The organism is Agaribacter marinus (genome assembly GCF_030160655.1).
Classification (GTDB): Bacteria; Pseudomonadota; Gammaproteobacteria; order Enterobacterales; family Alteromonadaceae; genus Glaciecola; species Glaciecola marina.
Map to the genome: position 1 here is coordinate 576,716 of NZ_BSOT01000005.1, position 115,343 is coordinate 692,058.

The window sequence follows — 115,343 nt, forward strand, 5'->3', positions numbered from 1 at the left end:
GACAGCAGTACCACCATAGCAAACTTGATAAGAAATAAGGTTTGCTCTAGGCGCAACGCCGCTCATACGCTCGAAGACAAAATCAGTTTGTACGCCACTACTTTCAACCGTATTGGCTTCAGGGATTGATTCATTGACATCTAATAGGGTGTTACCTACTGCAATAGCGGCGACATGGGAGCCGTGACCACCGTAATCTTCTCCATTTCTGGGTAAGTCCTCTGGAAATACATCTGTATCAGCATAATCATTGGTAATAATCGGGTAGCTGTAAACACCAATAAGTTTATTGTTGCAAAGTTCGGGGAAATTTACTGCACAGTCCCCTAAGAATACGCCATCTCCTAGTGGGTTTGCGTGTATGTATCCGTCACCACTTGTTTCTGCAAATGACGGGTGATCAGTGTTTACGCCTGAGTCAATAATGCCGACGATGACACCTTCACCCTGTGTCTGAGGTAAGGCGCCAATTTGCCCCTGCCAAACGGAAGGCGAACCGATCAATTCAGGCCCTCTGTCTGTATTAACAGAATATATTTTTTGTCGAGTAATGCGTTTAATGTTCGGCAATTTAGCTATCTTTGCAATGTCGACTTGAGTGGCTTCAATAGCCATGCCATTTAACGCGTACGTATATGAGTGCAGCATCTTTAAATCACTACTGATTGATTGAATCTGCTTAAGCGCAGTTTGCTGGGTGTGTTGAAGGCGTTTAACGTATTTATTTAATGTTTGTTGATAGGTTTTTTTATTTGCACTGGTGTTGCGCTTATTCAACACCGATAACATTTGATTGTCTTGCGCAACGGACGCTTCGTTGAACTCAATTATATATGTGTGTTTGCTATTGCCAAGTGCTGGTTCGTATGTAAATTTTACATTGGTATGGGGTTTTGTCGGGTTATCAAACGAAGTGACGACAGACATTCTACTGTGAGTACCATGTGGTTTATGTTTGTCATTCGCATGCGCATCTTTGGCATCGGCATAGGGGGCGGCCATTGTCGCTAATGCCATAGAAACCGCGACTGCAATATATTTCATAAATCTTCTCCGTCGATATAAATGTGTAGCATGTCTGCCTTCATGGGCCCTAATTAACAGGTGTCTATCTGCACATTTTTTGTTGTGTACTTTTATATACGACCAATAGTTAGCATTGTTGCATTCATATTAAAAGTGGGCATATCTATATTTGTTTAAATTGTATTGGCATTGATACACATTTGTGATAATTGATGTGTTGGCTGCATTGCAAAAATGAAACCAAAATATATCACGGTTACTGTCGAATCTTTAATTGAGAGAAACATAAGTTTAAGAAGCGCAAATATCGCAATATCAAATAATGAAACTCGGTAGTCATTGCGGCAATAAAACGCCGGAATGGACGGGGGATTATTTCACTTTTTGCCGACATTACGTTTACTGCATATAAAACTGTTTTGGAATATCGTACTCAGCACGAATAAATGTTGTTAAACTACCTACAATAAACTAAATAGTAGGTTTTACTCATTTGCTAAGTTACCAACACAAGTTTCATGCAGGCAATCATGCCGATGTATTTAAGCACCTTACACTCATTGCGTTAATGTCAAAATTCAATCAAAAGAGTAAACCATACTTTTATCTGGACACACATGCCGGAGAGGGCAAATATCCCTTATCCAGCGTACAAATACATCAAGATGAGTACGCGTTTAACGCGCTGTCCTTTTCTCAAGACCTTGCTGAATTAAAAGCCTATCGAAAAATTTTTAAAAAATATAAGCAAAATGACGAGTATCCTGGATCGCCAGCATTTGCTATCGAAATGGCAAGAGAGCAAGATAACTTGCATTTTAACGAATTGGCGAATGATGCGTTTGGTGATTTAAAGTACTTCATACACCGTACAGGCAGCGTGCATCACCGTAATGCATTTGAAGTGCTGAAGGGCCTAATGCCGCCTAAACCGAATAGAGGTATGGTATTGATCGATCCGCCATACGAAGATGCAGACGAATATAATCAAGTACATGAAGCCGTATGCAGTGCGTTACGAAAATGGCCAAACGGTACGTTTGCTATTTGGTATCCATTGCTCGCTAGCAGGCGAATAAACCGGAAAACGAAGCAGTTGGAAAACACACCAAAATCAGGCATGTCTGAGCAAATGGTATTATCACTCGCGGAAGCCGTTGAATGCCCAATGATGGATGTTACCTTCAACTTTACTGATAATGACGGCAGTGTTGGCATGTATGGATCCGGCATTTGTATTATTAATCCACCATTTAAGGTGGATGCATCGATTCGAGAAATATTATCTTTACTTGAGAGTGAGGTCGCCATGAATGGTGTGAATCAGTCTAGTTTGACATGGTTAAATCCGCAGCTGTAGAGGGGAATTATTGGTGAAAGAAGTCACTCTAACATCACTTTTTGATTTAGAAGTCATTGAGCAAGGCCTGTATAGAGGGCAAAGTTGGGATTTGGGGTTTAGAGCGCTATACGGAGGCCAGGTGCTAGGTCAGTCCGTTATGGCGGCATATAAAACAGTGGAAAGTAATCGCATCATACATTCATTCCATTCGTATTTTTTGTTGCCTGGTAATGCGTCTTTACCTGTGGTTTATGACGTTGAAAATGTGCGAGATGGTCGAAGCTTTTCCACCAGACGCATAAAAGCAATTCAAAATGGAAAGACGATTTTTTATATGACGGCTTCTTTTCAAATCATGGAACAAAGTAAGCTTAATCATCAGTTGGGTGAATTGCCCGATGTACCTGCGGCTGAAACACTCGACCAAGACATCGCGTTATTTCTCGCCAACAATAAAAATATTCCGGCACATTTGGAACAGGCATTGGCTTATCACAAACCTGTAGATATTCGCACTGTAGATGCCTCCAACTCTTTATCTAATAATAAACAAAATCCGTCACGTAAAATATGGCTTAAATCTAGGGAACGCTTGTCTCAAGAAGATATTGCTTTACATCAGGCGGCATTAGCTTATGCATCAGATTATCATTTTTTAAGTACGTCATTGCTGGCACATGGCATTTCACCCATGGATAAAAGACTAATAATTGCCACTATCGATCACGCTATGTGGTTCCATCGCCCGTTTTCGTTTGATGATTGGCTTTTATATTCAATCGAAAGTCCGTCAAGTGGTAATGGGCGGGCATTTGTCAGCGGAAAAATTTACGATAAGCACGGTGTACTGGTGGCATCAACGACGCAAGAGGGTTTAGTGCGCCTTAAAAACGAGGATTAGTCTTGATTTATTCACTTGGCGAAAAAACGGTAAATATAGATAAAACAGGTTATATAGCGCCTGGCGCGCATGTTATCGGTGATGTCTGCATAAAGGCACATGCGAGTATTTGGTTTAATGCGGTAGTAAGAGGCGATTGCGAGAATATTACTATTGGTGAATCGTCGAATGTCCAAGACTTATCTGTGTTGCATACTGATCCTAGTTTTCCGCTTGTCATTGGTAGTGGCGTGACGATAGGACACAAAGTCATGTTACACGGATGCGTGATTGGTGATTATTCGCTCATTGGTATAAATGCAGTTGTGTTGAATGGCGCTAAAATAGGGAAATATTGCGTGATTGGCGCAAATACATTAGTGACTGAAGGTATGGAAATTCCGGACTATTCAGTAGTGATGGGATCGCCGGGTAAAGTTGTTAAAACGGTACCTGATGATAAGCGAATTATGTTAGAGAAATCAGCGGAACACTATCAGGCAAATGCATTGCGGTTCATGCAACAGTTAAAAGAAACGAACAATTAAAAAAAGCTGAACATAAAAAGAAAAAGGCCCGGAACATAAGTTCCAGGCTTAGGGGATTGGCTCATTGCTGAGCCGTGCGCTAACTTAAATTCCTACTTCAGGTACATAAACCCGATACATCTTCCATTTACAACTGGGAGAAGTGTAAACACCGAATTGACATCGGATATTAATAATAGCTCATAAATAGGAAAATATTAAAGTGATTTTTAAATAAATTTTTCGAATTCAGTAGCTTATGCGATCGTATAAATATTATACAAGCTAAAAATTTCATATTATTCAAATGCTTAGCTGTACAATTTTTCCACAAATTATACCGCGACAAACACAGGTAATTAACAAGTTATCCACAAGCTAGTATGTGTAAATTTTTCGTCAATAAACATCCAATGTTTATTTCTATACTTCCCATCGCGTTGTATCTTGTGTGTTAAAACAACCAAAGCACTATCACTTTTATTCTCAATCACTTAGACTTTCCCGAAAGACGTAAAAATAATAAAAAACTGAGAGATAGATGTTACATAAAATTTGGCTGTCATTTATTTTAAGTGCATTTGTGGCAACTTGTTGGCGAGTTTTTGTTGATGGCGACTTAGGTAGTTTTGAAGTTGTTATGGGAGCCGTTTCTGATATGGCGCGCACCAGCGTTAATATAGCAATCGGTTTAATTGGATTGTTAGCATTTTGGTTGGGCATTTTTAAAGTGGCCGAAAATGCAGGTTTAATTGCAAAATTCTCTCGAGTGCTAGAGCCCTTTTTACGCCGTATTATGCCGGATATTCCGAAAGGGCATCCCGCCATTGGTAGTATTACAATGAATATGTCGGCAAATATCTTGGGATTAGATAATGCAGCTACACCCTTCGGTATTAAGGCAATGCAAGATATGCAAAGCCTCACCCCTAAAAAAGATACGTTAACAAATTCTCAGATTTTATTTTTAGTATTAAATACTTCGTCAGTTACTTTATTTCCTATTGGCGTTTTTGTATATCGAGCGGAGCAGGGCGCCGCAGCGCCTACCGATGTATTCATTCCTATCTTACTTGCCACCAGCGCGTCTACACTGGTTGGCCTATTTGTGACTTGTGCAATACAGCGAATAAATTTATTCAATCGTGTGGTAGTGACCTATCTAGTAGGCATATTTAGCTTATTGACTGCTATTATTCTCTATTTCTCTACGCTGGCAACGGCACAACTTTCAGAGCAGTCCAGTTTAATCGCTAATTTCGCACTGTTTCTCTTTATCATTGTTGTTTTGCTGGCAGGGTACCGCAAACAAAAAAACACTTACGAATTATTCGTTGAGGGCGCCAAGCAAGGTTTTGACGTCGCTATTTCTATCATTCCATATTTACTTGCGATGCTTGTAGCCATTGCCATGCTCAGAGCCAGTGGAGTAATGACTTATGTTACCGATGGCGTTGCCTATATGGTTGCTGCGGTTGGTTTTGATACCCGGTTTGTAGATGCAATTCCGAATGCTTTAATGAAACCTCTAAGTGGCTCTGGTGCGCGTGCGTTAATGATTGAAACCATGCAACATCATGGCGCAGACTCTTTTGCAGGTCGCTTAGCGTCTGTATTGCAAGGTTCTACAGAAACAACATTTTATGTCTTAGCCGTTTATTTAGGGGCTGTTGGCGTAAAATACAGCCGCTATGCCGTGGGTTGTTGCTTAGCGGCTGATGCCGGAGGGATATTCACGGCGATAGTCGTGTCTTACTGGTTTTTCGGTTGAATGCCAATAACAAAGAAAAATAAGGCACTACTGCCTTGTGTAAACAATATCACCTTGATTTAATGGTGAAACTTTGACTTTTTGATATTTTTTATCTTTCAACTCTAAAAAAGCAACGTCAGCATTAAATTCGTTAATGTAGAACTCTGAGTCGCTATGCGAATGGACATAGATCTTATTTGACTGCCCGTCATCGAAGTAAAGACCATTTGCATCACTCTGTAGTTCGACTTTGGGTACCATTTTGTTATCTGATATGTATATACCGGCCATGCGTTGCTTTTCTATTTCAGATATCGGTAGCTCATTTCTGCCAAACACATATCTAAGACCTCTAGCAAACCCCTGTGGGTTCACGCCTGAATGCCCAGCGCCCTCAACGATGTCATATCTAATCCCTATGTTTCCATTAAGATCACTCATAAGATCACGAAACATCTTATCATTTTCTCCCATGCCATAGAGCTCGTATTCGCCTCTTGCGGCATAAATTTTTACCGGTGGTAGGTCTGTTTTATCAAAATGCGCTTTTAGCAAATTGTCTATCTCCCTATTTTCCCACCACATAGACGGTGACAACGCGACGATATTGTTAAATAAGGCTGGTTCTTTTGTCATTACATACAAGGAAAATAAACCGCTTAAAGAACTGCCTGTAATGGTGCGACTATTGTTCGTTTTATAGTGTCCCTCGACAAAAGGAATTATTTCTTCTTTCAGCACTTTAATAAAGGCATCAGCGCCGCCTGACAATTTTTGGTTTTTAGACTGAGAGGGCGTAAAATTGAGTAAACGCAAAGCCTCAACGTTAAGATTCTCGCCCGCCCAGCTAATACCTACGGTGATGGCATTAGGTATAGTGCCATCCCACGCATAATTCCCGTGGGCGGCTGAGACTAATGGATAGTGGTATTGACCATCCAGTATATAAATAACTGGAAAGCCTTCCTCTGATTCATTATAACCTGGCGGAAAACGAACGACCAATTTGTAATCTTGTTGTTGAATGTCGGAGCGAAAGTCAATTTCGTAAGTCCATGGCAATACATAAGGTACCGAATCTGCGGTCTTTTTCGTATGCGTTGACGTTTGTTCTTCAGCATAAGCAATGCCAGAGAAATATGTGATACAAATAGCAATACCCAATACAAGTTTACGCATTTAATAGTCCCAAATAATCATCTTAAAGTAGAATCAAGCGTAATTGTGTTACTGGGTTGTGTAAATTGTGAAAATGTAAGGAAGTATGTTAAATTTATTCGGCTTAACCAAGACGTATATTACGTAGTAGGCCAGTACTACCGTCAATATTCGCAACGGTGTCTGTATAGAACAACATATGCAGATAATGCCTGCTTTACAATTGCAGTATTGCTAGTTTAGGTCATCTTTTTAATTTTTGCGCCGAGAATTTTTTCAACGTTTTTACGCCCAACATATGCGATGGGTGCATACGGACTGCGGCGTTTAAACAATTTATGTTGCCATTTTGAATACAGCTTTCCTATTTTCTTTATATGTTGTTGAAATATGTGTTTTTTTGTCATGTCTTTATACCGCTTTTTGTTTACCTAGTAATAATTTTATTGTCATTTCAAACCGAGATATCGCCATTATTTTTGCGATAATCTAAGGTGAAATGCACCTGTAATAAATTTGTAATATTTATATGTTAGCACACTTTACGGTAGTGAAACAATTGATACAGCTTTACAATGTGTTGAAAATACTGTTTCAGTCATTGCCTATAACAAGTAATGATCTGAAAGTTTGGTTTCGTTGTCTTTGATCAGGTGAAAGGCTGTCATATATTAGCTTGATTGGCGTTAGCTAAGTCGATTTATCCCTTTATTTTCCAACATATCATATTCGAAGATGTTCAAGAGACAACAAAACTGTAAGTAATTATCCGTTTAATGAAAATTGATTCCGGCATGCTTATTTAAATTATATGTATTTATTGGCAGGTATTGTGTTGATTATCCTTAAATATTTGATGGGAATGCCGATAGACCGTATATAAATCAAGATCTACGCTTGGTTTCATTATCAATATGAATTAGGGATCACCCTCTTAATATATTGAAAATCGTAATTATTTATAGGTATTAACTTTCGCCACAAGTCTCGAGGAAAGATACAAATGACTCAATTAATGCAAAAGTTCAAAATAGCTACGCGAGTCTGGGCTATTTTAGTGCTGTCAATAGTTGCAATGGGCGCTCTAGCTATCCTTAGCTTTTTTACTATTAGAGAATCATTAAAAGATGCTCGTACATTGTCCATCAGTTTTGTTTTGCAAAGTGCGCACTCGGTTATTACGTATTATCATGACCTTGAAAAACAGAATAAGCTCTCCCGAGAAGAAGCTCAATCGCAAGCAAGTATAGCGCTAGAGAAAATGCGATTTGACGGGGGGAACTATGTTTACATAATTACCAATGACGGCGATATGCTAGTTAATGCAACATTTCCTAGAGATAAGTTAGGTGCAAACTTTTGGGCCCTAGAAGACATTAACGGTGTGCGTATTATTCAGGAACTTGTTGAAGGCGTAGAAAGTAAGGAACAAGTTGAAGTCTTGTACAGCTGGCCAAGAGTGAAGGGTGACGAACCAACTGAAAAGCTTGGTATAGCTCGTAAATTTTCTGATTGGCAGTGGGTTATCGGTTCAGGTATCTATGTTGATGATTTAAACGCAGCGTCTTTCGATAAGTTAAAAGTATTGATACTTGAGTTCTTGATAATCGTTGCGATACTTATTGGTGTTGCCGTACTTGTAATTAACAGTATTAAACGGCCTCTCGAACGAACTACACTGGCAATGAAAGAGCTAGCGACGGGTGACGCTGATTTGACGAAAAAAATTGCTGTCTCTGGAAATGACGAATTGTCAGAGTTAGCGAATGCGTTCAATGCGTTTTCTGCTCAAATTGGCGAAATAATAAAGCAAACAAACTGCGTTGTTAAGCAGCTTATTGCGTCTTCGGAGAATTTAAAAGAAACCTCAAAACAGACATATTCAAGTATTGACACCCAATCATCTGAAACGCTCGGACTAGCAACAGCAATGAACGAAATGGTGTTTACGTCGCAAGAAGTTGCTAGGCACACAGAGGAGACGGCAGAGGCAACGAATGAAGCCGAGCTGCTTACCAAACAAAGCCATAGTGTAGTTGATGAGATTGTTCTCAATATTAGTGCACTTGCTCAAGAAGTCGACGAAATTAGCGAGACGATTGGTAAAGTCGTCACTTCAAGTAACGAAATTGATACGGTGCTAGAAGTCATTAAATCGATTGCAGAACAAACAAACTTATTGGCTTTAAACGCAGCTATAGAAGCTGCTAGAGCTGGGGAAGCAGGTCGTGGATTTGCCGTGGTCGCTGATGAAGTTAGACAGTTGGCGAAGAAAACACAAGACTCAACAGAAGAAATATATAACATCATTAAAAACCTTCAAACGGGGTCTAATGAAGCATCACAGGCGATGAGGCGAGGAGTCGATAAAGCTCGTAAAACAACTGACTCTTCCGGACGAGCAGATGAAGCGCTCAAAGCGATGAATAGTTCGATTATACGGATCCGTGGCATGAGTGTACAAATCGCCACAGCGGCAGAAGAGCAAAGCTCTACCGCTGAAGGTGTTAACAAAAGTACCATTACTATTAATGACGCTACCGTCATTTTTAAGGAAGCTATTGCTGGCATTGAAGAAACCGCTAATAGTATCAGTAGTTCTACTTGTGATTTAAACGAGCTTATATGTCGTTTTAAAGTTTGAGCACCTTATTCAGCGTGCATAAGCCCATCTAAGAGAATAGTGTTCCCGGTTGGAATGACCGATAGAGATGCCTTAAAATTTTCATGAAGATAACGGTTGTTAAGTAACCGTTTTTCTCTTTGTGCAAGACGTGAATGTGTAATCCTCCCCCCTTGAAAATCAAAATATCTACTAAAATACTGTTGTATAAGCGACATCTCTTCTTATGAAAAATGCCATCACTAAATGGGGGAGGAGTAAGTTTCGCTTGATATTACTCATTATATAACGCTTGTAGTATCAGATAACAGTGTCATTGCGTTTTACTTAAGTTGGAAAACAGATGTGTTCTTTTAGCTAGCCGTAAACGGACTAAACGTAAAACGGTTGAGCTATTAAGTGTTACATCTTTATTCGTTTTAGATAGTAGGCGAGGTGTTGATTGTATCTTGAGTCAAATTAAGGCGTGGAAATAAAAAGGCGAGACTCTTGGTATTTAGTGGTTTATATGAAAAATAAGCGGCAAATGCGCCGCTAAGATCAAATGGGGGTACGTAGAGTAGATCGTATTCTATTGCGTAGACTACAATTTGTAAGTGAGCGAAAATTGAGCATAGTTTGAATCTGCATCTTTGTCATCAACTCTAAACTGGCCGAGTTCAAATCCATAGGTGAGTTTATCCGTCAAGTTATCAAATATGTTTACACTCCATTGGCTTCTATCCAGATCGCTTAGGTCAGACACTGCTTTACCAAAAAGAATGGTTGAACGCAGTGAATCGTTCCAAAAGTGTCGATAGGCGACTAGCGTCGATGTGGTGCTTTCAACTTCGTTCCCAATTAAATCAGGGGCGAAAGCGACACCGACATAACGACCTAGTTCTCCTTTATGGAACTGAAATTTAATATCGTTTTTTTCACCTACGTTGATTCGTCCAGCGACCGAACCTGCTACTGAGGTCTCTTTTTCCTCTAAACTGGTATTCAATTGACGTACAAGCGTTGAGACCGAGATTCCGCCCCAATCACCTTTAAAGTCATATCGGCCAATTATGTCAGGTAATACGTCGCTGCTTGTATCGCCGCCCCAAGACTCTGGGTTCTCGATAGCAAATTTGAAGTTGCCATGAGAGTAGCGAATTTGCGCTTGACGAATGAATACCAAACCAACGGTAGCGCCAGCAAAATCAGCTGTTTCGGCAATTGCGCTTGTATTCATAAATGTTGACCATGTTTGCCCTGCCAGAATGTCTTTGTATTTTATAAACGCATGACGGAGGCGCGGTTGGTGAGAGTTGGAGACTATTTCATTGCCTCCACCGCCTAAAAAATCGATTTCGACAAATCCAGTTACTTCGCCATGCTTATACTTAGTATTTAAGCGTGTCTCTGCAACATTCATATTAAACTGAGACTTAGATTCGTCGAGTACCTGTCCGGTCCCGATCCAAAATGGTCGGTAAGCAACATCGCCATCTACATAGCGACTGTCTACTTTTATATACCCGCCAAAGGATATTTCTTGGTCTTCACTAAGCTTTACTTTGTATTCAGAGTGAACAAAGGGACTAAAAATGAAATAGAGTGAAACTAATAAGGTTGTTGTGATGAGTCGTCGCATAAATATGATCTCTGTCTTCGTCTAAGAATTCATGATTTATAACGGCTATGTTTAAAAAAACTTGAAGTTCAAGTATATGCGGTAAATGGTCGAAAACGCCTGTCATCTCAGCTTATAATTCTTGATCGTCACTGCAAATAGAGAAAATACGCCGTTAAATGAAGCATAGGGAGCGATATGAGAAAACGACTACTCAATGGGATTAATGCCTACATTTCTGAGCATTTGACATAGTTTTAGCAGTGGTAAACCAATCAGACTATTCTGATCACTTCCGTCTAGCTTATCAAACAGATGAATACCCAAACCTTCTACTTTAAAGCTGCCAGCGCAGTTCAATGGTTGTTCCATAGTAATGTAGCGTTGTATTTCATGTTCGCTTAGTTGTCTGAACTTGACTGAAAAGCGCTCTACACTGGTTTGCATGCGTTGTATGCTAGGCTGTTGAGTTTGTGGCAAATGATCATTGCTACCGTTTGGCACTAGCAAACATAAACCTGTATAAAAATGAACATATTTGTTATTGCATAAGCGCAATTGCTCACATGCAGTTTTTACATTCCCCGGTTTTGATAACAATACTTCTTTACTATTAAGTGCGAGACAGGGGACTTGGTCAGACGCAATAATGTAGTGTTCGGGGTATAATGCTTGGCAAGCCTGTGCTTTACTGATGCTTAGTCTAAGCGCAAGCGCTTTCGCTGATTCACCTTTGTATACAGATTCATCAATGTTTGGCGCATGAGTTTCAAACTCAACACCTAATTGCGCTAAAAGTGCCTTACGGTAAGGTGATGATGATGCTAGTAAAATTTGTTTGTTCAAGTACTAAATCCTTTGACTCGTCGCATGTAAACCTATATTATGCGCGCGCTATGTCAAATGTGAAACTACCTAAAACGCTCGATCCTGTAAAAAGTGCGCAAAAACGCGCTTCTTATAATGGCATTTACGAATCTTCGCTAATGCTGCGATTGAACGAAGCAGTAGATAGTATTTTAACCGACGTTGCTGTGGAAGTTGAGTTTGCAAAAGACGCGCAGAGTCTTACTTACATCCAGGGAACATCTCGAGTTGAAACCTCACTTATTTGCCAGCGTTGTAATGGAACTTACCCGTTGGAAATTTCGACGGAATTTTGTTTCAGTCCCGTGCAGGGGACCGAACAAGCAGATTCATTACCTGACGTCTATGAGCCGATAGAGGTCAATGACCATGGAGAAATAGATTTACTCCAGTTAGTGGAGGACGAATTGATTTTGTCTTTGCCTATTGTTGCACTTCATGCAGAAGAAGATTGCAAGACTAAAGCAGATGACATGCAATTTGGTGAAATCGAAACGGACGTAGAACGTGAAAACCCATTTGCGGTTTTAAAAGAGCTTAAGCGAGATTAGGAGTAACCTATGGCGGTACAACAAAATCGTAAGACTAGATCAAAGCGCGGTATGCGTAGATCTCACGACGCGTTAACAGCTGAAACATTGTCTGTTGACTCAACCTCTGGCGAAACTCATCGTCGTCACCATGTGACAGCTGATGGTTTTTACAAAGGCAAAAAAGTTATTGCCAAATAAGGCAAAGCGTTGACTAAAGTCATCATAGCTTTAGATATCATGGGGGGCGATCGCGGCCCCCATGTTTTTTCTTCTGCGGTTACAAAAATCTTATCTGAATTTCCATTCGTTCATATTGTCCTATGCGCCACAGAATCAAGTGCAAATGATCTAATCACTAAAGTGCCTAGCCATCTTCGAGCGCAACTTTCGGTAGAAGCGTGCGAACAAGTTGTCGATATGCAAATGAAACCAGCATTTGCTTTACGAAAAATGAAGAATTCATCCATGCGTAGAGCGCTTGATTTAGTTAATAATCAACTGGCACATGGTTGCGTTAGCTCAGGGAATACTGGCGCATTAATGGCGATGGCAAACTACGTCCTTAAGACGTTGAATGGTATTTCACGGCCTGCATTAGTGTCTTCATTACCTACGCGAAAAGATAAAAAAGTCTTATTGTTGGATTTAGGGGCGTCAATTAATTGCGATGCGGAAAATTTACTACAATATGCGGTCATGGGCTCGGTGTTACAGCAGTCATGTGGCGAAGTTGATTCTCCCAAAGTCGCGTTGTTAAATGTGGGGGAAGAGGATATAAAAGGCAATTCGGTCATTAAACATGCAGATGCGTTACTGAAGGAATGTGCAGGTCTTGATTATATTGGTTATGTAGAGGGAGACGATATATTTGCTGGCGAAGTGGATGTGGTTGTCACTGATGGATTTACGGGTAATATTGCGCTAAAAGCCAGCGAAGGTATAGCGAAGTTAGTCATTGAAGAAATAAAGTCGCTTACTAAAGAAACATTTGTTGCACGATGCTTGAGCAAGTTTATGTTGCCGTTATTGAAGAACTTATATCAACGAATGAACCCCGACCAGTATAATGGTGCTAGTCTGATAGGATTGCGCGGAATTGTAATTAAAAGTCATGGTAATGCGAGTGCCGAAGCCTGTTATTATGCTTTGAAGCAAGCTATTTCCGAAATAAACCTATCAGTACCCGATAGGATAAGAACAAAAATAGAAAAAGAATTATTGGAGCATTAATCCATGTTTTCACGCTTTATAGGGACGGGAAGTTATTACCCTTCTGAAGTACGCACAAATGCTGATTTAGAATTAATGGTCGATACCTCAGATGAATGGATTACCGATCGTACAGGCATTAAGGAAAGACGAATAATTGGTGCAGATGAAACGGCTGCAACCATGGGAGCAGAAGCTAGTCGAAAGGCAATAGAGGCTGCCGAAATAAAGCCATCAGATATAGACATGATAGTTTGCGCCACGACTAGCGGGCGTTACGCGTTACCAAGTACGGCGTGTGAAATCCAAGCTATGCTCGGGATTGATAATATTCCTGCATTTGATGTGGCAGCGGCATGCGCAGGGTATTGCTATGCACTAAGTGTTGCAGATCAATACATAAAAAGTGGCATGGTAAAGCGAGTTTTGGTAGTAGGTACGGATTGTTTAACACGCTTAGTCGATCCTGCAGACCGCAGTATGGTTATTCTATTTGGCGATGGCGCTGGGGCGACCATCATCGAAGCTAGTGAAGAACCAGGTATTTTGTCGACGCACATAAATGCGGCGGGATCATGCAAAGACTTATTGTATGTAGGTAATCCTACACGTGGTAATGAAGCCTCTGTTCATGAAAACTGGGGCGTGATGAAAGGGAATGAAGTCTTTAAGGTCGCCGTGACCAAACTAAGTGAGATTGTATCCGAAACCTTAGTCGCCAATAACCTAGATAAGTCTGACATTGATTGGTTAGTGCCGCATCAAGCGAATTTCAGAATCATCAAAGCAGTGGCAAAAAAGCTGAATATGTCGCTTGACCAAGTGGTTATAACTCTAGAGAAGTACGGGAATACTTCCGCCGCTACTGTGCCTACTGCGTTAGATGCAGCCATTAGAGATGGCCGTATTAAGCGAGGACAACATTTACTACTTGAGGCATTTGGTGGCGGTTTTGCTTGGGCTTCTGCGCTCGTACGATATTAGGGTAGAAATGCACTTTTAAGTATTAATAAATTAACATACATCAATCATTTGATATCGCATCAAAAATGTAAACAATAATAAAAATTAGATTTTATAAGGATTTCTACATGACTAAATTAGCATGTGTGTTTCCGGGACAAGGTTCGCAGTCTATTGGAATGTTAGCTGATTTGGCGTCAGAACATAAAAGTATTGCTACTTGTTTTGAAGAAGCATCTGATGCCTTGGGTTATGATTTGTGGGCTTTGACACAAAACGGTCCATTGGAAAAATTAAACCAAACAGATATTACTCAACCTGCGTTGTTAACTGCAGGTATTGCAGCTTATCAGGTGTATCGAGCGACGCATGAAAATGTCCCTAGTTATTTGGCAGGACACAGCCTTGGAGAATATACAGCCCTGGTAGCGGCGGACGTATTGTCATTAACCGAAGCAGTTAAGTTAGTTGAAGTGCGTGGAAAGTATATGCAACAAGCGGTGCCTGCAGGTGTAGGTGCTATGTATGCTATTATTGGTCTTGATGATGCAATAATCATAGATACTTGCGATAAGCTTGCAAAAGAGACTGGACAAGTTGTGTCTGCGGTAAATTTTAACTCGCCAGGTCAAGTAGTTATTGCGGGAAATAGCGACGCTGTAGAGCAAGCCGGGGCAGCACTTAAAGCCGCCGGCGCTAAGCGAGCATTGCCGTTAGCTGTGAGTGTGCCGTCGCATTGTGAGCTAATGTTGCCGGCTGCCGAACAACTTGCTATATATTTGAATAACTTATCATTCAATACGCCGAATATTGATGTAGTGAATAACGTTGATGTCGCCACATGTACCTCACCAGCAGAGATAAAAGATGCATTGGTGCGTCAATTGTCTAAACCTGTCCGCTGGACAGAAACTGTTGAATATTTGTCATCTCAAGGGGTTGAAGAAATCGTTGAAGTTGGTCCCGGCAAGGTACTTTCTGGTTTGAACAAGCGTATTAATAAAGCGCTTTCATTATCATCTTTCAATTAAGTCTGCGTGAAATATAAAATTTACCGGACGCAGTAAAATTTAAATAGGATTTTTATGTTTGATTTATCTGGAAAAGTAGCTTTAGTTACTGGCGCAAGTAGAGGTATAGGAAAAGCGGTTGCATTGCAATTGGTTGAGCTTGGAGCCACTGTTATAGGAACTGCTACTTCTGACAACGGCGCTGACGCAATTTCTGATTATCTTGGCGAGAGCGGTAAAGGATTTGTTTTGAATGTGACCAATGATGACTCAATCAAGGCACTGCTGAGCCAGATCTCCGAAACCTTTGGTAATCCAGATATATTGGTTAACAACGCTGGTATTACTCGAGACAACTTACTGATGCGTATGAAGGATGATGAGTGGAATGATATTTTACAAACGAATCTAACGTCGGTATTTAAATTATCGAAAGCAGTATTACGTGGCATGATGAAAAAGAAACATGGACGCATTATTAGTATTGGTTCTGTCGTTGGTTCAACCGGTAATGCTGGTCAAGCCAACTACGCCGCAGCTAAAGCCGCAGTGATAGGGTTTAGTAAGTCGATGGCACGTGAAATTGCGTCACGCGGTATTACCGTAAATGTTGTCTCTCCTGGTTTCATTGATACTGATATGACGAAAGCATTAACGGACGATCAAAAAACGGCTATTTTCAAAGATATTCCGGCGAACCGCTTAGGTGATCCAAAAGAAATTGCTGCGACTGTCGGATTTCTAAGTTCTGACGCGGCGGCATATATTACTGGTGAGACCATCCATGTAAATGGCGGCATGCACATGGCGTAAGATTTGTTTATTCGTTAATAAAATGTTTATATGATGAAAATTAAACATTTTGTTGCAATAATAAGCAAACAATTGAATTTTGTGGTTTGACCACAGTCTAAATTAACCGTTAGACTTGCAAGGTTGGCGTTTCGGCAATAAAATACGCCGGATAATTTAAAACAAGGTATGTAAGGAAACCTGTAATTATGAGTAACATCGAAGAACGCGTTAAAAAAATTATTGTTGAACAATTGGGCGTTAAAGAAGACGAAGTAAAATCTGAAGCCTCGTTCGTAGATGATTTAGGTGCTGATTCTTTGGACACAGTTGAGCTTGTAATGGCTTTGGAAGAAGAGTTTGATACTGAGATTCCAGACGAAGAAGCTGAAAAAATCACGACTGTTCAATCAGCGGTAGACTACATTAACGCTAATAAAGACGCGTAATCAGTTTTACTAAAAAACGGCTCTTTACGAGCCGTTTTTTTCGTTATGAATAACAATTTTGTAGGAGGCTTAGGTGGCTAAACGTCGCGTTGTGGTAACAGGTCTCGGAATGTTGTCTCCACTTGGTAATGATGTAGATACCACTTGGCAACGAATTCTGAATGGAGAAAGTGGCATCGGGCCAATCACGAAATTTGATACCGAAGGCTTTAATACTAAGTTTGCTGGTGAAGTTAAGGATTTCGATGTAGAGAAATATATCCCTAAAAAAGAAACAAAAAAAATGGATAGATTTATCCAGTTAGGGATAGCCGCAGGTATACAAGCCCTAGAAGATTCTGGTCTTGAAATAGACGATAGTAATGCAAAGAGAGTCGGTATTACGATTGGTTCAGGTATTGGCGGTTTAAGCTTAATTGAGGAAAACCATACTAAGCTTCAAAACAGTGGCCCTAAACGCGTTTCCCCTTTCTTTGTTCCGTCTACAATTACGAATATGATCTCAGGTTTCCTTTCTATTATGAAAGGCCTTAAAGGCCCAAACCTAAATGTTGTTACTGCCTGTACTACTGGCGTACATAATATAGGGATTGCAGCCCGTACTATTGCATACGGAGACGCAGACGCGATGTTAGCTGGCGGTTCTGAGTCTAGTATCACGCCACTCGCGATCGCCGGTTTTGGCTCAGCAAGAGCTTTGTCTACTAACAATGATGCACCTCAGCAGGCAAGCCGTCCTTGGGACAAAGACCGAGATGGCTTTGTTATGGGAGAGGGTGCCGGCGTTGTGATGCTTGAAGAATATGAAGCTGCAAAAGCGAGAGGCGCTAAAATTTACGCTGAACTTGTTGGTTTTGGTATGAGCGGTGACGCACATCACATGACATCTCCGCCAGAAAATGGCGAAGGTGCGGCTGACGCTATGGCAAACGCTATCAATGACGCTAGTATTGATAATGACCAAATTGTTTATATTAATGCGCATGGTACGTCTACACCGGCAGGGGATATTGCTGAAGTAAGTGCTGTTAAGTCCATTTTTGGTGCGCATGCTAACGCCCTTAAAGTTAGCTCGACTAAGTCTATGATTGGCCATTTACTGGGTGCAGCAGGTTCGGTCGAAGCGATTTTTACCATTTTGGCATTACGTGACCAAATGGCGCCACCAACGATTAATTTGGATAATCATGGTGACGGTTGCGATTTAGATTTTGTAGCGAATGGTGCTGCGTCTATCCAAGGTGATTACGCGTTATGTAATTCTTTTGGTTTTGGTGGTACTAATGGCTCACTTCTATTTAAGCGAGCTTAAATTATAAACACTTGGCTGCAATTAAATAATAATGAAGCTTAATGACGTTAATGTAATTTCAGCTGGCTGGCGCTAACGTAATATGGCCAATGCTTCGATTCATTTGAACATTACTAGTCTTGATAGCCATGACCGGTCTTTTTTTTACGGTGATGGCTGTTTTACTACAATGTATGCAGACAATCACAAAATATTCCTTCTTGAACAACATCTTGCACGTCTTAGTGGTGACAGTAGTAAACTGTATATTTCGATTGATAATTGGCCTGAATTGCAGGAACGACTTGAAACACTGTTGATAAATATCACCAGCCCTCACGTCGTTAAAGTGCTGGTAAGCCGCGGGGTTGGAGGCAGGGGATACTCTCCAAAAGCATGTGATTCGCCATCGATTTATATCTATACGTATCCAATTACACTTAACAATTGTGATTTGAACAAGTCGGCTCTCAGTGTTGGGATTGCAGACATCGAACTCGCTGATCAAGCGCAATTGGCCGGTCTTAAGCATAATAGTCGATTGGAGCAAGTACTCGCCAAGCAAGAGTTATTGTCTATGCATGAAGATGGCCTAACGTTTGATGACTTGCTCTTATTGGATACCTCACAACATGTTATAGAAGCATCGTCAGCAAATATTTTTTATCAACTGAATGATATTTGGTATACCCCACAATTGAATAAACAAGGCGTTGCTGGCGTAATGCGTGACTTCGTTATGGATACAATGAAAGCGGCGGGTATTGAATGTCAAGTTGCCTTACATCATATTGATGAGCTTAAGCGTGTAAATGCGGCATTTATATGTAATGCAGTGCAGTTAATTCAACCTCTCAAAAGTGTTTGTATCAATTCACAAGAACATGAGATATCTGAGACGGCATCTCGTGATATATTTAAATTAATTTTAGATGCTTTGTTTCGAGTGTAAATATTAATGTGGATTAAACGATTTTTAATCACACTATTTGTATTTTGCCTATTTGGGCTTGGCGCCATTTATTTTTTGGTAAAAAGCGCCGAACAGCAGATGTCTTTAAGCGCTCAAAATGACGCATTTATATTGCAAGTAAAAAAAGGCGAGAATGCCTTTAGTTTATATTCGACGCTAAGTACCAAATTAAATTTAGAGACAAATAAACACCTTTTTAAACTCTGGTCACGCTTAAACAGAGATAAGCTCCTTATTAAAAAAGGCGTCTATCAAATCGATGCAGACACTAATTTAGCAAGTGTTTTTCAAATGGTTTCTGAGGGTAAAACTAAACAGTTTAGTGTTACTTTAGTTGAGGGACACACGCTTAAGCAATGGTATAAACAACTGAGTCTTACTGATTCCTTATATCAAGATATGCCAGCAGTTGAGGTGTTATTTTCGTCGATGAGCGTACATACCTTTTGTAAAAACGAGCACTCATCTCTTGAAGGTTGCTTACTTCCAGATACGTATTACTATTCTTACGAAGATTCCGCATTGAGCATACTTATCAGGGCACACGATGCGATGAAATCATATATAGAGGACACTTGGCAGCAGCGTTTTCAAGATGTGTTGTTGAATACACCATATGAAGCGCTAATTTTGGCTTCTATTGTTGAAAAAGAGACAGGGCTTGCCAGTGAACGAGGGCTTATTGCTGGTGTTTTTGCTAATCGATTACAAAAGAACATGCGTTTGCAAACCGATCCAACAGTTATTTATGGGATAGGTGATGCTTTTGATGGCAATATTACGCGCAAGCACTTGCGCACAACAACCCCCTACAATACCTATAGAATAAAAGGCTTGCCCATTACGCCCATTGCGATGCCGTCGAGAGAATCTATAATGGCGGCGCTAAGGCCCGCATTAACGGAGTATATATACTTTGTCTCGAAGGGGGATGGTAGCCACCAATTTTCGGAAACACTTGACGAACATAACACTGCGGTAAGACGCTATCAATTAGGTAGAAAACAATGATTATAGACGCGTTAGCCGGGGAACAATTTTAGATGCAAGGCAAATTTATTGTAGTAGAAGGCTTAGAAGGTGCGGGTAAGAGCAGTGTTATTTCACTTATCGTAGATTTACTGAAATCTAAAGATATTGACGTTATTACCACGCGTGAACCCGGCGGCACACCAATGGCTGAATCGATTCGCGCCTGTGTAAAACATAATTGGGATGAGACAGTCACTGAACAAACCGAGTTATTGTTAATGTATGCTGCGAGAAGTCAGTTAGTAGCAAACGTAATTTTGCCTGCACTTGCTAAAGGCACATGGGTTATAGGGGATAGGCATGATTTATCTACTGTCGCTTATCAAGGCGGTGGGCGTGGCATTGCGTTGTCAACTTTACAACAGTTAAAGACAATCACGCTTGGTACCTTTGTTCCCGATTTTTGCTTGTACTTGGATGTTTCACCGGAAACCGGTTTATCGCGCGCAAGAGGTCGAGGAGAGCTTGATCGAATTGAGCTGGCGGGTATTGAGTTTTTCCGTCGCGTACGAACAATGTACATTTCTCAAATCGAAGACATGCCTAATGCTGCAACTATTGATGCTGAGCAAACGATGCAGCAGGTACATGCAGATACTATAACAGCCATTATGCAATGGGTAGAGGCGTAGTATGTATCCGTGGTTAACTGACATTCAAAGCCAGCTCATTCGCCTACTTAAAAATGGTCGTTTACATCATGCTACGCTATTACAAGGCGAGAAAGGTATTGGCGCCGATGTACTTGCTAACGAACTTGCTAAATCGATTCTTTGTTTGGGGGATAAAGCACCTTGTAATGAATGTAAGAGTTGTTTGTTAGTTGATGCGGATTCTCATCCTGACTTACACATTATTCAAACTGAGAAAACGCAAATTGGCGTAGATTTAATCAGAAGTGGCATTGAAAAGGTGAATAAAACTGCGCAGCTTAGCGGCAATAAAGTTGTGCTAATCAATCATATAGACCGCATGACTGAATCGGCGAGTAATGCGTTTTTAAAAACCTTAGAAGAGCCTACTCAAGACACATATATGGTCATGTCTAGTTCTGCAGCCAATAGAATTTTACCCACTATTTTAAGCCGGTGTGAAAAGCATCAACTTCGCATGCCGAGTGTTAAGCAGAGCATTGAATATATTGAAGCCAAAGGCCTTCCGATACCTGATGAGATAACATTGAAGGCGTATCAAAATTCGCCACTAAGTTATATTCAAGGCCTTGACGATGAAGGGTTTAATTTCACAGATTTTAATCAAGACTGGCGACACTTTATTCATTCAAAGACTGAAACAAGCTATGAGTTAAGCGAAAAATGGAAAGAGAAGGCTGAAGATGTCGTCAATTGGTTATTTACCATAATTTCAGCACAAATAACGGATATGTTGGCCACTAACAACCAAGGCATTATAAGCTTATTAGATTGGCAACAAACAGAATTAAACAATGCTAAACGCAAGGTTCAACAAGTCGGTGTAAATAAAAGTGTTGTACTTGGGCATTTGTTTTCAAGTTTTAGACAGCACCAAAACCAGTCATTGGAGTAATAAGTTGTTTGTAGATTCGCATTGTCACTTAGATAGAATCAGTGAGTCATCGGTAGAGATAGATGAAATAGTAAAAAGAGCTGCTGAGGCTAAAGTTGAGCATATGCTTTGTGTAGCTGTCTCTGTGAAAGAGTTTACCTCTATGCATAGCGCAGTTGCTAAGTATAGCAATGTATCAATGTCTTGTGGGGTTCACCCTCTGCATCAAGAAGATGCTTGCGATTACGACACTTTACTTGAATATGCAACGAGAGACGATGTGGTTGCAGTGGGTGAAACTGGCCTAGATTACCACTACAGTGAAGACACGAAGGCAACGCAGCGACAATCTTTTATTGACCATATAAAAGTTGCTAACGTCGTTAAAAAACCGTTGATCATTCATACTCGTGGTGCTCAACAAGATACCTTGGATATTCTGAATGAGTATTATGAGCATGATACAGGGGCAGTGTTGCATTGCTTTACGGAATCCCTTGAAATGGCTGAGGCGGCGATGGCGATGGGGATCTCCATATCCATATCCGGCATCGTTACCTTTAAATCTGCTAGTGAGCTACAAGCAACCGTAAAGCAAATACCACTGGATAAACTGTTAATTGAAACGGATTCGCCATGGCTAGCGCCGACGCCTTACAGAGGAAAAACTAACGAGCCGAAATACGTGGTGAGAGTGGCAGAGTTTATTGCGGATTTAAAAGGGATGAGTGTGGCTGAGTTAGCCGAGGCAAGTAAAAACAATTTTTATCAATTATTTCGCCACGTTAAACGTTAAATGCAAATTCCAGAATGGCGACAACGTTTAGTCAGGAGTTTAGGTTTATCAAGTGACAAACCCGAAGCGAATTACTTTCAACTGGCGACCGTTAATAGCGAAAATCAAGCAAGAAATAGGACCGTGGTCTTTAGAGGTTTTGTAGACAACACCAGCCATCTCACGGTGATTACCGACAAGCGGAGTGGCAAATTTAAAGAACTATGCAAAAACGACACGGCTGAAATTGCTTGGTACTTTGCAAAAACGAGAGAACAATATCGAATTTCTGCCCGTGTTCAGGCGTGTTGTTTGCAGCCTGCCTCTGAAGATAAAACCTTAAATACTCACAACTACTTAGTAGATTCTTTATGGAATAAGCTATCAGAAAAAACAAAGTCCTCATTTTTTAACGTGAGTCCTGCAACGCCGTTTAGTGATGAAATACATAATCAATTAAATATTGGGAGCGATGTTTCTGAAAACTTCTGTGTACTTGTGTTTATTCCCAATCAAGTCGATTACTTGGATTTAAACACTGAGCCACATACGCGCCTAATATCTCGTGTGTCACCTGAACATGCATCGAGAAATGCCTCTGAATTACCTGCGTTTTGGACTGTTGAGCGTGTTGTAGCGTAAACAGAGAATACTCTGTTTACGCCATTTCTTTACCAAATTGCGCAGCTAAACGCGCATGAATTAATTCGGTGCCGCTGGTACGTTGAAGTTTACCTAAATATTCCGCTTGCGCTTGGGAGAGGTCGCAGTCAAAGAAGATTTTTTCGCAGGTGCCAGCTTTTAATAATCCACAAATTAATGCGTATTGACTATGCGCTCGCTTTTTAATTGACAGTATATAAGGGTGTTGAACGGCAAGATTCAAGTTATCTGCAAGGTTACACCACCAACCGGCTTTTGCTACTTGACGCGATGAATATTGCGAAAATTGTACAACATTATTAGAAACCGATGCTTTGTTAACTTGAGTCGTTTGAATCATTTCCATTATTTCCTCGCTGTTCATGTGTGTTTTTATACATACTGTTTTCATATACAGTAATACTGTATAAAAACACATGCAAGTGTTTTTTGTATATTTTTTAACTATTCCTTTATGATGGCCTTGCATTTATCGTTGGATTGCACATCGTATGGCGATATAGCTGCATAAGATTGATTATGGGTATAGTAAGGTGATTCGTCAGAAAACAACGTTGTTTTGACGCTTATCTTTTAATTTGAAAGTAACAAGTGGTATTACTTAGAGGTGTTTGTATCGCGTTTAACTGACGCTTGTTTTTCTTCATTGTACATTGGCTGCATAGTAACTGACCGTTCAGCCATTGACTGCTTTGAAAATGAAAGCATGGCGTTTAGGGGACGCAAATATGCATCTATGAGTGAGGCATGTGTTTTTTCTCTGCTGCCTAAGCCATAGCGAATGCGCTCAATGCCTTTGGACAACACTAAACACCCAAACAACCTATCCCAAACCGCCAATGCAGTACCAAAGTTTTTATCGTAGTGTTGTTTGTCGATACTGTGGTGAATTTGATGTTGTACTGGGCTAATAAACCAACGCTCAATTGGCGTGGGCCAATGCCATCGCACATGGGAGTGCCGCAAGTTTGATCCCATTACATTAAAGGCAAAGATGAATACATTTGCCCCAAGAATATCTAACATGGATAACTGGGGCCCATACAGGTAATAACTAACGCCGACCGCTGTACCTTGTGCAATCGCCATGCGAGTGGCGTACAAGAAGCTTTCAAGTGGGTGAGAGCGATACACTGTGATAGGCGTCATTACAATTGCCGAATGATGTACTTTATGAAATTGCCATAAAAATGGAATTTTATGCATCGCGTAGTGCAAGATAAAACGTGTGAAGTCGTCCAAAATAAATAGCAGCAAGGTAAAGCTGCCGATGACAACAGTGCTATTTGACGTTATCGGTTCAATTGACCCAAACATATACTCTAAGATATCAGTCAAGCCCAGCGCCATAGGCACCATCGTTATCACTATAGGTGCCCAAAGTAGGGCGCGCAATAAGCGATTGACAATGAATAACTGGTAGTCGAGTTTGGCAGACCGATGTAGCCAAAGCTTTTTAGGGAATACGTAGCGAAAAAAACCAAGAAAGGATGAGTTTCTTTTAGCATTACGAAAATAAACAAACCCTGCAAACACAAGCGCGCCAACAATATACCCGATAAACAAACGTTTATTCGGGTCTATTACGTAGTATGCCAGTGCACTAAGTTGTTCGAGGGCTAAGTCCATAAAGTCTGCGTATTTGCTTTACGCGTATATTCAACGTTAATTAAAATGAATACCGGTATCCTAATACAAATTGCCTAGGTTTGCTTGGCCTCGCGCCAAATGGACGACGGCTAACGATGTCATTACTGTCCAATATATTGTCCACTTTTGCATACATTCGGCCCGCTGAACCCAAGTTATAACCTGCACTCAAATCGATATTAAATAGGTCATCGGTCACGACACCTGCTAGCGTACTGTCTCTTATATCGCCGCTTAAGGCAGTCTGGGCTGATTCGGGCATGCCATCGGTGTACGAAATTAATACAGATACATCCCATTTACTTGCTTGCAGCGCCGCATTCATTGAGATCATGTTTTCCGCGAGGTATGGCACTTTGTTGCCCACGTCAACAAAGCCCCATTGATTAAATGGTGAGTAAAAAGTTTGTTTAAACTCGGATTGCGTATGGGTATATGACAAGGTAATCGGTAAAGAAAGGCCATTTGAAAGCTCAAATGTATAAGCGCCTAACGCTTCTAGGCCGTATACGTCGACATCGCCCGCAGCGAATGTGGTGTCAGTATCGCAACCCGCTGAAATAGAACACGATTCAAGCAGATTACTGTAATCGCTAAAGAATGCGATGACTTCAGCGCGGTTGCCATTGTCCACAAAACGATAACCGATTTCAAAATTGTTACTTTGTTCAACCTCAATAGACTCAGGCTGAATGGGACTTGTTGGTACAAAGCCTTGATGAACACCACCGAAAATACCGGCATTATCATTTAGCGCATAGTAAGCGCTAATACTCGGTAGCCAGATTCGGGTAGTTTTATTTTGAAAGTCCTGCTCAAAGCCTGGTGCACGATTTTGATACTCACCTTCAATAAGCTCGCCACGAATACCCGCTGTAATCGTTAAGGCGTCGAATTCAATGGTATCTTCGATAAACACTGACCACGCTCGGGTAAATTCAGTGTTAGTAGTTGTCGACACACGGTCTTCCATTGTAGACACTAGTTGACCGGCGCGCATGAAGTAGTTAGCTTGCGTATGATTACGTTGTATTTCGTCTTCATGCATGCGAATGCCGACATTCAGCGTATGCTCAAGCGCAAACAATTCAGCGCTAGCACTGCCAGACATTTGAATCCCTTGCGAGAAAAACTCACGATCGTTATTCCCAAGTACGAGAATTTCGCGTGCCGTACTGTCTGCTTGTCCGGTAAGTACATTGTAAAAGCCAATATTCTCGTCGCTATTCGGCGATATTAATATTTGCTGCAAGCTAGGAATATCGCCATTAAAAGAACTACCAAATTCATCTAGCTTGTTCCAAGCTCTTTGAAAGTCATGTCGATAAACGCGTGTGGTGAATTCCCAATCTTCATTTGTCGCGACATGGGTCAATTGAATCTGCGTGTGTTCCCAGTCGATGCTATCTAATTGGCTTGCGGCATAACGTCGATTCGGTGTCTTAGCAAAGTCTTCATCTGTGAGGCCAAGATAAGTTTCGTCAGAGATTTCATCGCTATAACCGAGTTTTAGTTCAAAATATTGTTGTGTTGCATTGCTTGCAGACGACAAATCGTATGAAAATTTGGCAGATAAATCATTTTTCTCAAATCCAGTGTCGCCACCGCCATCTAAGTCTTTAAACCCAGCGCTACCAAGCGTGATCCCCTCAAACAAAAAACCGAACTTATCGACTGAGCTCCCATAATAGGTATGTGCTTTGTAATATCCGTCGGTGCCAAACGCTAAGTCTAGGCTTCCTTCTGCATCAGCGGGTATACTGCGGGTAACAAGGTTCAATGCGCCGGCCACAGTGTTGGGGCCGTATTTAATGGTTGAAGGACCTTTTGTTACTTCCACTGCCGTCATTTTACTGACAATAGGAAAGTAATAGGCGGCAGGTGCAGAGTAGGGAGCAGGGCCAATTAAAATACCATCTTCCATGATGTTTATCTTCTTACTGCGCTCCGGCGTAACACCTCTAAACCCAATATTGGGGCGTAAACCAAAGCCATCTTCTTGGCGTATATTGACGCCCGGCACAGTGGCTAGCACGCGCGCTATATCATCAAATTCGTAAGCTTCTAGCGCTAATTCATCGATACGCGCAACGGAGCCTGCGGTCTTGTTAAGTGAAGCTTGGCCACCGATGATGCTAATATGTTCAGTGTTTTCAATATTTTCAGCGGTATCATTTATGTGTTCATTCGCGCTGTCATCCGCTATTGCGGACTGCGTGTTAAAAAGCGCACTTGCGACGGCAGCAGCTAATAAAGTGGGAGATATTTTTTTCATATAAAGCGAGGAGCCTCTTATTAGTCGTTATCGCCAGCAGATGTGGCGGGTAGTTCAAGCGCCAAACTTTGGATGAAATCGGTTTTTAAGGTGTCGGTGACTGTTTTCACGTTTTCGTGCAGGGCTTCTACCTGATCAGCTTGTTCGCTCAACAGTGTTTCGTATGACGAGTTGAGTGACTCAGCAAAGGAAATTGCAGCCGCCAAGTCTTGTTTCATTTTTTCTGCTGTTTCTGCATCACCTTCTTCGACTAAAAAGTCATCGAAGCCGACATCTGCTTCACTACCGCCAAAAAATAAGGTCTGAAATGCCTTTAAATTGGCAATAATGTTTTGTAATGAATGGTCTGAATACACTGATTCGGCATTTTCTACGCAAGGGCTTAAACCGCAATCGTTAGCAAACAAGCCAACTGGCGTGGCTAATTTGGCGTCTTTTGTGACCTCAGTGAGGTAGAACATACTGTCCGAGACATCGTTGACCGCCTCTAAAGCACTGGTAAAGTCACTTAACTGCTGACCGGCATTTTTCAATATTTCACCGTAGCCTTCGCTACCTTGCCAAGCATCAACTAACACATTGGCGTTCTCAACTAGGTCATTGGCGGCAATCAACGAATAGTGACAACGCGCAATCATTCGCGCATCATCTGGGCGATTATTCCAACCGTCAGGCGCGGTACCAAAGGCCGTGCATGAATGATTTAAGTTGGTATTAAATAAGGTGTACTCAAGTGCGTCGAGGCCTTTTCTGCTCGATGTCCTTAGACGAATATCGTAGTCTTGCGCTTCTGCATTAACGACATCTTGGTCGACGGCGCAAGAGGACACATTTGGCCATGAATAAATTTTATTACGTAAATTACTGCCATTTTCAAGCAATGGGCCTATTTGCATCATTTCGGCTAGTTGCCAGGTAGTCATTGCCGTTTGCCAGCTCGCCTGCGCATTTGCTAAATCGCCGCTAGCATCGGTTTGCGAGGACAATGCACCACAGTAGTTATCAATCGCGTTTTGTAAGGCCAGTGCATTTTGCGCAAACTCAAGGTAAGTCGGCACAATTACCTTATCAACTAAAGACGTGAGGAGTGCCGTTTCGTTAAAAGTATTGTCGACGACACGATCTTGTTGTCCAAATTGTGCGCCTGTCTCTGTACTTGTGCTTTCACCACAGCCAACAATAATACTTGCCACTGCAAGCGCGATAGCAGTTTTGACAATGCGTTTTGTCATGCATTTACTCCAGGTGTTTATTTACGTAAAAAGCCGATATTCACAATCGGCTTTATTTTTGCCTGATATTCTCAAGCGAAAGAAAGATGCCTATACATCACATAGCACTGAGAGCTATAGGCTTATTACCAGTTAGCGACATTATCTGCATCAAACGCATAAGCTGCTTCGAGTATATCTCTCGCTGCAAGTAAGTTTGCAATATATGCAGGAATATCAGCTTGTACCAATACAGGTTTATCTGCCATTAAGGTATGTACTTGTACAAAGTCCTCTTTACTTAATGGAGACAAACGATTGAACTGAAGACCAAGGGCAAATGCTTTCATTTCAGACCAATGTTTTGTCAAGTCAGCATAATTGAGATTTTCGGTGCCAACAGTTTCTAAATCAGCAATTGTATCGTTAATATAGTGCACAACTGTGGCTGAAATCGATTTTTCCCACGCTAACAATGCAGTATCACGGTGGCCAAGTAACTCAGTCATTTGGTCTTCGGTAAGCGCTGTACCTGCTGTATCGTTCAACAGTTTTCGGCCCGCTAAAAATGCATTCATTGCATCAGCTGTTAAATCTATGGCGACAGTCGCGCCGCGATCACGTTTGGCGGCGTTGGTAGATTGACCAAAATTGTATTCAGATTTAAAGTCAATTTCACCATCTTCATCTTGGTCATTAAACCCTTGCCAACCGTCGCGCCCGCCTTTTTGTGCCAGCTCGTCGTCAGTAAAACTTAAATAGTTCTTGGCCGCGCCAAAGTAACCAAACCCTTCGTCAAATTGGTGCTCTAGTGGGGTGTAGTTGTTACTGGTGTCGGTGTGATCTGAAAGCAGTCCTTTCTTTTGTTCTTCACTATCGTCGGCATCAAGATAATCGTCAGCGGCCTGAGAATATGCTACAGCCATCAACAAGAATTTTTGTATTAATTGTTTAAGATCTCGGCCATCGTCAGTGATGTAAATTTTGGTAATGTCATTCCCAAAAGGGTCTTGACGAACGATTCCTTGCAACTGGCTGTCTGCATTGTCCGCAAGCATACTAAAAAATGTACGCGTAAGCATTTCTGGTGTTGTACTTCCTGTTTCGCCCCATCCAGCAAAGTCACCATTGTTCCAATCTTGATGTTGTCCAACTGGATCATTACCCGCAATTTTGCCCACTAAGTTTTTATTCGAAGAGGATATTTCATTTAGGGTACTTTGCTTTGCATCTACAGACAATGTGGTAAGTAGCGGACGTTGGGACAACACGTCATAGTCAGGTACATCGAAATAAGAAAGTAAGGCTTCCATCACGTCATCTCTTGTCGTGAATGTACCTGCTGTATCAAAGCTTTCTAAATCACCTATTTGCGTATTAATGAGTGTATTTAAATCATTAATAAGCAAGTGACGCGCCGTTTGGCCACTATAAGACACGGCAGATTCACCGTCTACAAACTTGCTTGGAAAGTCGTAGTAATCGAGCGCATCTTCAATGTCAACTGTAAAGGTTTTTGTGAATGTTGCGTTGCCACTGTCAGTAACGGTGACTTCTACATCAACACTTGGCATTTTTTCATAATCAAACCAAACACCTTCAGCGAAAGACAATGTACTACCAGAAATAGCAAAGTTGCTGTCTTCGGTAGTAAACGTAAATGTATCGCCTGTGTCAGCGTCAGTTGCACTCAATGTGCCTACTTCTGCACTTGCCGTGTTTTCTGCAACGTTAGCACTAGATAAACTTATATCAGTCGGTGCACTATTTGTTGGTGCAGGCGGCGGAGTAGGTGTTGTAGGTGCATCATCACCAGAACTACTACCACATGCGGTTAAAATAAAGGAGCTTGAAAGCGCAAGGGCAATTAGTGATTTTTTCATTTCCATGTTTTTCTCTACGTGTAATTGGCATGTTTATATTTTCTAATTGCGTATAGTATATGTAAATGAGAATAATTATCAATGCTCTTTTGTTTTTATTTAGCTGTTTAGTGTCACGAAACGTTGACGAGAAAATTTAGCGCAGACGGACGGCGTTGCTTATCCCCGAGTTCAGGTTAAATAGTAAGCTTACTAACAGCGGCATGATTGTCGAACATCAATTGCTCGCCAATAAGCATAGTTTTAGGTTTTCTACCTTGGTGAATACCACTTAAAACCTTGCCCTTGCCCGACGTGGCATACACGCTTTTGTTCGTATTGATAAGGCCTGCAACATCTCGCATGTGTATTGTTTGCGCCAGAGCATTACTTGCCAAGTCAAATACATACAACTTGTGTCCTCTTGGGCTACTGACAAATGCTGAGGTCGATGATACTTTTGCGCTTGCTGTGTATCCTTTCATACTTTGCCACGTTGATGAGGGTAAATCGAACGGCTGTAAATATTCGTCGTTGGGTATAGCGCTAAAAACGAGTGGTGTATTTCCATGGTGCTTATGTTGATGCTGACCCGCCACGACAATCTGTTGATTCTCGTTCACATCAACATGGCGAAGACTGACCGCTTTGTTTGGTGCATCAATATGATTCTCTATTTCACCATTGAAGAGATTGACTATTGATATATTGGATTGCATTGAATCAATGTTCAACTTTATTCTTGGATAATCAGGGTGGGTCAGTATGCCGCCATTCGCGACCACAAGTTTAAGTGCATTTATTGCACCAGCTTGGTTTTGTGAGTTTGGTAACACGGCGATGTCGTGAGGGCCAATACCACCACTTTTGCATCGGTTGAGTACCTTGAGTGATTCAGTGTCTCGTACAACCAAATAGCCGTCACCAGCTTCATAAGCATTTTCGGTCGTAACTAAGTACTGATCGTCGCAAATTAATCGACCATGGCCATAAAAATGATGTTTCGCTTCACTAGCAAAGGTCCGTATTATTTTGCCTTCTGCAATATCAATCACTGCCGCAAAAGTGTCAGGCCGTCGGCCGATAACAACTGCTTGATTGGCCTTCGACGTCATCGGTATACAATCGTGGCCACGCACAGGGATTTTAGTTTGAGACAATATGCCTGCTTGTGTAAACGCTACAACAAAATGCTCGTTTTGCCGATTACTTGCGCAACTAATAAAAACGGGCAACTCGCTTTTGCGTATACTGCACCCAAGCATTGAGTTAATTGCAGTAAAACCGGCAAGGGCGCTGATCCTTTTCACAAACTGTCTACGAGAAACAGGCGATTCAATCGTGTTGTTAATCATTTAAAACTCAATCACCATCGTTAGAGTTAAACCCAATATTTAGGTCTAAGGATTGAATAAACCCTGTCGTGAAATGATCTCGATAATCTCGTAAATGGCCAATTAACAGATTTAGTTCTTGTCGCAGCTCTGGATCATTTAAGGCTGCGGTATAGCTGTTTTGTATTGCCAGAATTCTTTCTACTGCATCTTTTGCGCCATTAAGGCTGCGCATGATTTCGTCGTCAATCGTGCCTTGCGCTAAAAAGCTTTTCACAATGTGGCGAAAACTGGTGCTTTCGTCATTGCCATAAATAGCAAGTAGCGTGTTGACATTTAAGGCGATTATCTCAAGAGATTTATCACTTCTAAAATGCTCTGCTGCATCAGGGCGTCCAGGGGCATTTGCAGTAAGAGGAACAATGAGTTTTTCGTCTTTAACTAATTCAATAAACTCAAGCCAGTTAGTAACAAATTCTTCTAATGCGTCATTGATTGATGAAAATTCACCTTCGCCATTTGTAAAGTCACGTTGAGATGTATTTTCCCAGCCATCTACAAGTTCGTTACTAATATTCATCAAATTTACTGTAATGGCTTGAATAAGTTCACAACGTTTATCACGGTTGAACGCACGGTTTAAAGGGTTTTCTTCATTAAATAAGAGATATTCTAGTGCAGGTATGCCTTGTGCACCTACATTTTGATTAGCGATAAACGTTGCATCAATGGGGATTTGTTCAATTAACGCGTTTTCGACACCTCGGCTTACAGCATCATTTCGGTCTGGCCAAAATTGTACTCTAAATAATCTGTTTTCAGACATCGCTGGGCCTATTTTTAGCCATTGAATGCCTTGCCATGCTTTACTAAGCATTAGCCACTGTATTTGGTATTGGCTAATGCTCTCTTCAGTCGGCGCTAGGTTGCTACAATATGCGTTTGTCGCTGTGTTAAAGTCAGAGACGCCTGTTTGAAAGTTGCGGTACGCGGGCAATATTAAATCATCGGCAAGTGCGGCGGTGAGTTCCGCCAATTGATCATCAAGTGTTTGGGGTACCGTCGGCGGACTTGGTGTGGGTGAAGGCTGAGGCGCAGGCATTTGTAAGTTTGTTGAATCTGACCCGCCGCCGCAAGCAAGTAAACTTACTGATACAAATATACAAAACGAGATGAGTAAGACTTGTTTTATGACTGTTGCCATGGAGTTATCCTAAATTGCTCTCAAAAATGTTAGCAGCTCATTTCTTTGAGCTAGTGACATGTGAATAAATGTTTGCTTGCTTTGATTGGCTTCCCCGCCATGCCACAAAATAGCTTCTTCAATACTCTTTGCTCTGCCATCATGCAAAAATGCGGGCTGCGGTGATTGTTCGATAATACCTATTCCCCATAAAGGCGGTGTACGCCATTCCCTTGGTGTTGCTAGGTACTCAGCGGAGGCAGTTTTTTCGCGATTAGCAGTACCGTATGAATCAGACAAATCTTCACCCATGTCGTGTAAAGCTAAATTTGTGTATGGCCAGATTTTTTGATTGGCTAATTCTGTTACTGGGTAGTGTTTATCTGTTACGTAAGATGGCGTATGGCATTGATGGCAAGCTGCCTCGTAAAACAACGTTCTACCATTTTGTGCGGCTTTGCTCATTAAATTACGGGCTTTTGCAGGCGCTAGATGTTGATTAAATGTAAGGACTACATTCAATAATTTATCGGACAATTCAACGTCATCATGTCCTCCAAGCTTTGCTACTTGCTTGCAAGCCAATTGGTTTTTTGCACAAGATTCGTTTGGAAACAGCCTATTGGTAATACCAATGTCATCTCTAAATGCAGCGGCTATTTGTTGCTTTAGGGTGGGGTGTTTAGCTTTTAGACCAAAACGCCCTATATGCATATCTGAACGGGCGGTTTGTTTAGTTTTATCGTTACCTGATAGCAACGGAACTTTATTGTATTTTGGGCTTATCCCGTCGTTGTTGATATCGTTGATATCTTCTTGCGCAATTAAATCTTGCTCCGCAATCGCGTCTAATAGCCCAGTACCAAAGATACTCGGTGCAAAACGAGGCGACAAATGGGTGTTTGGATGCAACGAGCCATCACTATGTTCGAACAGGGTATACGATGGTTGTTGTAATATGTACTTGGTGCCATCTGGATAATTGTTTGTTAATTGCGTGTATTTGACATGTATTTTTACTTCGGCTGCCAATGAGGATATTTTTTTGTTGCTGTTGTCCAATCTTATATGTTCAAAGCCTCGAATAAACAGAGTTTGTATTTGATCACCATAATTATCGTCTACCCACGGGATTTGTGCAAAGTTGAAGAGCCTAAACACCAAGCCCGTTGGCGCATTTTTGGTGGACTCTGGGCGCAAGCCTTTGGCACCTGATTGATGGCATGCAATACATGATCGTGCATTAAACAGAGGCCCTAAACCATCTCTGTCTCTTGTTGAACTTGGCGCAATGACCCAAGGGTCTCTAAACAAAGAAAATCCTGTCCAAAAATTTAAGGCAGCCATCCCATGTAAATTTGCGCTTGGATGAATAAAGTTACCTGACATTGATTTAACTGATGTCGTCTCACCGCCGGGTAGCCACTCAGTGACATCGAAAACTGGAATACTCGTTGTTGAATCACTACTGGCATAGCGCTCATTATCGCCGCAGGCGGTAATGCATATTGCGGAAATACCTGCACTTAGTACTAAGACATTGGTTTTACTTCTAAAGGACAGTAAATGAACGCTTGAAAGAATTTGTTTAGTCAATTGATGCATTTTTGGTTATCACTCAATACGCTCTTATAAGGACTTAAGAAAGCTCAATAAGTCTGCTCGTGCTTCTTTATCTAATGCTAAAAATGCCGCTTGAGCGTCGCTGGATTCGCCTGCATGCCAAAGTATTGCCTCTTCAATTGTGCGGGCTCTTCCGTCATGTAAAAATGTGGCGTTTGGGTTGACTGTTTGCACCAAACCCAAACCCCATAGCGGTGGAGTTTTCCACTCGGAGCCAATCGCATTTCCCTGAATAACGCCATCTGCTAAGCCCTCACAACGTTGCACATATAAACAGTCTGCGCCTGATTCGCAGCTAAGGCCTTGGTCAGTTTCTTGTCTAATCTCACATTGACCACCCATGTCGTGCAATAACAAATCAGTATAGGGATATATTGTTTGTTCAGATAAAAACGCAATGTCTGACGGGTTAGCTTCTAAGCCTGTTAAGGTAATTTCGCCCAATTCACTGCCTTTTGCGATACCTGTCTTATGTCGCGGCGTGTGACAACTCGCACAACCTAATTCAAAAAAGCGCGTTCTCCCTCTAAGAATGTCTTCATCCCAAGCATTGCTGTTTTCGTTGTACCCGCGACGCGCAGGGACAGCGAGCACGCGATTGTAAAATTCGACCATGGCTAATTCTCGGTCGCTCACATCCGGAGTATCTGGATTGCGTTCAAGAGCGGCATCGTTAAGGCATGTCAATTGATTTTGAGTACAATTTTCATTGGGGAACAAGGTAGTCGTAATACCCATATCGCCATTAAATGCTGCAGCCGCTTGTTGCAATACGGATGGCGTTTGTGCCTTGTAAGTAAAACGGCCAATAGCATCTGCATCAGTAATAACATTCGTAACGCGGGATACTTTGCCTGAGATACCGTCGCCATTGCTGTCGCTTTGGTCTGCGAGTGCTTCAATGTGTTCGCTTGGTATTGCTTCTAATAAACCTGCGCCGAACACCTGAGGGGATATGCGCGGTGAAAACTGTATGTCGTCAACAAAGGCGCCAAAACTGAGGTCTCTAATATAGTAAATAGGTTTGCGCAATGTTACCGGCGTGCCATCACTATACTGAAGATTTAGGTCTTCGTAGCGGATAAATACAAATGCTTCACCCAAATTAATCGTTCCGTTAATGCTACCGTCATGTCGAGGCCAACCAGCACTAAAGTCTGAAGTATTAAAACTACTGGCAGAAAACGTCTGTATTTGAGTGCCATATGTCGGATCAGCTTGTCCAAAGGCGTCTGATATTTTCACTAACATACTGGTGAAAGGGTCGTTTTCACTTTTAGGTAATACACCTCGTCCATCATTTAGGTGGCAGCCTTGGCAAGTGCTCGTATTTAATAAAGGGCCAAAATTTTGATTTGGTGTTCTAAAAATATGATCACCGCTGGTAAAGTTACCATCAAATCTAAAGTCTTGCTTTACTGGCGTCGGTCGCCCACTGAATGCATCTTCATTTTTGATAAACACAGTAATAGCGCCACCCGATAAGTGTTCATTTTCGTCTGGGACTAAAGGGTTTATCGGCACTAAACCTGCATGATCTGTCGCTGGTTCGGGGTTCGGAACCAGCGGCTGTTCGGGTTGCACTGGCGTCGATGGGGGAGGGAGTGGAGGACTCTCGGCTCCACCACTCCCACCGCAAGCGCTAATGAAAACACCTGCAGTAAACGTGCATAATAACTTGAACACTGAATTCATTGATGTTTTGTTCAAGCTTATTTATCCGCTTATGTCTTCTTCGGTATCTTGACGTAAATCATCAGTAGTAATAGACAAGGCTTCAATCGCTTGCTCTATTACATCGGTTTGATTTACTAAGCCTTGAATCACTGCAAGAATGTTAGCTTGCTGCACACCCTCTTGCACTAGCACGTCAAATGGCGTGCCTGTTTTCGCTTTTGTGTCGATAACTGCGGCCGCTGACATGGTTGTTTCAAGCGCTGCTCGCAATACGTTTGCCAGTTCAGGGTCACCTTCAACAACGAGTAAGTCATAAATAGATGCGCCGTCGATAACTTCACCGTCTATACGTGTGTAAGTCGCCATGAAGCTGTTTTGAACGCCTTTTGCGTTTAAGAAAATATCACGGTGAGTATTGTCACTGAAGCATGAATGTTCGTCTTCTTGTGAATCTGTGGTTAAGGCGATATTTATTCGTTCACCTGCTAATTCGCCGTAGCTTAGGCGTCCCATACCTTCAAGAATTTTTGAAAGTGATACATCACCACCGCCAATAAAGGCTTGATAATGTACGCCTGCACCGGGCTCCCACGCCTGAACGACACGCGTTAAATCATCAATCAATACATCTGCGGATGCTAATAAATAATCGATTCTACGCTGACATATGTCGTCGGTAGTGCCTACAGGCCCAGAAGTACAAGCATTTGCGTTACCATTTGACGCTGTATAGAAGTCGCTGAGTGGGCGTTGACCGCCAGAAGTATCCCGCGTACCTACACCACTTTGGTCTTCATTTAAGTCTTGTCCCCAAAGTAAGAATTCAATTGCATGATATCCGCTGGTGACATTTCGTTCATCTTCGCCAAACTCAAATGCTCCTTCAATCGCAGCTTTGTCAATCGTTGGGAAGTCAGTTGTGTTAGCAATAATGTTACCATTAATGGCATTCGCTGGGCTTTCAGGGCCGGCATCGCCATCTACTACCGCAGCGACATAATCGATGAGTGCTTCACCCAAAGGCCATGCATTGATTCGTCCCTCTGGGCCATCTCCGTCTTCACCGAGTGTGCCATCGTCATTTAGTGCATCAATTGGCCCCGCTCTAAAGCGGTAAACTTCAGTTTGGCCGTATGGCTCTCGTGCAGCAAGCCATGCCTGTTTGGCGTTATCAAACGTGCTAGTTGTGGGGTTACTTGCCAGCTTTTCTAGTGAGGCTTTGAGTTGACTTGCTGAAATTAGCGAATCTGCATACGCTGCATATGCGATGTTAGCATTTGTTTTTATAACGTCGTCGCGCGTTACAAAGACACTCACACCGTCTTGACCGGGTGCTCCATCTGCGCCTATTGCCCCCGGCGTGCCTGCAGCACCATTGCTACCATCGTCTCCTGAACAGCCCGATACAGCCACGACGATAGAACTAAGAAGGAAAATAGATTTTGTATTCATGATAAGCCTAGTAATATTAATGCAATGCATTTTGCATATGAGAATGATTTGTATTTATATTAAATCATCAATTTTTGTCGATGTAAATGTTTGTTTTATCCGAGTTATACTGAAACTATATTGAAATAGAAACGCCTGCCTATACACCGATTGTGTTTGACAACAGGTGGCGCTCACACATATTACTTAATGTGGACAGATCGGTATTGAGCTCTTTTTTTAACGTACATAGCGACGCAGATGCTTGCTTTAGTGCCCAAGTTAATAAACGCCGTTTGTTTGGCGTTACACTTACTTTTCGTAGTTCCGACATGATTGAATCACAGAGGGTAGACAAGATATTATGCGCCAAGTCATGCTCTTTATTTTGTGCATACAATTCTGCTAGATTTTGATAACTCACATATAAACATGCAATCTGTAACTGCGCATCTTTTTCATCGCTCATTACGTCTTCTACCAGCGCAATGGCTTGTTGATAATAAATCATCGCTGACAGGTAGAATTTATTTTTAAATGCCTCGTTACCTGCGTGTGTATGACGTTTCCACTTCTGAACTGAACTAATTTTAAACATTTTAAGCCCTTAATAATGGAAGTGTTAGACTGAACGTTTATTGTTACAGTCATCCGATCTGATTGGATTTTTTACCAATGCCGCATGTTTTATTTTAAGACGAGAACCGTAACTATTTAGCTGATTATTCAAAATCCCATTTTGTTGATTACTATCTTTTAACAGTAATAGGGTCGCTATTGATGAGCTTATTAATTTACTCGCAAGGCCATATTTCTCTCGTTGTTCTAAAAAGTTTGCAAATCGAATAGACAAGTTAGTTAAACGAGTACTTAAAAAAATGATATCTAATTTATGCTGCCTGAGTAACAAGGTTATTGTTTCAATGCCTGAGCCGAATATAGCACTTTGCTTTCGCTCATCTTGCATCATGCTGGCATATTGAAGTTCATCCTCTAAGCCTTTTATATAATTTAGTGCTTCATCAGGTTGTTCCATAACCCATTGTTTGTGATGGTCGCATAGAAATTTCATTTGCACGTTGCTTATCCTCGAATTTAACGGTGAGCGTAAAGCATAGCGCAGATTATAATTTATGCAAATAGTAATCATTATCATTTGCATAAATAAATTTATATTCTTATAGTAGAAAATAGTGAATGAAACAAAATCTAAGTATGTAAAATTAAATGGGAGTAACTAGCATGTACTCAAACTATTTCTCAATGCTTGAATGCGGTGCACGTTATGGTTGCAATGGTGAGAGTAAAGAGATTATTGCAAGGTATGTTTGTGATGGTTTAAATGAAGCACGAACGTGCGAAACGATGCGCGATACAAAGCGCAACCACATGCGTGTTGTGAATACACTCATGAATGCCTTATGTGATGATTGTGTCGATGTTAAGTGGCGAAAAGAGTGCTACATGTTTTTGCGTAAACTAAAACCGCTGATGTATGAAATGTTGTGTGAAGACGAATATGATGCGTTAGTAAGCGAAATCCAAACGTATTATGTGTATTTTCTAGCACCACATGGGATCAGGCGATAGGTAAATGTAATCGTCTATTTGTTAACGCTTAGTTTTAGGCATGAATTTTTTATACCTAAATGCCAAGAGTATGCATAAAAATACCAAGTAAAATAAGGGCTCAGACCACTCTGATTTTAACGACCACCAAAAATGAATAATCGTTAGTATACTCGTTGGATAAACCCAATTGTGGAGCTTCTGCCAATGACTAGACATCATACGTTTTATCCTTGAAGGACTTGTGACCATTAAGGCGCATAGCATACATAAGGCAACAAAACCTACAGTAATATACGGCCGTTCAATAATTTCACTGAGTATTAAACCCCATTCAAATTGTAATTCGTAACGAATAAACACGTATAAATGAAATAATGCGTAAATGGCTGAATAAACACCAGTCGTGCGCCTAAATTTAAGTAGTTGCCCAAACTTGAGCCATTTGGCAATCGGGCTAATCATTAAACTAATAAGTAAAAGGTTAATTGCACCTTTGCCACTAAATTCAATAAGGTATTGGACAGGGTCGCCGGCGATACTCCCTTTTAGTGCGCCAACATAAACAATAATAAGCCATAACGCGGCGACTACATGGGTTGACGCACGCGTTACGGTAATGACGTGCTTATGCACACGAATTGGTTTTGATATTTTTAGCATGAACGATTATTTACCGATATAAGAGGCGTTTAATAATACTTTGTTAAATCCATATTTTTGTACAGCGAAGCAACTTCCGTATAGCCATTAAATGGCAAGGTATCTAAACGTTGCTGATCACGTAAACCTGTCCCTAAAATTCTGCGCTCACGCGCTTGTGACCAGCGCGGGTGATCGACCTTAGGATTAACGTTTGCATAGAACCCATATTCACTAGGGGCAAGTATATTCCAAGTAGTGGGCGGTTGTTTGTCTGTAAGCGTGATTCTTACAATCGATTTAATGCTCTTAAAACCATATTTCCATGGCAATACCAGCCGTATTGGCGCGCCATTTTGTGGCGGGAGTGTTTTGCCATACATCCCAACACTCATAAAACTTAGGTCATGCAAGGCTTCATCCATTCTTAAGCCTTCAACATACGGATAATCGATACCCCCTCCAGCAAATCGACTGCGTTGCCCGGGCATTTGCTTTGGATCTTCTAGCGTTTCAAATGCCACGTATTTTGCGCTTGAAAGCGGTTTCGCTAGCGCTAGTAATTTTGCTAACGGAAATCCTACCCAAGGGATAACCATAGACCATGCTTCTACACATCGGAGTCGATATATTCGCTCTTCTAGCGAGAATTTGGAAAACAAATCATCGTATCCAATAGTCGTCGGGGATTCTACTAGTCCATCAATTTTCAGGATCCAAGGGTTTACCTTAAATTCTTGCGCATTTTTTACTGGGGCATCTTTACTTGTGCCAAACTCATAAAAGTTGTTATAACTAGTTGCCACTGATTCTTTCGTCATTGGGTCTTTTGCAACTATCGAAGTTATAGCGTTTAAAGGCGATTGAACGAATAATGCTTTGTCTTCATCAGAAAACCATTTTAAAGGGTTTGCACTTGCAGAACTTGATAGTGCACTCATCGCACCAGCAAAGCCCATTCCTTTGATAATCGCGCGACGGCTTTGCCACACTTGTTCATCTGTGACGTAATGTTCTTTAATGTCTGTACTTTTTGTAAACTTCAATCGCATAAAAAGCTGCCTTTTATAAACTTATGATATAAGACCAGCATGATTCTTGGATTATTTCAAAATCATACATCAACGATAAGCAAGCCTTACTATCTGTCTGTAATACGGTGTGACTTTGGTAAAAATAGATTTGCATATATTCGACTAGCATATTCATCCGTCATACCCGAGACATAATCTGCAATAATGCGCATTTCCATGTGACTATTCTTTGCCTCCTTCCAACGCCTTGCAGTGTTTTCCGGCAGTAAACGTTGCGGTTCATTTGCAAATACTTCGAACATCGCCATGATCATCTGTTGGCCTTTATATTCCAATATTTGGATTTCGGGTTTGCGGATCACATGGCGAAAGACAAACTGCTTAAACGTATTTAGCGCAATGGCAAAGTGACTTGGTAAATAAGCATTCGTATCGAGCAACGGTTCCTTAAACGCATTCAACGAATGCATTTTTATTGCAGTAATAAATGCATTGACTAGGCCACCAATGGCATTTTTTCGGGGGAATGTTTTGCCACTAAAGAGTTGTTCTTCTATGCGTAGGGCATTTTCTGACAACCAAGGGATATTAAGCTCTCTTAATGATACAGTTACTTCTTTGTGGTAACGCATTTGGTCTATTAAAGACATTACTACAGCATCTTCTAAATCATGCACTGCATATGCAATGTCATCTGCTAACTCCATTATGGAACAATCAATGGACTTAAATTGCGTTTTTTGTTTGCCGTCTTCTAAGTCAGCTAAAGACATTAGTTGTAACTTGTCTTCAGACGAAAGCGGCGATACTACCCAATCAAATGTGTTTTTATCACAGCTAAAGATACCTTTCGGTGGCACCCAATGCGCCGTATTTACCGTGTTTAATTTATCCGTTTTTACTGGGTATTTTCGCTTTTTGTCTAAGGTCTCTATAAAATTAGGGTATTTAAGGACACCTAATAGTGATCGTCTGGCGAGGTTCATTCCGTCCGACTCAGAATAAGATTCTAGGCTAGTTAGAATGCGAAATGTCTGGCCGTTACCTTCAAATCCGCCATGCGCTGACATCATGTAATGTAACGCTACCTCACCTCCATGACCAAAAGGGGGGTGGCCAATGTCGTGCCCTAAGCAGATAGCTTCGATTAAATATTCGTCTAGAGATAAGTTGGCTGATAACTCAGGTTGAGTCGCTTTTAGGTGAGCAACAATGCCCGTACCAATTTGCGCAGCCTCTAGCGAGTGAGTGAGCCTGGTACGGTAAAAATCGCTGATCCCCACGCCGACCACTTGGGTTTTAGCCTGTAATCGCCGGAAAGACGCCGCGTGCATAATTCTGGCTTTGTCACGTTGAAAAGGCGTTCTAATGTCGCCATCGTGTTGAGACGCCCGTTCTGTTTTACGTGTTAGCCATGCGTTCATGTAATTTACCTATTTTTAATGATATGTCTCAAAAATTGTTATCGAATTCATGCCCATGAAAGCGTTAACCTTCGGACAATTGGTCAACATTTACAAAACACTTATCTGCAAATAGTTGCATAAAAATATCAATTTCAGGCATGTCATTTTTGTATTCATGAATCATCTTTTCCAGTCTAGGTTTTACTTGTTCAAATTCACGATTATGGAAGTTTAATTCGTCACACGCTTTTAAATAAGCTGAAATAAGGTCAGCCGCTTTAACAATTTTCTTGTATTCAGGATCAACATTTTGTTGAACAAGTAAGCCACTGAACTGTGACTGAAGCTTACTAGGTAAGGTATCTAGACATTCTTTTTCAGCCATTTCTTCAATTTTTTTGAATTCTCTTGTTAAATCAGGATTATGATACTTTGTGACATGGTTGATGTCTTGTAGTTTAGTTTCAGATACTTCGTGGTACAAAGCCACTGTTGCTGCGCGTTCCGGGTTTATATTTCCGCCACAGTAGGTATTGCGAATACAGGCGAGTAGGTGAGCAATTACGGCTACTTGATGACTGTGTTCCGCTACATTTTCTCGTTTTACCGCATGCATCAGTGCCCAACGTTTGATAAGTGGCATACGTAAAATCCACGCAAGAAAAGGACTAGATTTCATGAATTCCTTATGAACTGTATTGTCTTTGTCGGTAAAATTAACGATTAGACGTTTAGGTGCTTGCTAGGACAGCGAGTATGCCTTTTTATAAAGGGGTAAACAACACCTTAAACGAGTGCCAGTGTTGTTTATCCTTTGCGTGAGTAGGAGGGGTAGATAAAAGATTTACAGTTGGCGCGAAGCGTTATTTATCTGACTCGCTCATATACGTCGATAGTTGGTCAACATGTCCTTATGTTTCGTCAGTTTTTACCTTTAATCTTAGTTGAATGACAGGAGTGTCTATTTTTTTATAGCGCTCCGCAAAAAGAAATCTTCGATTTTGTTGAGGGCAGGTGACAGGACATCTTTATGTGGTAGGAAGACAAGTCTAAAATAACATCCTTCACGCAAATTAAATGCACTGCCATGCACAAGCAAAATCTTCTTATCTTTAAGTATGTCGAGTATTAATTTTTCGTCAGTATCGACGTTATACATTTGGGTATCGACTCTGGCGAAACAATACATCGCCCCCTGAGGTTTTACGCAGCTTATGCCTGGAATGTTGTTTAAGCCTTGCCATGCAATATCGCGCTGAGCCACCAAACGGCCATCACCTGACACCAAATCGTTAATACTTTGATACCCGCCTAATGCGGTTTGGATTGCGTGTTGACAGGGGACATTCGAGCACATTCTCATCGAGGACATGAACGTTAAGCCCTCGATGTAATTACGCGCAATTTTTTTATTCCCACTGACAAGCATCCAACCCGCTCTGAAGCCGGCGACACGATAATTTTTAGATAAACCACTTAGCGTCACGCAAAACAAATCGGGGGCTAAGGACGCAATACTTGTATGGTTAACTTCGTCATATAGTACTTTGTCGTATATTTCGTCGCTAAAGATAACTAAACCAAACTCTCTGGCGACATCACATATTTGCATAAGCAATTCTTTGCTATATACCGCGCCGGTAGGGTTGTTTGGATTAATAATGACAATGGCTTTGGTTCGCTTACTAATTTTTGCTCTTATATCATCGATATCTGGAAACCAATCAGCGGATTCATCGCATTTATAATGCACCGCATTACCTGAAGATAAATTGACCGACGCTGTCCACAATGGATAATCTGGGCTTGGGATTAGGACTTCGTCATCAGTATCCAACAATGCTTGCATTGACAAAGTAATTAGTTCGCTAACACCATTGCCTAAATACACGTCATTAATGGCAATATTACTGATCCCTTTTTGTTGGTAATACTGCATTACCGCAACGCGTGCACTATATATGCCTTGCGCGTCTGAATATCCTTGCGCTTTAGGCAGCTGTCTTATCACGTCTTTTAAAATATCTTCAGGTGCATCAAAGCCGAAGGGAGCCGGATTTCCTATATTTAACTTTAAGATGCGTTCGCCCGCGTCTTCCATCTTATTGGCTTGTTCTAAAATTGGACCTCGAATGTCATAGTCAACGTTTTTAAGTTTAGTGGCCTGCTTTACTTCACGCATGTAGGGAACTGTTGTCAAAAAATTTGGCCTAAGAATAATGCATCCATGTTGTGCTGTTAAGTGAAATAAACATGTTTTGATACAGTTTTTCAAACATTTATGCAATTTAGTGTCGTAGTATCTTAAAAACATGTGTGACGATAAGAGGTATTTTTATGCCAGCACCATTATTGTGGTTAGGTGCAGCTGCTTTGGGTATCTATGCAAGTAACAAAGCCAACACCGCCAATATGAGGCGAAAAGGGATTGTCTCAATAATGCCTGAGGATGATTCTTTCGGTGTCATCCCTAAAAACGGTACCGTTGTATGTTGTGGTATTTATGAAATTCTTGACCATACAGGTGTATGGGTAGATGGTAATATTTATGAATTAAATGGCAGTGGTTTAGTGCGTTGCGTAAGCCCTGAACGCTTTTTATCCAATCGAAGTGGTGATGCCATTTATGCCGCATGTAGTGACGTCGATGTTATTGGTGATGAGCTTTGCGCACTACGTGCGAAAGAACATCTCTATGCCTTGTACGATTACCATCTTATTCGACAAAATTGCCATCGTTTTGTCGCTGAAATGATTTTGGGAGCGAATAGGGATGTGACCAGTTTTAGTGAGTTGAACGAATTTTTACATCAACAATATTCTACCACCATAGCATGGCGGCCCGTCGTCCAAAATTAATGAGAGGGTAGGTAAATTTAAAAAAATTGACATAACGCAAACAAATTGTGAACAATTTTTGACCTTATTGAGTGCTTTACATAGTATTAAGTGTAGAACGTGAGCTTATTATGCACTGGTTGCATTTATAATTTCATGTTTGAAACGAGAATAACTAGAAATGCAAGTTAACAACACTCAAACGACGAGGAGATTTTTATGTCTCAGAAGTTCGAAGAAGTGAGCGATAATGCAATCACGCAAAGTGGTATTGCTCGCGTCATCCCGTGTAGAGAATTGGATCTATTTGATTCGTTTAAATGGATATCACTGGCCATTAACGATTTTATGAATGCTAAAACGGTCAGCCTTACCTATGGCTTAATTTTTACCTTACTCCCTTTATCGATATTTTTCTTAGTTGCTGCTACCTCTTGGTACCTGGTTATTTTTCCTGCAATGGTTTGTTTTATGCTAATTGGGCCATATTTGGCCGCTGGCTTATATGATGTTTCGTGGCAATTTGAAAAGAATCATAAACCGTCATTGAGACACTCATTAAAAGCGATGTCACGCAATGCTGTGAATGAGTGGGGGTTTGGTATCATGTTAATGATACTAATGATTTTTTGGCTGCGTGTGGCGTCTATCATCCATGCGTTGTACCCAAGTTATATGGAACCAGACTTTACGAACTTATGGCCATTTTTAGTCTTGGGAACAGTGGTCGGTGTGTTCTTCACGACACTAGTGTTTTTCTTAAGTGCCTTTACACAACCCATTTTGTTAGAGCGTCGCGTTGATTTAGCAACCGCCGTGTTAACTAGCATGAATGCTGTATGGCGAAATAAACTCCCCATGTTTGTGTGGGCCTGTATTATCGCACTGTCTGTGTTAATTGGCTTCCTAACCTTTTTTGTGTCATTTTTGATATTAATGCCTATTATTGGCTATGCAACTTGGCACGGTTATATCGATACGATTGATATTAAAAGAGAGAGAAAATACGAATAGAGATTGTTCTCTAACGCGCCCAGAGCAAAGGTTAATGCGCCTTATAATTAAGTAGTATCTTAAGTGAAAAAGCTGCCAAAAAACTCTGTTTGGCAGCTTTTTAATATCAATAGTGCGTTAAATCAATCTCGGTCGAACATGTTAGAAATCCATACCGTCTGGTAAGGCTCCAATACTAAGATTGCTTGCTCCATTACAATATGTTGCTGACTAATCAAATCTATCCATTCATCTGTACCAATTAAATTGATATCAGACAATTTGACTTCCATAGTGTTGTTCGTAATGTTCGAAACACAGAATATACTTTGTCTTCTATCTAAGCTCTGACGCCAATACCCAAATATCTTACGCCCTAATTGCAAGGTAAATTGCGTTGCATTTGGATGGAAGGCAGGTTGTGCACGCCTGATATGCAGTAGTTGTGTTAATTTTGTCAGAACTTGATGATGAAGTGAGTGCACATCATCAAGCTCTTCAACTAATTCTTCGTATACCCACCTATGTCGATTGATAGAGCGATTTTGCCCCGTATTGACAACCTTGTCGTAATCGTTCGTTGTGCCTAGTAAGCTATGAATATACAGCCCAGGTACACCTTCTAGCCCAAACATGATCGCATGGGCACAGATAAATCTTTCAATTTGCCATTGGTCTGGGCCGTCAATGGTGCCTTGCAATGCATCTATTAATGCAATATTCATTTCATACGGTTTTTGTTTACCGTCTTCAGTGCTACGCCATGAGACCTTTCCACCAAATGATTGAATACAATTTACTAGGTTATTGATTTCATTGTCATCTAATAAGCCTTCTGCTGGACGTAAGCCAATGCCGTCATGAGACGCAATAAAATTAAAGTAAAATGTCCCGTTTTGTGCGGGCGGCATGCTCATCATCCAGGACTTCAAATAAAAACAATCGCCAGTGAGTAGGGTGTTGACCAATAATGGCGGCAAGGAAAAATTATATATGCCGTGTGCTTCGTTAGCATTGCCGAAGTAAGTGAGGTTTTGTCTATTTGGAATATTAGTTTCGGTGATAATGATTGCTGATGGGTCAACATTTTCTATTAAGGTGCGAAAAAGTTTGACTGCTTCGTGAGTTTCATCGAGGTTAATACAAGATGAGTTATTCTTTTTCCACAAAAAGGCAATCGCATCCAAGCGGAATATGCGTGTGCCCTTGTCCATGTATAAACGGATGATTTCTGCAAATGCGATAAGCACGTCAGGATTTCTAAAATCAAAATCGACTTGATCATGGCTAAACGTACACCAGACATGTTTTATACCCGCTGCCGTTTTTGTTTCTCGTAGTAGTGGTGAAGTTCTTGGACGAACGACTAAGCTGGTGTCATCCTCAGGAGATGCTGTAAAAAAATATTTATTTCCAGGCGGCACGTCATCTATGAATTGTTGAAACCATGCACTTCTTGCTGAACAATGGTTGATGACTAAATCAGCCATTAAACCAAAGTTTTCGGTTATTTTTTGTATGTGCTCCCAGTCACCAAGCCCTTGGTTTACCGTTGAGTAGTCAATAACTGAAAACCCGTCGTCAGAGCTATAAGGAAAAAACGGCAATATATGCACATGGTTGACGGCTTTTGCACAATATTTATCTAAAAATACTTTGAGTGTTTCTAAAGGCGGGTTATTGCTCGAATCTACCATGTCATCGGTAGTTTCTATGACACTATCGCCGTAGGTAATCAGGACAATGTCTTCTTCAGTCCATAGGTTTGTGTGAGCTGATAACTGTCCTACATTCGAAGAATTAAGCCGCATTGTCGTAATAATTTCGTCGGCGAGTGTCTCATAATCTCTATCTAATTCAATTTCTGCATAGATAGTCGAAAGGTGGAGAATCACTTTTTCTCGTAATTGTTCAAATACTGTTTGCATATTATTTAGCTTCCAGAGAATTCCTTTGTATCTTCTTCAACCGCGTTTCTTAGGCATTCAAACACGTCTGGTTTTGCGCTAACGACACGGTTCCAACTAGGTATAAATGGAGTTTCCATTGGGTTTTCTAAGAAACTACTGCCAGCCTTCATAATGTTTTGGGCAAACATTTCGACGGCTTTTTCTTCTGAGTGAATGTCAAGTTTCAGGCCATTCATGACTGCATCATTATGATAAGTTTCAATGAAATCCAAGGCGATCCTAAAGTAAGTGGCTTTTATTGTTCTAAACGTTTCTGTACTAAACGTCGTCCCTTGCGTCGCTAGTTTACGAAAAAGCGCTTTGGTAATATCGATGGACATCTTTGACAAACCACCTTGGTCGTTATTGAGTGATAAGTCTTGATGCTTATGATCATACGCATCCGCAATGTCGGCTTGGCACAATCGATTGTGAGAGTAGTTTCTGTGCATTTCAGAGAGCACACCTATTTCTAATCCCCAATCACTTGGAATGCGAATGTCGTTTAAGACGTCACGGCGGAATGAAAACTCACCCGCTAATGGATACCTGAAACTATCCATAAAATCTAAGTAATCATTATGACCCACAGAATGCTGCAATGCCCTAAGCAAGGGCGTTACCAGTAAGCGAGATACACGGCCATTAATCTTGCCATCTGCAACACGGGCGTAATAGCCCTTACAAAATTCGTAGTTAAACTGCGGGTTTGCTACGGGATAAATAAGCTTAGCAAGTAATGAGCGGTCATACGTGACGATATCGCAATCATGCAAGGCAACACTCTCTACTTTATTGGATGCTAGTATGTAGCCCATGCAATACCAAACGTTGCGACCTTTACCTAACTCTTTAGGCGCTACACCGAGTGACTGTAATTCTTCGTCGAGTGCCCGTAGTCTTGGCCCTTCGTTCCAAAGGACACGGTGAGGTTGTTTTAGTTGCCCGAAAAACGTCAGTGCACGTTTGTATTGATCTTCAGTCGCTCTGTCTAAACCGATAACTATTTCATTTAAATAAGGTACGTCTTTGATTTGATCGATAATAGCGGGCAGGGCGCTGCCCTCTAATTCAGAATAAAGAGAAGGGAGAATCAAGCCCAAGGGTCTATGCTTGGAAAACTGCACCAATTCGCTTTCTAAATCTTCAACACGCCTAGAGTTAAGATTGTGCAGCGTTGTGATTATGCCATTTTGATAAAAATCAGCCATTTAGTTTTCCTTTATGTTGCTGTGTGTTGGCGGGACCAGTTGGTTTAACGCTTCTGTCCAACCAACCGGCCCGTATCCTTTCGTCGTAATTACGCGTGTCTCTCTCGTCAGTAACGGTGGCTCATGGACAGGAGAGGCAATGCGGACTGCTGTGCCCGCTACTTCTAACATTGCGATGTCGTTTTTGCCATCGCCAAGGGCAATACTGGCGACGGCAGCTTGGTGATGCTGTCTTTTGTATTCATTGATTAACCAAAGTAATGCCTTTCCTTTATTTGTGTCACCACACATGTGTACAAACCGACCGCCTATAAGCGGAGATGCTCCGTATTTTTTTGCTTGTTGAATAAATTGCTCTTGCCTATCCGCACTCGATTTCCAAAGCACCGGTTCGCCAAATTGACGCTGTGCGGCTAACTCTGCATCGCTTGGCTCTAAGCCCGTGACTTCGCAAATACGTTCGTTATTCATCTCTGAAAATGCTTCAAACTCGTTATTAAAGTCTGCGGCCAATTTACTTAATACGCCGGTCCAATGACTTCGCTTAGGGGCAAAAGGTACGATCCAATAGCCAGACGACCATTGTGCGCCACGAGGTTTTTCAGGCAAAAAGTTCTTGGGTATTACAATAGCTGCGCCATTTTCAATAATAAATGCGCCGTTTAACCCAATTTTTTTGTTTAGTTCAATGACTTCAGCCATCGTTTTACTGGTATTGGGGACAATAATAGCCCCCATCTTTTTTAACCTGTCGATGGTTGGGCTAGCAGCATCAAATGAATATGTATAATGATCGAGTAGTGTGCCGTCTAAATCGGTGAAGATAATAACTTTTTGTTGTTCTGGCTTCATATATTGTCGCAGTTACAAATATTTCGGTTGGTGTCCAATTCAAATACATAGTTGCAATATTCTGGTAAAGTTTGCAAGTTTTCTTCAGTGATCCTTTGATAGTATTGTATGAACGTATGGATTTCACTGTCACTCATACCTACTTTAGCACTAGATGAACTCAAACGTTCACGCATTTTATGCTCTTGCTCCAATCGCCATTTATAAACGCATTCGAAGGAAGGGGCCTTTAAAAGTATTAACTTATTGAGCCTATCAAATATTGGCTCATAACGTTGCTTCAATTGCGTATTGACGTATTTTCGCCAATCCAACCCCGGATCATTCAACTCTTCCAAAATGTTTGGGGTATTACTGAGCGTATTTTCGTTTACTGAGCGACTGCCTACGCACCAACCTTCCAGAATGATTATCTTGTATTGTGTACTTCTTTTTACTACTTCCCATGAGGATTTTTCATGTAAATCGTCGTTTGCTTTATTAAATTTCGGGATAAGACAATCGTCACCAGCCAAAAGCGAATCAAGCGTGCTTGAAAGTAGCTGAGTATCGTGAGTGCCAGGGACGCCTCGAGTTTCAAGTAAGGGATGTATGTCAGATGCTAGCTGCTTTCGTTTGGCCTTTGAATAGTAAAAATCGTCAATTGAGAATCCAATCGTCGGGATATTTGCTTGTTCATTGAAGTATTTTACCATTAAGGCTGTAACGGTAGATTTCCCCGAGCCCTGTGCCCCATTTACACCGATCAAAAGTGGGGCGTTAGTACTCAATTGGTGCATCTTCAGTTGCTCAAACATCGGTATGAACCATCTTTGTGCAATCGCCCAGTATGCAGAAGGAAGTTTTTGTTCTTTTAAAAAATGTTCTTTAAGCCTCGAAAGGCTTGTCTCATCTGTCATTTAATACCACTCATTAAACAAAATTTTTCCTTAGTTAGGAAAATATATTTCAGGTATTGTGCCAATGTTGGCAGAAGAGGTATTTGATGAATCATTTGTAGGCAACAAATGTGGCTCTTTTAGGCGAAGGATATCCTTCTATCGTCTTTGCTTTATCTTCTGGGTCTAAAAAGTTAGAGAGCGAATGGTTTGGCATCCACTCAGTTGTTCGTTGTTCGTCGGTAGTGGTCGTATTCATGTCGACCAACTTAGGATCGTTAAAGCCCACTTTTTTTAGCCACACCAGCATTGCCTCACAACTTGGAATAAAATAAACATTCCGCATTTGCGCATACCTTTCACCGGGCATGAGTACTTGTTGTTGATTGCCGTCGATAACTAGCGTTTCTAGTACCAGTTGCCCGCCTTTCACTAGTTGTTGTTTTAGCTGTTTTAAAAACAGCAGCGGATCGAGGCGATGATAGAGTACTCCCATAGAAAATACCGTATCAAAGCAATTAGTGGCGGGTAAGTCTTCTACACCTAAGGGTAAATAGTGTACGTTTATAGTCGGGAGGTAGCGTTTAAAACAATGAAATTGATAGAAGAACAATGCTGTTGGATCAATACCGATGACTTGCGTGGCGTTTTCTTGTGCCATCCTGAAGAGGTGATAACCACTACCGCAACCAACATCTAATACTCGCCGATTTTCGAGTTTATCAATATGCGGAATTACGCGTTGCCACTTCCAATCTGAGCGCCACTCGGTATTAATATCTACCCCAAATAAACGAAATGGTCCTTTGCGCCACGGCATGTAGTTCTGTAAAACTTGTCTGAGCCTTAGCTTTTCACCTTCAACTAAATCATCTTCGGCACCTATAGTAACGATATCACCTAGCGAAAATACACTTGGGTTTATATTGGGTAAATGTGAAAGTTGTTTACGCCACATTTTTTGATCTGCATGTTGAGATTTATCTTCCCAAGCGTTTAGTGCACTTGCTAGGTTATTTAACTGCTGACTTAAATCTGAATCTAGCGTTGCACGATAAAAATCGGTTTTCCACGTATTAATTGACATTATTTAATCGCCATCATTGATACAAAATTAAAATGTTGAAACCATACTGATTGATGTTTAAAGCCAGCTTCGCGCAGTCTGCGTTTGTGCATACTTAATGAATCGATGACCATGACGTTTTCTAAGGCACTTCGTTTTTGACTTATTTCTAGCTCAGAATATCCGTTATCTCGCTTAAAATCGTGATGCAGCTCAATCAGCCTCTCTCTCATAAGCGCATCTTCATCAGATATTTTTTCTGATAAAATAAAGATCCCACCGGGCTTTAAGGCATCGTAAATTTTGCTTAAAAGCGCTTGGCGTTTATCGCGGGAAATGAATTGTAAGGTAAAATTAATAATAACCACATTGCACTGCGCAAGTTCAACTAGACAAATATCGCCTTGTTTAATGTCGATTTTCGCTTGGTAGTTGTACGCACCAATTCGCTGCTTGCAGCGTTCTACCATCGCATCAGAATAGTCGATTGCCTTGATTGTAATGGGGAGGGTTGGGAATGTTCTAGCAATTGACAATGAGGTGGCACCCAAAGAACAACCTAAATCGTAAATGAGTGTGTCACTGTCGATATAGTGTCGTAAAATTTTCGGAATGCTCGAAATTATCTCACCATAACCTGGCACAGAACGGTTGATCATGTCGGGAAATACATCAACTACGGACTCATTAAAACTAAAGGGGGCGACTTCACTCTGCGGGCTTGCAAAAATTTTATCTTCACCGGAATCGGAGGGGGTATTTTTCATCAATATTTAACTTGTGTTTTACTTATAATTAACTGTTTTAAACTTAGCACAAATATAGTCTTTCATACTTCCTGTAATATGACTACAATAGTTTAAGGTTTGCACCTTTTTGGTTTGTACATTGTGTGTATATTATACGTGCACATATTATGATCATGCATTAAAACTCTCTGGGGAGTATACTGATAGATATACATACCAAAGAGGTGTAAACCCATTATGGGAGACATGTACAACTCTTATTGTAATTATAATAATAAATTAGCTGAAATTTAAGGTATCTCAATTCCAACGAAGATAAAGATTCAGCAGTACTTTAGAGGAAACCAAAATTCATATGCTTAAATTTTTAATCGCAGATGATCATCCATTGTATAGGGAAGCCTTAAAAGGTGCCCTTAAGACAGAGTTTGATCGCGTTACTTACTTAGAATCGGATTCTTTTAATTCTACCGTTAATGTCATACGTAATAACAGACGGCTCAATTTACTTCTTTTAGATTTGAACATGCCGGGGTGTGATAACTTTTACGGCTTGTTAAGAATAAAACAAACATACCCAGACTTACCAATTGCTGTAGTTTCTGCCACTGATTCCATCGATGTTATTTCGCAGGTTTTAGAGTTTGGGGCTGATGCATTTATTCCAAAAACGACACCCACCACAGATCTTATTATTGCGTTAAAAACAGTATTAGATGGTGAAAAATGGATACCAGAGCATATTAAAAAGGAGTTGGTTGAAGTTAATTCAGATACGTTGGAAATTGCGCAACAGGTGAAAGAGCTTACACCAAAACAATTTCAGGTATTAAGGTTTATTAAGCAAGGCATGATGAACAAACAAATTGCCGATCATTTGAGTGTGACAGAAGCGACAGTAAAAGCGCACATTAGCATGATTTTTAAGCGTTTGAATGTTAAGTCGCGCACGCAAATACTAGTGGCAATTGAAAAGCTTCAATTAGACTAGCGCAAGACAGAAAACACATGTTGCCATTGATTGATCTCCATCGTCATTTGGACGGCAATATACGGCCTTCAACGATACTGGATATTGCGAGCAAAAAAGGACTGCCGCTCGCCAAACACTCGTTAGCGTCACTTCAAAAACTTATTTTTATACAAGACAAAACGTCTGATTTATTAGCTTTTTTACAAAAGCTGGACTATGGCGTATCTGTCCTCACCAGTGTAGAAGACTGTTATAGAGTTGCGTTTGAAAATGTTGAAGATGCATTTAATGAGGGCTTGTCTTATGTTGAGTTGCGTTTTTCTCCGTATTATATGGCGCGTTCAAACAAGCTCGATATATATGATGTCGTTGATGCCGTTGTTAGTGGTGTACATGCTGGCATGCAAGCATTTGATGTAAAAGTTAATTTAATTGGAATACTTAGCCGCTCTTACGGTGTAAAGGCGTGCTCGAATGAACTTGCGGCAATACTTGCCTACAAAGCCCATTTTGTTGCGGTAGATTTGGCTGGTGATGAATTAGGATTTCCGGCGTCTTTGTTTATACCTCATTTTAAAAAGGTCCATCAGGCAGGCTTAAATGTTACCATTCATGCGGGTGAAGCTGATGGTGCTGGTAGTGTCTGGCGGGCAATAAAGGATTTAGGTGCAAATCGAATTGGTCATGGTGTAAATGCAATTAGAGATCTCGAATTGCTAAATTATTTAGCGATAGAGAAAATTGGGATAGAGGCGTGTTTAACGTCAAATTACCAAACAGGTACTTGGACAAACCTTGAGACTCATCCAGTATCGACGTTTTTAAAAAACGGTATTCAAGTGAGCTTACATACTGACGACCCCGGCGTGTCTAATATAACGCTCAACGATGAGTTTTCACTTGCTGAAAATGTACTTAATTTTTCTGGTGAGCAGATTGAAACACTGAAATCCAATGCAATTGAGCAAGCGTTTTTGTCTACGCGAGAAAAAGCGGAATTGCGGGCATTAACGTCTTAATTGGTGCGTATTTACACGCTTGAATAGTAAAAAATAAAACCGAGTACTAGGGCTTGTTGATCTTTGCTGTGCAATTTTGCAGCGGTTTGTGATTCATTTGTGCAATGCAGAACGACTGTCGTGTAGTTATTCTACATGAAGGAGTGATAAAACAGCAGAAATGAATCACAAGCACTGCCCTTCGGGTTCAAGCTGAGTGCATTTGCTCTTTGTTACTTGCTTTTGACGTAGAATAACTATGCCTGCAATCAAGTGCCGCGATCAAATGCACTCAGATTGAACAAAACTTGTACAGAAAAGATCAACAAGCCCTAGTACTCGGTTTTATTTTTTTAACCACTGAGAGAAGGTAAGCAGGTGGTCAAGCGGCTTTGGTTTTTCTTGCTCTCGTTGTTTTCGCTTTTTTACTGCTGGATGAAACAAGTTCTTTTGTGTCGAAATCATCTACGTTTATTGTACGAAGTCTGCCAGCTTCCGTATCTCTTAGCAGTTGCGCTTCATCTTCACTAATCAAGTTTGCGTCTAACGCTCTATCGGCAAGTTTATCTAGTTGGGTCATTTGTAGTTTTTCCCCTAATCCTTTACAGACCTTATCGAATATAGGTTCAACGGCAATAACGTTTTTGAGGGTCTGTTCAAGATCACCGAATAAGTTCCCTAAATACTGCCCATATCCTAGCCTGTCACGTGCACCGCATGTTGTTTGTAATATTTGTGCAATTTTACTTTCTACGGCATCCGACGGTTTATCAAAGCGTTTTCCAAAAGGCATTGTGATTGCGCGAAGGTATAACGCTACTGATCTTGAAGGGAAATTGCGGATAAAGTCATCTATAGCAATATCTATTTTATGCAGACTATCTTGCAGCGCCCAGTGCACAAAAGGTAAATCTTCATGCAGACGACCTTGCTCGTCATACCGCTTTAATGTTGCACTTGCCAAATATAAATGACTTAGTACATCGCCTAAACGAGCGGACAACCGCTCACGTCTTTTTAAGCTTCCACCTAATACACCCATAGATATATCGGTCAGTAAGGCTAGGTTAGCAGAGTAGCCTTGTAAGGCTTGATAGTATCTAGATGTGTCGTCTCTAAAAGGCGTGCCACTCAGTCTGCCACCAGTAAGCGAAAACCATATTGAGCGAATGGTATTGCTAAATGCAAAGCCGATGTGTCCAAACACGACTTTGTCAAAAGCATTCAGTTGCTCTGTTGTATCGTCTATCGCCGCCGCTTTAATTTCGTCCAGTACGTACGGATGGCAGCGCATTGCGCCTTGCCCAAATATCATCATATTTCGGGTTAAAATATTTGCCCCTTCAACGGTGATTGAAATTGGCGTACCTTGATATGCTCGGCCTAAATAATTGTTTGGGCCAAGACAAATTCCCTTACCGCCATGCACATCCATTGCATCATTTACGCAATCTCGCATTTTTTCTGTCAGATGGTATTTGCAAATAGCACTTATCACTGATGGTTTTTCTCCCAAATCTACCCCTGCAGTAGACAGTGAGGTGACAGCATCCATCAGATAAGCGTTGCCGCCTATTCTAGCCAGCATTTCTTCTACACCCTCCATTTGGCCAATCGGCAAACGGAATTGACGTCGAATACGAGAATATGCACCCGTCGACAATGCGATTTGTTTGACGCCACCTGCAGCGGATGAGGGGAGAGTTATACAACGCCCAACGGACAAACATTCCATTAGCATGCGCCATCCTTTTCCTGCCATTTTTTCGCCACCAATGATATAGCTCAATGGGACAAAAATGTTCTCTCCTTTTAATGGGCCGTTATGAAAAGGCGTATTCATCGGGAAGTGACGTCTGCCTATCTCTAAACCATCTGTATCTCGCGGAATAAGTGCGCAGGTAATTCCCAGCTCTTTCTCGTCGCCTAGCAGGTTGTCTGGGTCATACAGCTTAAACGCTAAACCGACAACGGTGGCAATAGGGGCGAGTGTAATGTAACGCTTGTTAAACGTGAGTGACATACCCAACACTTCTTCACCGTTAAATTGCCCCTTGCAAATGATACCTTTGTCTGGAATTGCGCCAGCATCTGAACCAGCTTCAGGACTCGTTAACGCAAAACAAGGGATCTCGTCACCAGCAGCAAGTCGAGGTAAATAATGATCTTGTTGTTCTTTTGTTCCATAGTGTTGAAGAAGCTCGCCTGGCCCCAGAGAGTTAGGTACGCCGACGGTACTTGATAGTACGGCGCTTACGCCAGCAAGCTTTTGCAATACACATCGCTGAGCATAAGCTGAAAACTGTAAACCGCCGTATTGTTTTTCAATGATCATGGCAAAAAATTTGTGCTCCTTTACATAAGCCCAAATTTCGTCAGGTAAATCAGCGTCTACATGATTAATTTGCCATTCGTCCACCATCGAACACACTTCTTCGCAAGGCCCATCTAAAAATGCTTGTTCTTCAACACGTAGTCGAGGCTTAGAAATATTGTGTAGTTTCTGCCAGTCTGGTTTGCCGCTAAATAGTTCACCGTCCCACCAAACAGTACCAGCATCTATTGCCTCTTGTTCAGTACTAGACATTTCAGGGGAAACGCTTTTGTAAAATGCAAGCAGCTTCTTGCTCAATACATCCTTACGAATTGGTTCATACGCAAGCGGTATTGCAACAACGAGATAAATTAACCAACTAAAAAAGCCAAGTTCTCCGAATACAGTGGCGATAAACAAAGCGACACCTACGGCTACAATTGACGTTTGCAGTGAATACTGTTTGTAACTCACGACACCTAAGGTTGAAAGTACAAACATTAACCAGATAAAATCGGACATAACTGCCTCAAAGGTCAGACCAGAGAATTGTAAATGTTAAATTATATCCAATATTGTAAAAAAGCAAGGTAAATAGTGGGAATAGTAGTCAATACAAGTTTGTCGTATGGCCCATATGCTAAGTTTACCTACGTAGAAATTGAAAACCAAGCCAACCGGCGACTGCGGATATACTTGTTAAAAAGGTGCCCCAACCCCAATCAATTAACATGATTGATAATGAAAAACCGTCAATGATACTATAGGCCGTAAGATTATATGCGCCGTAGCTAGCTATGCCTAACAGCGCACCATCGATAGCGGCGTAAAACCAAGGCTTTTCTCTATTGGGTACGATTGCTAATACAAATGTAACTAAGCCATACATCAAGTAAAATATTACCCAAGGCCAAGTGATAAATTCATTTCTTAACAAACTGCGCATTTCTGACTGATAGATATCTGTTGCCAACCAACCAAGCCATACAGCATCCAGTATGCCAAAGCACAAAAAAATACAAAAGATGGATAAAAAGATATTGCTTAAAAAACGTTGTATATTGGCAAGCATATTAGTCTACTAATTGTCGTGTTGATAATTGGCGTAAATAAGCATTTATGAGGAATGAGTATTCAAAACCAACGCTATTGTACAAAGCTAGATAATTTCATATCACCTTGCTCTTTGCCTTCTTTGAATTGTTGTAATCGAACTAGCGACCAATTAAGAGAGGGAGCAAACCAAACGTAGGTTTTTCGTTTATTTGTTTCTCGATTAATTTTAACTTTAATAGCGTCAATTTCGCCATAGGGAAGCTTAAGTGTTTCTTTATTCATTTTTTCAAGTACGTATCTACGTTTTTCGCCGCGCGAATTAATAAAATGATACGTAAATGTGTCTACATTAGACGATAACCTCTGAGATAAATCGAGCCTTAGTAGTTGACCATCAAGCTCACCATCCCAAGGAAATTTAGCATCGTCGTTTACTAATATTTGCTTGTTTTGTTGATTAAATTCGACGAACAAGTATTTGTTTCTGCCAGTCCCTTTACGTACATATTCATAACTAATGGGGAGCAATTCTGCTGTTTGCGATGTACTAGTATCGACTGAAAAAATACTTGTTTCATAACGTTTGTCGGATAAGAAAAACTTAGATACTTTTGATGTATATCGCATTTTATAGGTATCGTCAGGCAGTTTTTCTAACTGCAGTGTAGCTTTACCTACCTCGTCATTGTCGTGGTATGCCGTGTACTCAGCATTAAAAGGTTTGATTGAAAATGGACTCGCAGCAAATACATTGAACGTTAAAAGGAGAAAGACAATGCTACTGAATATTTGTTTGGAAAATGCTTTAGAAAGTAACTTCATTATGGAGTAATCCATTTCTGGACAGCTTTTCGTCATCGAATATCACGCTGTCATCCTCTAATCGTAATCTCCCACTACAATACCATGCAATGACTAAAGGGTATATGTCCCATTCTCGCTGAGCGACTTTTTTTGCTAAACTTTCCGATGTGTCGTCAGGCGATATACTTACTTCGGTTTGTGCTATGATCGGTCCTCCATCAAGTTCACAAGTAACAAAATGAATACTTGCACCGTGCTTTATGTCACCATTGTCAATAGCACGTTGATGCGTGTTTAAACCTGGATATAGCGGCAGTAGTGAAGGGTGGATATTGAGCATTTTACCGTGGTAGTGTTTAACTAACCCAGGCGTAAGAATACGCATGAAACCAGCAAGAACGATGATATCTGGGCAATAGGCATCTATTTTATTTTGTAAGGCATGGTCGAAACTTTCGCGCGAATCATAGGCCTTATGATCAATAGTAATTGCGTCAATATCGGCTTTTTTAGCCCTTTGTAAGGCAAATGCTGTAGGTCGATTAGAAATGATTGCACAAACTTCACCGCGAATGTCATTACTCTGACATGCCTCGATAATCGCTTGTGCATTTGAACCATTGCCGGATACCAATATTACAATGCGTTTATTTTGCATTACTCAATTATCACAGCTTCATTTGTATTGTTGTCAGTGACGTCACCAATTATCCATGCATTTTCACCTAGCTGATTAAGAAGTGCTGCGCACTCTTCCGCTATATCATCCTCAACAACAAGTATCAAACCTACGCCACAATTAAAGGTCCGATACATTTCATGAGTTGTCACATTTCCGGCAGTTTGTAAAAATGAGAAAATAGCTGGCCACTCCCAAGTATTACCTTGAATATTGGCAGTTAAACTTTCTGGCAATACACGCGGTATGTTTTCCCAGAACCCTCCGCCAGTAATGTGAGATATTGCATTTACCTTGTATTTTTCGAGCAGTGCTAATACATTCTTTACATAAATGCGTGTAGGCTGAAGTAACCAATCTTTAATTGCTTTGCCTTCAAGCGTGTCGTCTACATTGACATTGCCAACCTCAATGATTTTTCTAATTAAAGAATAACCATTAGAGTGGGGACCTGAAGATGCTAATGCAATAATTTTATTGCCTGCCTTCACGTTGCTGCCATCAATGACATCATCCGCTTCAACTACGCCAACACAAAAGCCTGCTACATCATAGTCTTCACCGTGGTACATACCTGGCATTTCTGCCGTTTCACCACCAATAAGGGCACAACCCGATAGCTCACAGCCTTCACCTATACCACTGACTACTTCTGCTGCTGTATCTACATTGAGCTTGCCCGTTGCATAATAATCAAGGAAGAATAAAGGTTCTGCGCCTTGTACTATTAAGTCATTTACGCACATGGCCACTAAATCGATACCAATACCGCTATGTGCTTCTAAGTCCATCGCGAGGCGTAATTTTGTGCCTACACCGTCAGTCCCTGATACCAATAACGGGTTGCGATATTTTGTTGGTAGCGAGCAGAGTGCACCAAAACCGCCTAGACCGCCTCTAACTTCGGGGCGGTGGGTACGTTTGCTTACCGATTTTATGCGGTCTACTAATTGATTACCTGCGTCGATGTCTACGCCCGCGTCTTTATAACTTAATGACGGTTTATTATCAGCCACTTAAACTTCCTCTGGAAAAAATGCGCCGCGATTTTACCAGTTAGCAATGCAAAGTTGTATTAAAAAATGCGGTGAAATTAAAGGTGCAAATAAAAAAGAAATATCAGACAATATAAGCATGGATAAATTGTTGGGTATATTTGTGACTATAAAGCATTGGTTGCTTGCATTGTTAATGTTGTTTTCCACGTTTGTTTCTTTTGCGTCTGATGGGCAAAAGATTAATGTGGGTAGTGTCTTGATTGATAGTCAAGCACGCAGTGATCAACAGCAAGCTGGCAAAAGTGCGTTAACCCAAGTGTTTGTCAAGGTCAGCGGCGATACCTCTATCGCTGAAAATGAAGTAATTTCGAGAGCTATTCAGAATTATGAACAGTACTTAGTGTCAAGTCGCTTTATTCAAAATGGCAACAATTTGATGTTTGAGGCGGTGTTTAATCATCAAAAAGTTGTCAATTTATTAAAAGCTGCCCGCTTACCCGTGTGGGCTTCACTGCGGCCTAGTGCGATTATCTGGGTAGCAGAGAAAAGCCTTAACAACATAGAACAAGTCACACAAAATAGCTCCCCCTTGTTAAATGACACTATAAATATCGAATCAAACGCTAGGGGTTTATCGATAATTACACCTATTGGTGATTTAGATGATGCCATGGCTGTATCTGCCTATGATGTTTGGTACCAGAGTATTAATAAACTCCAGACGCAATCTATGCGTTATGGCACTGATTATGTTATTAACGCGTCTATTAGCCCTTATTTAGAAATTGAAGAAGAACTCAATGCCATTGACGAGTTGTTAGGCCAAAATAACCTGATTTCTGAGGATGTTTTAACAGCGGATAGTTCGGTACTCGATGGGGAAGTAGACAGTGAATTAGATGATACAATCGAGAGCAATGAGACACTCCACGGTGAACCTGAAGACGATGCCAGTATTCTCGTTGACGCGTTATCCGAGCAAGCGCCAGAAATTGTACCTGACGGAACAAGTCACAAACTTGACTATATTATTACCGATGGCACGGAGATGACGGTTGATCGTCTGTATGGCCAGTCTGCAACAGATTTACTCAGCCAGTTAATTAACTTATATGCCGATCGCTTAGCCACTAGGTACGCAAATGTGACACTCAATCAGGACAATGTATCAGATATTGAGTTAATCGTTAGCAATGTCACCAATATATCTGACTACATGTCAATTATTACGCTGATTGACAGTTTTCCGATGACAGGCTCAGTGATCCTGAGTAAGCAAAAGAATGATTTAGCCAGCTTTTCAGTCGAAATGAAAGATACGCCCGAAAAATTGACAGACATACTTAAATTTGATGAGAGACTTCAAGTTGTTCAATATTTTAATACAGAATCAAATTCAATTAATTTAAGGTGGGTGGCGAAGTAGTGCAATTAGTTTTACCTGTCTCACAACATTCAGAGAAAACATTTTTAAATATGGTAACGGGTGAAAACCAATTACTAAAAAATCAAATTGAAACCGCCATTCAAGGCCTATCGCAGGATGATAAGACCAGAATTTTTTATGTTCACGGAAATGCTGGGGTTGGTAAAACACACATACTCCTTGCGAGCGTTGAATTAGCGACACAATTAGGTCTTAGTTGTCGATATGTGGATATGGAAGTGCTTGTTAATTTTCCAACGGAAGTCATGAGTGAAATAAGTGATGATGCACTTATTTGTATTGATAACACCCAACGACTTGCAGAATCTGCCCAATGGCAACGAATGATATTTGATTTGATCAATCAGTGTATTGAAAAATCATCTCGTTGCATACTTTTTAGCGCAAACGCGTCAGTATCGAACCTTAAACTATCGTTGCCTGATTTAGCGTCTAGGTTGACTTGGGGCATGACGTTCAGAATAACTGAACTTGATGATGTAGATAAAGCGACTGCCATGAAGGCAATGGCGCATCAAAAAGGGATGGAAGCGCCCGATGAAGTTGTTGATTTTGTTTTAAAACGCAGCAATAGAAATATGCATGACATCGAGCGTATTGTTGAACATTTAGATAAGGCCTCACTTCAGCACCAAAGAAAGCTAACAATTCCTTTTGTAAAAGAATCGTTAGTTTTCTAAGTGTGCAGTGAAAACTGCGTAGTTGTTGATTAAGCTTAAATTTTCTGGTTTAGGCTCACTTACTTATTGGCATACTGATGTCAAGATGAGGGGGGCGTATGTCCATCCGTTTTCTATATTCTTTTTCTGCTTTTGAGAGGCTGCTTTCAGGGCTTTTTTCAGCTAACGAATTTGTGTTAGAGCTCAAGTCTACTGAACTCACCCAGTCAGCACCGACAGGTAACGTTTGTTCCTCAGGTAAGTTATTAATCAGGCCTCTTGGGTTCGCTAACTCGGGATAGACTCTGGACACAACAAATTCAACACGATTGGCGATTGATGGGTCACTTATCCGATCACGTTGTCCCCACGTTATTGAAAAATCTTCACTATCGTCGGTAATGGCTACATCAGCGCTAGCGCCCAAACGGTAAAGCATAATAAAGCGTTCAAACAGGGTGGCGTAGTCTTCTCTCTCAGTGAAAAATGAATAAAATGAAGACGCGATATCAGGTTCAAAAAAGGACTGAACGTCACTTGGTGAGTAAGCGCGCTGTGTTGCGCTCGGGTCTTCACCACCAAAGCGAACTTTTGCCAGTGCGTGCATTTCATTAGAACGCAGCGGAAATCTATCGACTAAGATGTCGGAATTTGCGCCGTTATTTCTAAAATATTCAAGTGGCGTATTATTTTGTTCTATTGAGGCCCATGCAGTAGACGGGAAAAAATCATTCGCATGCGCTAGTTCGTGATACATAAGCCAAGAAATACTCGCTTCAAGATCTTCAAAGCTACGACTTTGCCGTTCATCTTTTATTCGATACGAACTTAACGGATAATACGCATTATTCTTTACATATCGCCATGGAAAATTAAACTGCAGCGCGTTACCAAAGTCACTGCGAAAATCCGCTTGGTCGTTTAAGGAATCTCTCTCTTCAGGACTAACCCAAAAGTTCCTAGCGTCCAAATAAATTGCGCCCGTTGCCGCCCAGTAAAATGATGGACGAACGTCGTAAGAAATCACTATGGCGGTAACGCCGCGGAGTAAATTTAGCATGTCTGGCCCGGCAAGCGAGTTTTCTAGATACGCTTTAAAACGCTCGCCCATCCACTTATGTGACACGAGGGTTCTATCAAGAATATCTTGAATTTCTGGGGTGGGGGTCACCATTCCAATTAGCGGTAAGCTGGAAAAATTGCAATTAGGTATACTCGGTATTTGATTGCTGTAAACGCAACGTTCCAGTGCATTTTTGTATCTAGAGTCACTGTTGTAAGCATGCATATCTTCACTTACGACGGCATCTGCGATGTCAAAAAATAATCCGTCTCTTAAAATATCGGTATTTTTGACTAACACGTAAACAGACTCAGATGCCTGGTTGCCCGAGCTAAAGCTCACACTTGCATTTAATTGAATTAACTCGTCTTTATTGACTTCCGGCGCATCAAAAAAGATAAACTGCCGGTCTTGATTTAATTCGCCAATGTTAGGACCAGCGACTTGTTCCCAAGCTATCGAAGAAATTTGGCTATTCGTTCTATTACTTAGATGCAAACTTACCTTACCTAATTCTGTAACAGTATGATCAAGCATAATGGAAATATCTGCTTGGGCATCAATACTAAAATTGGCTTCTAAGGTTTCTGATTGCCCATTGTCTTTTTCAATATTTGCAACAATGGTGTAGTCGCCCGCTTGATTGGGTGTTAATCCTATACTTGGCGAATTCTCAGCAAGAATACTCAAATTAGGGCCAGATGTTTGCTGCCAATGAATGTTGTCTATATCGTCATTGTCGCTGATGACGGCAAAACCAAGAGTTTTACCGATAGCGCCGCTTTCTTCTCCGTAAAACTGAATGCCATTTTGCACATAGAGCGGGTCAACACTGCTTGTTTGATTGGGTGGGTTAGGGGGAGGTGTCGGTGTTGTTGGCGTACCTGAACTGGATCCTCCTCCACAAGAAAATAAAGAAAAAACACTTAACATTCCCACTATCTGCTTATACATTTTAATTTTCCTTGCTTGTGCTTTGTTTATCGAAGAGTTCCTTTTCTTCTTTCATAACTGCACTTAGTTTTTTCAGTCCGGTACCAAGTTCTTGCCCACGTAATCGGGCAAATACGCTACATCCTACAAACATACCTAGAGCAAGGAATAATTCAATTATTCCATGCCAAATAAATTGTGGTTCAGCATATATGACCGTAATTCCATGTAAAAAGTACAACAACACGACAAAACAAGCCCAAGCATGCGTGTAAGGTTTCGCTGACACGATACCAGGTAAGGGAAGTAATAAGGGGAGAATATATACAAGTAATTTAAATGTCGTACTGTATTGTTGCGCTATATCTAAGCCTAAGTACCAAATACACATCCATAGTGTCAGTAAAATATGGCAAGATAGCGCTAGCCATCGATAAAACCTAACGCGTGGTGACATCTTATTCAATCTTTCATCCTATTTGTCGCTTGCTTGTCGTTGCTAGTCGTTTACCCATTGCGATGGCTAGCGACAATTCGTCATCCGAGAGTTTAGTTGAATGTTGAGTGTTCTGTACAACACTTGTTACCCCATATGGCGTCCCGCCGCTTTTAGTATCATGTAGATTTGGTTCACTATATGGCAAGCCAAGTAATAGCATACCGTGATGAAATAAGGGGAGCATCATAGACAATAATGTAGACTCTTGCCCCCCGTGCATTGACGATGAGCTAGAAAAAACACAGGCAGGTTTATCCACCAAACTGCCTTTTAGCCATAAATCAGACGTAGTGTCCCAAAAATATTTCATCGGTGCCGCCATATTTCCAAAGTGCGTCGGACTTCCTAGGGCCAAGCCGTCACATGTTTCAATTTCATGTTTGCTTATGTAAGGGTAACCACTATTGGGTATTGACGATGCACTACAATCCAAGTTATCTGATACTGGGGGCACTGTTCGCAACTTTACATTTGCCCCGACCTGCTCTGCGCCTCGGGCAATGGCTTCAGCTAAGGCAAATGTAGAGCCATGTTTGCTGTAATACAAAACGACGATATTAACGGCAGTCATTATAATAGTGTCAATATGTCTTCAGGAGGTCGACCAATAACAGCTTTATCTTCTACAAGCAGTATTGGCCGTTCCAATAGTTTAGGGTATTCCGCTATCGCTTTAAGAACATCGTTGTCGTTCGATGATTTTTCAAGCTTCGCTAAGGTAAATTCAGTTTCTTTGGGACGTATCATTTTGTGCGCATTTTCTATGTCTAAGGCTTTATAAAGCGCACTTATTTCGTCAAAATTTAAGGGTGTTTTTAAATATTCAACAACTTCAACATCTACACCGTTTTTTTGTAGAAGCGCCAAAGCCTGACGACTTTTTGAGCATCTTGGGTTGTGGAATAACGTTCTATTGGGCATTATCTTCTCCTAATGCTACATGTTTACGCGATACGCTAACTAACTATGTCGAATTCTTTTAAGATGTTTATTTTCAATACCCTAAATATTACAAAGGCTCACTTGGCAACATTTCTTTATGTCGGAATAGCGTTGTTATCACTGATTGTCGGTATTTGGGTATACAAGTTAAATCAATATGATTTTATTACCTTAGATGATCATAAATATTCGTTGGCAAGTCTAAAAGGAGACTATGTGGTAATCAACTACTTTGCTGAGTGGTGTGCACCTTGTTTGCGAGAGTTGCCTGAATTATCTGCATTTAATCAGTCTAAGGGCGAGAATGTGCATTTATTCGCAATCAGCTATGACAATGTGAGTGCGGAAAAATTAAATGCACTTAAACGTAAATACAATATCGATTTTCCACTGATTGCCGAATTAAAAGGCGAATTCCCATTTGAAGCGCCTAGCTACTTGCCCGCAACCTTTGTTATCCGTCCTGATGGCAGCTTGGCTGGCCAATTACTTGGTGAACAAACTGAAGAAAACCTTCATGAAGTCACTCAGTAAACCATAGTGTTTTTTATTCTCATAAGCTTAAACGCTTCATGTCCTCTTGGAGTTGGCGCATTTGCTCGATTCTGCCTTTAATTCTTTGTTTTTCAATATTGTCATGATTGGCATAGTTATAAGCAAACTGTAATTCGTCAATAGCAAGAGAGTAGGCCGATATAAGCGCATATATTTCTGCTTGTGTTTGATGTGCGTCTTTTTGGTTTTGTGTACGTTGATAAGCATCATGTAACAATTGGTGTGACAATAAGTCTTTATTATTTACCAGCAATAGATCACGTAATATTTGAATGCTCGTGCCGTAGTTTTCAGCTTGTAAATGACTATTAGCTAAATTTAGGGCCAGTACACGATTTTGCGGCTTGAGTTGCCATATTGGTGTAAGTAAATTGATTGCATCACTAAACTTTTCTTGCTTTAAATACACGTCGGTTAATAAATCTAAATAGAAAACGTTTTCTTTGTCATCGAGCAGTAGCGAACGAATCTCTTTTTCAGATTCAATATAATTTTCGAGCTCGAAGTGTGCAATAGCGAGTCCGTACAAAGAAGCTGTATGTAAGACACTATCTGCGTACGTTTTTGACACTGCCCGCGTATAGAATTCGAGTGCTCTTTGCGGGGAAAGCATGTAACGAGCGTTAATTCTCGCTTGTGCTAAATGAAATTGTAAACTTGGCGGTATGCGTCTTTCACCATATGATCTTGCGCGTGTAATGGTTTCTGCAACACGATCTTGTGGCAAGGGGTGAGTCCGCAAGAAAGCTAAATCGTTTGATTGCCCACGTGCCTTTTCAGCTAAGCGGGAAAAAAAAGCAGGGGCGCCCTTGGGATCAAACCCAGCACGGTAGAGAATGTTAATACCAATGTTATCTGCTTCTTGTTCGTTGTTTCGAGTAAAGTTAATTTGTGCCTGTTGGTTGCCAGCGACACTTGCAGAAATAGCTGCCATACCTGCCTGAGGGTCCGCAAGTGCAACCAATATACTACCCAACATACTTGCAATTTGCAGCGGTCCACTGCGTTTTTGGGCTTGCGCTCGACGAGCCAAATGGCGTTGAGTAACATGGGCAATTTCATGCGCAACCACTGATGCAAGTTCGCTTTCTGTTTGGGCTTTTGAGATTAAACCAGAATGCATTCCGACGTGCCCTCCATAAAATGCAAAGGCATTCAATACGGGGTTGTTGATGATAAAAAATGTAAAGGGAAATTTGGTATTGTCGGCGTGAACTACTAATCGATTACCTAAGTCCTGAATATACTCTTGCAACACCGGATCACTGACGATTGGCGCTTGCCCTCGTAGTTGTTTCATTATCGCCTCACCAAGCAACTTTTCTTTATCAATGGTTAGCGCGTCAGAGGCGACAACGCCGATTTCAGGTAACTGGTTTTTGTTGTCACTGATAGTTTGCGCGGAAGACAGCAAAGGAAAAAAAATACAGACAGCCAATACAAAAAGTTTTTTAAACATTACAGACATCGTCATTTTAAAATTAGTAGGCCTCATTCTTTAGTGTTGTATCAAAGTGGCACAACAAGTACTCATTTTGAATAGACCAGAACTAATGTGTGATAGTTTCGTTAATATCATTAAAATATAACAAGCACTTTACCCATTTTCTGTCAAAATAGCATAATATTCTGCGCGAAACATATTTTCAAAAACAATAATAAGGATGATCGATGCTAAAAGTTTTAGGTAACTGGTATCAACGTAAGTTTTCTGACCCGAATGCGTTGATGCTATTGTTGCTAATTTTATTTACTGCCCTGACACTATATACGTTAGGCGGCATTCTAATGCCCGTATTAGTTGCTATTGTTATTGCCTACTTGCTTGATGTCCCCGTCACAAACCTTGAAAAACGTGGCGTAGGGCGAGGGCTAGCGACTTCTTTTGTCTTAATTGTGTTTTTCTTTGTATGCTTTGTTGCGGCTATTAGCTTACTACCGATTATTTCTAAACAAAGTGTCAATTTCGTGAAAGAGATACCAAATATATGGCAGTCTGCACAAGACTGGTTGGCAGCTTTACCTGAAAAATATCCCAATACAATCGAAGTATCTTATATAAAAAGTATGATGTCGGGAGTGAATGAAAAAGTCATTGATTTCGGCGAGACAGTAGTGTCCGTTTCGGTTAGTTCCATTGGTACTTTGGCTGCCATTTTAATTTATATGATTTTGGTGCCGTTAATGGTGTTTTTTATGATCAAGGATAAACGCATATTTTTGGACAGTGTCAGTTTAATATTGCCTAAACAGCGACGTTTAATTTCACAAGTGGGTGAAGAGATGAACGTTCAAATAGCTAACTATATACGCGGCAAGGTGATAGAAATTGTGATTGTTGGCGCAGTAACAAGTATTGCGTTTAGTTTGTTGCAGCTAAAGTTTGCAATTTTATTGGGAGTACTCGTAGGTTTTTCAGTGCTTATTCCTTATATAGGTGCTGCTGTTGTTACGATTCCAGTTGCAATTGTTGGTTTATTTCAATTTGGCCTTACCGCAGATTTTGGCTGGGTGATGCTAGTGTACCTCATTATTCAAGCGCTTGACGGTAACCTGTTAGTGCCATTGCTGTTTTCTGAAGCGGTTAGTTTGCATCCGCTTTACATCATTGTCGCAGTACTATTATTCGGTGGTCTATGGGGCTTTTGGGGTGTGTTCTTTGCGATCCCTCTGGCAACGTTGGTCAAAGCCTTAATAACAGCATGGTCGCCTCAAGTACATAATTTACCGTCGAGTACTGACGCTTGATGTCTTCCTAGCGATACTATGTCTTAAATGTCTAAGCTACGAAATCATTGTTGATTTCGTAGCGTGTATAATACTAGATAGCGTCTAAGACAACCGCATGATGCTCTTTCGTTTTGAATTTATTGAGTACCTTTTCTATCGTGCCGGATTCATTGATTAAAAAACTCAAACGATGAATACCGTCATATTCCTTCCCCATGAATTTTTTCAAACCCCAAACGCCAAATGCATCTGCAATTGCATGGTCTTCATCGGATAACAAATCGAAATTCAACGACTCTTTTTCTGCAAACTTCGCCAATTTTTTAACAGGGTCCGGGCTTAAACCTAAAACCACTGTATTCTTGTCGTTAAGTGTTTCTTTAATGTCTCTAAGGCCTTGTGCTTGAACAGTGCAACCCGGCGTCATCGCTTTGGGGTAAAAGTAGACTAAGACTTTTTTACCAGCGAAATCGCTTAAAGAAACATCTTCATTATCTTGGTTCTTCAATGTAAATAGCGGCGCTTTGTCGCCAGCGTTTAAGGTATTCATGGTTTTCCCTTTTTATTTTGTTCCGCACTTGAATAGCGGTATGTGCTCGTGAATGTCTACTTTCGTAGTCTACGTTATTATCGAAATAGGATAAAACAGGATCAGAGTTTAATTGATAATTATATATTTCCTTATGTTCTCACTGATATTGGCTGTTTATGCTTGTTTTTGTTGGTTTACATCACTACTATTGCGTCTTAAAATTTTGGGGGACTTGATGTTTAAAGGAAGTTTTGTTGCGTTAATCACACCAATGTTGCCTGATGGTAACGTTGACTTTCCGAGTTTGCAAAAGCTTGTAGAAATGCATGTTAAGAATGGTACTCATGGCATTGTCGCCGTAGGCACTACAGGTGAGTCAGCAACCTTGCCAATGCATGAGCATATTAAGGTAGTAGAAAGCGTCGTAAATTATGCGGCAGGCCAAATGCCAGTGATTGCCGGTAGTGGCGCAAACTCTACAGAAGAAGCTATCTACTTGTCTAAAGAAATGGTTAGCTGCGGCATTGATGGATTTTTAAGCGTTGTTCCTTATTACAATAAACCTCAACAGCAAGGAATTGTCGCGCATTTCGACGCCATTGCGGGTGCAACAGATTTACCCGTGCTGTTATACAATGTGCCAGCCAGAACCGTGACAGATATGACGACTGAAACCGTTGTGAAACTTGCGAAGCACCCAAACATCGTTGGTTTAAAAGATGCTACAGGCGACTTAAGTCGTTTACATGAAGAAAGAAGTGCCTTAGGTCAAGATTTCATGTTGCTTAGTGGTGATGATTCTACTGGATGTGAATTTATGTGTTCTGGTGGTGATGGCGTAATCTCAGTGACTGCGAATATCGTACCTGATAAAATGGCCCAAATTTGTAATGCGGCACTGTCAGGTGATTTTGATAGAGCGCAGAGGATAGATAGCGCGTTGACAGACTTGCATCAAGAATTGTTTGTCGAGTCTAACCCTGTAATTCCTAAGTGGGCATTATATAAAATGGGACTTATTGAAAGCCCTGAACTTCGATTACCGATGGTTAAACCTGAACTAAATAGTCAAAAAGTAATCGAACAACGGTTAGAAGATTTAGAGTTAATATAAAAGAATGAATAATAAAAATGTCTTAGCATTAGCAGTTGTAGGTGTATTTCTATCTGCTTGTTCGAGTGTTGACGATAGAGCTGCGGCGTCTGGCGATTTCGAATACCTTGAACATGAAACAGTAGCGCCTATAAAAGTGCCTGAAGATCTCACCGTACCGCCAACAAATAGCCGATATGCTATTCCTGATTTAGCCACAGAAACGTCATCTGTTTTAGTCGGTAACGATATATCAGTGGCCTCTCCACGACTTGTTATTCCTCTGGTCAGTGGATCACATGTAGAAGAGGGCTCAAAAGAAGCGAAAGTACTCTTTGATCAAATTAACGATAAAGAACCTTTAGAAAAAACGATTTGGGATACTGTATTGGCTTATCTCGAATTAAATAACATTGGTGTTGAGTCATTTGATAAAGATACTAATGAGTTAGTCACTGATTGGGTCATTGACCGTCAAGAAGACGATGCTAGTTGGTATGAGTTCTCAAGTGAATACATTGAAAAGGCGCGAAAATTCAAATTGAATTTAGACCTTGCGCCTCATGGCCGCACTGCTGCGTTGACAAGTAAGATGATTAAATACCTTGATGAAGATGGCAACGACAGCTTAGTGAACGTCAATCCAATAGATAAACGTACTGATGAAGTCAATTTTATCAATTTTATCATTGCAGAGTATGACTTTGGTATTCGTCTAGAGAGAAGTCAGCGCATCGCAAAAATTAGAGATGGTTTTAGTTCTCAGATGGGGTTCAATGCTGATGGCGACGCCGCGGTCATGATAGATGCCGTTTATGCTGATGCTTGGCCTCGTTTACAACTTGTCCTGCGCAAAATGGGGTTCGATGTAGTAGATTTGGACCAATCTTCAGGCCTTCTGTTTGTCAAATATAATGGCCCCGATGATTCGTGGTTTTCCGGGTGGTTCAGCGATGATGAATTGCCTTTGGATGAAGATGATTACCGCTTAATCGTTGAAAAGGCAGGGGATAAAACAAGTATTACGTTTAAAGACATCGAGAACGAGCCATTCTCTGCACAAAAGGTCTCTGAAATTTACCCGGCCTTTTCAGAATACATGGCAGCAAGTGATTTAGATATTTAATTGGAGTTACTCACTGATGCAAGACGTGCAAAAAGGTGAAGAGTTATACCGTGGTAAGGCAAAAACCGTATTTTATACAAATGATGCGGACAAGTTAATTCTTGAGTTTAGAAATGACACCTCTGCGTTTGATGGTGAAAAAATTGAGCAGCTCGACCGTAAAGGCGAAGTAAATAACAAGTTCAATCACTTTATTATGCAGCAACTAGAAGATGCGGGCGTAAAAACGCAAGTAGAAGCGCTAATTTCGGATAACGAGAGTATTGTTAAGAAGCTCGACATGATTCCGATAGAATGTGTCGTTAGAAACTATGCTGCCGGTTCTCTGTGTCGTCGTCTTGGTGTAGAAGAGGGACTTGAGTTAAGTCCTCAAACGTTTGAGTTTTTCTTAAAAAATGATGCGCTACACGATCCTATGGTAAATGAAACCCATGCGATAGCATTTGGTTGGGCGACGCAAGATCAAATTGATCAGATGAAGGTTCTGACGTTTAAAGTGAACAGCATTCTTGCGCCCTTATTCCGCAAAGGTGGCATGCTGTTAGTTGATTTTAAGCTTGAGTTTGGTGTCGATAAAAACGGCGACATTGTACTAGGGGATGAATTTACGCCAGACGGTTGTCGTTTATGGGATGCTGAAACGAAGAAAAAGTTGGATAAAGATAGGTTTCGCCAAGGACTTGGTTCGGTCGTCGAATCGTATATCGAAGTCGCGGAAAGAATAGGCTTGTCTTTATAAGTAACCTAAACTCAGGATAAGTAGTTTTATATCCTTATACAAAATTAAAAAGCCGACCTTAAGGTCGGCTTTTTAATAGGTAATTGTAATCAGTAAGTTTGTAATTCAACGTCGCCTACTGGTATGCAGCAGCAAACAAGTACTTCATCGTCGTCAATAAAAGCAAGAGGGTCAATGACATACTCAACCTTTCCTTTGCATATCTTTGTTCTACATGCACCGCAAAAACCTTCACGGCAATGATAGTGAACATCAATATTTTGCTTTTCCATAGCAATCAACAAATTGTCTTCGCCTTCAAATGTGAAACGAGCGTCCTTGTTCACACAGACTTGAGGTTGCTTGCTGTCGACGATCATCGAAGAATAAAATTTATAGCCACATTTTAGACAACCACATTACAGTTCAAATTCTTCGAAATCATCTGCACCGACTTCACTATCAATTTGGCCAACTAAGTAACTACTAATTTCAGTTTCTTGCGGTGCTACTTGAACGTTATCTGAGGACAAATAATTATTCATCCAAGGCAGTGGGTTACTAGAGGTAGCATAAGGTTGCCCAAGCCCAATCGCTGCCATGCGTTGGTTTGCTATGTATTCTACATATTGTGACAGTATCTCTTCGTTTAAACCGAGCATAGAGCCGTCTTTAAATAGATAAGTTGCCCATTCTTTTTCTTGCTCAACGGCCAACATGAAAATGTCTTTGGCTTCTTGTTCCAGTTCTTTGGCAATTTCTGCCATCTCAGGGTCGTCTTTTCCTTTTGTCCAAAGGTTTAATATGTGCTGAGTAGAGGTTAAATGAATGTTTTCATCTCTTGCGATTAAACGAATTATCTTTGAGTTACCTTCCATTAATTCACGCTCTGCGAATGCAAAGGTACATGCAAAAGATACATAAAAACGAATAGCTTCTAATGCATTTACAGAATTCATACAAAGATAAAGTTTCTTTTTTAGTTCCCGCATGTTGACTGTGTAAGTATGACCGTCTATTTCAAACACCCCTTCACCTTTTGTCTGATAAATTTGGGTATAAAAAATAAGATCATCGTAATATTTAGAGATGTCTGTGGCGCGTTTTTTGATCTCGTTATTTACTACTATGTCATCAAACACTTCACTTGGATTAGGGAATAAATTTCTCAATATATGCGTATATGAACGAGAATGTATGGTTTCAAAAAATGACCATGTTTCTACCCACGTTTCTAGTTCGGGCAAAGAGATAATGGGTAAAAATGCAATATTGGGGCTTCTACCTTGCACCGAATCTAAGAGTGTTTGATACTTTAGGTTTGATGTAAAAATATGTTTTTCTGCATCTGTTAGCTTTAAAAAATCAACTCTATCTTTACTTACGTCTACTTCTTCTGGGCGCCAAAAAAATGAAATTTGTTTTTCAATTAGCTTCTCGAAAATAGGGTGACGCTGCTGATCATAACGTGCAACATTTACAGGTTTACCAAAAAACATTGGCTCATTCATTGTATCAACAGCTTGTTGATTAAAAGTGGTATATTTCATTACTTTACCTCAACAGGTGGTTAAATTTTACAAGCGCCGCCAGCACAGCCGTCATCTTCTTCGACAATTTCAACCTGTGCTTTAGGTTGTTTGACTGCAGCACTTGTTTCAGCATCAGATTTATCTGACGCACCGTCACGTGTATTGTGATAGTAGAGTGTTTTAACACCTAATTTGTATGTCGTCAGCAAATCTTTCAGCAACAATTTCATTGGTACTTTGTTGCCTTCATATTTACTTGGGTCGTAGCTTGTATTCGCGGAAATTGTTTGATCAATAAATTTCTGCATAATTGCAACTAATTGCAAATAGCCATCATTGGAAGGTATATCCCAAAGTAATTCATAATTGTCTTTTAATCGCTGATATTCTGGAACAACTTGTTTCAATACACCGTCTTTACTTGTTTTTATACTAATGTGACCACGCGGCGGTTCTATACCATTTGTGGCGTTAGAAATTTGTGACGAGGTTTCTGACGGCATTAATGCTGAAAGCGTACTGTTACGTAAACCGTGTGCTACGATATCTTTACGTAAGGCATCCCAGTCGTAATGTAAGGCTTCATTACAAATTTTATCGAGATCCTTTTTGTATGTATCAATTGGCAAAAGACCTTTAGCATAAGTCGTCTCATTGAACTTAGGACATGCGCCTTTCTCTTTTGCCAAGTTATTTGACGCTTTTAACAAATAATACTGAATCGCTTCAAAAGTTCTGTGAATTAAACCATTTGCACTGTGATCAGAATATTTAACGCCATTCTTTGCCAAGTAATATGCAAAGTTGATAACCCCTATGCCTAAGGTTCTTCGTCCCATGGTTGCAGTCAACGCTGCTGGTACAGGGTAATCTTGATAATCAAGTAAACTATCTAGTGCTCGTACGGACAAGTCAGCTAACTCTTCGAAGTCATCTAAACTTTTAATAGCGCCTAAATTGAACGCAGATAAGGTACATAAGGCTATTTCGCCCTCTGCATCATCAACGTTCAATAGAGGTTTTGTTGGCAACGCAATTTCTAAACACAAATTGCTCTGACGAACAGGTGCGACGCTAGGATCAAATGGACTGTGAGTATTGCAGTGATCAACGTTCTGAAGATAAATACGGCCAGTGCTAGCTCTTTCTTGCATAAACAAACTAAATAGTTCAATTGCTTTAATGCGTCTTTTACGTATGCTTTCGTCGTTCTCGTATTGTACGTAAAGTTTTTCGAATTCTTCCTGGTCTTTAAAGAACGCGTCGTATAACCCTGGCGTATCTGAAGGACTAAAGAGCGTAATGTAATCATCTTTAATCATTCGGGTGTACATTAATTTATTGCATTGTACGCCATAATCTAAGTGTCTAACTCGGTTTTCTTCTACGCCGCGATTATTTTTAAGAACAAGTAGGTTTTCTACTTCCAAATGCCACAATGGGTAGAATAGGGTTGCTGCGCCACCGCGAACGCCGCCTTGTGAACAACTTTTCACAGCAGTTTGGAAATATTTATAAAAAGGAATACAACCGGTATGGAAAGCTTCGCCGCCTCTTATTGGGCTGCCCAATGCGCGAATTCTACCAGCATTTATTCCGATTCCTGCGCGTTGACTTACATATTTAACAATGGCGCTTGCCGTCGCATTAATGGAGTCTAGACTGTCACCCGTCTCAATTAATACACAAGAGCTAAATTGACGAGTCGGAGTACGAACACCGGCCATAATAGGTGTTGGCAGTGATAATTTAAAATTAGAGGCTGCATCATAAAAACGACGAATATAATTCATTCGCGTTTCAATAGGGTATTTTGCGAACAAGCATGCCGCAACTAGCACATATAAAAACTGAGCGCTTTCATATATTTCACCAGTTACTCTATTTTGTACCAAATATTTGCCTTCAAGTTGCTTCACTGCGGCATAACTAAAATTCATGTCACGTTGGTGATCGAGAAATGCTTCCATTTCAGCAAATTCTTCAGCAGTATAATCACTCAATAAGTGTTCGTCGTATTTTTTCAGCGATACCATTGCTTTTACATGGTCATAAAGTGCTGGCGGCTCAAATTGCCCATATGCCTTTTTACGCAGATGGAAAATCGCTAAGCGCGCTGCCATGTATTGATAGTCGGGCGTGTCTGTAGAAATTAAATCGGCCGCTGATTTAATCAGTGTTTCGTGAATTTCTTCGGTTTTAATCCCATTATAAAATTGTATTTGCGCCTTAATTTCAACCTGTGAAACAGATACATTATCTAAGCCTTTTGTGGCCCATGTGACGACTTTATGAATTTTATCGAGATCGATAGCCTCTTGCGTGCCATCTCTTTTAGTAACTAAAAGATCATTATTCATTCTTGTTATGCTCTTATTGTGATGTTGCCTGCTTTTAAGCTGAACGGCTTACGGCCAATCTAGTTCTATTTGTTTTATTTTTATAACTAAGCGCAATGAAAAAGGGTGACAACATGCTGCGTTGTTTCATTCCCTGTATTGTAGTATTACACAAGATAATGAGTCTTAGATAGCTTTGCAACCACTATATCTTGTGTTTAGGTGTCAAAAATCCTAGACGCTAATTTTTGTTAGTGGCGGCTAACCCATGACTCATTTATTGAATTGTTGTCCGTTTGTTGCAAGTATTTTTTGCTAAATTATTTAAAAATATTTTATTTTCAAATGACGTCATTTTTAGTTTAAAACTTGGTCAAACGGCATTTGCAATTGTTCGCTATAAGTTGGTCATTGCTTATGATGAAGTACATACAACGAAATAATTAACATCGACATTCATGTTCGATAAAAAATACTGTTGCTTTATAGGGTTAAAATGCAGGCCGGTCATGTCACTCACTTGCAATTGTGTTGTCTCTATCATGTTGAGCAATTCACTCGGTTTTATAAATTTTGCATGATCGTGGGTACCCTTAGGCACCATGTTAAACAAGTACTCCGCGGCAGCAATAGCCATTAACCAAGACTTTGGATTACGATTTAGCGTAGAAAATATTACCATGCCACCAGGTTTAACGAGTTTAGCCGCCGCTGCGACAATTGACTCTGGGTGAGGGACATGCTCTAACATTTCTAGACAACATACAATATCGTATTCGCATGCATGTTGTTCTGCCCATTGCTCGGCGGTTGATAAATGGTATTGCACATGTAAACCAGATTCTAGGCGGTGAAGGTTAGCGACTTCTAAAGAGGCTTCAACCATATCAATACCAGTAACGTTCGCGCCTTTAGTGGCGAGTGCTTCACTCAAAATACCGCCACCACAACCAATGTCGATTATTTGCTTGCCAAATATACCATTGGCTTGGTTTTCTATATAATCGACACGCAAAGGGTTTATGTCGTGAAGTGATTTAAATTCGCCGTCTCGGTCCCACCAATAGGCTGCCAACTCTGCAAATTTTGACAACTCCTCTGCATCCACATTCGCGGATGATTGATTAGAATTCGACAAATCGCTCACTTTTTACTCCACTTGAGATTACGTTACAACACATTGGTATTGTTACATTTTTTTATATTGAATACGAATCGCATATCGAAATTTTTACATTTTTTTGAAAGTTTTGTGTTACCATCGAAAGAGTTAAAAAGGTAATAATAACAAAGTAACAATCCAGACAATACAAGCACCTAATTATTGCTAAATTTTTATGCATTGAAAAACGTGTTTTGTAAGTGAGACGTAGCTTCATTTTTAGGATGAATATGGTCACTCAAACGATTGATTACATTAACAAGGACCATGCAGTTTATGACTGACAATGCCAAAGAAATTTCCCCCATTAATATCGAAGAAGAGCTTAAAAATAGTTATTTAGACTATGCAATGAGCGTTATTGTAGGTAGAGCACTTCCAGATGTAAGAGACGGTTTAAAACCGGTTCATCGCCGTGTATTGTTCGCGATGAACGAACTCAAAAATGATTTTAATAAACCCTATAAAAAGTCTGCGCGTGTAGTAGGTGATGTCATAGGTAAGTATCACCCTCATGGTGATTCCGCTGTTTACGATACAATCGTACGTATGGCACAGCCATTTTCTCTTCGTTATATGCTGGTCGACGGGCAAGGTAACTTTGGTTCTGTCGATGGTGACTCAGCCGCTGCAATGCGTTACACCGAAGTTCGTATGGCAAAAATTGCGCACGAACTCCTCGCTGATTTAGATAAAGAAACAGTAGATTTTGTTCCAAACTACGATGGTACAGAGCATATTCCTGATGTATTACCAACTAAAGTACCTAACTTACTGGTTAATGGTTCTTCTGGTATTGCTGTTGGTATGGCGACAAATATTCCACCGCACAATTTATCTGAAGTAATAAGTGGTTGTATTGCCCTAATCGAAAACCCTGATTTAAGTTTTGAAGAACTTATTGAGTATATTCCAGGGCCGGATTTCCCCACTGCTGCAATGATAAGCGGCCGACAGGGTATTATTAACGCTTATAAGACAGGTAGAGGTAAAATTTACCTGCGTGCAAAAGCAGACATTGAACAAGAAGAAAATGGTAAAGAAACCATTATCGTTCACGAAATACCCTACCAAGTTAATAAAGCACGTTTAATAGAGAAAATTGCTGAGCTTGTTAAAGAAAAACGAGTGGAAGGTATTTCTGCTCTGCGCGATGAGTCTGACAAAGACGGTATGCGCATTGTCATTGAAGTTAAACGAAATGAATCAGCAGAAGTATTGCTTAATCATTTATATGCCAATACTCAGTTACAAACGGTATTTGGCATTAACATGGTCGCTTTGGATAAAAATCAGCCAAGAGTATTTAACCTCAAAGAAGTGCTAGAATTATTTATTCTGCACCGCCGTGAAGTGGTTACTCGCAGAACTGTATTTGAATTGCGTAAAGCAAGAGATCGCGCCCATATTTTGGAAGGTTTAGCGATTGCACTGGTGAATATTGACCCAGTCATCGAGTTGATCAAACAGTCACCCAGTCCATCTGAAGCTAAAAAGGCACTCGTGGCAATGGGGTGGGAACTTGGTGATGTGTCTGAAATGCTCGCGAGAGCGGGGAATGACGCGGCACGCCCTGACTGGTTAGCACCAGAATATGGTATTCGTGACGGCCAGTACTACTTAACTGAAGAACAAGCACAAGCAATACTCGACCTCCGTTTAAACAAGCTTACGGGCTTGGAACATGACAAAATTTTGGAGGAATACCGTAATCTAATTGACGTGATTGCAGAGTTACTCAAAATTCTCGGCAGTTCAGAGCGTTTGATGGAAGTCATTACTGAAGAATTAGTGGCTGTTAGAGAAGAGTTTGGTGATGAGCGTCGTACAGAGATTACGGCTGCGTCACACGATATAGATATCGAAGATCTTATCGAGCGTGAAGAAGTCGTTGTCACACTTTCGAGGGAAGGTTACGTAAAATACCAAAAACTGTCTGATTACGAAGCACAGCGCAGGGGGGGCAAAGGTAAATCTGCAACTAAAATGAAGGATGAAGACTTCATCGAACGTTTGCTGGTTGCTAATACCCATGACCACATTTTGTGTTTTTCTACTCGCGGACGTTTATACTGGTTGAAAGTATATCAATTACCATTAGCTAGCAGAAACGCCAGAGGCCGGCCTATTGTCAATATCTTGCCGTTAGAAGAGGGTGAGCGAATTACGGCTATTTTACCGATTCAAGAATTTGAAGAAGGTAAGTATGTGTTTATGGCGACTGCGCAAGGAACGGTTAAAAAGACTGAACTAACGCAATATTCTCGCCCAAGAGCTAATGGCATTATTGCTGTCAATTTAACGGAAGGAAATGAGTTAATTGGTGTTGCTTTAACTGATGGCAGTAGTGAAATAATGCTGTTTTCCGATGCTGGTAAAGTAGTGAGATTCTCTGAAGATCAGGTGCGTCCAATGGGACGGACGGCAACAGGCGTTAGAGGCATTAGATTGCAGGAAGATGAGCGCGTTGTTTCGTTGATTGTACCAGAGGAAGAAGGTGATATTCTTACCGCGACTGAAAATGGTTTCGGTAAACGTACCCCAATCTCAGAGTATCCAGCGAAAAGCCGAGCGACCAAAGGCGTTGTTTCAATCAAAGTATCTGAGCGAAATGGTTCGGTCGTTGGCGCGGTTCAAGTGACAGAAGCAAACGAAATCATGTTAATTTCTGACCAAGCGACCTTGGTCAGAACTCGTGTTGCGGAAGTGTCTATTGTTGGCAGAAATACGCAAGGCGTTAGACTTATTAGAACAGCTGATGATGAGCACTTAGTAGGTATTCAACGCATTGATGAAGTTATCGATGAATCAGAATTATCTGACGATGATAACTCTGATGACAATATTGAAGCGGCAATTGATACAGATGTTGCGGAAAGTGCAGCGGATGATGTTGAAAACATAGATAAACAACAACCTGACAATAAAGATTAGGAATATTAGAAAACACCCTACGACAAAAATAGTGTGTTTTACAATAACAACACATGAGCGGCCAAATGGTCGCTCTTTGTGTTTAGCCTAAAAAATATTTACGTGTGTAATTTTGAGTAGTTATATAAGCAAATGAGCACAGTGAAAATATACAGTAACACTTAGTTTTGAGAAAAATATGCAACAAATTTTTAATTTTAGTGCTGGCCCAGCGACTTTGCCAAAACCTGTTCTTGAAAGGGCACAGGCCGAACTATTAAATTGGAACGGCTTAGGCACGTCAGTGATGGAGGTCAGTCATAGAGGCAAGCCTTTTATTGCTTGCGCAGAAAAAGCCGAAGCTGATCTTCGCCAATTAATGCAAATTCCCGCCAATTATAAAGTACTTTTTCTTCAAGGCGGAGGCCGAGGCCAATTCTTCTCAGTACCAATGAACTTAGCTGGCCGGGGTGATTTATCGCAACACCTTGTTACAGGGCAATGGTCTCAGATAGCCGTTACTGAAGCTGAAAAGTACATGAAAACCGAAATTGTCGCGAAAACACAAACAGCAAATGGTAAGTTGTTTGTGCCAAAACAAACTGATTGGGAACTAAACACTAAGGCTGCGTACTTTCATTATTGTACGAATGAAACAGTAGATGGTATTGAAATTGATTGGGTACCTAATTGTCCTGATGTGCCTATTGTTGCTGATATGTCATCGAATATTATGAGCCAAGTCATTGATGTGTCTAAATTTGGTATTATTTATGCTGGCGCCCAGAAAAATATTGGCCCGTCTGGTCTCGCTGTTGTCATCATACGAGAAGATTTACTTGGTTTTGCTCGGAAAGATACACCTGCCGTATTTGATTACCAGCAACAAGTAAATAACGACAGTATGTATAATACGCCACCAACATTTAGTTGGTACTTGGCCGGCTTAGTGTTCGAGTGGTTGCTGGAACAAGGCGGAATTGGCGAAATAGAGAAAGTAAACGCAGAAAAAGCAAGATTGCTTTATAGCACAATAGACAATTCAGACTTTTATCGTAACCAAATTGCCAATGAGAATCGCTCAAAGATGAATGTGACCTTTCAAATGGCGAACAGTAATCTTGACAGTTTATTTTTGCAACAATCAGCAGAACAAGGCTTACAAGCACTAAAAGGCCATCGTTTTGTCGGTGGCATGCGGGCAAGTATATACAACGCAATGCCGCTAGAAGGTGTAAAAGCGTTAGTAGAGTTTATGAAAGAATTTGAAAGAGTGAATGGATAATGGAACAGTTAGTATTATCACCAATTGCCAAAATTGATGGCGAAGTCAGATTACCCGGCTCTAAGAGCCTTAGCAATAGAGCGTTGCTTCTTGCAGCATTAGCAAAAGGTAAAACGAAACTCATTAACTTACTAGATAGTGATGATATTAGGCACATGTTAGTTGCCTTGCAAAAGTTAGGCGTAAGTTATGAATTGAATGATGATAAAACTGAATGTTTGGTAACAGGCATTGGTGGTAAATTTAAATCAAGCGAACATTTAGAACTATACTTAGGGAACGCCGGCACCGCGATGCGTCCCTTGTGTGCCGCGCTTGCTTTTAGTGACGTTGATGTTACGTTAACCGGCGAACCTCGCATGGAAGAGCGCCCGATTGGCGACCTAGCGGATGAGTTAATTAATGCTGGCGCCAATATTTCTTATCTAAAAACAAAAGGATATCCGCCGTTAAATATCAGTAAATCCTCTATTGATACCAGTAATTTTACAATTGATGGTAGCGTATCTAGTCAATTTTTAACGGCACTATTGATGGCTGCACCATTATTAAAAAAAGAAATACGCATAGATATTAAAGGCACTTTGGTATCAAAACCTTATATAGACATTACCTTGGACAGTATGGCGAAATTCGGCATAAAGGTAGTTAATAGCAACTATGAATCTTTCACTATATTGTCGGGGCAAGAATATATTGCACCAGACACATTCTTAGTCGAAGGCGACGCATCTTCCGCATCATACTTTTTAGCCGCTGCAGCAATAAAGGGCGGCTCTGTTAAAGTGACTGGCGTTGGTCGCTCGTCTATTCAAGGCGATAAGCATTTTGCTGACGTGTTGGAAAAAATGGGGGCAAGGGTTACGTGGGATGATTACGCTATTACGGTCAGTGCGGGCAAATTACAAGGTATCGATATGGACATGAATCATATTCCCGATGCTGCTATGACCATCGCCACCGCTGCATTATTTGCTGACGGTGAAACGTGCATGCGAAACATCTATAATTGGCGGGTAAAAGAAACAGATAGATTAACGGCCATGGCAACCGAACTGAGGAAAGTCGGAGCGACGGTTGAAGAGGGCGAGGATTTTATTCGCATTTCGCCGCCCAGCGTTATTCAACATGCAGAAATTGATACATACAACGATCACCGAATGGCTATGTGCTTTTCATTAGTTGCTTTAGACGATAAATGTGGCGTGACTATCAATGACCCCGGATGCACTGCAAAGACCTTTCCTGATTACTTTTCCGTATTTGAATCTGTCAGTCATTCTTAAGCGCCTTTTTAGTATTCACGAACGACTTTAAAAGACAGTTTCATGAAAGTGTGAATATTTGTATATAAATTCACACTTTCGCCATTGCGCATTATGTTTAGCTTAGTATAATTGCGCGCAAATTTTCATACCTCAAACCTGAATATAAGTAGGCTTGCATGGAAAATGTGCCAATAATTACTGTGGACGGCCCAAGTGGCGCTGGGAAAGGAACACTTAGCGCAAAATTAGCATTCTCTTATAAATGGCACTTTCTTGACAGTGGGGCTATTTACCGCGTACTGGCTGTTGCCGCTCTTCATCATGGCATAGAACTTGATGATCAAACAGGTTTATCACCATTGGCTTCAGGGTTAGATGTTACCTTTGAATCTTCTGACATCGGTACTCGTGTCATTCTTGAAGGTGAAGATGTTACTGAAGATATACGAAATGAAGTCATTGGCAATGCGGCCTCTAAGGTAGCCGCTATTCCTCTTGTGCGGGAAGCGTTGCTGCGTCGTCAGCGAAGTTTTGCAGAAACGCCAGGCTTGGTTGCTGATGGCAGAGATATGGGGACAGTGGTTTTCCCCAGTGCAGTAGCAAAGATTTATTTGACGGCTAGCCCTGAAGCTAGAGCACAGAGACGATTTGAGGAGTTGAAAGCAAAGGGACTTGATGTTAAAATCTCGCGCCTTTTGGAAGATATAAAGGCTCGTGACGCAAGAGATGCTGGTAGAAGCACCGCTCCTTTACGCGCCGCAGAAGACGCCTACGAGCTTGACTCAACAGGTTTGAGTGTTATTCAAGTGTTTGAAAAAGCAAAACAATTTATTGATTCTAAACTGTTTTCTTAGCGCCTTACAATTCGATTGATCAGCACAGGATGACGCTGGTTTTGTTAACAACCCCGTCACTTAGGATTGAGTGAGCGGACTTACTTTATATGAAATTTAATTAAATATGACTGAAAATTTTGCACAACTTTTTGAAGAAAGCCTCCAGCAACTAGAAACTCGTCCAGGTGCTATTGTTAAAGGTACTGTTGTATCTATTGAAAAAGATATCGTTTTAGTTGACGCGGGTCTTAAATCAGAAAGTGCTATTCCAGCGGAGCAATTTAAAGCTGCAGACGGCACACTTGAAATCGCAGTAGGCGATTCAGTAGATGTAGCGCTTGACGCTGTTGAAGATGGTTTTGGTGAAACTATTCTTTCTCGTGAGAAAGCTAAGCGCCATGAAGCATGGCTTGAGCTTGAAACTGCTTACGAAGAAAAAGCGACAATTAAAGGTATTATTAACGGTAAAGTTAAAGGCGGCTTCACTGTTGAAGTTAATACTGTTCGCGCATTCTTACCAGGTTCTTTGGTTGACGTACGTCCAGTACGCGAAACCACTCACCTTGAAGGTAAAGAGTTAGAATTTAAAGTAATTAAGCTAGATGCTAAGCGTAACAACGTTGTTGTTTCTCGTCGTGCTGTTATCGAAGCCGAGAACAGTGCTGAGCGTGACCAATTACTATCTAACCTTGAAGAGGGTGATGAAGTTAAAGGTATCGTTAAGAACCTTACAGATTACGGTGCATTCGTAGACTTAGGTGGTGTTGACGGTCTTCTTCACATCACAGATATGGCTTGGAAGCGTGTTAAGCACCCAAGTGAAATCGTAAATGTTGGTGATGAAATCAACGTTAAAGTATTGAAGTTCGATAAAGAAAAATCTCGTGTTTCTCTTGGTATGAAGCAAATGGGCAATGATCCGTGGCAAGAAATTGCTAACCGTTACCCTGAAGGATCTAAGTTAAGTGGTGCAGTAACTAATTTAACTGATTACGGTTGTTTCGTAGAGATTGAAGATGGTGTAGAAGGCCTTGTTCACGTATCAGAAATGGACTGGACAAACAAAAACATTCACCCATCTAAAGTGGTTAGCCTTGGCGATGTTGTTAACGTTATGGTACTTGAAATTGATGAGGAACGTCGTCGTATTTCTCTTGGCCTTAAACAGTGTATCGACAATCCATGGGAAACTTTTGCTAAGTCACACGAAAAGAGTGACAAGGTTACTGGTAAGATCAAGTCTATCACTGACTTTGGTATCTTCATTGGCCTAGACGGCGGCATCGATGGACTTGTCCACTTATCTGACATTTCTTGGCAGAAGACCGGTGAAGAAGCTGTTCGTGATTATAAGAAAGGTGATGAAATCACTGCAGTGGTACTTCAAGTTGACCCTGAGCGTGAGCGTATTTCATTAGGTGTTAAGCAAATCGAAGAAGATCCGTTCAATAAGTATCTGACAGACAACAAAAAAGGTGCTATTGTTAATGGAACGGTTATCGAGGCCGATGCTAAAGGTGTAACTGTTCAACTTGCTGAAGAAGTTGAAGGTTATATCCGTATTGGTGACCTTTCACGTGACCGAGTGGAAGATGCAAATGACGTTGTAACAGCGGGCGACTCTATTGAAGCTAAATTCATGGGTGTTGATCGCAAAAACCGCGTAGTAAACTTGTCTGTTAAAGCGAAAGATCAAGAAGATGAAAAAGAAGCTCTTGATAAAGTTAACACACAGGACGAAAGTGGTTTGAGTGCAATGGCAGAAGCGTTTAAAGCTGCTAAAGGCGAATAAATTTATTCTCCCGAAAGAGCGGCTTTTAAGCCGCTCTTTTTTTATGTCTAAAGGTTACCAACTTTCATCGATATTTAATTGGAGAGTACAGCAGTGACCAAATCTGAGCTTATTGAGCGTATTGCCGTCAAAACGGGCAATTTACAAGGCAAAGAACTTGAATCGGCAGTAAAAGAATTACTCGAACAAATGGCGCAAACACTTCAAAAAGGTGACAGAATCGAAATTCGTGGTTTTGGCAGCTTTTCACTTCATTACCGAGCACCTAGAGTTGGAAGAAACCCTAAAACAGGTGATACCGTAGAACTTACCGGTAAGCACGTACCGCATTTTAAGGCCGGTAAAGAGCTAAGAGACCGCGTAGATTTGTAAGGAGCTCCCTTCACGAAAGGGATACGCATGAGAAAAATACTAATAATAATTGTCGTTGTTCTGTTGTTGTTATTGGCAATTGTTGTTGGCTCACGTAATACTAACGTGATAACCATCAACTATCTGATTGCTCAAACGGAATTACGCATCTCAACATTTATGGTTATTTCAGTTGTTGTTGGCTTTTTATTAGGCTTTTCGACAATCTTAAGCAAATATTTAAGTTTAAAAGTCAAACTTGGTTTGCTTAACCGTAAATTAAAAAAATTAACGAAAGAAGAGTAGGGCTATGTTAGAGTTACTCTTCTTATTGCTGCCTGTGGCCGCAGCTTACGGCTGGGTCATGGGGAGAAACAGCCTCCGCAGCGCGCAACGTAAACAATCCAGTATTTTATCAAATCACTATTATAAAGGCCTGAATTTCTTATTGTCCGATGAGCCTGACAAGGCTGTTGATACTTTCATGAAAATGATAAGTGTCAATAATGACACTATTGAAACGCATATTGCGATGGGAAATTTCTTTCGTCATCGAGGTGAGTTAGATAGAGCCATAAGAGTGCACCAAAACCTCATCAGTCGAGAAGAGATAAGTAAAAAACAAGAAGCCCTAGCACTTGTCGAGCTGGGTACAGATTATCTGCTTGCTGGTTTTCTAGAAAGAGCAGAAGGCGCGTTTATCCAACTGCTTGAAAATGAAAAGCATTTCCCAGTTGCACAACAAAAGCTTTTCAGTATTTATCAAGTCACAAAAGAGTGGCATAAGGCGATAGAATTAGCGACTAGAAGCTTAAAAATAACCCCAAATGATAAATTTATGTATCTCTTATTGTCTCACTTTTATTGTGAGCAAGCCGTAGAGTTACTCAAAGAAAAAGACATTGCGTCTGCGGAAGAAACGCTTAAGAAAGCCATCATGGTTGAAGGTAGTGAAGTACGTTCTTGGTTAGAGCTTGGTAAATTGGCCATTCAGAAAGAAGATTACTCAATGGCAATTGATTATCTTTCAGAAGTACCTAAGCGTGATGTAAACTGGTTAAGTGAAGCGATTCCTTTACTCGAAATTTGCGCCTCAAAATTAGATGCATGGGAGCGTTTAGAAAAGCTGCTAGAGCCGTATTGGGAACGCTGTGCGTCATCCTATATTGCAAAAGTAAATATACTTGCTCGTAGCGGTGAAACCCAGCAGGCCGCTGATACCCTAACTGAACAACTTAAAACGCACCCGACCATGCGTGGTTTTAAGGCCTTGTTAGGATTGTATCAACAACTGTCAAGTGACGATCGAACACAGCAAAGTATGGGTGATTTACAACTATTGATAGATAAACAAATAGCTATCCGCCCTAAATACCGTTGCCAAAGTTGTGGATTCTCAAGCCGGCAACTGTATTGGCTGTGTCCGTCATGCAAGAAATGGTCGGTCAATAAACCAATTAAAGGCCTTGACGGCGAATAGTATTTTCGCCAATTGCCTTAATATTATTTCCGATAAAATAATACGAAGAATTTATACATGCACCAAAGTAAATCAACAATGTTATTAGACACTAATCCAATTGATAGTAAAAGAGTCATTGTTGCGTTGGATTTTGACAACCTAAACGCAGCTATGGCGCTTGTGGACCAATTAAACCCTGAAGAATGCCGTCTTAAAGTTGGCAAAGAAATGTTTACTTTATTTGGCCCTGATTGGGTTAGGCGCTTGGTAGATGAAGGATTTGATGTTTTTCTAGATCTAAAGTTTCACGATATACCAAATACTGTTGCCAAGGCAGTTAAAGCAGCTACATCACTAGGCGTTTGGATGGTAAACGTGCATGCATCTGGTGGTCCAGATATGATTGAAGCTGCAAAAGACGCAGCCATGTCCTCTCATAATCCGTCACTATTAACGGCAGTTACAATATTAACTAGCATGGATGAACGTCAATTTTCTGCGGTATATGATGAAAATCATATCGCTAACAAAGTAACAGAGCTTGCTTTACTCGCTCAAAACTCTGGCGCTGATGGAGTGGTGTGCTCTGCCAAAGAAGCTATACTTCTTCGACAACAAGTAAAAAGCACATTTAAACTGGTAACACCTGGTATTCGACCTACTGGGAGCGACGTCAATGATCAAAAAAGAATAATGACGCCATCTGACGCTATATCTTCAGGCGTTGACTATTTAGTTGTCGGTAGACCGATAACACAAGCAAAAGAACCAACCAATGTATTAAGCAGTATAAATGCATCGATAAAAAATATAGTTTACGAAAACTGAAAGTAACCGCAAAACAACGGGCATTGGGGCGGTTTATCGCATATTGGCGCAAATAACGATTTTTAACACGCTTGTTTACATATTCACTGCGTCAGTTGCTTCGATATATTTCAGACTTAGTTGTTCACCGAGTGCGTCAACCACGGCTTTGTAAGTTACAAACCCTTTATGTACATTCAGCCCATTCATTAAATGTTGATCATCCAGGAGTGCTTGCTTTACACCTTTATTGGCAATTGCTAAGCCGTTTGCAAGCGTTGCGTTATTTAGCGCCATTGTAGACGTGCGTGCAACGCCGCCGGGCATATTCGCGACGCAATAGTGTACGACGTCATGTTCAATGTAGGTCGGTGCTTGATGCGTGGTTGCTCTAGATGTTTCAAAACAACCGCCTTGATCTATTGCGACATCGACGAGAACAGCGCCCGCTTTCATATTTCGAATATGTTCTTCAGTAAGTAGTTTGGGCGCGGCTGCGCCAGGAATAAGTACAGCACCAACGACGAGATCTGCACGGGAAGAATAGTGTTCAATTGCATCGGCTGTACTATATACGGTATGCAGTCTGCCGCCAAAGATGTCATCTAATTGCCTTAATCTGGGCAAAGACCGATCGAGTATTGTTACATCCGCGCCAAGCCCCAATGCCATTTTTGCTGCATTGGTCCCTACAACACCGCCGCCAATGATAAGTATTCTCCCGGGCGCAACGCCAGGGACGCCACCAAGGAGTGTGCCGTTGCCACCATGTGCTTTCTCTAAAAAATGAGCGCCTGCTTGAATCGACATTCTACCTGCGACTTCAGACATTGGCGCCAATAAGGGGAGACCGCCATTTATATCGGTAACCGTTTCATATGCAATACATGTTGCGCCAGACTCAACTAATAACTGTGTTTGTTGTGGGTCTGGTGCTAAATGCAAATAGGTATATAAGGTTTGCCCTTCGCTCAGCATTTTACATTCATTTGCTTGAGGCTCTTTTACTTTGACAATAAGTTCTGCAGAGGTATATACATGGTTAGCAGAGGGGGCTATTTCTGCACCAGCATCTATGTATTGCTGATTGTCAAAACCAACACCAAGCCCTGCGCCGGATTCAACAATAACTTGATGTTTATACGAACAAAACTCTTTTACTGCTGCTGGCGTTAAACCCACTCGGTATTCATGATTTTTAATTTCTTTTGGTACACCAATTATCATTTTATTTTTTCCTTAAGGTAAGTTTTTAGCCACGTCTATTTAAGAAAAAATTGTATATGAATTCATAAAAAGTTAAATTTTGAATAATCTAAAAATTTAGAATAATATGCTGAAAATATGAAATTATTCAGAATATTGTATGCTTGTAAATACACCTAAACATATTGATAGACTAGACAGAAAAATACTTGATACCTTGCAAAACGATGGACGAATATCCAATGTCGAACTAGCAAAAACAGTGGGCTTAAGTGCTAGCCCATGTTTAGAAAGAGTGCGGCGGCTTGAGTCGCAAGGATATATTGATGGTTACTACGCCAAAGTGAATCCTGAAAAGTTAGGTGCTGCAATGCTAGTGTTTGTCGAAATTACACTCAGTAAGACCTCTGTAGACATATTTGCGGAATTTTCTGCGGCTGTGCAAGAGCACGAGGATATACAAGAGTGCCATTTAGTATCAGGCAATTTTGATTTCTTACTCAAAACTAGAGTGGCCGATATGGCTAATTACCGGAAACTGCTAGGTGATACTTTACTTAGGCTGCCAGGTGTCAGCGAATCGCGAACTTACGTGGTAATGGAAGAAGTAAAACACACGTCAAACATAAAAATTAATATGAAACCCTAGGTTCAGTTAAGTTTTTGCTGTATGAGTAATTAGAAATACTATGATATTCTTGCAGATGTTCCATGTTGCGCTAATAAACCCGTTTATTAAAACGGGAACATAAAAAATAAAATAAAGAGACAATTTTACACTATGCCACGATTATCAGGTGTCCAAAGGCTATTGGAAGTAGGGATGATTTTATCCTGCGCCTTTGCATTTTTCTTGCTCATTGCTTTAGCAACCTTTCATCCGAGTGATCCAGGGTGGAGTCAAGCCGGTTTCGAGAGTGAAGTCAATAACATGATGGGAGCGGTCGGCGCGTATTTCGCCGATATTCTGTTATTTACCTTCGGCGTTACTGCTTATTTAACACCGTTTGCGTTTGCGTTTGTTGGTTGGTACATCTTTTTGCATATTCGCAAATTGACCGAGCTTGATTATCTGACAATCTCACTCCGTTTAATTGGCATTATTTTGCTCATTTTCGGTTTTACGGGGATCGCTAGCATTAATTTTAACGACTTTTATTCCGTGTCTGCTGGCGGCGCTATGGGAGACATTATTAGTGCAGCATTGATGCCTCATTTCAATTTTGTCGGCTCGGTTTTATTGTTGCTTTGCTTTTTTTGCACAGGTTTTACGCTGGCAAGCGGTATATCGTGGATGAAAATCATAGACAGTGTGGGTGCCTTGGTGTTTTGGACAGGCAACAAAGTCATTTCATTGCCGAGAGAAATGTCAAAGTTATCTTTACCCGCGCCGAGCAAAAATTCGTCAGACGTGGAAGAAACACGCACTGACACTGGTTCTCAATTTAAAATTACAAGCTTACGACCTGAGCCGCCTGTCGAGAAAAAAGAACCCGAATTTACAATGCCAGATGAAGTACTGGCCAATGTTGAAGATAACCCTGACCAAACGACGCAAAAGAACAGTATTTTTAGTCGGCGTAGTAAGTTAAAAAAAGCCCCCAGGCAAACGGCTGAATCTACTGAAAGTACACAAAACGATGATTCCGTCATTAGAGATGAACTATTTCAAACCGACGACCCTATATTTCCTAGTGCAGGTGCGTCTGATGACGATATTGGTCAGCTCACCGAAAAGCAACAGAATAGAAACGCAAGCGAATCAGCCCCAAATAATCCAACTACGCCGATTAAGGGCCCAGTACCCGTAAATACGACAACAGTAGATGCGGTGTCTATCGAACCAATGCCGTCATTTGATTTACTTGAGCGCGCGGATAAAAAGCAACATCCAATAACCCAAGAAGAGCTTGATCAAGTATCACGACTTTTAGAGGCTAAACTTCTCGACTTTAATATTGAAGCAAGGGTAGTCGATGTGTTGCCTGGACCAGTAATTACGCGCTTTGAATTAGATCTCGCGCCGGGCGTTAAGGTGAGCAAGATTACTGGGCTGGCAAAAGATTTAGCGAGGGCCATGTCTGCTATTTCAGTACGTGTTGTTGAAGTTATTCCTGGTAAATCAGTGATTGGACTTGAATTGCCGAACAAACACCGTGAGATGGTGCGTTTAAGTGAAGTCATTGAATGCAAGGAGTTTCAATCAAATGACTCACCGTTAACGATGGTATTGGGTGCAGATATCTCTGGTAACCCTGTTGTCGTAGATTTGGGCAGAATGCCTCACCTTTTAGTTGCAGGTACGACGGGTTCTGGTAAATCGGTTGGCGTAAATGTAATGATATTGAGCCTGTTGTATAAATCAACGCCTGATGATGTTCGACTAATCATGATAGACCCTAAGATGCTCGAACTTTCTGTATACGAAGGCATTCCGCATTTACTTGCTGAAGTCGTGACAGATATGAAAGAGGCGTCTAATGCCTTGCGCTGGTGTGTCGGTGAGATGGAAAGAAGGTACCGTTTAATGTCAGCACTAGGGGTGCGAAATTTAAAAGGTTACAACAAAAAAATTACGCAAGCTGCAGAGGCAGGTGAACCGATACTGGACCCCTTATGGCAAGCCGAACAGAGTATGGATGAGCATGCGCCTGAATTAGAAAAACTGCCCTCTATCGTCGTTATTGTTGACGAATTTGCTGACATGATGATGATTGTTGGCAAAAAGGTAGAAGAATTAATTGCACGTATTGCACAAAAAGCTAGAGCGGCAGGCATACATCTAATCCTCGCAACTCAGCGGCCTTCAGTGGATGTGATTACCGGTCTAATAAAAGCAAACATTCCCACAAGAATTGCGTTTCAAGTATCGAGTAAAATAGACTCTAGAACCATTCTTGATCAACAAGGTGCGGAATCTCTATTAGGCATGGGAGATATGTTGTACAACCCGCCTGGCACAAGTATAACCACGCGTGTGCATGGTGCATTTGTTGATGATCATGAAGTTCATGCCGTCGTGGCAGATTGGAAGGCGCGCGGAGAGCCTGACTATATTGATGAAATTTTAAACGGTGAATCGGCCGGTGAAATATTGTTGCCTGGTGAACAATCAGAGAATGCGGAGCAAGAATACGATGCATTTTATGACGAAGCGGTTGTTTTTGTGACGCAAGGGCGTAAGGTTTCCGTCTCATCTGTGCAACGCAAATTTAGAATCGGCTACAATCGAGCGGCGCGTATTGTTGAACAAATGGAAATGGATGGCGTCATAAGTGCAGCAGGCCACAATGGCAATAGAGAAGTATTGGCGCCGCCGCCAATTAAGGATTGAGATGAATAAGCATAGTCAACACATTTACTTATTAGATAAAAGAATTGGCACCGGAGTGTTTTTTACATCAATGTTACTGATGCTGCTGGCCGCGTCGTTTAACGCCATGGCAAATAAAGATGCGTCTGAGGCCTTAAGACTTAAACTAAACAACATTAATAGCTATCAAGCTGCGTTTTCTCAAACGATAAAAGATGCTCAAAACGAAATACTCTTAGAATCTGAGGGACAGATTGTTATCGGAAAACCCAATAAATTACGTTGGGAAGTGAGTGCCCCGGACGAATCACTATTAGTTGCAGACGGTGATACGGTGTACAACATCGACCCATTTGTTGAACAAGTCACCTTATTGAGTCAATCACAAGTTATTCAAAATAACCCCTTGTCTTTATTAATATCTGATGACGAAGAGGTGTGGGGAAATGTGGCGGTAAGTCGCAAAGATGATATTTTTACAGTTGAGTCTCAGGATGAAAATGCGAGTATCTCTTCAGTCATATTAACATTTGATGGTGAACGACTAATATCTTTGTCATCCATTGACGCGCAAGAGCAAACGAATAAGATTGCTTTTTCTCAAATCAAACAAAATCCAATGCTTACACTCAATTTATTTAGCGTCAATATCCCTGAAAGTTTTGAAGTGGACGATCAAAGGTAACTAGTGGCACTTGTAAACCCTTTAGCAAACTTACTTCGTCCTAAAACACTTTCAGATTATGCCGGGCAGTGTCATTTGTTGGGTGATGCTGGTGTTTTAGCACCGCTAATAAAGAATAAACAACTGCCATCCATGATCTTATGGGGGCCGCCGGGTTGCGGTAAGACTTCCTTGGCACATGTAATAGCCGAAGAAACACAAATACCAATGCACTTTTTATCTGCAATAAACAGCGGTGTAAAAGACATTAAGCAAATTGGTGACGCTAACCAACAGGGGTTATTAAGTGAATCGTCGTTAGTATTTGTTGATGAAATACATCGATTTAATAAAAGCCAACAAGATGCCTTATTGCCATATGTAGAGGCTGGAAATATTATTTTGATTGGTGCCACTACCGAAAACCCTGCGTTTTCCATCAACAAGGCGCTACTCTCAAGAATGCGCGTATTTACGCTTGAAAAGCTAGACGAAGATGCGCTGCTTGAATTGTTGTTAAAAGCATTGAATAAAACGGGTATGCTGCCATCGGGAGTTAGCCTAAACGAAGTAATGCAGCAAGCGTCTATTAATGCAATGCTTGATGTGTCTAAAGGTGATGCGCGTCGTTTGCTGACGACTCTTGAAGTAATTATCGCAAGTATTCAAATCGAAAATCCTAAGGTTAATAATAACGATCAAATAAGCGCCATAACGCCTGAACTCATTTACAAAGTGGCTGGGGAGCGCATTGCGAATTACGCCAAGGGCGGGGATGAGTATTACGATTTACTTTCTGCATTTCATAAGTCTATTCGCGGGAGTAGTGTGGATGGTGGGCTTTTCTGGTTTGCAAGATTACTTCAAGTCAATAGCGATATCGTGCCGATATGTAGACGCCTCTTAGCCATTGCGTCTGAAGATATCGGCAATGCAGACCCTCGCGCCTTAGAGATTTGTCTAAACGCATGGGATATTTATCACCGAGTCGGACAAGCTGAAGGTGAGAGAGCCGTTGCTCAGGCGATTGTGTATTGTGCTTTGGCTGCCAAGAGTAATGCCGTATATAATGCTTTTAAGCAGGCAGTGAAGGCTGCTAAAAACTATGCCGATGAGCCCGTTCCATTGCATTTACGAAATGCGCCGACTGCCTTAGCAAAAGCAGCGGGACACGGTGAAGGGTATAAATATGCACATAATTTTGAGGGCGCGTATGTGCCAAATTATGACTATTTACCAGATGCAGTAGGTAGACCTAGATTTTATCAGGCAAGTGATCGTGGACTAGAGAAACAACTCTCTGCAAAAATTAATTACCTACAAGAAAGAGATGAGTGGGAAGCAAGCCAAAAAGAAGGAAATACGTAGTGCAAACCCTATATTTATACCTTGCCGTTGCAGGCGGCGGTGCGATTGGTGCGTGTATGCGCTTATTTGTCAACCAAACGAGCATAAACCTGTTGGGTAAAGGGTTTCCATTTGGTACTCTTGCGGTCAACGTGGTGGGGTCTTTTTTAATTGGCTTACTATATGCTTGGTTTGAACAACAAGAAGTTGCCAGCCCCATCTTAAAAGCGTTTTTAACGGTTGGTATGTTAGGCGCATTAACTACTTTTTCAACATTTTCTTTAGACACAATATTGCTGATGCAAGCCGGTAGTGTGTTAAAGGCAATTGGAAATATAATTTTGAATTTGAGCCTATGCCTATTATGTGTATGGCTCGCAATAACTCTAGCTAAAGGATGATATAGGTAATGTTAGATCCTCGCTTGTTGAGAAACAACATCGACGAAACCGCAGCAAAGTTAAAGGCACGTGGCTTTATACTTGATGTAGATACGTTTAAAGCCTTAGAAGAAAAACGTAAAACACTACAAGTACAAACGCAAGAATTACAAAATGAGCGTAATGTACGATCTAAGTCCATTGGCAGAGCAAAAGCTGCTGGCGAAGATATTCAACCACTATTGGCAGAAGTCGATGAATTAGGGGCAAAATTGAGCGCTGCCAAAGGCGCATTGGATGAAGTTCAGACAAGTTTGGAGAATTTATATCAAGGTATCCCAAATTTACCCGCCGATGGTGTGCCTGAAGGTAAAGATGAAGACGATAATGTTGAAGTATTAACTTGGAGTGAACCTAAATCCTTTGATTTTGATGTGAAAGATCATGTGGATATTGCCGCCACTTTAGACAGTGGGCTTGACTTTGAGATGGCCGCAAAACTTACAGGTTCAAGGTTTGTTGTCATGAATGGTGCCATCGCTAAGTTGCACCGTGCAATTGCGCAGTTTATGCTTGATTGCCATACACAAGAGCATGGGTACCATGAAGTGTATGTCCCTTACTTAGTCAATTCAGACAGCTTATACGGTACGGGACAATTGCCAAAATTTGGGGAAGACTTGTTTCATACTCAGCCTGCAACTGAGGAAGGACAAGGCTTATCACTCATACCCACCGCTGAAGTACCTTTAACAAATATTGCGCGAGATAGTATATTTAATGCAAAAGATTTGCCTATTAAGATGACCGCGCATACCCCATGCTTTAGAAGCGAAGCGGGCAGTTATGGCCGTGATACTCGAGGCTTAATCAGACAACATCAGTTTGATAAGGTAGAAATGGTGCAGCTTGTATTACCAGAAGATTCGATGCAAGCGTTAGAAGAGCTGACTGGGCACGCAGAAGCTATTTTACAAAAGTTAGAACTTCCTTATCGTAAAGTTGTGCTGTGTACCGGTGACATGGGCTTTGGCGCGTGTAAGACTTATGATCTTGAAGTGTGGTTGCCAGCACAAAATACGTATAGAGAAATTTCTTCTTGTTCAAATATGTGGGATTTTCAAGCTAGGCGTATGCAAGCAAGGTATAGAAAACCTGAGATGAAAAAACCAGATTTATTGCATACGTTAAACGGTTCTGGCCTTGCGGTTGGTAGAACCTTAGTGGCAATACTAGAAAACTATCAACAAGCGGATGGCAGTGTAAAGGTGCCGACTGCTTTAGTGCCTTACATGCACGGTGTAGAGCTTATAAGACCTAAGGCTTAAAGACATTTTGCGGGTTTAGGTAAACCCGCAATTTTTGTAGCTATCTTGGCAGGGCCATCCGGAAATAAGCGATGAAGATATCGACTGTTACCGATTTCAGGCCCAAAGCTTTCTTTCATGGTCTTAACAAGTGCTCTAATTGCCGGGCTCGTGTCATATTTTATATAAAACTCTCTCACAAAATGAATGACTTCCCAGTGTTTGTCTGTGAGTTCAATATTTTCTAGTTGTGCAAACGCTAAAGCAACGTCATGGTTCCAATCGTCAATCGACGCAAGATACCCGTTGTTTTCCAATAATATATCGCGATTGTTTACTCGTAAGCTGTTGCCCATAAAACAATTTGTCTCTTTTGTAGTTACTTATTACTTATACTTATCTAGCTCAAATTTACCGCTATTGAATACTTATAACAGGTTGGTGAGCAATACAAAGGGCTACCCATTCAACGTCCTCAATGAGAGTCACGTCACTTTCAGTCAATATTTCCTTTGGTAATCCACTCGTCGCCCAATCGGATGCAATAACAGCAATGGATATATTCGCAAAGATATGGTTGTTTTTAATCGCGGGTATCGAAAAAACAGCGTCTTGTAATAAGATTATCTGGGACACCTCTCCGATGTATGGAAGTAACGCATTAATGTCATTCTTAAATAACTGTATAAGCATTAGAACACCAACACTTGTGTTGCATTCTTCGCAATTTTAGCAAAGCGATTGTTGTCAATGACTGTTAGTGAGAGTGCATCTGTAAGCCAGGGCTGCACACATGCAGTCGGTAAACTTTCACGCGATGATTCAACAACATAAATATCTTCTACATCATAAATGGGCAGCAATGACAGTTGTTTAAGATGACTTTTATGCGAAATTGCGTTGCCTGTCTGGTTATCCATAAGCTGAAAAATACCGTTTTCAACAAAAGCGAATTTAACTGGCATTTCAACATTGCTTGCAGACAAAGCGACTTCAAGCGCATCTTTCGCATGACTGCTATGATAGGGGGCGTGTTGTGACACTATAAGTAAGTACGACACTAAAACTGTATACCAATGAAATTATTGGCCTTAAGAGCAGCAAAATACTCAATCATGCCAACAGGTGAAAATGCGGGATCGTAATTATCAAATGCAAGATTGTCGTCTTGCGTCACTATTCCGCGCCGGGCGCCGGCCGTAGTACAAACATTTAGTGGTACTTGATGCTTATTAGCGAAACGCTTCCATCCTTCTCGTTGATTTACTTCATCTGAGTTTGGTAGCAAAAGGTTTGACGCCGTGTGAACGGCAGCGGCATAAAAAAACACTTGTACAATTGTATGTCCACTCGACGTTGCAGCATAGCAAAACTGCAAAGCACTTTCGTTGTTGCGGCTATCGTAAGGCGCCTTAGTGACAAAAATACTGAATTGTTGATGCATGTGTCTTAGCGTATTAAAGGTATTTTGAATGGATTATAAACGTCTAGGCGATTCAACACCACAAACAAAAACGCCCCGATAAAGGGGCGTTTAACATTGCGTTATTTACTAATCTTCAGCTGCGCCAAGTAGGGCAAGTAAAGAGGTAAATATATTATAAATGCTAAGATATAAGCTAACCGTAGCCAAAACGTAGTTTGTTTCGCCGCCGTGGATTATTCTGCTGGTGTCAAACAAGATAAAACCAGACATAATAAAAATAATGGCTGCATTAATGGCTAATGATACCGCTGGCATCGCAAAAAAGATGTTCGCAATTATCGCCAGAATTACAACTACCATTCCTACCATTAAAAATCCACCAAGAAAGCTGAAGTCTTTTTTACTGATTAATGCGTAAGCTGAAAGTGATAGGAATACAATGGCAGTACCAGCGAGGGCTTGTGCGATGACGCCAGTCATGCCTGCAGCTACATACATACTTAATATAGGCCCTAAGCAAGCGCCTAGTAATCCTGTAAATAAGAAAACCAATGGCAGTGATGCAGCGGAGTTCGCTTTTTTGTGAATTACAAATAATGTGATTAATGCGCCGATAAACATGGCGAAGTAACCAATTGTACCAACGCCCACAGCCATAGAGATAAGAGCCGTGATAGCACTGAACCCTAACGTGAGTGAAAGTAACATATAGGTGTTGCGAAGCACCTTGTTAATTTCAACTGCAGGACGAGCCGCAGAAGTATTGTAAGCAGTATGCCTTTCCATTTTTCTCTCCAATTAATGCTTGAGTGTTTTACTAAACTATTCTTAGTCTCTTTTTAGGGTGTTTGGTTCACTTTTTCAAGTGTTAAGTCATTATATTTTAAAGATAGATGTAAATTTCGTCGTCGAATGCATGTTTTATGTGCAAACAGTAACAAAAACGACATTTTTTAAAGATTAAGGCTTTACAATCGAATCAATGCTCATTAATATTCGCAGCACTTAAGGAGAGGTGGCAGAGCTCGGTTTAATGCACCTGACTTGAAATCAGACGTAGGTTCATCCCTACCGGGGGTTCGAATCCCTCCCTCTCCGCCATTTTAACAAGAACCCGCTTTTTAGAGCGGGTTTTTTGTATTTTGCGTAAATATGTCAATGTTGACTACGCTATTCATCGCTAAATTCCCTTCTACCACAGTCACACTTCCTATCTCTTTAGTTCACTTATAGGTACTTAATGCGAAGAGAACTAATAAGCTAATACTTTCAGTCGATACATACATTGATTTATTTACTAGTCTCCATGAAGCTAAAATATCACTTTTTAAAACCGATGTAATTTAACGACTTAGCAACATTAGCCTTTGGGCAGCAATAGTTATGATTGCATGATTTTTCGACGTTATGGCATTGTTAACAAAATAATACAAAACTGACTTAATATTTGTCAGGTTGTATGATAATGTCACCACATATTAATATATAAAACACTTACTTAACTGGTAGGTTAACAGGTTCAAATACGACGTGATCAAAATTTTAGTAGTGGATGACCATGAGCTCGTAAGGACAGGGATAAGCCGTATTTTAAATGACGTAAAAGACTTTAACGTTGTTGAAGAAGTGGGAAGCGGTGAAGAGGCCGTTGAGTATTGTCGGAAAAATTCTCCCGATATAGTCCTAATGGATGTTTCTATGCCAGGTATTGGGGGCTTAGAGGCAACAAAAAAAGTATTGCGCTATTGTGAAGAAACTCGTGTGATATGTTTATCTATGCACAAAGAGAATCCAATACCCGCTAAAATAATGCAGGCAGGGGCGTTTGGTTTTCTAACGAAAGACGCGGATCATTCTGAAATGATTGATGCAATTTATAAAGTGTCTTCGGGACAAAAATATATATCGCCAGAAATTGCACAAAAAATTGCTATTGGTCAATTGGACCTTTCAGCTGAAAATCCATTTGATCAATTAAGTGAACGAGAATTGGAAATTACCTTGATGCTTACTCGAGGTGTGAAAGTGACAGAAATTGCTAGTAAACTCACGATTAGTGCTAAGACAGTGAATACTTATCGTTATCGAATGTTTGATAAGCTAAATATAGGTTCAGATGTTGAGTTGACGCATTTAGCCCTAAGACATAAATTGATTCAAACCAGCGCATAACGCACCTATTAATCAAACGACAATAAACACGCTACAGATGACAGAAGATGCCAAGGATGAATTTGACCACCAACATTTTTTAAAAAGTGTGTCCTCATCCCCAGGTGTATACAGGATGTATAATCTGCATAACGACGTTATTTATGTTGGGAAAGCAAAAAATCTTAAAAAAAGACTGTCAAGCTACTTTAGAGCACAAGTAGATAGTAAAAAAACACAAGCGCTTGTATCGAATATACACAGTATTGATGTTGTACTAGTGAGTAGCGAAACAGAAGCCTTTTTGCTTGAAAACAATTACATAAAAAAGTATCGCCCTCGCTTTAACGTAGTACTCAAAGACGACAAGTCATATCCATTTATCCTAATAAGCGAACATAAACATCCTCGTTTGAGCGTCCACCGAGGCAATAAGAAGGTCAAGGGGCAATATTTTGGGCCTTACCCGAGTGCTTGGTCAGTAAGAGAGAGCCTTAGAACCTTACAAAAACTGTTTCCAATACGCCAATGTGAAGATAATTATTATAAAAATCGTTCGCGTCCATGTCTACAGTATCAAATGCAACGTTGTTCAGCACCTTGTGTTGAGGGGTATGTAAGTGACCTTGAATACGACGAACAAGTTAAGCTTGCAGGCATGTTTTTAAAAGGAAAAAACTCAGAAGTCATTCATTCGCTGATTGAAAAAATGGAAAAAGCAAGTGAGACCCTCAATTTTGAAACTGCGGCTAAATATAGAGATCAAATAAGCGCGCTAAGAAAAGTGCAAGAAAGCCAAATTATTACGAGTACTCAAGAACAATTAGACGTATTCGGTTTTTCTCACAAAAATGGTATTGCCAGTATTTATGGTATTTTTATTCGAGATAACCAAATTTTGGGCAGTAAAGCTTTTTTTCCCAAAATACCTAAAAACTCTGACGACCATGAGATTTTACAATCTTTTTTACTGCAGTTTTACCTCGCGGGAAACAAGACAATTCCTAAACAAGTCGTACTGCCATTTAAGATTGAAGAAATAGAAGATGTACAATCCGTGCTTTCAGAAGAAGCGGGAAAAAAAGTACATTTTTTTGAAGGTGTACGAGACGAAAAACGCAAATATTTAGCACTTGCAAACAAAAATGCCCAAAATGCGCTAGAAACACAACAAAACCAGCAGATGTCGTTGTTTAAACGGTTTATGGATTTAGAGCAGTTACTCGACGTCGACTCACCACTAAAACGTATGGAGTGTTTTGATATTTCGCATACGTCAGGCGAGCAAACGGTGGCGTCTTGTGTTGTATTTGATAGAAATGGACCGAAGAAATCTGATTATCGTACCTTTAACATTGACGGTATTACACCGGGCGACGACTATGCTGCAATGGCACAAGCTCTTAGGCGCAGATACAAAAAGCCAAACGAAGATGCGCGAGTACCCGATCTCTTGTTAATTGACGGTGGGAAAGGGCAGCTTACTCAAGCAGAAAAACATTTTCAAGATTGGCCTGACGACTACAAACCAATGATTGTGGGCGTTGCAAAAGGCACTTCTAGAAAGCCCGGCTTAGAAACACTCATAATGGCATATTCGCATACCACAATACCGGTGCAATCTGACCAACCAGGTTTACACTTAGTGCAGCATATTCGCGATGAGTCACATCGTTTTGCTATCAGTGGACACCGAAATAGACGACAAAAAGTGAAAACGACATCGCCGCTGCAAGGGATCCCAGGCGTTGGCGCAAAAAGGCGTCAAGCGCTGCTAAAACATACGGGCGGTTTACATGGACTTAAAAAAGCAAGTAGAGACGAAATTGCTAAGATTCCAGGTATAAGTGCTGAATTAGCCGAAACTATCTATGATTATTTACATGCGTGAGCATCTAAATTTGCTATCATGCATTTTGTTATTTTATTTGATTGCTGAAGTATGATTTGGACAGTACCAAACGTAGTTACATTTTTTAGGGTCGCATTAATCCCTGTTTTTGTTAGCGTTTATTTCCTTGAGTGGGAGTGGGCGAATGAACTTAGTGCATTCATTTTTTGGTTTGCGGCTATTACTGATTGGTTTGATGGTTATCTAGCAAGAAAGCTTAAACAAACAAGTGCATTTGGTGCCTTCTTAGATCCCGTTGCTGATAAGCTTATTGTGGCAGCGGCGCTCTTAATGGTAACGCATATGTATTCAAGTGCCATGATTGCTATTCCTGCAATCATAATTTTGATGCGTGAAATATATGTTTCTGCCTTGCGCGAACTTATGAGCCAACAAGGTCGTTCAGGCGATGTTAAAGTAAACTTTATAGGCAAAGCCAAAACGATGACGCAAATGTTGGCTCTCATTGGTTTATTGTCCGGTTTAGATAGCTTTATGGGTTTTCCTATATATTGGGTGTTTTTAGGCAAAGTATTGTTGTGGATTGCAGCAATATTGTCTGTTTGGTCCATGCTTATTTATTCTGCTGCAGCGTGGAAAACCCTTAAAACGTTTAAATAAGATTCTGTAAACGCAACAAATTTGGACATGTTGCTCAATTTTTGTATGAACGATTCATTTTGCTAAGATTTGTTGTTGACAGTTTTGTGAATGTCGGTAGAATTCACGCCACATTTCAGAGGGGCAAAGCTTTTACACTGTAATAGCGAGTTCTAAAGAAAGTAAATTTGGTTTGTCGAAACCATATAAATCGATAATTTTAAACAAATTAAATGCGGGAATAGCTCAGTTGGTAGAGCACAACCTTGCCAAGGTTGGGGTCGCGAGTTCGAGTCTCGTTTCCCGCTCCAATTTGTTTGAAGTGTAGTCAAATTGGCGCTGTGGCAGAATGGCTATGCAGCGGATTGCAAATCCGTACCATTCCGGTTCGAATCCGGTCGGCGCCTCCACATCTCTTGCGAAAGCAAGCACCCGTTGCCCGGGTGGTGAAATTGGTAGACACAAGGGATTTAAAATCCCTCGTCAGTAATGACGTGCCGGTTCAAGTCCGGCCCCGGGCACCATTTCTTATTTAATTGATTTTCTCATAACGCATTGAAATATTAGTCATTTTAAGTTCAAGTCTCATACCGTCTCATGTATTAATGCTTTGTAGGGGGCGACTGGTTGAAATGGACTAGTTACGGTCGGACCTACGGTTTGAATCCATAGTCTTCTTTACAACAAGTAGCAGACATTTAAAGAATTAGGTCAGACTTATTGTGGTGCAGGATGGGAGATAGTCCACTTTCTCATCAAATAGAAAAAGGGTAAGGGCCTATCTCCAAGTCTAAGCTTTCAGCTTTGTGTATGTTCGCCCCAAAGCCAAACAAAACAGACCGACTAACATTATGGCATGTGAACCAGGCGCATTGACCGCAACCGTGCCGTCGTCATAAAAGTAGCTTCCGCCTATTTGCAAACGAGCGAATCCCGAAAACGTAAGTGGATCAGAAAAGGTGAGTCTAAAGTGCGGCAATTGGCTTAACAGCAAAGAATTAACTATGTCTTTAGGGATAACAATCGTTTGAAAAGAGGTATCGCCTGAGTCCAATAGTGGGCTTGTAGGGTCAAGGTCTGCATTAGTGCGGAACACAGTCCCTAATACATTTCCACTAGAAGAAAGGGTGACAAAATCCAATGGGCTAGACAAATCCAATGGGTTAGACGGAATAACACTGCCTGAAAAAATGGTGATTGTGGCGTCAGTCGCAGAGCTAAATGCATTGCCCCCACTGTCTGTAATTGATGTTGTCAAAAAGAAGTCTACCGAAGTACCGGCCGTAACGCCAACTCCTATCGACTGCCTTACCAGTTCCACTTCAATTAAAACGGCTTTAGCAAAGGAGGGTAAACAACATAGTAAAAAAATTATTATTTTTTTCATTTGTAGGTTCCTAATATCGATTACAGATGTTTTTGGTGAAGCCCTTTTATCAATCTTGCACGCAAGCAGAAACCATACCGAACTTTTAACCCTTTGATTTAAGTTGTATTTTAGAGTTCAACGTTTCATCGTACTACTAGACTGTAAAATAACCTGACTGTTAGTCTGTGAATTCAAACATCAGCTTAGTTTGCTTCTGAATCAGGGGGGCAGCGAAACAAAAGTACTGATTTCTGGTTTTACCTAGTAGAATGGAGAGGTTTTCGTTCCTTTTCTCAAGAGTGCAATGACTAAAACGAGCAGCTAACAATAATAAAGTGCCACCTTTTATCTGTCTAAGGGCCTCTTTACGTACTCAGTGGATCCTCATGTATTCAGACTAGAACGACAGACTCTGGTACAGAGCATCTTGATTCAAAGGTTTAGTTTACTTAAAATTGTGTGCTTGTTTTTCTAGGGCATCATTTATTTTTCGACGCCACTCCATAATACTACTCTGTTGTCTAAAAACCTATGCTCTCAATACTACTTGGTAAATATGATGAGCTAAAAATCAACAAAAAATCAGAAAAACGTCATGTTTTCCGCTTTGATTTCCTTATTATTCCCTAACACTCTACTGGCGATAAGGACCGCGCTCAATGCCAATTAAAAAATATACGGGAATAAAATCTTTACTGCTTTCTATCTTTATTCTTGGTTTAGCTGTTGGCTGTCAAACCAATAAAACAGCTTCTTCTCTACCTTTATCCATTATATACGGGCATAAAGATGAAGGTAACAAAGCAATTTATTTGAGTGATGAAGAAGGGAAGATACGCGTAAAAGTTGTTGATGCTCCTGTGAGCAATACTATCGGCTATCCTGCTGTTTCTCCCACAGGAAAGCAAATTGCTTTTTATAGTAAATATGACAAACGCAGAACTTGGTCAATCCACACCGCTGATATAGATGGAAGCAATATACGTCGCTTGACCAATGTAAAAAATGTTTGGGATAGCGCCCCAGCTTGGTCTACAGATGGAAAAACTATCATATTTGCAAGAGAGTACGAAGACGTTAACGAAGGTTGGCGAGAAGAAATTTGGCTTATGAATGCAGATGGCACTGAGCAACGCCAAATTCGATCACTTCAAGGGCGCGCAGCTGAATTTATGCAAGACGGAAGAATACTCTTCCAATCTAAAGCCAGCCCTAGTCAAATTAGCATTGCTAATATCGATGGTAGCAATGTAATTCAACTGACTGATGATGAGTCGAATAATATGTCGCCAAAAATCTCACCAGATGGCTTACAAATCGCTTACCTTTCAAATAGAGATGGAAATCAAGAAGTGTACGTTATGAACATCGATGGCTCCAACCACAAGCGCCTAACTAGAAATCGCGTAGAAGAGTGGGATCCCGCTTGGTCTACTGACGGTGCTAAGGTCTTTTTTTCATCACAAAACGTTTATGGGTTTTATGATATTTATAAGGTAAACAAGGATGGTTCATCCATCAAGAAAGTTTTGAATAGTGGTTCTCAAGCAGCAACAGTGTTTCACATTGATAAAAGCTATTTGGAAAGGTTTTTTAAGACCAGACAACAATATAAACAATAAGGATGGAAGTTTTTAGTAAGTGCAGCTTACCTTTCTGGTTTAGACGCTTCCCAGCCAATAATAGCTGACTTTCGAGTATTTCCCCACATGTAACCGCCAATCTTACCGCTGGCTTGAATGACTCTTACTCGATAATCTTCAACACGTATATCACTATACCCTGACGTAATGAGCTTTTATATTTTCCACCCTGTGTTTTACACGTGATTACGAGTAACTCAATTCGATTACATAAATTTAGTCAGTAAATCTCAATATTTATACTTCATCGCGTAAATTACTATTATGGGCCGATATTTATAGATTTTTTCTTAATTTATTTAACCAATAAAAACATATATTTACATATAAATTCAAAAAATTTCAAAAAAAAGCTAAAAAAAATCTCATTTCGTGGAATAGCTCCTATACACAACGTTTCGCAGTAAGGCGGAGCGTCGAACATAGCTAGTATGTAAAGGAGCACCACGTGGGCGCAATAATCACAGGACAATCACTCGGTTTATTTAATTCTTCATTGGCGGCGCTGGGCGTGCAAGGCGCGATGGGGCAAGCCTCGGTAGGGCAAGGTGGCGAGCGGGTATATGTGAATGCGTCGACGGGGAACTTGGTGGTGCAAGGGCAAGATGCCCGGCAATCGGTGCTTGGGGCAGATTTAAGTGCCTTGCGCACCTACAACAGTTTAGGCGATGTTGACGATGGCTTTGGCGGCGATGATAACTGGCGTTTGGGCTTTTTAAGCACGCTTAGCATTGACGGAGATACGGCCACGCGGGTAACGGCGGATGGCGCCACTCAGCACTTTACGCGTCAAGGCGGCGGTAGCTATGTGAGCAGTGATGGTGCAGGTGCCCACGACACCTTGCGTTTAACCGGCGGTGTTTGGGTTTATCAAGAAGGCAGCAGTTTAACGCGCAGTCATTATGAAAACGGTGGGCAGGGGCGCTTGCTTGCGTTGCTTGACCAATTTGATAAGGGCCAGCGTTTTTATTACAGCGGCTCGCCGAGTCAGTTAACACGCATTACCACTGACACGACGACGGGCATTGAAGAGACTTTGCTTGATTATTATACGACAGGCGCCAGTGCGGGCTTGTTGCGACAGGTGCGTTTGGCCACGGGCAGCGAGAATTACAGCGCCCACACCTATACTTATGATACACAGCAGCGCTTGCACAAGGTCATTGTAGATTTAACGCCGGACAATAGCGCCGACGATAAGGAGTATGAAACCACGTATGCTTATGAGTCAAGTAGCAGTCATTTACTCAAGAGCATTACCCAAAGTGATGGGCGTCATGTGGCCTTTAGTTACCATCCCGGCAGCGATAAATTACACACGGTAACGAGCGGTAGCGTCGCGGCCGTGGCGGCGGGCGACGGGCACGTCACCCGGTATATGTATACCGACAATACCACCACGGTGTCTATGGCGGGGCAGCAATACACGTATACCTTTGAGGATGTGGGAGATAACAGCAGTCCCATCGATGCGGTTAGGCACCGGGTCACGCAGCAGGCTATCGTGAATAGTCAGGCAGCCTATACGCAATATACCGAGAGGGGGGAACTTTCGCTTGTAGAGCAAACATATAGTCTCAACCCACGAGTTGGAACAACTTTGTTTCAGGGAGTGTCTATTGGTCAAGACCATACGCAAACTTGGGATAACGTAGGGTGGTTAAATCTTCAACGTCATGAATACAATGATATTGGTTATCGAACAAAGACCTTAAACTATTTCAATGGAAGCGCATTTCTCGATTCAAATAGCACACTAGAGGACATACAGGTTGATGACAGGTTATTAAATTCTGTAAAGAATGTTCAAACCTTTGACTTTAGCGATAGTGGTAAAGTGCAAAAAGTCACCACGAAAGGCTTTACAGAAGGCGGAGTTAAGACAGAAATTAATAGAGGTCGAGCAAATTCACAAGAAGCCATAATTGTTGAAAATGAAGTAAAACTACTATTAAACGAAACAAACTATGAATACGATTTGGGTGGACGTTTAGTAACGCAAAGCTACGAACAAGTAAATTTTGAAGTAACTGAAAATGGAAATGCACCGGAGCCAACCGAAGAGATAAAAAAACTTTTACGAACCTATAATTATAGCTATGAAAACCGTCAGTCTTATTTAGAAAAAATAGTAGATGGTAAAGTAGAACGTACACCTAATGCGGTTATTAGACCAGGTGAAGAAACTGTTCAGTTAACAAGCGCTACAACACGTTCATTTTATGATGCGAATGGCAACCGCACAGTGGTGGAAGAAACACTTAAAATAGGTGGCGACGTAGAAAATATCAATGGGCGCTACTTTACCAACTCTGCCGATGGATTGTTACTTCGTAAATCAACGGGAAAACAAGATGAAAGCCATACCAAAGCTTTTTATACGCCAGAATATATCGACCTCGAAACAGGGCAGACAGTTGAAGCAGTAACAAAAGCAAAGTCAATAGGGTTTGAAATTGACGAAACCAATTCATTGCATACGCCAGGTGAGAAAGCGCCTACAACGAGTCATTATTTATATTCTGGGGGCCAATATTTAGGTGAGTTAAACGAAAATGGCGCTATTAATGTTAGAAAGGCGCACTTCAATGGCTTAGATAGGCCTAGTGCTTCGTCTAGTCGTTCGCATGCAGTCCGGCAGGGCGAAAGCTTACGCAGTATTGCTATTCAATATTACGGCAATGCTGATTTTTGGTACATTATTGCCGACGCAAATGGTTTGTCTTCATCAGGTGATGCAAATGATGCCTTAACTGCAGGGCAGTCGCTTGTTATTCCTGAACAGGTAAACAATCAGAACCGCTTCGATACATTCACACCTTACAATGTAAATGAGCAAATTGGCGATACGACACCTAATTTGCCAGTCATCCCTGCACCAGCTGAAGCAGGGTGTAACTTATTAGTTACTGTAATTATTGTTGCGGTAGCGGTGATAGTGACTGCGGGCGTCGGAGCGGCGTTAGCGCCAGCCGCAGGAGCTACAGGCGTAGGAGCAGGTGCGACTGGTGCCGCTGCTGGCGCAGGAGCCGCTACTGCAAGCTCAGCTGGGGTGTTTGTTACTGCCTCAGGTGGTTTGTCTGCAGTAGGTGCAGGAACCGCAGCTGCAGCGGGAAGTGTAGCCAGTCAAGGGGTAGCAATTGCGCTGGGTGCCCAAGAAAATTTCTCATTTAGTCAAGTCGCAGTAGCCGCGTTTACTGCGGGTATTTCAAAAGGTATTTCAAATGCTGCTGGCGTTGGTACATCAGCGACAGAGGTGGACAACATATTAACGACATCAACAAAAGTAATTAAAGGCAGTAGCGTTAGCTACGTAACAAAGTTAAATACCCTTGGAAGAGCTGTAAACAGCGCTGCCTCAGCTATAAGTGGAGTATACACAAATAAGCTCTTTGGCAATGCCACAAGTTTCAGATGGGCAAATATTGCAGCCAGTGCGGCAAGCGCCGCGTTTGGTTCGCCTTTGCCGGGTGAAACAAATAGCAATAATTTTGTTCCAAACTTTATAAATAATGTCGTGGGCGCTGGTGTAGGGTATGCTACGTCAAAGCTTGTAAACAATGAAGGCAAGTTTGATGTTGAAAATGTGGTAGCTGATGCCTTTGGCAATGCGCTGGGGAATTCGATAGTTTCTGCCGCACAGCGTAGTTCACGGAACAACGCCATAGAGGGAAAATTACGACAAGCCAAAGTTCAAGGGGCTGTAACTGCTGATAGCAGATTAGGTTTTATCCCTGAAAACCCTGAGGGCTTTAGCCCACATGGAGAGCTCCGAGATTCCCTTTTAAGAAAGTTTGGTCAAAGTGATAGTGAGCTTGGACAGCTTAGTGATGAGCTAATTATTGAAGGTGTTGAGTTAAATGAAATCAGTGCAGCGATTACGAATGATCCAGAAAGCTACGCTGCTTTAGTTGAAGGGTTGAGAAGTGCGGATAATATTGGTGACAATCCGCTATACAACGTTTTAGCTAGAGGCATTTTAACTGACCGATATGGAAATACGCAGACATTTAGTCGTTTAGAAGATGAAGTAGCGTTTGTTCAAGACTTTATCAGGAATAGTTCTGACTCTTTAATTGCACAAGAGCTTGATTCTGGGCTATTTGCTACTGCATTGAGTATTGATCAAGTGACCACAGCAATCAGTGCTTTCGACTATGGGCAAACAAATAAATTCCAAAATCCCGAGTTAGCAAAACTCCTAACAACAAATGACTTAAGCACACTTGGTGATACTACTTTACTGGGTGATATCGCAACAATTATACCGCTTACTGGGTTAATACAAGCGAATGAGCTTGTTAAGGATTTGGGTCCAATTCAAATATTAGGGGAGATAGGTAAGCTTTCCCCTACTGAGGTAGTCGTAAGGTCAAATAATGCGACAAAAGGAGCCGCTCAGTCCTCTATTTCATCTACTTTAGGTGGCCTGGGTAAGTTTGGACTAGCCGCAGATGCTTTAGTGCAGTTTGGCGGTGATTTAATAAATCCAGCGGAAGCGGCTCCGCGCAGAGGGCGAGTTAGTTCAGGGCTAGCGCAAGGCAGTGTTAAGGAAGTAAGTGTTGCACAAAGAGCGGCAAGAGCTGCTTGGTTTAAGTCTTTACAATCAGGTAGGTTAAAGCACGCTCTTTTTAAAGCGGATAATATCTTGGACTTTGCGAGGGTGGGTCGACAGCAATTGCATGAGGGAGGAGATTTTTCAGTTGAAAAAGCTATTCGTTTTACCCAAGGACCAAATGCTGGCTCTGTGGTAAGCGTTCCAAGAGGCGATAGACCTTTTGCTATTGGGTTACCTGACTTGGTGGATTACAGGAATGATGTTATTGTCGATCTGAAACCTAGAGGAGGTACTCAGGACTTAACTGAAATTAGGAACTTCTATCGTGATTTGTATAGAGCAGCAACAGGAAGAGAAGCAAGGGTAGAGTTTGAATACTATGACAGATATTAACGATCCAACCTTAGTTAAATTATTAAGTGTTGACCTTTTTTTTGATATTGATGTGTACACAAAAATAGAACCATTTACTTTAAGGCAAATGGCTATCGATTATGGGCTTTATGAGGATGAAGTGCTTTGCAGGGTGACCGCATTCAATAAACTGGGAAAAGCAACCCGAGGTAAAGTGAGCAGTAAAACTGCGGTTAATAAAATCAATAAATTATTTTCCGAAGACATATTGCGGACTGCAATCTTTCTTGAAGATGAAAAGTATGAATGTGATAACCAAGATACCATGACCATATATACCAGTGCTTATAACAACTCAGGTTTTAAATCCTATATTAGTTTTTTAATTTCAGATGTCAGTAAAATTTCGGAAATAGAGACGTTTTTTAGAGACTTATGTGAGAAATATTCACCAATGTATGGCAGCGCTGCATTGTATATTCTTGACCACTTTCCAAGAGTGATTGAGGGTTTGAGTAAAATTCAGGAATTGAATCTTACTCATCCTATTCATAGCCTGAATATTAATCGTTATGAAGGGTCGCTGAGTAAGGGAATTGTCAATGATTTCCATTGGCTGAATTATTTTTCTAATAAGTACTTTAGTAAGCTTCAGCTATCCAGTTTAAGAAATGAAGAGGTTATTGATAACTCTGAAGAAGGGAAGCTTATTCAACTTTCTAAAGGCCCTTTTTTAACTGAAGAAGAACTAGAGAGGATTACATTGCTTAGAAGTGAAAATACTGAATATCTGGATATTTTTAGATAAAAAGAAATGCATCTATTCGTAAACCGACTGTTGAAACATTTTCTTCGATAGCTGACAGTAAACTCAGTATTGAAGAAAAGTTTAATGAAGCTATCAAACGTAAAACTGCTATTGGCTCCTCAAGCGGTGATAATGTTTCAGGAAGTGAGACAGATAACTGTCGGTTTGTGACAGATTCAAATGGTAACCAAGTTGAAGTGATTCGCGTGACACCGTCTGTTTCGCAATTTTAGATAAGTCAGTCGGGTATGACTAAACTGCTTCAGAACCCGGAATTTTATGCCAAAACTATTGCCAATATCAGACGTCTTGAGCATGATAATGAGTTACATGATATCCAAGGTGGCAACAATCGACTTTTCAAATCCGATCTGAGGTTTAAGTTTGAGGAAGCTCATAATCGAATAGCGCTGACTACCGGGACTTCAATTTTTAGTACTGTAAATACAATTTTTGGTAATATTACTTCAGTATTGAGAAGTAAAAGAGTTACAGATGTCACGTAAAGAGGCACTAAAGATTTGGCAGAAAAGTTTGTGTCAAAGTGCGTAATGAGCTCCAGAAACGTTTTCGATATGTTTGTTGCAGAGAGCGAGGGTGAAGGGTTCGAACTCTACTCCACAGACATATCAAATAGTTTTAAATCTATGTTGGAACTTAAGGTTGATGCCCCAGAATCAATTGAAAACGTGTTTGATCTAGAGACAGTTATATTTGACATATGGTCCAATATAATTGGTTTAGGTAAACTTCAAATGACCGCCTCAAAACGTTATAAAGATGTATTTTTATTTCGGTTCTTATGCGTGTTCTCTGAGGAAAAGTGATTAATGGCACTTTATGTGTATATGGAGATAATTGTAGCTAGATAAGCTCCTTGCTATATGGAATTATTCTGATAATACTCACCGCCCAACACTCAACGCAAACTCAATCTTAGCCATTAATTGTTTAAACGCAGGGGTGCCTGATGCCTTTTCACCCAATATCGATTCAAGTGTTTTTACTATATATTGCTTGCGCTTAGCTTCGTCACTCATGTCTTTGTGCGTATCAATACTTGCTAAAATACGGTCTACAAGTTTATTGGGAGTTTGCGTGTTTTTAACCGTAGATTGCGTTTTATTTACTTTACTCGTTTGTTTTTTTTTGGCCTTATTGACCGTTTTTTGCGCTACCTGATTGTTTAACTTGGTGGGGTCAATCATATCTTAGTGCTTTACATCATAGATATCGAGTAAATGAGATTTATCTTGTTCGGCAGTTGCACCATCATTAATCTCGTCAGCATGGGCGCTGTCGTCGCTTATTGTATCGGCATTAGCTTGTTGCTCTGCACTTGCACCATTTATTCTGTCGAGCATTTCGCGCATGTCTTTATTTAAATTAGGGTTGTCGGTATTTCGCTGAATACCTTCTTCAATCGAAATAATCGCGTTACTATTGTCACCTTGAAAAATACAAATAAGCGCATTAGCAAATAAGGGTAAATATTCATGTTCTGTATTTAACAAGGGATGTAAACTTTGCACAGCATCGTCGTATTCTTCTAAAGTTGCCTGTAATAAACCGAGTTGAAAACGAGCAATATATAAATCTGGACTTAAACTTATGCTCTCGCTATATGCCTTTTTAGCAAGATCATAATGTTGTTCTTGGGCATAAATAGCGGCTTTCAAAAAACAAATAAAGCCACTTGCCGGAAACACGTTAAACGCGTCTTCAATTAGCGCTTTCGCCGCCGCTAATTGACCATCGGTCATTAATGCCGTTATTTTTGCGATGTACTCTTGTTCTTGCAAAACACAAACTCCCTTTATTTTATTGTGTGCTTACTCGTCAAACCAGTAGAGTCTATATTAAAGCGTGAGGTTTTTTAACTACTTTAATCCGAATGACCATATCTACAAATAACTGACGATGGAATTACAGCAATCCTAGTAGTGATTGCACCTCTTTAGTTTTAAACGCATAGCATTCGCTAAAACCTTCAGACGCATTCTTTTTTGCATACTCAGACGGTTTTTCAATGTTTGGATAAATTTGCGTCACCCATTGCTTACGTAGTGATGGACTTAAAACATTAGTAAAAACATGATGCCCAATCTCATGTAACAAAATGTGATGTAATTCTTTTTGGCTGGTAAATTTATGAATGAGCACATGATCAAGTGGGCTTTTAGAATATAAGCCCTCCGCACGATAATTAATCGGTTTATATTCAACATAGCTGCGCTGATACATATAACCAGGATCATACACAATGGCGGTTAATCCAACTAAATGCGACTTGGGTACACGCTTAACCATGCATGCAATGTCATCTACATGCACCAAATTTTGTTTCGAAAATCCTTTGATTAATAAAGACATAAGTATTATTTATAACAAATAAAATGGAAAAACATAAAATCTATGCCAAAAAAGTATTAAAATATTTTTTTGATATACTACGAAAAAAAACATCCATAAAAAATAACGACTAAACAACAACATAAAAAATACTGACGACAAAATACCGCTCATCGCCAAAAATCTCTCATTCTTTATAAAAAGACCAATAAATCGTTTAAAATCTTATTGTTAGCACCAAATTTCATCTGCAGACTGTATCCAATAGGTAACACATTGGGTGTTTTAAAAAATTTAAATATGTATATACTTTCATACATTGTTATCGAATCTAACACGATTTGATGTTGTAGCAAACCGTCATGGAATGCCTGATTTGCAGACGTACTGCAAGCAGTTTTTAGGGATTAAGCAATGGAAAGTGCATCAAAAATAGAGCGTTTATTGCAGTTTTGGAATCAAGACCCAACAAACGCTAACCTATGTATCGACATTATCACCGAGTACGGTAAACAAAAAAATATTGAGCAACTGACCCAGTTTTATCATGGGCTTAGCGAGGCTGTTTCCCAACAACCACTCATTATTTGGCAGTATGGACGAGCCTTAGTCGAACTCGGTAATATTGGCGACGGTGCCAATGAATTCGCTAAACTGCCTGACGACCAAAGTGAAACAAAACCATATAGCATTGCGCTTTGTTTGTTTTTACAGAACCAATTTGCTGATGCTGATAGAGTAATTTCTGATTACGTTGAAAACATTGGCCAGTACTCTTCCGCACAGTTGTTATTGCTTCATTCAAAAGTTAAGTATCACCTTGGTGACTTACAAAATGCACTAGCGCTTGCTGAGCAAATTCGTCATCAATTGGGCGACAGTGCAAACCAAAATACAGAGCTATTGGGTTTGCTCGCAATGCTAAACTTTGATTTGTTGCAAATAAGCGACAGCGAAAAGTATGCAAAATTACTGTTGTCAATTGCCCCCAAACACCACGATGGCTTGTTAGCATTGGCATCTATCTATACATACAATCAAACGCTTAAACAAGCTGCAGATACAGCCAGTATTGGTGTCTCAGAATTTGCTAACAGCGGCCGTATGTGGTCTGTACTTGCGCAAGCGCTCTTTGCGTTGGGAGACCGTGACTCAGCCTACAATTGTGTTATAAATGCAACTAAGTTGATGCCAAATCACATTGGTACGTGGCATGTTAGAGCATGGTGTGAACTTGTTGCAAATGATTATGCACAAGCAAAAGCGTCATTTAGTGCATCACTGGAGCTTAATCGTAATTTTGGTGAAAGCCATGCAGGTTTGGCACTGGTGGCATTTTATGAGCAGCAATTTGAAGAAGCCAAGCGACTACTTACGATTGCCCAGCGCCTAGATCCCAATAGTTTTACCGCTAAATACCTTGAGAGTTTATTTTTAACTCACCAAGGAAAACCTGATGCAAGCAAGCAGCTAATAGAAAATCTGCTTGATCAGCCATCACACCTTTCTGGCTTAAGTTATAAGCAATTAATCGACGCATTAAAAAGGTAGATTACGTCGTGGATTTAGACTTTGCCATAGGACTAATGGGTCAAATGTTTAGCATGGGTCTGCAAATTGCAGCACCTATTCTAATTGTTACGCTACTAGCGGGCGTTACAATTAGTATCTTTCAGGTCGTT

The 115,343-nt window shown here is 40.8% G+C and carries 107 protein-coding genes and 4 tRNA genes (2 of these 111 running past the window's edge); 59 read left to right on the forward strand and 52 right to left on the reverse strand.

What is annotated here, in order from left to right; translation table 11 throughout:
* On the reverse strand, positions 1 to 1,044 hold the 5' end (the start) of the coding sequence (locus QQK00_RS04080) for a S8 family serine peptidase (RefSeq protein ID WP_284216201.1). It extends 2,871 nt beyond the left edge of the window; only the first 1,044 of its 3,915 coding nucleotides appear in the window; the start codon lies at positions 1,042 to 1,044; the stop codon falls past the left edge of the window.
* Between the two features lie 475 nt (positions 1,045 to 1,519).
* Between QQK00_RS04080 and rlmJ the strand changes: the two genes are divergently transcribed.
* From rlmJ to QQK00_RS04100, 4 genes are all read left to right on the forward strand, one after another.
* Entirely contained in the window at positions 1,520 to 2,386 is an 867-nt protein-coding gene (gene rlmJ / locus QQK00_RS04085) for a 23S rRNA (adenine(2030)-N(6))-methyltransferase RlmJ (RefSeq protein ID WP_284216202.1), read from the forward strand.
* A 13-nt stretch (positions 2,387 to 2,399) separates the two neighbouring features.
* Positions 2,400 to 3,269, forward strand: coding sequence for an acyl-CoA thioesterase (locus QQK00_RS04090; RefSeq protein ID WP_284216203.1), 870 nt, complete (start codon positions 2,400 to 2,402; stop codon positions 3,267 to 3,269).
* A 2-nt stretch (positions 3,270 to 3,271) separates the two neighbouring features.
* On the forward strand, positions 3,272 to 3,796 hold the full coding sequence (locus QQK00_RS04095) for a gamma carbonic anhydrase family protein (protein WP_284216204.1): 525 nt from the start codon (positions 3,272 to 3,274) through the stop codon (positions 3,794 to 3,796).
* Positions 3,797 to 4,316: 520 nt separating this feature from the next.
* Positions 4,317 to 5,546, forward strand: a complete 1,230-nt coding sequence (locus QQK00_RS04100) for a nucleoside recognition domain-containing protein (protein ID WP_284216205.1) — start codon at positions 4,317 to 4,319, stop codon at positions 5,544 to 5,546.
* Between the two features lie 27 nt (positions 5,547 to 5,573).
* Here QQK00_RS04100 and QQK00_RS04105 read toward each other — a convergent pair whose 3' ends face one another.
* Positions 5,574 to 6,707: an alpha/beta hydrolase gene (locus tag QQK00_RS04105; protein WP_284216206.1), complete on the reverse strand. Its 1,134-nt coding sequence runs from the start codon at positions 6,705 to 6,707 to the stop codon at positions 5,574 to 5,576.
* A gap of 982 nt (positions 6,708 to 7,689) precedes the next feature.
* On the opposite strand from QQK00_RS04105, the gene QQK00_RS04110 reads away from it, so the two are divergent.
* Positions 7,690 to 9,330, forward strand: coding sequence for a methyl-accepting chemotaxis protein (locus tag QQK00_RS04110; RefSeq protein ID WP_284216207.1), 1,641 nt, complete (start codon positions 7,690 to 7,692; stop codon positions 9,328 to 9,330).
* A gap of 562 nt (positions 9,331 to 9,892) precedes the next feature.
* On the opposite strand, the gene QQK00_RS04115 is transcribed toward QQK00_RS04110, so the two are convergent.
* Positions 9,893 to 10,930: a DcaP family trimeric outer membrane transporter gene (locus QQK00_RS04115; protein ID WP_284216208.1), complete on the reverse strand. Its 1,038-nt coding sequence runs from the start codon at positions 10,928 to 10,930 to the stop codon at positions 9,893 to 9,895.
* A 189-nt stretch (positions 10,931 to 11,119) separates the two neighbouring features.
* A complete protein-coding gene (locus QQK00_RS04120; protein ID WP_284216209.1) occupies positions 11,120 to 11,755 on the reverse strand; it encodes a Maf family protein in 636 nt (211 codons plus the stop codon).
* Between the two features lie 50 nt (positions 11,756 to 11,805).
* Here QQK00_RS04120 and yceD point away from each other — a divergent pair, with 50 nt between their 5' ends.
* The 14 genes from yceD to QQK00_RS04190 all read left to right on the forward strand — a co-directional run bounded on the left by yceD (position 11,806) and on the right by QQK00_RS04190 (position 22,972).
* Positions 11,806 to 12,327 (forward strand): 23S rRNA accumulation protein YceD, encoded by a 522-nt coding sequence (yceD, locus tag QQK00_RS04125; protein ID WP_284216210.1) that lies wholly within the window; start codon positions 11,806 to 11,808, stop codon positions 12,325 to 12,327.
* Positions 12,328 to 12,336: 9 nt separating this feature from the next.
* Positions 12,337 to 12,507 carry a 50S ribosomal protein L32 gene (gene rpmF, locus QQK00_RS04130; RefSeq protein WP_284216211.1) on the forward strand — a complete coding sequence of 57 codons (171 nt, stop codon included), beginning with the start codon at positions 12,337 to 12,339 and terminating at the stop codon, positions 12,505 to 12,507.
* A 9-nt stretch (positions 12,508 to 12,516) separates the two neighbouring features.
* A complete protein-coding gene (gene plsX, locus QQK00_RS04135) occupies positions 12,517 to 13,539 on the forward strand; it encodes a phosphate acyltransferase PlsX (RefSeq protein ID WP_284216212.1) in 1,023 nt (340 codons plus the stop codon).
* A gap of 3 nt (positions 13,540 to 13,542) precedes the next feature.
* Positions 13,543 to 14,502 (forward strand): beta-ketoacyl-ACP synthase III, encoded by a 960-nt coding sequence (locus QQK00_RS04140; protein WP_284216213.1) that lies wholly within the window; start codon positions 13,543 to 13,545, stop codon positions 14,500 to 14,502.
* A 107-nt stretch (positions 14,503 to 14,609) separates the two neighbouring features.
* On the forward strand, positions 14,610 to 15,512 hold the full coding sequence (gene fabD / locus QQK00_RS04145; RefSeq protein WP_284216214.1) for an ACP S-malonyltransferase: 903 nt from the start codon (positions 14,610 to 14,612) through the stop codon (positions 15,510 to 15,512).
* Between the two features lie 54 nt (positions 15,513 to 15,566).
* Positions 15,567 to 16,304 carry a 3-oxoacyl-ACP reductase FabG gene (fabG, locus tag QQK00_RS04150; protein ID WP_284216215.1) on the forward strand — a complete coding sequence of 246 codons (738 nt, stop codon included), beginning with the start codon at positions 15,567 to 15,569 and terminating at the stop codon, positions 16,302 to 16,304.
* Between the two features lie 188 nt (positions 16,305 to 16,492).
* A complete protein-coding gene (acpP, locus tag QQK00_RS04155) occupies positions 16,493 to 16,732 on the forward strand; it encodes an acyl carrier protein (protein WP_284216216.1) in 240 nt (79 codons plus the stop codon).
* 73 nt (positions 16,733 to 16,805) lie between these two features.
* Positions 16,806 to 18,044: a beta-ketoacyl-ACP synthase II gene (gene fabF, locus QQK00_RS04160; protein WP_284216217.1), complete on the forward strand. Its 1,239-nt coding sequence runs from the start codon at positions 16,806 to 16,808 to the stop codon at positions 18,042 to 18,044.
* Positions 18,045 to 18,126: 82 nt separating this feature from the next.
* The gene (gene pabC / locus QQK00_RS04165; protein ID WP_284216218.1) at positions 18,127 to 18,975 is read left to right on the forward strand and encodes an aminodeoxychorismate lyase; all 849 of its coding nucleotides are present in this window, start codon (positions 18,127 to 18,129) and stop codon (positions 18,973 to 18,975) included.
* Positions 18,976 to 18,981: 6 nt separating this feature from the next.
* Positions 18,982 to 20,007 carry an endolytic transglycosylase MltG gene (gene mltG / locus QQK00_RS04170; protein WP_284216219.1) on the forward strand — a complete coding sequence of 342 codons (1,026 nt, stop codon included), beginning with the start codon at positions 18,982 to 18,984 and terminating at the stop codon, positions 20,005 to 20,007.
* A 32-nt stretch (positions 20,008 to 20,039) separates the two neighbouring features.
* Positions 20,040 to 20,660: a dTMP kinase gene (tmk, locus tag QQK00_RS04175; protein ID WP_284216220.1), complete on the forward strand. Its 621-nt coding sequence runs from the start codon at positions 20,040 to 20,042 to the stop codon at positions 20,658 to 20,660.
* Position 20,661: 1 nt separating this feature from the next.
* Positions 20,662 to 21,576 carry a DNA polymerase III subunit delta' gene (gene holB, locus QQK00_RS04180; protein ID WP_284216221.1) on the forward strand — a complete coding sequence of 305 codons (915 nt, stop codon included), beginning with the start codon at positions 20,662 to 20,664 and terminating at the stop codon, positions 21,574 to 21,576.
* Between the two features lie 4 nt (positions 21,577 to 21,580).
* Positions 21,581 to 22,351 carry a TatD family hydrolase gene (locus tag QQK00_RS04185; protein WP_284216222.1) on the forward strand — a complete coding sequence of 257 codons (771 nt, stop codon included), beginning with the start codon at positions 21,581 to 21,583 and terminating at the stop codon, positions 22,349 to 22,351.
* Entirely contained in the window at positions 22,352 to 22,972 is a 621-nt protein-coding gene (locus QQK00_RS04190) for a pyridoxamine 5'-phosphate oxidase family protein (protein WP_284216223.1), read from the forward strand. It begins immediately after the preceding gene.
* Positions 22,973 to 22,988: 16 nt separating this feature from the next.
* Here the strand turns inward: QQK00_RS04190 and QQK00_RS04195 are convergent, their stop codons facing one another.
* The 12 genes from QQK00_RS04195 to QQK00_RS04250 all read right to left on the reverse strand — a co-directional run bounded on the left by QQK00_RS04195 (position 22,989) and on the right by QQK00_RS04250 (position 38,317).
* On the reverse strand, positions 22,989 to 23,333 hold the full coding sequence (locus QQK00_RS04195) for a hypothetical protein (RefSeq protein WP_284216224.1): 345 nt from the start codon (positions 23,331 to 23,333) through the stop codon (positions 22,989 to 22,991).
* 257 nt (positions 23,334 to 23,590) lie between these two features.
* A complete protein-coding gene (locus QQK00_RS04200; protein ID WP_284216225.1) occupies positions 23,591 to 24,622 on the reverse strand; it encodes a sterol desaturase family protein in 1,032 nt (343 codons plus the stop codon).
* Between the two features lie 40 nt (positions 24,623 to 24,662).
* Positions 24,663 to 26,918 carry a TonB-dependent receptor family protein gene (locus QQK00_RS04205; protein ID WP_284216226.1) on the reverse strand — a complete coding sequence of 752 codons (2,256 nt, stop codon included), beginning with the start codon at positions 26,916 to 26,918 and terminating at the stop codon, positions 24,663 to 24,665.
* 20 nt (positions 26,919 to 26,938) lie between these two features.
* A complete protein-coding gene (locus QQK00_RS04210) occupies positions 26,939 to 28,150 on the reverse strand; it encodes an imelysin family protein (RefSeq protein ID WP_284216227.1) in 1,212 nt (403 codons plus the stop codon).
* 125 nt (positions 28,151 to 28,275) lie between these two features.
* Complete coding sequence (locus QQK00_RS04215) at positions 28,276 to 30,018, reverse strand: DUF4856 domain-containing protein (protein WP_284216228.1); 1,743 nt, start codon at positions 30,016 to 30,018, stop codon at positions 28,276 to 28,278.
* 170 nt (positions 30,019 to 30,188) lie between these two features.
* A complete protein-coding gene (locus QQK00_RS04220; protein ID WP_284216229.1) occupies positions 30,189 to 31,346 on the reverse strand; it encodes a DUF1513 domain-containing protein in 1,158 nt (385 codons plus the stop codon).
* Between the two features lie 7 nt (positions 31,347 to 31,353).
* Positions 31,354 to 32,529, reverse strand: coding sequence for an imelysin family protein (locus QQK00_RS04225; RefSeq protein WP_284216230.1), 1,176 nt, complete (start codon positions 32,527 to 32,529; stop codon positions 31,354 to 31,356).
* 9 nt (positions 32,530 to 32,538) lie between these two features.
* The gene (locus QQK00_RS04230) at positions 32,539 to 34,113 is read right to left on the reverse strand and encodes a di-heme oxidoreductase family protein (RefSeq protein ID WP_284216231.1); all 1,575 of its coding nucleotides are present in this window, start codon (positions 34,111 to 34,113) and stop codon (positions 32,539 to 32,541) included.
* Positions 34,114 to 34,137: 24 nt separating this feature from the next.
* Positions 34,138 to 35,841 carry a di-heme oxidoreductase family protein gene (locus QQK00_RS04235; protein ID WP_284216232.1) on the reverse strand — a complete coding sequence of 568 codons (1,704 nt, stop codon included), beginning with the start codon at positions 35,839 to 35,841 and terminating at the stop codon, positions 34,138 to 34,140.
* Positions 35,842 to 35,847: 6 nt separating this feature from the next.
* Positions 35,848 to 37,260 carry an imelysin family protein gene (locus QQK00_RS04240; protein ID WP_284216233.1) on the reverse strand — a complete coding sequence of 471 codons (1,413 nt, stop codon included), beginning with the start codon at positions 37,258 to 37,260 and terminating at the stop codon, positions 35,848 to 35,850.
* Positions 37,261 to 37,399: 139 nt separating this feature from the next.
* Entirely contained in the window at positions 37,400 to 37,837 is a 438-nt protein-coding gene (locus QQK00_RS04245) for a DUF2753 family protein (protein ID WP_284216234.1), read from the reverse strand.
* Positions 37,838 to 37,861: 24 nt separating this feature from the next.
* The gene (locus tag QQK00_RS04250) at positions 37,862 to 38,317 is read right to left on the reverse strand and encodes a hypothetical protein (RefSeq protein WP_284216235.1); all 456 of its coding nucleotides are present in this window, start codon (positions 38,315 to 38,317) and stop codon (positions 37,862 to 37,864) included.
* A 164-nt stretch (positions 38,318 to 38,481) separates the two neighbouring features.
* Between QQK00_RS04250 and QQK00_RS04255 the strand changes: the two genes are divergently transcribed.
* Entirely contained in the window at positions 38,482 to 38,829 is a 348-nt protein-coding gene (locus tag QQK00_RS04255) for a hypothetical protein (RefSeq protein WP_284216236.1), read from the forward strand.
* Between the two features lie 21 nt (positions 38,830 to 38,850).
* Here the strand turns inward: QQK00_RS04255 and msrQ are convergent, their stop codons facing one another.
* The 5 genes from msrQ to QQK00_RS04280 form a co-directional block, all read right to left on the reverse strand.
* Complete coding sequence (gene msrQ, locus QQK00_RS04260) at positions 38,851 to 39,471, reverse strand: protein-methionine-sulfoxide reductase heme-binding subunit MsrQ (RefSeq protein ID WP_284216237.1); 621 nt, start codon at positions 39,469 to 39,471, stop codon at positions 38,851 to 38,853.
* 29 nt (positions 39,472 to 39,500) lie between these two features.
* A complete protein-coding gene (gene msrP, locus QQK00_RS04265) occupies positions 39,501 to 40,502 on the reverse strand; it encodes a protein-methionine-sulfoxide reductase catalytic subunit MsrP (RefSeq protein ID WP_284216238.1) in 1,002 nt (333 codons plus the stop codon).
* Positions 40,503 to 40,591: 89 nt separating this feature from the next.
* Positions 40,592 to 41,908, reverse strand: coding sequence for an anti-phage deoxyguanosine triphosphatase (locus QQK00_RS04270; protein WP_284216239.1), 1,317 nt, complete (start codon positions 41,906 to 41,908; stop codon positions 40,592 to 40,594).
* Positions 41,909 to 41,972: 64 nt separating this feature from the next.
* Positions 41,973 to 42,569 carry a 5'-deoxynucleotidase gene (yfbR, locus tag QQK00_RS04275; RefSeq protein WP_284216240.1) on the reverse strand — a complete coding sequence of 199 codons (597 nt, stop codon included), beginning with the start codon at positions 42,567 to 42,569 and terminating at the stop codon, positions 41,973 to 41,975.
* Between the two features lie 282 nt (positions 42,570 to 42,851).
* The gene (locus tag QQK00_RS04280) at positions 42,852 to 44,072 is read right to left on the reverse strand and encodes a pyridoxal phosphate-dependent aminotransferase (RefSeq protein WP_284217562.1); all 1,221 of its coding nucleotides are present in this window, start codon (positions 44,070 to 44,072) and stop codon (positions 42,852 to 42,854) included.
* Positions 44,073 to 44,227: 155 nt separating this feature from the next.
* Between QQK00_RS04280 and QQK00_RS04285 the strand changes: the two genes are divergently transcribed.
* Both QQK00_RS04285 and QQK00_RS04290 read left to right on the forward strand, forming a co-directional pair.
* Positions 44,228 to 44,749, forward strand: coding sequence for a hypothetical protein (locus QQK00_RS04285; protein WP_284216241.1), 522 nt, complete (start codon positions 44,228 to 44,230; stop codon positions 44,747 to 44,749).
* A 198-nt stretch (positions 44,750 to 44,947) separates the two neighbouring features.
* Complete coding sequence (locus QQK00_RS04290; RefSeq protein ID WP_284216242.1) at positions 44,948 to 45,742, forward strand: DUF2189 domain-containing protein; 795 nt, start codon at positions 44,948 to 44,950, stop codon at positions 45,740 to 45,742.
* A 122-nt stretch (positions 45,743 to 45,864) separates the two neighbouring features.
* Here the strand turns inward: QQK00_RS04290 and QQK00_RS04295 are convergent, their stop codons facing one another.
* From QQK00_RS04295 to cmoA, 6 genes are all read right to left on the reverse strand, one after another.
* Positions 45,865 to 47,649, reverse strand: coding sequence for a sugar phosphorylase (locus QQK00_RS04295; RefSeq protein ID WP_284216243.1), 1,785 nt, complete (start codon positions 47,647 to 47,649; stop codon positions 45,865 to 45,867).
* A 5-nt stretch (positions 47,650 to 47,654) separates the two neighbouring features.
* Complete coding sequence (locus QQK00_RS04300) at positions 47,655 to 48,881, reverse strand: glycosyltransferase family protein (RefSeq protein WP_284216244.1); 1,227 nt, start codon at positions 48,879 to 48,881, stop codon at positions 47,655 to 47,657.
* Positions 48,882 to 49,733: an HAD-IIB family hydrolase gene (locus tag QQK00_RS04305; RefSeq protein ID WP_284216245.1), complete on the reverse strand. Its 852-nt coding sequence runs from the start codon at positions 49,731 to 49,733 to the stop codon at positions 48,882 to 48,884.
* A complete protein-coding gene (locus QQK00_RS04310) occupies positions 49,730 to 50,632 on the reverse strand; it encodes a kinase (RefSeq protein ID WP_284216246.1) in 903 nt (300 codons plus the stop codon). The genes QQK00_RS04305 and QQK00_RS04310 overlap by 4 nt, the downstream gene beginning before the upstream one ends.
* 91 nt (positions 50,633 to 50,723) lie before the next feature.
* Positions 50,724 to 51,698: a tRNA 5-methoxyuridine(34)/uridine 5-oxyacetic acid(34) synthase CmoB gene (cmoB, locus tag QQK00_RS04315; protein WP_284216247.1), complete on the reverse strand. Its 975-nt coding sequence runs from the start codon at positions 51,696 to 51,698 to the stop codon at positions 50,724 to 50,726.
* Positions 51,698 to 52,444 carry a carboxy-S-adenosyl-L-methionine synthase CmoA gene (cmoA, locus tag QQK00_RS04320; protein ID WP_284216248.1) on the reverse strand — a complete coding sequence of 249 codons (747 nt, stop codon included), beginning with the start codon at positions 52,442 to 52,444 and terminating at the stop codon, positions 51,698 to 51,700. Before cmoA ends, cmoB begins: the two co-directional genes overlap by 1 nt.
* Positions 52,445 to 52,781: 337 nt before the next feature.
* Between cmoA and QQK00_RS04325 the strand changes: the two genes are divergently transcribed.
* A complete protein-coding gene (locus tag QQK00_RS04325; protein WP_284216249.1) occupies positions 52,782 to 53,417 on the forward strand; it encodes a LuxR C-terminal-related transcriptional regulator in 636 nt (211 codons plus the stop codon).
* Positions 53,418 to 53,434: 17 nt separating this feature from the next.
* The gene (add, locus tag QQK00_RS04330) at positions 53,435 to 54,418 is read left to right on the forward strand and encodes an adenosine deaminase (RefSeq protein WP_284216250.1); all 984 of its coding nucleotides are present in this window, start codon (positions 53,435 to 53,437) and stop codon (positions 54,416 to 54,418) included.
* 361 nt (positions 54,419 to 54,779) lie between these two features.
* On the opposite strand, the gene fadE is transcribed toward add, so the two are convergent.
* The 5 genes from fadE to purM form a co-directional block, all read right to left on the reverse strand.
* Positions 54,780 to 57,233: an acyl-CoA dehydrogenase FadE gene (gene fadE / locus QQK00_RS04335; RefSeq protein ID WP_284216251.1), complete on the reverse strand. Its 2,454-nt coding sequence runs from the start codon at positions 57,231 to 57,233 to the stop codon at positions 54,780 to 54,782.
* Positions 57,234 to 57,357: 124 nt separating this feature from the next.
* Positions 57,358 to 57,783 (reverse strand): DUF2177 family protein, encoded by a 426-nt coding sequence (locus QQK00_RS04340; protein WP_284216252.1) that lies wholly within the window; start codon positions 57,781 to 57,783, stop codon positions 57,358 to 57,360.
* 74 nt (positions 57,784 to 57,857) lie between these two features.
* The gene (locus tag QQK00_RS04345) at positions 57,858 to 58,589 is read right to left on the reverse strand and encodes a DUF3108 domain-containing protein (RefSeq protein WP_284216253.1); all 732 of its coding nucleotides are present in this window, start codon (positions 58,587 to 58,589) and stop codon (positions 57,858 to 57,860) included.
* Positions 58,573 to 59,229, reverse strand: a complete 657-nt coding sequence (purN, locus tag QQK00_RS04350; RefSeq protein WP_284216254.1) for a phosphoribosylglycinamide formyltransferase — start codon at positions 59,227 to 59,229, stop codon at positions 58,573 to 58,575. Before purN ends, QQK00_RS04345 begins: the two co-directional genes overlap by 17 nt.
* Complete coding sequence (gene purM / locus QQK00_RS04355; protein ID WP_284216255.1) at positions 59,229 to 60,266, reverse strand: phosphoribosylformylglycinamidine cyclo-ligase; 1,038 nt, start codon at positions 60,264 to 60,266, stop codon at positions 59,229 to 59,231. The genes purN and purM overlap by 1 nt, the downstream gene beginning before the upstream one ends.
* 46 nt (positions 60,267 to 60,312) lie before the next feature.
* Here purM and QQK00_RS04360 point away from each other — a divergent pair, with 46 nt between their 5' ends.
* Both QQK00_RS04360 and hda read left to right on the forward strand, forming a co-directional pair.
* Complete coding sequence (locus QQK00_RS04360; RefSeq protein ID WP_284216256.1) at positions 60,313 to 61,674, forward strand: DUF2066 domain-containing protein; 1,362 nt, start codon at positions 60,313 to 60,315, stop codon at positions 61,672 to 61,674.
* Positions 61,674 to 62,375, forward strand: coding sequence for a DnaA regulatory inactivator Hda (hda, locus tag QQK00_RS04365; RefSeq protein ID WP_284216257.1), 702 nt, complete (start codon positions 61,674 to 61,676; stop codon positions 62,373 to 62,375). Before QQK00_RS04360 ends, hda begins: the two co-directional genes overlap by 1 nt.
* 55 nt (positions 62,376 to 62,430) lie before the next feature.
* Here hda and QQK00_RS04370 read toward each other — a convergent pair whose 3' ends face one another.
* From QQK00_RS04370 to arsC, 4 genes are read right to left on the reverse strand one after another with little or no spacing between them, the layout of a single operon-like run.
* Positions 62,431 to 64,371 (reverse strand): hypothetical protein, encoded by a 1,941-nt coding sequence (locus QQK00_RS04370; RefSeq protein ID WP_284216258.1) that lies wholly within the window; start codon positions 64,369 to 64,371, stop codon positions 62,431 to 62,433.
* 1 nt (position 64,372) lies between these two features.
* Positions 64,373 to 64,807 carry a DUF2069 domain-containing protein gene (locus QQK00_RS04375; protein WP_284217563.1) on the reverse strand — a complete coding sequence of 145 codons (435 nt, stop codon included), beginning with the start codon at positions 64,805 to 64,807 and terminating at the stop codon, positions 64,373 to 64,375.
* 13 nt (positions 64,808 to 64,820) lie between these two features.
* On the reverse strand, positions 64,821 to 65,420 hold the full coding sequence (gene wrbA / locus QQK00_RS04380) for an NAD(P)H:quinone oxidoreductase (RefSeq protein ID WP_284216259.1): 600 nt from the start codon (positions 65,418 to 65,420) through the stop codon (positions 64,821 to 64,823).
* Positions 65,420 to 65,770 carry an arsenate reductase (glutaredoxin) gene (arsC, locus tag QQK00_RS04385; protein ID WP_284216260.1) on the reverse strand — a complete coding sequence of 117 codons (351 nt, stop codon included), beginning with the start codon at positions 65,768 to 65,770 and terminating at the stop codon, positions 65,420 to 65,422. Before arsC ends, wrbA begins: the two co-directional genes overlap by 1 nt.
* Before the next feature lie 45 nt (positions 65,771 to 65,815).
* Here arsC and QQK00_RS04390 point away from each other — a divergent pair, with 45 nt between their 5' ends.
* On the forward strand, positions 65,816 to 66,325 hold the full coding sequence (locus tag QQK00_RS04390; protein ID WP_284216261.1) for a TlpA family protein disulfide reductase: 510 nt from the start codon (positions 65,816 to 65,818) through the stop codon (positions 66,323 to 66,325).
* Positions 66,326 to 66,344: 19 nt separating this feature from the next.
* Here the strand turns inward: QQK00_RS04390 and bepA are convergent, their stop codons facing one another.
* On the reverse strand, positions 66,345 to 67,805 hold the full coding sequence (bepA, locus tag QQK00_RS04395; protein ID WP_284216262.1) for a beta-barrel assembly-enhancing protease: 1,461 nt from the start codon (positions 67,803 to 67,805) through the stop codon (positions 66,345 to 66,347).
* A gap of 212 nt (positions 67,806 to 68,017) precedes the next feature.
* Between bepA and QQK00_RS04400 the strand changes: the two genes are divergently transcribed.
* Positions 68,018 to 69,094, forward strand: a complete 1,077-nt coding sequence (locus QQK00_RS04400; protein ID WP_284216263.1) for an AI-2E family transporter — start codon at positions 68,018 to 68,020, stop codon at positions 69,092 to 69,094.
* Between the two features lie 73 nt (positions 69,095 to 69,167).
* Here QQK00_RS04400 and bcp read toward each other — a convergent pair whose 3' ends face one another.
* Complete coding sequence (gene bcp, locus QQK00_RS04405) at positions 69,168 to 69,626, reverse strand: thioredoxin-dependent thiol peroxidase (protein ID WP_284216265.1); 459 nt, start codon at positions 69,624 to 69,626, stop codon at positions 69,168 to 69,170.
* A gap of 217 nt (positions 69,627 to 69,843) precedes the next feature.
* Here bcp and dapA point away from each other — a divergent pair, with 217 nt between their 5' ends.
* Genes dapA through purC form a run of 3 tightly spaced genes read left to right on the forward strand, consistent with a single transcriptional unit; the run spans position 69,844 to position 72,566 of the window.
* Positions 69,844 to 70,722, forward strand: a complete 879-nt coding sequence (gene dapA, locus QQK00_RS04410) for a 4-hydroxy-tetrahydrodipicolinate synthase (protein WP_284216266.1) — start codon at positions 69,844 to 69,846, stop codon at positions 70,720 to 70,722.
* Between the two features lie 4 nt (positions 70,723 to 70,726).
* The gene (gene bamC / locus QQK00_RS04415) at positions 70,727 to 71,827 is read left to right on the forward strand and encodes an NlpB/DapX family lipoprotein (protein ID WP_284216267.1); all 1,101 of its coding nucleotides are present in this window, start codon (positions 70,727 to 70,729) and stop codon (positions 71,825 to 71,827) included.
* Positions 71,828 to 71,852: 25 nt separating this feature from the next.
* Positions 71,853 to 72,566, forward strand: a complete 714-nt coding sequence (gene purC / locus QQK00_RS04420; RefSeq protein ID WP_284217564.1) for a phosphoribosylaminoimidazolesuccinocarboxamide synthase — start codon at positions 71,853 to 71,855, stop codon at positions 72,564 to 72,566.
* Positions 72,567 to 72,655: 89 nt separating this feature from the next.
* On the opposite strand, the gene yfaE is transcribed toward purC, so the two are convergent.
* From yfaE to ubiG, 4 genes are all read right to left on the reverse strand, one after another.
* Positions 72,656 to 72,892 (reverse strand): class I ribonucleotide reductase maintenance protein YfaE, encoded by a 237-nt coding sequence (yfaE, locus tag QQK00_RS04425; protein WP_284216268.1) that lies wholly within the window; start codon positions 72,890 to 72,892, stop codon positions 72,656 to 72,658.
* A 72-nt stretch (positions 72,893 to 72,964) separates the two neighbouring features.
* Positions 72,965 to 74,095 (reverse strand): class Ia ribonucleoside-diphosphate reductase subunit beta, encoded by a 1,131-nt coding sequence (gene nrdB / locus QQK00_RS04430; RefSeq protein ID WP_284216269.1) that lies wholly within the window; start codon positions 74,093 to 74,095, stop codon positions 72,965 to 72,967.
* Positions 74,096 to 74,115: 20 nt separating this feature from the next.
* Positions 74,116 to 76,437: a class 1a ribonucleoside-diphosphate reductase subunit alpha gene (gene nrdA, locus QQK00_RS04435; protein ID WP_284216270.1), complete on the reverse strand. Its 2,322-nt coding sequence runs from the start codon at positions 76,435 to 76,437 to the stop codon at positions 74,116 to 74,118.
* A gap of 394 nt (positions 76,438 to 76,831) precedes the next feature.
* Positions 76,832 to 77,563: a bifunctional 2-polyprenyl-6-hydroxyphenol methylase/3-demethylubiquinol 3-O-methyltransferase UbiG gene (gene ubiG, locus QQK00_RS04440; RefSeq protein WP_284216271.1), complete on the reverse strand. Its 732-nt coding sequence runs from the start codon at positions 77,561 to 77,563 to the stop codon at positions 76,832 to 76,834.
* Between the two features lie 291 nt (positions 77,564 to 77,854).
* On the opposite strand from ubiG, the gene gyrA reads away from it, so the two are divergent.
* The 9 genes from gyrA (at position 77,855) to pyrF (ending at position 88,313) form a co-directional block, all read left to right on the forward strand.
* A complete protein-coding gene (gene gyrA / locus QQK00_RS04445) occupies positions 77,855 to 80,512 on the forward strand; it encodes a DNA topoisomerase (ATP-hydrolyzing) subunit A (protein ID WP_284216272.1) in 2,658 nt (885 codons plus the stop codon).
* A gap of 178 nt (positions 80,513 to 80,690) precedes the next feature.
* On the forward strand, positions 80,691 to 81,776 hold the full coding sequence (serC, locus tag QQK00_RS04450; RefSeq protein WP_284216273.1) for a 3-phosphoserine/phosphohydroxythreonine transaminase: 1,086 nt from the start codon (positions 80,691 to 80,693) through the stop codon (positions 81,774 to 81,776).
* Complete coding sequence (gene aroA / locus QQK00_RS04455; RefSeq protein WP_284216274.1) at positions 81,776 to 83,062, forward strand: 3-phosphoshikimate 1-carboxyvinyltransferase; 1,287 nt, start codon at positions 81,776 to 81,778, stop codon at positions 83,060 to 83,062. The genes serC and aroA overlap by 1 nt, the downstream gene beginning before the upstream one ends.
* Positions 83,063 to 83,220: 158 nt before the next feature.
* Entirely contained in the window at positions 83,221 to 83,898 is a 678-nt protein-coding gene (gene cmk, locus QQK00_RS04460) for a (d)CMP kinase (RefSeq protein WP_284216275.1), read from the forward strand.
* Positions 83,899 to 84,004: 106 nt separating this feature from the next.
* Positions 84,005 to 85,672: a 30S ribosomal protein S1 gene (gene rpsA / locus QQK00_RS04465; RefSeq protein WP_284216276.1), complete on the forward strand. Its 1,668-nt coding sequence runs from the start codon at positions 84,005 to 84,007 to the stop codon at positions 85,670 to 85,672.
* Positions 85,673 to 85,765: 93 nt separating this feature from the next.
* Positions 85,766 to 86,044: an integration host factor subunit beta gene (ihfB, locus tag QQK00_RS04470; RefSeq protein ID WP_284216277.1), complete on the forward strand. Its 279-nt coding sequence runs from the start codon at positions 85,766 to 85,768 to the stop codon at positions 86,042 to 86,044.
* A 27-nt stretch (positions 86,045 to 86,071) separates the two neighbouring features.
* The gene (locus tag QQK00_RS04475) at positions 86,072 to 86,329 is read left to right on the forward strand and encodes a lipopolysaccharide assembly protein LapA domain-containing protein (protein ID WP_284216278.1); all 258 of its coding nucleotides are present in this window, start codon (positions 86,072 to 86,074) and stop codon (positions 86,327 to 86,329) included.
* 4 nt (positions 86,330 to 86,333) lie between these two features.
* Positions 86,334 to 87,503, forward strand: coding sequence for a lipopolysaccharide assembly protein LapB (gene lapB, locus QQK00_RS04480; RefSeq protein ID WP_284216279.1), 1,170 nt, complete (start codon positions 86,334 to 86,336; stop codon positions 87,501 to 87,503).
* Positions 87,504 to 87,560: 57 nt separating this feature from the next.
* Positions 87,561 to 88,313, forward strand: coding sequence for an orotidine-5'-phosphate decarboxylase (gene pyrF / locus QQK00_RS04485; RefSeq protein ID WP_284216280.1), 753 nt, complete (start codon positions 87,561 to 87,563; stop codon positions 88,311 to 88,313).
* A gap of 75 nt (positions 88,314 to 88,388) precedes the next feature.
* Here the strand turns inward: pyrF and ald are convergent, their stop codons facing one another.
* On the reverse strand, positions 88,389 to 89,519 hold the full coding sequence (ald, locus tag QQK00_RS04490; RefSeq protein WP_284216281.1) for an alanine dehydrogenase: 1,131 nt from the start codon (positions 89,517 to 89,519) through the stop codon (positions 88,389 to 88,391).
* A 139-nt stretch (positions 89,520 to 89,658) separates the two neighbouring features.
* Between ald and lrp the strand changes: the two genes are divergently transcribed.
* The 6 genes from lrp to serS all read left to right on the forward strand — a co-directional run bounded on the left by lrp (position 89,659) and on the right by serS (position 96,530).
* Complete coding sequence (lrp, locus tag QQK00_RS04495) at positions 89,659 to 90,147, forward strand: leucine-responsive transcriptional regulator Lrp (RefSeq protein WP_284216282.1); 489 nt, start codon at positions 89,659 to 89,661, stop codon at positions 90,145 to 90,147.
* A 132-nt stretch (positions 90,148 to 90,279) separates the two neighbouring features.
* Positions 90,280 to 92,832, forward strand: a complete 2,553-nt coding sequence (locus tag QQK00_RS20560; RefSeq protein WP_348521137.1) for a DNA translocase FtsK — start codon at positions 90,280 to 90,282, stop codon at positions 92,830 to 92,832.
* A gap of 1 nt (position 92,833) precedes the next feature.
* Positions 92,834 to 93,496, forward strand: a complete 663-nt coding sequence (lolA, locus tag QQK00_RS04510; protein ID WP_284216283.1) for an outer membrane lipoprotein periplasmic chaperone LolA — start codon at positions 92,834 to 92,836, stop codon at positions 93,494 to 93,496.
* A gap of 3 nt (positions 93,497 to 93,499) precedes the next feature.
* Positions 93,500 to 94,843 (forward strand): replication-associated recombination protein A, encoded by a 1,344-nt coding sequence (locus QQK00_RS04515; protein ID WP_284216284.1) that lies wholly within the window; start codon positions 93,500 to 93,502, stop codon positions 94,841 to 94,843.
* On the forward strand, positions 94,843 to 95,223 hold the full coding sequence (crcB, locus tag QQK00_RS04520; protein WP_284216285.1) for a fluoride efflux transporter CrcB: 381 nt from the start codon (positions 94,843 to 94,845) through the stop codon (positions 95,221 to 95,223). Before QQK00_RS04515 ends, crcB begins: the two co-directional genes overlap by 1 nt.
* A gap of 8 nt (positions 95,224 to 95,231) precedes the next feature.
* The gene (gene serS / locus QQK00_RS04525) at positions 95,232 to 96,530 is read left to right on the forward strand and encodes a serine--tRNA ligase (protein WP_284216286.1); all 1,299 of its coding nucleotides are present in this window, start codon (positions 95,232 to 95,234) and stop codon (positions 96,528 to 96,530) included.
* Here serS and QQK00_RS04530 read toward each other — a convergent pair.
* The 5 genes from QQK00_RS04530 to QQK00_RS04550 form a co-directional block, all read right to left on the reverse strand.
* Positions 96,527 to 96,865 carry a TusE/DsrC/DsvC family sulfur relay protein gene (locus tag QQK00_RS04530; protein WP_284216287.1) on the reverse strand — a complete coding sequence of 113 codons (339 nt, stop codon included), beginning with the start codon at positions 96,863 to 96,865 and terminating at the stop codon, positions 96,527 to 96,529. The two genes, serS and QQK00_RS04530, sit on opposite strands and share 4 nt — an antisense overlap.
* 61 nt (positions 96,866 to 96,926) lie before the next feature.
* Positions 96,927 to 97,202, reverse strand: a complete 276-nt coding sequence (locus QQK00_RS04535; RefSeq protein WP_284216288.1) for a DsrH/TusB family sulfur metabolism protein — start codon at positions 97,200 to 97,202, stop codon at positions 96,927 to 96,929.
* A complete protein-coding gene (locus tag QQK00_RS04540) occupies positions 97,202 to 97,570 on the reverse strand; it encodes a DsrE family protein (protein WP_284216289.1) in 369 nt (122 codons plus the stop codon). Before QQK00_RS04540 ends, QQK00_RS04535 begins: the two co-directional genes overlap by 1 nt.
* Positions 97,570 to 97,953 (reverse strand): sulfurtransferase complex subunit TusD, encoded by a 384-nt coding sequence (gene tusD, locus QQK00_RS04545; RefSeq protein ID WP_284216290.1) that lies wholly within the window; start codon positions 97,951 to 97,953, stop codon positions 97,570 to 97,572. Before tusD ends, QQK00_RS04540 begins: the two co-directional genes overlap by 1 nt.
* Before the next feature lie 108 nt (positions 97,954 to 98,061).
* Entirely contained in the window at positions 98,062 to 98,721 is a 660-nt protein-coding gene (locus QQK00_RS04550; protein ID WP_284216291.1) for a Bax inhibitor-1/YccA family protein, read from the reverse strand.
* Positions 98,722 to 98,944: 223 nt separating this feature from the next.
* Between QQK00_RS04550 and QQK00_RS04555 the strand changes: the two genes are divergently transcribed.
* From QQK00_RS04555 to QQK00_RS04585, 7 genes are all read left to right on the forward strand, one after another.
* A tRNA-Ser gene (locus QQK00_RS04555) sits at positions 98,945 to 99,036 on the forward strand.
* Positions 99,037 to 99,465: 429 nt separating this feature from the next.
* Positions 99,466 to 100,107 (forward strand): UvrY/SirA/GacA family response regulator transcription factor, encoded by a 642-nt coding sequence (gene uvrY / locus QQK00_RS04560; protein ID WP_284216292.1) that lies wholly within the window; start codon positions 99,466 to 99,468, stop codon positions 100,105 to 100,107.
* A gap of 37 nt (positions 100,108 to 100,144) precedes the next feature.
* On the forward strand, positions 100,145 to 101,977 hold the full coding sequence (gene uvrC / locus QQK00_RS04565; protein WP_284216293.1) for an excinuclease ABC subunit UvrC: 1,833 nt from the start codon (positions 100,145 to 100,147) through the stop codon (positions 101,975 to 101,977).
* Positions 101,978 to 102,031: 54 nt separating this feature from the next.
* Positions 102,032 to 102,598, forward strand: coding sequence for a CDP-diacylglycerol--glycerol-3-phosphate 3-phosphatidyltransferase (gene pgsA, locus QQK00_RS04570; protein ID WP_284217566.1), 567 nt, complete (start codon positions 102,032 to 102,034; stop codon positions 102,596 to 102,598).
* Between the two features lie 214 nt (positions 102,599 to 102,812).
* Positions 102,813 to 102,888: transfer RNA gene (locus QQK00_RS04575), tRNA-Gly, on the forward strand.
* A 24-nt stretch (positions 102,889 to 102,912) separates the two neighbouring features.
* Positions 102,913 to 102,987 (forward strand) — tRNA-Cys (locus QQK00_RS04580).
* 27 nt (positions 102,988 to 103,014) lie between these two features.
* A tRNA-Leu gene (locus tag QQK00_RS04585) sits at positions 103,015 to 103,101 on the forward strand.
* A 266-nt stretch (positions 103,102 to 103,367) separates the two neighbouring features.
* Here the strand turns inward: QQK00_RS04585 and QQK00_RS04590 are convergent.
* Positions 103,368 to 103,964 carry a hypothetical protein gene (locus QQK00_RS04590; RefSeq protein WP_284216294.1) on the reverse strand — a complete coding sequence of 199 codons (597 nt, stop codon included), beginning with the start codon at positions 103,962 to 103,964 and terminating at the stop codon, positions 103,368 to 103,370.
* 641 nt (positions 103,965 to 104,605) lie between these two features.
* Between QQK00_RS04590 and QQK00_RS04595 the strand changes: the two genes are divergently transcribed.
* From QQK00_RS04595 to QQK00_RS04610, 4 genes are all read left to right on the forward strand, one after another.
* On the forward strand, positions 104,606 to 105,568 hold the full coding sequence (locus tag QQK00_RS04595) for a TolB family protein (protein ID WP_284216295.1): 963 nt from the start codon (positions 104,606 to 104,608) through the stop codon (positions 105,566 to 105,568).
* Positions 105,569 to 106,037: 469 nt separating this feature from the next.
* The gene (locus QQK00_RS04600) at positions 106,038 to 110,540 is read left to right on the forward strand and encodes a LysM peptidoglycan-binding domain-containing protein (RefSeq protein WP_284216296.1); all 4,503 of its coding nucleotides are present in this window, start codon (positions 106,038 to 106,040) and stop codon (positions 110,538 to 110,540) included.
* Positions 110,527 to 111,309, forward strand: a complete 783-nt coding sequence (locus QQK00_RS04605; protein WP_284216297.1) for a hypothetical protein — start codon at positions 110,527 to 110,529, stop codon at positions 111,307 to 111,309. Before QQK00_RS04600 ends, QQK00_RS04605 begins: the two co-directional genes overlap by 14 nt.
* A 551-nt stretch (positions 111,310 to 111,860) precedes the next feature.
* Complete coding sequence (locus QQK00_RS04610) at positions 111,861 to 112,136, forward strand: hypothetical protein (RefSeq protein WP_284216298.1); 276 nt, start codon at positions 111,861 to 111,863, stop codon at positions 112,134 to 112,136.
* A gap of 78 nt (positions 112,137 to 112,214) precedes the next feature.
* Here QQK00_RS04610 and QQK00_RS04615 read toward each other — a convergent pair whose 3' ends face one another.
* The 3 genes from QQK00_RS04615 to QQK00_RS04625 all read right to left on the reverse strand — a co-directional run bounded on the left by QQK00_RS04615 (position 112,215) and on the right by QQK00_RS04625 (position 113,682).
* On the reverse strand, positions 112,215 to 112,517 hold the full coding sequence (locus QQK00_RS04615) for a hypothetical protein (protein WP_284216299.1): 303 nt from the start codon (positions 112,515 to 112,517) through the stop codon (positions 112,215 to 112,217).
* A gap of 3 nt (positions 112,518 to 112,520) precedes the next feature.
* Entirely contained in the window at positions 112,521 to 113,111 is a 591-nt protein-coding gene (locus QQK00_RS04620; protein WP_284216300.1) for a tetratricopeptide repeat protein, read from the reverse strand.
* A 124-nt stretch (positions 113,112 to 113,235) separates the two neighbouring features.
* Positions 113,236 to 113,682 carry a hypothetical protein gene (locus tag QQK00_RS04625; RefSeq protein ID WP_284216301.1) on the reverse strand — a complete coding sequence of 149 codons (447 nt, stop codon included), beginning with the start codon at positions 113,680 to 113,682 and terminating at the stop codon, positions 113,236 to 113,238.
* Between the two features lie 393 nt (positions 113,683 to 114,075).
* On the opposite strand from QQK00_RS04625, the gene QQK00_RS04630 reads away from it, so the two are divergent.
* Positions 114,076 to 115,212, forward strand: a complete 1,137-nt coding sequence (locus tag QQK00_RS04630; RefSeq protein WP_284216302.1) for a tetratricopeptide repeat protein — start codon at positions 114,076 to 114,078, stop codon at positions 115,210 to 115,212.
* An 8-nt stretch (positions 115,213 to 115,220) separates the two neighbouring features.
* On the forward strand, positions 115,221 to 115,343 hold the start of the coding sequence (locus tag QQK00_RS04635; RefSeq protein WP_284216303.1) for a flagellar biosynthetic protein FliQ. It continues 141 nt past the right edge of the window; the window shows 123 of its 264 coding nt (coding positions 1-123); the start codon lies at positions 115,221 to 115,223; its stop codon lies beyond the right edge, outside the window.

Coding starts and splice junctions, on each gene's coding strand:
- QQK00_RS04100 (WP_284216205.1), top strand. CDS start 4,317: ATGTTACATAAAATTTGGCTGTCATTTATTTTAAGTGCATTTGTGGCA.
- QQK00_RS04105 (WP_284216206.1), bottom strand. CDS start 6,707: ATGCGTAAACTTGTATTGGGTATTGCTATTTGTATCACATATTTCTCT.
- QQK00_RS04110 (WP_284216207.1), top strand. CDS start 7,690: ATGACTCAATTAATGCAAAAGTTCAAAATAGCTACGCGAGTCTGGGCT.
- QQK00_RS04115 (WP_284216208.1), bottom strand. CDS start 10,930: ATGCGACGACTCATCACAACAACCTTATTAGTTTCACTCTATTTCATT.
- yceD (WP_284216210.1), top strand. CDS start 11,806: ATGTCAAATGTGAAACTACCTAAAACGCTCGATCCTGTAAAAAGTGCG.
- rpmF (WP_284216211.1), top strand. CDS start 12,337: ATGGCGGTACAACAAAATCGTAAGACTAGATCAAAGCGCGGTATGCGT.
- QQK00_RS04140 (WP_284216213.1), top strand. CDS start 13,543: ATGTTTTCACGCTTTATAGGGACGGGAAGTTATTACCCTTCTGAAGTA.
- fabD (WP_284216214.1), top strand. CDS start 14,610: ATGACTAAATTAGCATGTGTGTTTCCGGGACAAGGTTCGCAGTCTATT.
- fabG (WP_284216215.1), top strand. CDS start 15,567: ATGTTTGATTTATCTGGAAAAGTAGCTTTAGTTACTGGCGCAAGTAGA.
- acpP (WP_284216216.1), top strand. CDS start 16,493: ATGAGTAACATCGAAGAACGCGTTAAAAAAATTATTGTTGAACAATTG.
- pabC (WP_284216218.1), top strand. CDS start 18,127: ATGGCCAATGCTTCGATTCATTTGAACATTACTAGTCTTGATAGCCAT.
- mltG (WP_284216219.1), top strand. CDS start 18,982: ATGTGGATTAAACGATTTTTAATCACACTATTTGTATTTTGCCTATTT.
- tmk (WP_284216220.1), top strand. CDS start 20,040: ATGCAAGGCAAATTTATTGTAGTAGAAGGCTTAGAAGGTGCGGGTAAG.
- holB (WP_284216221.1), top strand. CDS start 20,662: ATGTATCCGTGGTTAACTGACATTCAAAGCCAGCTCATTCGCCTACTT.
- QQK00_RS04190 (WP_284216223.1), top strand. CDS start 22,352: ATGCAAATTCCAGAATGGCGACAACGTTTAGTCAGGAGTTTAGGTTTA.
- QQK00_RS04195 (WP_284216224.1), bottom strand. CDS start 23,333: ATGATTCAAACGACTCAAGTTAACAAAGCATCGGTTTCTAATAATGTT.
- QQK00_RS04200 (WP_284216225.1), bottom strand. CDS start 24,622: ATGGACTTAGCCCTCGAACAACTTAGTGCACTGGCATACTACGTAATA.
- QQK00_RS04205 (WP_284216226.1), bottom strand. CDS start 26,918: ATGAAAAAAATATCTCCCACTTTATTAGCTGCTGCCGTCGCAAGTGCG.
- QQK00_RS04210 (WP_284216227.1), bottom strand. CDS start 28,150: ATGACAAAACGCATTGTCAAAACTGCTATCGCGCTTGCAGTGGCAAGT.
- QQK00_RS04215 (WP_284216228.1), bottom strand. CDS start 30,018: ATGGAAATGAAAAAATCACTAATTGCCCTTGCGCTTTCAAGCTCCTTT.
- QQK00_RS04220 (WP_284216229.1), bottom strand. CDS start 31,346: ATGATTAACAACACGATTGAATCGCCTGTTTCTCGTAGACAGTTTGTG.
- QQK00_RS04225 (WP_284216230.1), bottom strand. CDS start 32,529: ATGGCAACAGTCATAAAACAAGTCTTACTCATCTCGTTTTGTATATTT.
- QQK00_RS04230 (WP_284216231.1), bottom strand. CDS start 34,113: ATGCATCAATTGACTAAACAAATTCTTTCAAGCGTTCATTTACTGTCC.
- QQK00_RS04240 (WP_284216233.1), bottom strand. CDS start 37,260: ATGAATACAAAATCTATTTTCCTTCTTAGTTCTATCGTCGTGGCTGTA.
- QQK00_RS04245 (WP_284216234.1), bottom strand. CDS start 37,837: ATGTTTAAAATTAGTTCAGTTCAGAAGTGGAAACGTCATACACACGCA.
- QQK00_RS04255 (WP_284216236.1), top strand. CDS start 38,482: ATGTACTCAAACTATTTCTCAATGCTTGAATGCGGTGCACGTTATGGT.
- msrQ (WP_284216237.1), bottom strand. CDS start 39,471: ATGCTAAAAATATCAAAACCAATTCGTGTGCATAAGCACGTCATTACC.
- msrP (WP_284216238.1), bottom strand. CDS start 40,502: ATGCGATTGAAGTTTACAAAAAGTACAGACATTAAAGAACATTACGTC.
- QQK00_RS04270 (WP_284216239.1), bottom strand. CDS start 41,908: ATGAACGCATGGCTAACACGTAAAACAGAACGGGCGTCTCAACACGAT.
- yfbR (WP_284216240.1), bottom strand. CDS start 42,569: ATGAAATCTAGTCCTTTTCTTGCGTGGATTTTACGTATGCCACTTATC.
- QQK00_RS04280 (WP_284217562.1), bottom strand. CDS start 44,072: ATGCGTGAAGTAAAGCAGGCCACTAAACTTAAAAACGTTGACTATGAC.
- QQK00_RS04285 (WP_284216241.1), top strand. CDS start 44,228: ATGCCAGCACCATTATTGTGGTTAGGTGCAGCTGCTTTGGGTATCTAT.
- QQK00_RS04290 (WP_284216242.1), top strand. CDS start 44,948: ATGTCTCAGAAGTTCGAAGAAGTGAGCGATAATGCAATCACGCAAAGT.
- QQK00_RS04295 (WP_284216243.1), bottom strand. CDS start 47,649: ATGCAAACAGTATTTGAACAATTACGAGAAAAAGTGATTCTCCACCTT.
- QQK00_RS04300 (WP_284216244.1), bottom strand. CDS start 48,881: ATGGCTGATTTTTATCAAAATGGCATAATCACAACGCTGCACAATCTT.
- QQK00_RS04305 (WP_284216245.1), bottom strand. CDS start 49,733: ATGAAGCCAGAACAACAAAAAGTTATTATCTTCACCGATTTAGACGGC.
- QQK00_RS04310 (WP_284216246.1), bottom strand. CDS start 50,632: ATGACAGATGAGACAAGCCTTTCGAGGCTTAAAGAACATTTTTTAAAA.
- cmoB (WP_284216247.1), bottom strand. CDS start 51,698: ATGTCAATTAATACGTGGAAAACCGATTTTTATCGTGCAACGCTAGAT.
- cmoA (WP_284216248.1), bottom strand. CDS start 52,444: ATGAAAAATACCCCCTCCGATTCCGGTGAAGATAAAATTTTTGCAAGC.
- QQK00_RS04325 (WP_284216249.1), top strand. CDS start 52,782: ATGCTTAAATTTTTAATCGCAGATGATCATCCATTGTATAGGGAAGCC.
- add (WP_284216250.1), top strand. CDS start 53,435: ATGTTGCCATTGATTGATCTCCATCGTCATTTGGACGGCAATATACGG.
- fadE (WP_284216251.1), bottom strand. CDS start 57,233: ATGTCCGATTTTATCTGGTTAATGTTTGTACTTTCAACCTTAGGTGTC.
- QQK00_RS04340 (WP_284216252.1), bottom strand. CDS start 57,783: ATGCTTGCCAATATACAACGTTTTTTAAGCAATATCTTTTTATCCATC.
- QQK00_RS04345 (WP_284216253.1), bottom strand. CDS start 58,589: ATGAAGTTACTTTCTAAAGCATTTTCCAAACAAATATTCAGTAGCATT.
- purN (WP_284216254.1), bottom strand. CDS start 59,229: ATGCAAAATAAACGCATTGTAATATTGGTATCCGGCAATGGTTCAAAT.
- QQK00_RS04360 (WP_284216256.1), top strand. CDS start 60,313: ATGCAAAGTTGTATTAAAAAATGCGGTGAAATTAAAGGTGCAAATAAA.
- QQK00_RS04370 (WP_284216258.1), bottom strand. CDS start 64,371: ATGTATAAGCAGATAGTGGGAATGTTAAGTGTTTTTTCTTTATTTTCT.
- QQK00_RS04375 (WP_284217563.1), bottom strand. CDS start 64,807: ATGTCACCACGCGTTAGGTTTTATCGATGGCTAGCGCTATCTTGCCAT.
- wrbA (WP_284216259.1), bottom strand. CDS start 65,420: ATGACTGCCGTTAATATCGTCGTTTTGTATTACAGCAAACATGGCTCT.
- arsC (WP_284216260.1), bottom strand. CDS start 65,770: ATGCCCAATAGAACGTTATTCCACAACCCAAGATGCTCAAAAAGTCGT.
- QQK00_RS04390 (WP_284216261.1), top strand. CDS start 65,816: ATGTCGAATTCTTTTAAGATGTTTATTTTCAATACCCTAAATATTACA.
- bepA (WP_284216262.1), bottom strand. CDS start 67,805: ATGTTTAAAAAACTTTTTGTATTGGCTGTCTGTATTTTTTTTCCTTTG.
- QQK00_RS04400 (WP_284216263.1), top strand. CDS start 68,018: ATGCTAAAAGTTTTAGGTAACTGGTATCAACGTAAGTTTTCTGACCCG.
- bcp (WP_284216265.1), bottom strand. CDS start 69,626: ATGAATACCTTAAACGCTGGCGACAAAGCGCCGCTATTTACATTGAAG.
- dapA (WP_284216266.1), top strand. CDS start 69,844: ATGTTTAAAGGAAGTTTTGTTGCGTTAATCACACCAATGTTGCCTGAT.
- bamC (WP_284216267.1), top strand. CDS start 70,727: ATGAATAATAAAAATGTCTTAGCATTAGCAGTTGTAGGTGTATTTCTA.
- nrdB (WP_284216269.1), bottom strand. CDS start 74,095: ATGAAATATACCACTTTTAATCAACAAGCTGTTGATACAATGAATGAG.
- nrdA (WP_284216270.1), bottom strand. CDS start 76,437: ATGAATAATGATCTTTTAGTTACTAAAAGAGATGGCACGCAAGAGGCT.
- gyrA (WP_284216272.1), top strand. CDS start 77,855: ATGACTGACAATGCCAAAGAAATTTCCCCCATTAATATCGAAGAAGAG.
- serC (WP_284216273.1), top strand. CDS start 80,691: ATGCAACAAATTTTTAATTTTAGTGCTGGCCCAGCGACTTTGCCAAAA.
- aroA (WP_284216274.1), top strand. CDS start 81,776: ATGGAACAGTTAGTATTATCACCAATTGCCAAAATTGATGGCGAAGTC.
- cmk (WP_284216275.1), top strand. CDS start 83,221: ATGGAAAATGTGCCAATAATTACTGTGGACGGCCCAAGTGGCGCTGGG.
- rpsA (WP_284216276.1), top strand. CDS start 84,005: ATGACTGAAAATTTTGCACAACTTTTTGAAGAAAGCCTCCAGCAACTA.
- QQK00_RS04475 (WP_284216278.1), top strand. CDS start 86,072: ATGAGAAAAATACTAATAATAATTGTCGTTGTTCTGTTGTTGTTATTG.
- lapB (WP_284216279.1), top strand. CDS start 86,334: ATGTTAGAGTTACTCTTCTTATTGCTGCCTGTGGCCGCAGCTTACGGC.
- pyrF (WP_284216280.1), top strand. CDS start 87,561: ATGCACCAAAGTAAATCAACAATGTTATTAGACACTAATCCAATTGAT.
- ald (WP_284216281.1), bottom strand. CDS start 89,519: ATGATAATTGGTGTACCAAAAGAAATTAAAAATCATGAATACCGAGTG.
- lrp (WP_284216282.1), top strand. CDS start 89,659: ATGCTTGTAAATACACCTAAACATATTGATAGACTAGACAGAAAAATA.
- QQK00_RS20560 (WP_348521137.1), top strand. CDS start 90,280: ATGCCACGATTATCAGGTGTCCAAAGGCTATTGGAAGTAGGGATGATT.
- lolA (WP_284216283.1), top strand. CDS start 92,834: ATGAATAAGCATAGTCAACACATTTACTTATTAGATAAAAGAATTGGC.
- serS (WP_284216286.1), top strand. CDS start 95,232: ATGTTAGATCCTCGCTTGTTGAGAAACAACATCGACGAAACCGCAGCA.
- QQK00_RS04530 (WP_284216287.1), bottom strand. CDS start 96,865: ATGGGCAACAGCTTACGAGTAAACAATCGCGATATATTATTGGAAAAC.
- QQK00_RS04535 (WP_284216288.1), bottom strand. CDS start 97,202: ATGCTTATACAGTTATTTAAGAATGACATTAATGCGTTACTTCCATAC.
- tusD (WP_284216290.1), bottom strand. CDS start 97,953: ATGCATCAACAATTCAGTATTTTTGTCACTAAGGCGCCTTACGATAGC.
- QQK00_RS04550 (WP_284216291.1), bottom strand. CDS start 98,721: ATGGAAAGGCATACTGCTTACAATACTTCTGCGGCTCGTCCTGCAGTT.
- uvrC (WP_284216293.1), top strand. CDS start 100,145: ATGACAGAAGATGCCAAGGATGAATTTGACCACCAACATTTTTTAAAA.
- QQK00_RS04590 (WP_284216294.1), bottom strand. CDS start 103,964: ATGAAAAAAATAATAATTTTTTTACTATGTTGTTTACCCTCCTTTGCT.
- QQK00_RS04595 (WP_284216295.1), top strand. CDS start 104,606: ATGCCAATTAAAAAATATACGGGAATAAAATCTTTACTGCTTTCTATC.
- QQK00_RS04605 (WP_284216297.1), top strand. CDS start 110,527: ATGACAGATATTAACGATCCAACCTTAGTTAAATTATTAAGTGTTGAC.
- QQK00_RS04610 (WP_284216298.1), top strand. CDS start 111,861: ATGAGCTCCAGAAACGTTTTCGATATGTTTGTTGCAGAGAGCGAGGGT.
- QQK00_RS04615 (WP_284216299.1), bottom strand. CDS start 112,517: ATGATTGACCCCACCAAGTTAAACAATCAGGTAGCGCAAAAAACGGTC.
- QQK00_RS04625 (WP_284216301.1), bottom strand. CDS start 113,682: ATGTCTTTATTAATCAAAGGATTTTCGAAACAAAATTTGGTGCATGTA.
- QQK00_RS04630 (WP_284216302.1), top strand. CDS start 114,076: ATGGAAAGTGCATCAAAAATAGAGCGTTTATTGCAGTTTTGGAATCAA.